The organism is Streptomyces sp. iso_384, assembly GCF_056172905.1.
This window is the reverse complement of record NZ_JBWBTT010000016.1, coordinates 1-114,775: the sequence shown is the minus strand read 5'-3', so window position 1 is coordinate 114,775 and position 114,775 is coordinate 1. Positions and strand designations below refer to the sequence as shown.

Below are 114,775 nucleotides of genomic sequence, written 5' to 3'. Positions count from 1 at the left end.
CGCAGCCGCCGTCACCACCTGGCTCACCACCCGTCCCGGAGCGCGCTGACATGCCGAACCAGAAGGCGACGAACCCGCCCCGCGGCGAGTGCACGCAGTGCTGGTTCCACGCGTACGCCAGCCGTCAGGCCCACGCCGCTCTGGGCCCCCGTGAGGACTGCCCGCAGTGCGTGGACCACATGAAGAACGGCCACCCCACCCACATGATCGTCCGCTGACGACCCGCACAACGCCGCCGACCCACTCACCCATCACGCCGGGCAGCGCACCCTCCGCGCTGCCCGGCGCCCCTGCTCTTCGAGGAGATCCGCATGACCGAACTCATCTACCCGCCAATGCCCGAGAACAGCCTGGTGGTCCTCATCGGCCCGGCGAGGTCGTCAGCGACGATGCGGGCGACCAGGCCGCGACCGGTGACGCGGTCGCCGCCCTGCACCTGCTCCTGGAAGCGAGGATGCGCCGGAGGCTCTTCACCATCGTCGACGCCACCAACACCACCCGGGAAGCCAGGGAGCCCTTGGTCGCCGCCGCTAAGCGGCACAACATGGTGCCGATCGCGGTCATGGTCCCCACGCCAGCGAGCGTCTGCATCGAGCGGCAGGGCCCACGACCGGCGAACCGCACGGTGCCCGAGGCCACGATCATCAAGCAGCACCAGGACATGGTCGACTCACACCAGACCTTTTCCCTGGGGAAAGAGGGTTTCGCGACCGCCTTCTCCGACCGCTTCGACCGGCTCCTGCCGTTCCTGGAGCGCCTGAGCGGGGCCCGGCAGGCCGCTCTCGGCCTCGACGGCAGCGACGGGCTCGGTGACCTGAACCTCCCGGCCCGGATGTTCGGCGAGGACATCGTGCCGCTGTGGCGGTGGAAGCCCGGCTCGAACGTCGCCGGAGGCGACCGCGTCGCGGAGATCCGTCTCGGCCAGCAGTACCTCACCCTCGCCCTGCGCACCGACATCGACGGCGAGGGCGACATCGGGTTCGACGTCGCCGTGCCGTGCCCGCACGACGACGAATGCACCGGTAGGGCCTGGGCGCCCGCCTACAGCATCACCAGCCTCTACCGCGCGCTGAACGGCGACCTGGACGACGACGAGGACATCGTCTGCACTGTCCACGGCCCCAACCACGCCGACGACCAGGACGACGAGGACACCCCCGGCCTCGAGGAGCGGGACCTCGAAGCGGTCCACGGCTGACGGACTCTCCGTGCCGCCCCGGCCCCTGGCTCACCGCCCGGGGCCGGGGCGGTCGCGGTGGTCCCTCAACCGCCGCGACCCCGAGCGGAGATGGACGTCATGCCCCAGCCCCCGTACTACGAGGTCGACGTCCCCATACGGAACACCGAGACGCCCGGCCTGGAAGGAGTGCACGTGTTCACCGGCTGGGCGGACACCGTGCAGCCGCCGTACAGGCCGCCCACGACGCCTACGACGCGGCCCGCACCGCAGCACAGGCCGGACGCGAGATCCCCCACGGGCGCGCGGACGGCTGGTGCTGCTGCGGATACCGGCCCGGCTGGGAACTCGACTGGTCCGCCGCGAAGGCCGGCCCCTGGAGGAGCCCGTATAGCTGGCTCAACTCCACGACCTACGAGCTGTAGCTCCACCCCGGGACAGGCGCACATCGGCGTCCAAACCAGTTTGCCTGCCCCGGGCCACCCACCCCGTACAAGACGAGAGGGAGCCCTCAGTATGAACTCCGCCGCACGCTTACCGGGCCGGATCAGCCCGAACGCCCTCCTGATCACCACCGCCGCCGTTCCGCTGACCGGCTGGGCGGTCCACGCCGTCGCCCTGCACAAGCGACTCGCCGCCACCCGCCGCGACCCGCTGACCGGGTTGCTGCGCCGCGACGCCTACACCGCCCGCGCCCGCCGTCTCCTGGCCCGCCACGGCGACGACCTGGCCGTGGTGATGGTCGACGCCGACCACTTCAAGCAGATCAACGACAGCCTCGGCCATGCGGCGGGCGACGTCGTACTCGCTGCCTTCGGTGCCAGGCTCACCGCCTGGGCGGGCCCGCGCGCTGCCGTGGGCAGGCTCGGAGGCGACGAGTTCGCCGTGGTCCTGGAGCTGTCCTCCAACCGCCGTGCACAGCGCCTGGAGCAGCTGGTCCGGATGCTGCACATCCCGGTCGTCCTGGACGACGGGCGCACGGTCGACGTCGCCGCCTCGATCGGCGCCGCGACCCCGGACGTCCTGGGCACCCGCGACCTGACCGCGTTGCAGCGGATGGCCGACGCCGCGCTCTACGACGGCAAACACACCGGCCGCGCGGTCCTTGCGACGGCACAGCACGCCACCGTGCCCTCGATCAACGGGCGCCGGGCCGGCCGTCCGGGGACCGCGACGTGGGGGCGGGCCGCATGAGCGCCACGGCGGCGCGGACTCCAGCAGCCGCCCGGCGCCCGGCCGTGACCCGTACGCGCAACAAGAAGCCACCGGTCGAGCCGGGGCTGGTCCCGGCGCCCGGCAACCTCCTGGACTGGCGCGACGGCAGCCACTTCGACCGGTGGGAGGACCGCCCCTGCGCCCTGTGCGACCAGCCCACACCGATGCGCTCCCACGCCGGTGAGCCGGTTCACAAGAGCTGCGCCGAAGCGTGGATCGCGGCGAATCCCACCGAGGCCCGTCTCGGCCGGTTCGTCTCCGACGCGCAGGCCGGACGCCGCCGCGGCGACGACCACGCCTGACCCGCGCCGTCCCGCCCTCGCACCACAGAGCACACACCCTGTCTCGCCCGCTCCTCTTGAGGAGGTTCCTCATGCCCGGCTCCCGTCCCGGCACGGCGACGCTCGTCCCTGCCGACACCCGGATCCCCTTCCCCGACGCCGACCAGCCCCTGGCCTGCCGCACCGATCCGGCCCTGTTCGCGACCGAGGACGTCAGCACCACGGACGACCCGCGCGCCCGGGAGAAGGCCACCGCCCAGGCCAAGAAGGCCTGCTCCGGCTGCCCCGTCGCCGCCGAGTGCCTCAAGTGGGCGCTCGCCAACCCCGACCTCACTCAGACCGGGGTGTGGGCGGCGACCACGAAGCGCGAACGCAAGCGGCTGCGCAAGCAGCTCGTGGCCCGGCTCGGTGACGACTGGCCCGGTGTGGTCGCCGAGCAGGACCGCCGCCGACGCGAGCAGCAGCGCACCGCGCGCACCGCCCCTCCGACCGTCCGGGACCAGGCCCTGGCCCGGCTGGAGCTGGAGCTCGTGCCCACCCGCCCCGAGCCCTACAACCCGTGGACGCAGCCGATCACCCCTCAGCAGGCCGCCGCCAACCGGCGCGTGCTGGAACTCGCCCTCACCGGCAAGGCCGCGTGATGTTCACCGACTGGTCCGAAGCCCTTGAGGCCGAGTCCCTTCCCGTGGACCTCACCTCCGCGCAGCAGCTCGCCGCCGCGGCCCGGGTCGCCGCCCGCAGTGCCCGCGACAAGGACGACCTCGGCCTGCTCCTGGACGTCCTCGGGCTGCCCGCCGACCCCGACACCCTCACCGCCCTGCTCCCCCTCATCCCGGAAACCGGAGACACACCCGTGACGACCACCCCCGCCACCGAGGCCATCGACGTCCCTGTCACCCCGCTGGCCTTCTCCAACCCCGTGCAGGAACTGCTGGACTGGGCCACCGCCCACCCGGCCGCCACCGTCCGCAACCGGGCCAACCGCATCACCGCCGACCTTGCGGAGCTGACCGAGCGCCGCGACACCGAGGCCGCCCAGCGGGAGGCCGAGGAGAAGGTCGCCAGGGCCAAGGCCGAACTGGAACGCGCGCAGGAGGAGCTGCGGACCGTGAAGGCCGGCACCCGCCCCACGGCGGCCGCGCCCACCGGGGCCCGTACGGGATCGGGCAGCGGCCGCAGCAGGGAGGAACTCGCCGCCATCCGGTCCTGGGCCCGGGAGAACGGCCACCAGGTGGCCGACCTGGGCATGGTGCCCAAGCGGGTCCTGGAGGCGTACGACGCCGCCCACCAGGACTCTGCCCGGAAGGCCGGCTGATCTCGTGGACACCGAACCGATAGTCCTGGACGGCTTCCTGGAGGAGGCCACCGTGCCCGGCGACCTGCACGGCAGCACGGCCCGGTTCCGTATCACCGTCTCCCCCACCGACGAGCGCACCGACGAGATGGTCCTGCCGTGCGGGGTCACCGACCCGGAGCTGGCCCACGCCGTCCTGAACGACCTGGTCCCCGGCGACAAGTTGCGCGTCACCGGCCACCTCCACCTCCCCCGCACACCGGACGATCCGCTGTGGCTGGCCGTCAGCACACTCGCCGTACTGGAGACCGCTCCCCTTCTCACCGACCCGGACGCTGTCACCACGGCGGTGCTGGAGCGGTACGGCCCATACGTCTGCTGGTTCGACGCCGACACCGACGCCGTGGACGTCTTCACCGAGACCGGCACCTGGGTCGGCACCGCGCCCGCACCGGATGAGATCAGCGACCTCCTCGAAGCGTTCGAGCAGCGCCAGGCCACCAGCGGCGAGTGACCACTCCGCACCCGACCAACCCCAGCGCCGTGCCCCGACCGAGAGGCCGGGGCACGGCACCTTCCCTTCCCCTGCCCAGCACCCCGAGGAGCCCTTGCGTGTTAGCCGTCCTCGTCCCCGCCGCTCTCGCAGTCGTCGCCACCCTGCTCGGATCGATCGTCTCCGGCCGTTTCCAGGAACGCGCCGCCGAGCGGCAGATCCGCGTCACCCACAGCGAGACAATCCGCCGCGACCGCCTCGAAGCCGTCACCGCCCTGGCCTGCGCCGCCAGCGACCACCGCACCGCCATGTGGAAGCGCGGCGACGCCACCCTCACGGGCGCCGGCCCCGAACGGATCGCGACCCTGCGCGGCGAGAGCCATATGACCCGCAGCGCCATCACCCGCCCCCAGGTCGCCCTACGCGTCCTCATCGAGGACCAGGCCCTCCGTACCGCCGCCGACCGCATGGTCACGCTGACCTACGCCATGCGCGAGGCGTACGCCACGACCGAGGACCTCACCGCGGCCCGAGAGGCCGCGAAGGACGCCCACGACACCTTCGTGAACACCGCCGCCCACTACCTCCGCCCCGCCAGCACCCACCCCACCACCGGACAGGAGAGCACCCGATGATCCGTCGCCTGCGCCGCTGCGGACACGCCCCCGGAGTCATCTCCCCCGAGGACCAGGCCGTCGTCGACGAGTTCCGCGCGATGCTCACCGCCCTGCGCAACCCCGAGCCCTGGACGCCGGGCACCAGCAGCGCTCGGGACATCGCCGTACGCGTCGGCCCGTTCATGGAACGCGCGCACACCCGCCCCGGCGACGACCACGGCCCCGACCTCATCGCCGTCACCCTGGTCCACCCCGACACCCCGCACGCGGGCGCCTACCTCCACGGCCGCCAGCTCGGCTACACCGGACGCGACTGGCTCCGCTGCCCGACTACTTCGATCGTCGGCTTCTGGCAGCCCGGCTACACGCAGCTCACCCACGCCGCCAACGGCCTTCCCCTCCCCGACGACATCGGCATGGCTCCCGCGCACTACGCCCTCTACATCGAGGCCCGCAAACGCGGCGACAGCCATGACGGCCACACCCTGCTCCGGCTCGGCCCGTATACCTAGACCCGGCACGCCCAGCAAGACGGCGACCGGCTCACCGCCGCACTGGACGGACGGGAGACCACCCTCGCGCCCGGCTACCGCGTCACCATGAGGTTCGGACCGTTCAACGTCAGCGATCACCAGCTGTTCACCGACCCGTACGAGACCGACGTCGTCGCGCTCCTGAACGCGGCTGTCGCGGACGTGCGCGGGTGACCGCTCAGGCACCACGATGCTCACGTTGAAGGCCCGTACCCCGCCGCGAAAGCTGTGGTGGGGTACGGGCCTTCTTACGTTTCAACGCGGCTCCAGAACTGCTCTGAACGGCACCCAGGCGGCTATAACCCCTGCGGGGTCTGGTGCGCAGAGTTTCCGACAGGCTTTCCGTATACGTCAGCCGACGACCTCATCAGACTCGGTCTGGATGACGAAGACAGGCATGCGGTGGACTCGCGCCGCAGGTCCGCTTCAAAACCCGGTTTTGAAGATCAAGTAGGTGCGGTCCGCAACGAGCTCTCAAAACCGGGTTTTGAACTGGCACGCCGTCAGCCACCTCCCAGGGTGATACGTGGCATCCTGTCCCGGTCCGCTAGTACCAGCCGCGTGGCTGGGAAGCATACGGAGCATCAGGAGCACACACATGGCACGGATTACCGCGCTGATCAATCGGAAGGGTGGCGTCGGGAAGTCGACGCTCACTGTGAACACGGCCGCCATCACAGCCCACGTCCTGGGCGAGTCCCCCGAAGGCGCCCCGCACTACGTCGCCGCAGTCTCAGCAGACCCGCAGGGATCCACCACCTGGTGGTCGGAACGCGTCGGTAGCGAGCTGCCCTTCTCCTTCGAGCAGATCACCTCCCGGGACGACCTTGAACTCTTCGCCCAGCTGAAGAAGTCACGCAAGGTCAAGCACGCGTTCATCGACACCCCCGGGTGGATGGACCTTCCCGAGGACGAGAAGCAAGAGGCCGGCGACCCCTTCGGCCAGAGCACCGCCGCCGACGCCATGCGCGCAGTGCTGGCCAACGCCGACGACATCATCGTCCCCGTCGAGCCTGAGCCGCTCGGCTTCATGCCGACCCGCGACACCATTGAGGAAGTGGTGAAGCCGCTCGGCATCCCCTACCTCGTAGTCATCAACAACTGGGACCCCCGCGACGGCGAAGCAGACCTTGAGCAGACGAAGGACTTCATCCGGGCCCAGCAGTGGAACCTGGCGAACACGGTCGTGCGCCACTACAAGGTCCACACTCGAGCGGCACTCGAAGGCACCGTCGTCACTCAGTACAAGAAGAACCGTGTAGCCATGGAGGCCCGCGAAGACTTCTACCAGCTCGCTCTCGAGCTCGGCGCAGGCAAGAAGGGGACGCGCTGATGGCGGCGAAGAAGCCCTGGGCAGACCTGCTCGACGGTCCCGGCAAGCCCGGAAGCAAGCGCACCGCCGGCACGGACGACACTAAGCCGGACGTGCCGCCCACCACCGTCCACATGCATACGATCACCGGCAACCCCGAGAACCCTCGTACCGAGGCCGACTACACGGATGAAGACGCTGCCTTCCGTGAACTCAAGGACTCGATGAAGGCAGTCGGCCAGCTACAGCCGGCCGTCGCCATGTCCCGCGAGGCGTTCCTGGCCGTCAAGCCGGAACACGGGCCGCAGCTCGGTGACGCGCAGTGGGTAGTTGTCCTCGGCAACCGACGTTTCCACGCTGCCAAACAGCTCGGCTGGACCAAGTTCGAGATCAGGGTCCGCGACCGCCTCGGCAACCAGGACGATGACAAGGTCGACGAGGCCGTCATCATCGAGAACATCCACCGCAAAAACATCCCTCCCTACAAGGAGGCAGTGTTCCTGCAGCGGATGCTCGAGCGTCACGGATCGCAGGAGAAGGTCGCAGAGCGCATCGGCAAGTCGCAGATGTACGTCTCCAACCGCTTGGCGCTCCTCGACCTTGACCCCGAGCTTCGAGACGCCGTCGACACCAAGCAGCTCAAGGTGAAGGCCGCCGAGAGGATCGCGAAGATTCAAGACCCGGAACAACAGAAGGCCGTCGCGGCAGAAGAGATCCGCAAGGCACAGGAACCAAAGGCTCCCCGGAAGCGCCAGACCACCCCGACGAGGCCATCAGTTCAAAACCCGGTTTTGAACCCCGGCTCCGAGCCAAAGGCATCCAGCGGGGGAGCGGCGGCTACCAAGGCGGAAGCACCTGTGGTTGCTGTGCCGGAGCCGCGGACCACCATGACCTCCCCGGCCGAGGCCATCGCCTTGCCGTGGCAGGACGGCGAAGCCCTCATGAACGCCGCGTTCGACCGGCTCGACGTCCAGCAGCGCAGTGCATTTATCCTCCGCTACTTCCAGCGCAGCACCGGGATCGACGCTGTCATCGCAGACATGAGCGGGAACCTCACCACCGAGGCCCGCACCTCACTAGCAGCCATCCTCCAGCAGGTTGCCGCAGGCCTTCTCGAAGACGCGTAGCCGCCCAGAAGAGCCCTTGTCTGCCTCGCCCTGCTCCGCGGAGAGGAAGAGGCAGACAAGGGCTCCAGTGGTTTGCATACCTGAAGCGGGCAAGAGAACCGACGAGGCCGAGCGAGCGCCCCCGCGTCTTGGGGCGCCCGTTCGCCAGCGTTCGGGAGCTAGATCACACCCGATTCAGATTCGCGGTCGCCGGCCGCCCGCCGATCCTCCGTGCAGGACTGGAGGGCTGCTGCGCGGCGGCTGCGGAGGCGCGAGGCTCCCCAAGCCACCAGGGCCAGAACCGAAGCAGCTCCGAGGCTGCCGATGAATTCGGGCAGGGCGTCGCGAAGAACGGCGTCCATAGCGGGACCTGGGCACGTCAGAGGACCCCGGAACGTGCCCGTCTTCTTTCTGGCGAAGAGGCAAGAAGATCCCCTGCCCCCGGGGTCTCGGGGCGTCACGCGGTCTCAGGCCCACGGCTTCGGTCAGGACGGCGAACCGACCGAAACAGCGGATGTTTGGGGATACCGCTCGCAGTATCGCCCCTCAGCGTGGCTCATCGTGTTGGAGTTGCGCGATGGCGGCCCGTGGCTGTAATGGCTCACCACATCCAGCAAGGAAGCGACTGTCTGGTGATCCATTCCCCAAACCGGGGCGAGAACCCACGATTGCGCCTAGTAGTGCTTGGTCATGTTGGTGCGGGGTCGGGCATGTCGCGATGACAGGTGGGGCAGGCGCCGGTCCAGGTCGCGAGGAGTATCTGCAGCTCGCGGACGACTCGGTAGAGGCTCAGGCCGACGCCGTCTCTTTTGGGGATCGGGTCAGTCGCTGCAGGGTGCAGAAGGCGTGGGCGACCGAGACGAGGGTGACGTGGTGGTGCCAGCCCGGCCAGGTCCGGCCCTCGAAGTGGGCCAGGCCGAGGGCCTGTTTCATCTCGCGGTAGTCGTTCTCGATGCGCCAGCGGAGCTTCGCGGTGCGCACGAGGACGGGCAACGGGGTGGTCTCGGGCAGGTTGGAGAGCCAGAACTGCACGGGCTCGTCCTGGTCGGCGGGCCACTCCGCCAGCAGCCAGCGGACCGGAAGCTCGGCGGTGGTCGTGGCCTGGCGGATCTCGCGCCCGGCGGGCCTGATCCGCAGGGCAACGAAGCGGGAGTACATGCGTTTGTGCCCGCTGCGGCCGCTGCCCGGCCGTGATCCCTCCCTCCACTGCACCGGCCGTGCGGAAGATTTGCCGGCCGCGATGACCATGTCCTTCACCCGCTGTGCCGGCTCGGGATAGGCAGGGACCGGCCGCCGGCCCCTGCCGAGGTAGGTCGGGGTGGCCGGCCGTGCGTCCTCGGGTTGTGCGGTGGTTGTGGTCGAGATGCCCACCACGTAGTCGAGTCCGCGTGTCTCCAGGCCGAGCCGGAAGGCGGCGGTGTCCCCGTAGCCGCCGTCGGCGATGACCTGGGGCACTTCGATGCCCCAGGACCGCGTCTCGTCGATCATGTCGAGGGCCAACTGCCACTTCTCGACATGGCCCACCTGGGCAGGGATGGCGCACTTGTCACGGCGGGCCACTTTGGCCGGATCGGCCTTGGGCGAGGAGGGATCCCAGCTCCCGGGCAGGAACAGACGCCAGTTCACCGCCGCCGAGGCACCGTTGGAAGCCAGGTGCAGCGAGACTCCGGCCTGGCAGTTGGTGACCTTGCCCGCCGTGCCGGTGTACTGCCTGCTCACGCACGCCGACGCGTCCCCGTCCTTGAGGAAGCCGGTGTCATCGATGACCAGCGCGGTGGGTTTGATGACCGGCTGCATCCGCCAGGCCAGCCGGGCCCGGACATGCGCCGCATCCCACGGGCTGGAGGTGACGAAGTGGGCCAGCGCCTGCCGGTTACCGTCCTCGCCCAGGCGGGCGGCCATCGGCTCCACCGACTTGCGCCCGCCGTCCAGCAGCAGGCCCCGCAGATAGACCCCGCCCCACCGGCGCTGATCCGCCCGCGCGAACGGCTCGAACATCTCCGCCGCGAAGTCCTCCAGATCACACCGGACCGCAGCCAACTCCTCACTCAGCACACACGATCAACGACACGACCGATCAAGAAGACACGCCATCACAAACGACACATGACCAAGCCCTACAAGAGCCGGACCCTGGCTGGGGCTTCGCCCCCGCACGCTGAACCCCGCAGGCCCGCACCGATCACGATCGGTGCGGGCCTGCGGCTGTGCCACGACCAGCTGGTCACCACCCAGGCCCGTGGTCGGCCGGCGGGGCGGTGGCGATGCTGTCTTCCAACCACATGAGGCGTCGCCCGCCCCGGGGGCTACGGCTTCCGGTAGGTGCCTCCGCCGCGCCGGGGGAGACGGGCGGGGTCGTCGCCGCGCACGAGGGCGGGGCAGTCACTGTTCAGGGCGGCCATGTGGCGAACGGCCAGCGTGGGTACTTGGTGTCGAGGTATGGCAGGTGGGGGTCTCGGTCCCCAGGTGACAGCATCGGCGTCGGCAGGGGCGGTTCTGGCACGGTGGGACTTCCGGCGCTGCGGGCGGCGGTGGCGGTCAGTACGGGCGGGAGCCATGCCGGGGGTTACTGGGACCGGCACATCACCGACGTCGAAGCCCACGCCACACCGGTCCCCCACGAGCTGACCGCGCCCCTGGGCCAGTTCGAGCAGCGACTTGCCCAGCCCGCCGACGACGCACCGCTCGCCGCGCTCCGGCGCTGCCGGCTCAGGTGACAGCGTGGTTCTGCAAGGTACGTGAGTGCCGTACCGGCGAGGAGTGTTCGCCGGTACGGCTGCTCCGATCATGCCGTGTGACCGTCCCCGCCACGGGCGGTCGGCTGTCCCGATGGGCGCTTGGGCGGGTCAGCTGGGGAGCTGGTCCATGATCCAGGTGCACAGCTGCTCGGTGATGGCTGTGTGCGCAGTGGTCGTGGTGGAGCAGAGGAAGCTGTCCAGCTCGCTTTCCTCCGCGTCGGCTTCGCCGATGCTGCGGTACAGGTCCTCCTGCTTGTCGATGTCGCGGACCGCGACCGCGCTGACCGAGGGGACGAAGCACACGTTCTCGTGCCTCAGGTCCACTTTGCCGCCGAGCTTCTCCAGGGTGTCGGCAAGGATCTTGTAGGTGTGCAGGGTCCCACCCGGTGCACCGTCCAGCTCCGGGAAGCCGTCGGTCGTGATGGTCTTCTCGGCCTTGGGGAACCTGCGGTTGAGGTAGGCGACGGTCGTGTCGTCGCCCTGGGCCTGGGTGTAGAAGGTGGTGCCCGGGTAAATCCGCTCGATCCGCAGAGCGGTGTCGCCGGGCGTCACGTCCGGCAGGCCCCTCCCGTCCGCGCGGCCGTTGGCCACGGCGATCTTGCGCGGGATCATCGGCCACCCACCCAGTCGCTCCAGGGCGGCCAGGAACTCCGTGCGCTCCGGGGCGATGCCGATCTTGCCGGTGTCCTTGTCGTAGTGCTGCCACAGCATCTGGCGTGCGGCCGGGCTGTCCATCTGCCGGGCGAAGTCGTTCGGGAACGGGATGAAGTGGGAGAACGCCTGCACGCCCACCGGAATGGAGGCACCGCGGTGCGGGCTGTCGTAGGAGAAGTACAGCGCGGTCCGGTGGTTGACGCGCTGCTCCTCGAGACGAGCGAGTGCGTAGCGGGTGACGATGCCGCCCATGCTGAAGCCGCCCACGACCAGGGGCGCGTCACCTTGCTGCTCGGCGGTGGCCCGCATGATGGCGGCCTCGGCCGCCTGAGCGTTGTCCAGGATCGACGCGCTGCGCTCCTCGAAGCCGAGCAGGATCACGTCCCTGCCGCGCCGGCGCAGCTCGGAGATGAAGGGGTATCCGTTGTTCTCCAGCCCGTCGTAGAGCACGTCGAGCTTGCTCCGGCCGAGGTTGAAGCCGTCGGCCATGATCATGGGCCGGGTGAGAGAGCTGTTGCCCTCACCGCGGAAGATCCAGGCGAAGCCGTTCGGCAGTGGCCACTCCTCGTGCTCCGGTACCTCGATCGCCCCGGCGCGTTCGGCGGTCAGAAGACCGCCGATGCTGAACGAACCGACGTCGGGCTCGGCTGTTTCGGACATGGTCGTACTCCTGATGGCAGGGGGGGCGGGTGAGACGTCGTCATCATGGAGGAGATGCGGGCACATCAGGCCTCTGATCTGCGGGGTTCACCACATCTGATGGAGCACGGCCGGGAGTGGTTGACGGACGCGAACGGACCGCCTGCCCGGTCCCGTCGTCCGTTGCGCACCTCACCGCCCCTACCGGATCCGGTTCGGCGCACGACCGCATGAACGGAGTGCGCGCGCAGAGATCGGGAGGACACCTGCTGGGTAGGCAACGGCGAGACGACCGGGCGCAGACGCCTCCCAGGACGCAAGCTCACTTGCCGGACTCGGGGCCTGGCCTGGAGGGGCGCGTTCTCGAAGGAAAGCGAACCCTTCGCCTGTAACTACGAGAGGAAGTCCGCATGAGCATTCCCCGCCGCCTGATCGGTTCGGGTGACCACAAAGTGCTGGTGCTCCACGACTGGTTCGGCACCAGCGCCGGCTGGGGGCCCTTCCTGGACTACCTGGACGGCGACACCTTCAGCTACGCCTGCCTCGACTATCGCGGCTACGGCGACCGCAAGCATGTCACCGGTACGTACACGCTCGCCGAGATCGCCGAGGACGCCCTCGCCCTGGCCGACGAGCTCGGCTGGGAAAGCTTCTCCCTCGTCGGCCACTCGATGGGCGGCAAGGCGGCCCAAGAGGTGCTGGCCCAGGCTCCGCACCGGGTACGGAAGCTGGTCGGCCTGGCCCCGGTCCCCGCCGGTGCCTATCCGCTGGACGCCGACGGAGAAGCGCTGTTCTACGGTGCCGCGCAGGACCGCGACAAGCGACGGGCCATCGTGGACCTGGTCACCGGCCGGCGTGCCTCCCGGGTGTGGGTGGACCTGATGGTCGACCGCTCGCTGGAGTGGTCGACCCGGGAGGCGTTCGGCGGTTACGTGAAGGACTGGGTCACCGCCGACCTCACGGCCCGGATCACCGGCAACCCCGTTCCGGTCAAGGTCATCGTTGGCGAGCACGACCTCGCCCTGACGGCCGACGCGATGCGCGCCACGTGGCTCGGCCACTATCCGAACGCCGAACTGGAGGAGATCGCCAACAGCGGCCACTACCCCATGCACGAGACACCTGTGGCCCTGGCCACCAGCCTCGAGACGTTCCTGAACGCCTGAGCCCGCAGCGGCAGCTCCAGAAACACCTGGCGCACCATCACCATGCCCACAGGCCGGACCGGGCGCCCGCAGAGCGGACCCCGGCCGGTCACGGCAGGGAAGACCTTTGCACAGTTCACCGTCGGCTGCCGGGTCAACCTGATCGGCAGGGACACCGGTGTGGGCGACGGAGTCCCCCTCTACGACGCAAAACCCGGAACGAGTGAAGGAAGCCGCCCGACAGCAGGGATGACTGTGGGCACGGCGTGTCTCTGCTGGGGCCCGAAGTGGCATGCCGGGCACGAGGATGGCCGGTCTCCGTACGGGGCCACGGCATCAAAGCCCGGTGGCCGGCCGTCACCGCGGCTCGCCTCAACCGCACGTCGGAGGTGCGCGGCCTGCCCGTGTGAGAAGTCCCTGACAGGGCGGGGCACCTCCCGCATGAATGCCTATAGTGACCACTCCATCACTATGCGCAACGGTTCGCTGTGCTGCCTGCCTGCGCCACATCATCGTCAAGGACCGACATGAACGCACTTCTCCGCGGCCGTAGCCGCAGCGCCCCGCTCCTCGCGGGCCTGCTGGCGCTGCTGGCCATTCTGCTGGCATGGCCCACGGCCGCCACCGCGCAGGAAGGCCGGCTCAAGGGCTGGGGCGCCAACGAGAGCTACCAGCTCGGCGGCGTGGTCACCAACGCCAAGTACAAGCCCGTGACCGTGCCGGGGCTCACCGACACCGACATCAAGAGCATCGATGCCGGCGACAGCCACAGCCTCGCCCTGCTCTCCAACGGCACCGTAGAAAGCTGGGGCCTCAACACCAGCGGCCAGCTCGGCATCGGCACCCTCACCAACCAGGACCAGGCCTCCACCGTCACCGGACTGCGCGGCGTGGTCGCCATCGCAGGCGGCGCCAACCACAGCCTGGCCCTGCTCGCCGACGGCACCGTGCGCGCCTGGGGCCTCAACACCTACGGCCAGCTCGGCGACAACACCGTCACCACCCGCACCACCCCGGTCACCGTCTCCGGTCTCACCAACGTCGAGGCCATCGCCGCCGGCGACCACCACAGCCTCGCCGTCCTCGCCGACGGCACCGTCAAGGCCTGGGGCTACAACGCCCACGGCCAGCTCGGCGACAACACTCTCACCCAGCGCAACACCCCCGGTACCGTGACCGGCCTCGCCAACGTCCGCAGCGTCGCCGCGGGCAACGTCCACAGCCTCGCCCGTCTCGCCGACGGCACGGTCTGGGCGTGGGGCTACAACGCCCAGGGCCAGCTCGGCGACAACACCGTCACCCGGCGCCTCACCCCGGTCAAGACCGATGAGATCAGCACCGCCCGCGAGATCAGCGCCGGGGTCCACCACAGCGTCGCCCTGCTCGCCGACGGCACCGTGAAGACCTGGGGCTACAACGCCTACGGTCAGCAGGGCGACGGCACCCTCACCGACCGCCCCGCCCCCATCACCCTTGATGGCGCCACCAACATCCGCGCCATCGCCGCCGGCCACTACCACACCCTCGTCCTCGACCGCGACGGCAAGGTCAGCGCCGTCGGCTACAACAACAACGGCCAGCTCGGCGACGGCAGCGCCGTCAATCGCACCGCGCTCACCACCCCCATCAACAGCCTCAGCAGCGTCTCGCTGATCGCCGGAGGCGCAGCCTTCAGCCTCGCCGGATAACGGCAGCACACACACCGGACACCGCACCAACGCCGCGGCCGGGCCAGTGGGAACACGCCGGTAGGCCTCCAGCCGGCCCTCGCGCGGCAGTCCCGCCCCACGCACCCCGCAGGCACGTCAGCCCGGCCGTAACCCGGCCGGGCTGACGACCTCCAGGCCGGAGAAGAGGTGCTCTCGGGAACGCGGGCTGTGACGCCCCGCTGCTGATGCCGAAGACTGTCCGGCCGTGCCATCTCGACGAAATGCACGAACCGGATCTCGTGTCCATCCCCGGCGGGAGTGACGGCTCTTCCGGTCGAAACCAAGACGACCAGAGGGCCTCCACCGCTGGCTTGGAAGGCGGACAGGAATTGAAACCGACTCTTTCCGGCTGACTCGTTCCCAGGACAAGCAGTCACGCCCGCCCCTCTCCCGACCAGTTCGCTCAGGATGGGTGCCAAATACCGTTCAAGGAAAGGTGATTGCATCATGGCGGACTGGGTGAAGGTCGCGGGAAGTCTCTCGGCCATCTCGGCGGGGTCCAGGACGACGGTGTGGGGTGTGAACGCGGCGAGCGCGATCTACCACTACACGAACTACGACGGACGCCCCTGGATCAACATCCCGGGAGGCTTGAGCGACATCGGAGCCGCATCCGACGGCACCGTCTGGGGCGTCAACAGCGGCAACCAGATCTACCGGTACACCGGAGATCAGAGGGCGAACTGGCTGGGTATCAACGGCAGCCTGGTCCGTATCGACGCGGGCTCCCGGACCAACGTGTGGGGCGTCGACTCCGCCGGCGGTATCTACCGGTACACCAACCACGACGCCAACCCCTGGCTCAAGATTCCCGGCGCGCTGAGCGACATCGGCGCAGCCGCGGACGGCACTGTCTGGGGCGTCAACAGCAACAACCGGGTCTACCGGTACACCGGGGACCAGGACCCCTCCGACCCCTGGGCAGACGTCGCGGGCAGCCTGAAGCGGATCGCGGTCGGCTCCCGGACCAACGTGTGGGGCGTCGACCCCGCTGGCAGCATCTACCGGTACACCAACAACGACGCCAGCGGCACCAACCCCTGGATCAAGATCCCCGGCACCGCCACCGACATCGCCGCCGGCGCCGACGGCACCGCCTGGCACATCAACACCGCCGGCGAGATCTTCCGCTACACCGGCGACCAGCCCAGCTGACACCACCCCCGCTGCGCGTGCGGGCCCCAGCAGACAGCCGGGGCCCGCCCCCCATACACAGACTGCGATCTCTCGGCTCTGTGACAGTGGAGTGAGAGTCTGGGCGTTGAAGCAGCTCAGCGTCGGTTTCCCGAGTGGAGCGCACTGCTACAGGTAGCCGCTGCTACGGCAGCCGCTCAACCGCGCGCCAGGCGAAGACAGCAGCCACTTGGTCGCCTCATGACAGCGAGCCTGCCCAACCACCCTCACGACCAGGCGCCCAGCCCGCTGCCCCGCTGCCCAACCACTTCCGCCTCGGCCGACCCACGCCCACGAACGTCCCGCCGGCCGAAGCCGACGGGGCTTCGTCACGACTACCGAGTGCGGTCACCCCTGCAGGTCACGCCGCATGCCACCGTCGAGCCAGCCCGCCCGCTGGGAGGTCTACACGGGCCCGACCGCCGACTCGACGGAGCTCAGCTGTTGCTTCTGCCAGCAAACTGGGCCGTCTGACCACAGAGGGCTCGTGGTGGGTCAATTGAAGACGACGGAGCGCACCTTGAGCCGCTCGGAGGCTCCGCCGGTGTGGGGGCGGAGGGTGAAGGAGTCGCCCTCGCAGTTGGCGTCGGTGAAGACCGTGGCCCAGGCGTCCGTGCGGTTCTTCGGCGAGTGACCGGGCTGGGGGTTGTCCTCGCCGACGCCCGGAAGATCGATGCACCGGCCACTGGGAGGGCTGTTGAGGAAGCCCGTGGCCCCGTACCCCTCCACGGTCACGTAGTCGTAGCGGAACTGACCGGTCGCCGCCGACGCCGAAGCGGCGGTGGTGGCGAGGAGGAGAGCGGCGCCGAGAGCGGCCAGGAAAGCGGAGCGCAGTCGCATCGTCGAAAAGGTCCTTCTGCTGGTGAGGAACGTTGCCGTTGCTGTCCCTGCCCGGCCCAAGGAAACCGCACCCCCGTTTCACTCTTACGGACAGTGACGAAACGTCCCTGCTCCTTCCAATGGCCCCGACCCAAGACACCGAGCCCGTACGGAACGGCAGGGCGCGAAACCGCCACCCACGTCGGCCCTCCAAGAGGGGCGATATGTCTCAGCGTCGGACAGCGAAACATAGGGCCTACGGGTCAGGGCCCGGTGAGGATCTGGTGGGTGCCGATGCGGCGCCAGATCACATGCGGGGTGCCGGGACGCACCTCGGTCCCGTACTCGAACGTGGCGCGTCCTGCGGGGCCGGTGCCCATGGACCAGGTGAGTTCGTAGACGCCAGGGGCACGTCGTACGCCCTTGATCCGTAAGCCGGGGCGGAACTGGCGGCCGGTGCGCAGGTCGGGGACGAAGGCGTCCAGGACGACGCGGCGGAAGCGCCGGCGCTGGGCGGGGATGAGGTGCTGGAGGTCGGCGGTGAAGCGGGGGCAGGTCTCGAAGGTGGGCACGGTGTCTCCTCCGGGCAGCACGACGAAGCCCCCGGCGGTTGCCGAGGGCTGCTGTAGGCGGTGCTCGTTGGCGGTGCCGGAGAGCGATGACGTTTGTGTTCGGCGTGGGGCCGCTTCCCGCCCGGCGGGCGCCGGTGAAGAAAGTTGTGCCGTTGCTCCCGCCTGGCGGGACGTCCCGCTGATCGGCCCTTTCTTGCAGGTCAGTGCCGTGTGGCGTGGTCCGCATGACAGTCGATATCAGGGTCATCCGGGCCGGTCAGATGTACCGCTACTACTTGCGCGAGACGGTCGTCGGTGACGGACGTCGCCCGGCGCGCACGCCGTTGCGCGTCGCCCAGGAGCAGGCCGGTGTCCCGGTAGGGCGCTGGATGGGCCGCGGCCTGGCCGCGCTCGGACTCGCGCCGGGCGAGGAAGTCACCGAGGCTCAGCTGCGGAACCTGTTCGGCGAGCGCGGCCGCCATCCGTACGCGGACCGGATCGAGGCCGACCGGCTCGCCCAGGGCGCTTCCCCGGCGGAGGCGTATCGGGCCGGTGCCCTCGGTCGCCGGGTGACGGTCACGGGCGTGGACTTCGTGTTCCGGCCGCAGCCGAGCATCTACCTGTTGTGGGCGTTCGGGGACGAGGAGACCCGTCTGGTGATCGAGGCCGCGCACGAGCGGTCGATCGTGCGGGTGCTGGAGTGGATCGAGGACGAGGTGGCCGTGATCCGGTACGGCACGGACGGCAACTACCGTGTCCGGCCGCCCGGCGGCCTGGTCGCCGCCCGCTTCCGCCACTACGAAGCCCGCTCCGGGCAGCCCTTGTTGCACGATCATGTGCTGCTGAGCGTGAAGGGGCAGCGCCTGGACGGGAAGTGGGGCTCCATCCACACCACGGCCCTGCACGAGAACACGGTGGCGGCATCCGCGCTCTACAACGAGCTGGTAGCCGCGGAGGTGTGCGAGGCGCTGGGGCTGGCGACCGAGCCGCGCACCGTCACCGAGGGGCGCCGGCCGGTGATGGAGATCGCCGGGGTGCCGCACGAGCTGATCCGCTGGACTGCCCGGCGCAGCGACCAGATCGCCACCTGCCTCTTGGAGCTGGAGCACGAGTACGTCACCGCCGTCGACGACGACGGCGAACCGAAGTTCCTGCCTGTGGTCTCCGAGCGTGCCCGCGCGAAGCTGAACACCATCGCCGCCCGTAAGACCCGCCCGCCCAAGAAGGGCAAGGCCCGCTCCCTCGGACAGCTGCGCGCGGACTGGAAGGCGAGCGCGATTCGTAGCTCCGGTGTTCCGGCCGACGTCATCTCCTCCCTCCTCGAGTACGCCCGCGCGGCGGCTGCCGCGATCCGGGCCCGGGTGGCGGCCGTGGTCGACATCGCGTTGGCGGCCGTCGACGTCACGGCGACGGTGTTCGTGATGAACAGCGGGGGCCGCTTCCACCGACGTCACCTGCTCGCCGAGGCCCGCCGTCACCTCGCCCTGGTCCTGCGCGGCCGCCGCCGCGACCCCGGCCTGGACGACCAGATCGTCGCCGCCGCGATCACCACCCACTGTGTGGATATCAGCGAGCCGACGACCGTACGCGGCCTGGAGGCCGGTTACCGGCTCTACACCGCCCGCTGGTCCCTGTCCGGCCTCCCCGCCCGCCGTCGATCTCCGGCCTTCGCGCCCGACCCGGACCGCCACCCCCCGGCCGACTCAGGCGAGCCGCCCGCGCCCCGGCCTCCGGGCCAGGACGCGGGGGAGTGGGAGATCCCGCGCATCCCGCTCCAGTACGACCGTGCCGTCCTCGCCGGTGCGGTGGTTCGCGCGCAACTGCGCACCACCACCGTTGTGCGGGGCCGGGCGTACGACGTCGTCGCCCACCAGCAGGCGGCGATGCCTGAGCAGCTGCTCGCACCCGAGCCGGCCGACGCGGAACACGACGACCAGGAGGACAAGCCCGGCCGCCGTGAGGCACTGGACTTGACGGCGCTGCGGGCCCTGCGGGAATCCCGCACGGACGTGGAAGCCCTCGATCTCACCGCCGAACGTCTGCGCCACCTCCAGGACGCGTTTGCCGAGGCGGCCGACCGGGCCCACACGACGATGGGCCGCTACAAGCGCCGCGACGATGCCGAGACGCCGCACCCGGCACACGGGGACGATCAGCAGGCACACCGCCCGCAGGAGCCCGGACCGCACCGAGGCCGGGAGACCGGCCACTGAGTGGACCCGACGGCGCTCGATGCAGTGGTGCCCACCGGCGATGCCCCGCGTCCACTCCACCGAGTGGAACCCACCGAGCGGAGCCCACCGAGCGGAGCCCACCGAGCGGAGCTCACTCTGATGCGCCGGATGACGATGGCCACCACTCCCGGGCGCACCATCCAGCGGAGTTGGAACGCCATGACCAGCCATTTTCCAACGGGCACCGGTCCCTTGGAACTGGAACACTCGGCCAAGCGCGCTCGGGGCGGTGCACGCCTCGTGCAGGGGCCAGTTTTTGAAAACAGCGCAGCGAAAGCCCGTGGTGAGTTCCACTCACCACGGCATGGTGAGTTCCTCTACCCGCCACATCCGCATGGTGAGTTCCAACCCCGCCGTGTGGTGAGTGGCACCGGAGGCCAACCCCTTGACCAGGTACAGTCCGGCCCGCGTTTCCCCTTGACACAGCATGTTCGGGGCGCCGGTCAGGCCGTGGTCAAGGGGGCGTGTGATAGAGGGATCCGTTCCGCGTGGTGCCGGTGGCGTACGACCGTCGATCGTGCGGCGCTGTACGGGAGAGGCCGGGCAGGGTGGGCCCTGCCCGGCCTCGGCTGTCAATCCCACAGCCCCGTGACGAAGTGCCACGCCGTTCTGGCCCACTCCCAGTCGGGCGGGTCGGCGAGAACCTTCTCGGTCACATGGGTCCAAGCAGCTCGCGCGATGCCCTGCGCCGTGCCCTGGGCAGCGCCTCGGACTATCGCGGCGGGAACGTCGGCGCCGATGGCCGCCTGCCGTACGGCAGGCGGCGGGTCCGCCGGGTGGTCCGGTGCGGCATCGGACGGCGGCTGGGTGGGCGCCGGTGCGGAGGGCTGGGTGGGGGTGGGGACGTTGTCCCGGGTCATGATGCTGCTCCCTTGAGCAGGAGGGTCGAGGACGGCGGACACCTGCGTGGTGTCGTCCGCGGGGGTGTGTGCCGCGCGGTCGGCGGTCCTGCTGCGGCTCTCTGCGTGAGAGCGTCCCTGTGGGGTCTCGACCCGGGCCCAGGGTGGCGTTGCGACCAGCGAGTGGCCGGTCGTCTCGTTCAGAGTAGGCCCGGTCGGCTCGTTCACTGCCCCGGGTGTCTGGTGGGTGCTCATGGGAATGTCCTCCAAGGGGAGTTCGTTGATCGGGGCGGGACCGTGACAGGTCGCGGGTGCTTGCGTCTTGGGCTCGTTCGGGAGCGGTGTCTTCACCCACTGGTGCCGTCAGGGAGCTGGTGGACAGCACTGGATGGGAGGGGATTTCCGAGGCATGACGAAGGCCCGGACCACCCGGCCCGGGCCTCGTGCTTCTCACCGTGTTGCTAGAGGGCCGAATGCCTCACGGGCGCAGCCGGCGCACCCCCTTGACCACGTCCGCTACCGCCTCGTGCGTGGCCGCGTTTCCCCTTGACAGGGCGGCTCCCGGCGGCGGTCAGACGACGGTCAAGTGGTGCCGTTGCACGCTGCTCCTTCGCCCCGACCACTCCGGCCGGGGCAGCGAAGGAGGCGTGACGATGGCGACCATCCACCCGAGGGCCGGGCAGCACCCCCGCACGGCACGGTCCCCAGCAGACGGTGGGGACCGTGCCGGACCAGCCCAAGGGGGCTCCCTGGGTGCCCACTTCGAAGGTCCCTGGGGAACCCCCTTTGGTGCCCGGCACCCCGGGCGGGAGGAAAACCCCTTGTCAGCGCCGCAATCGGCGCGAGAACTGCGCCGTCACAACCCTCTTCTCTCCTCCTTGTTGTCCGTAGTGGAGGAGATCATCGGGTTCGGGGGGGCCGGACGCCCTCCCCGGCCGGACGCGGCCACCGGCAGCCGCAGCAGCCGCGACGGCGGCGGCCGGCCGAGCAACCGGTCGCGAGCGACGACGAGGGAGCAGGGCTGATGGCGGGGAAGCGGAAGACCAACCCGGCGGGATCGACGAACAGCTACCGCAGCGACGTGCTGCGCGTGCTCGGAGCGTTGAAGGTGGCCACGGCCGATCAGATCCAGCGGATCAGCGCCCCGCACCTGACCTTCCGGCACGCCGACAAGCCGACCCCCTCGAAGCAGAAGCAGGCCCGCACCGCCTCGCACACCGGCGCCCTGTCCGACATGCGCAAGCACGGCCTGTCGGAGAACGGCGGCTCCACCGAGACCGGCGACACCCTGCGGAACCTGACCCCCAAGGGCCTGGAGGCCGCCTCCTACGAGCTGCGCCGCCCGGCGACGGAGATGGGATCCACCGCGCGCGGCGCGGGCTCCTCCGGGGCTTCCCATCCGATGGCGGTGAACGAGACGGTGATCGCGCTGCTGCGTCCGAAGCCGGACGTGGCCAAGCTCGTCGACGACCCGTCCCACGTCCAGGCGGCCGCCCAGGCCGCCGTAGACGGACCGTCCGGGATCGGCACGATCGCCTCGTACTGGACCGAGGTCCCGCTCCCGGCGACCGGTACGTGGAACGCCCCGGGCAAGGGCGGCGCCCAGGCCGACGTGGTGCTCACCGCACCGCAGGACGGGGTGCCGCTGCTGTTCATCGAGGTCGACAACTGCCACGAGACCGCCGAAGAGCTAGCCGCGAAGCTGGAGAAGTATGCCCGGTTCTTCCGCCGGAGGGTGAAGGACACCGACGGGCAGGAGCGGCCGATGTGGTGCACCCGCTGGACGGTCCCCGAGCAGCGGTACGGGGAGATGCCGCACCCGCCGGTGCTGCTGGTGTTCAACCACATCGGCGAGCGCAACCCGAACCGGACGATGCCGCGCCTGCAAGAGCTCACCCGACACCTCTGGAAGGGGGAGTGGATGCGCGAGGGCTACCACTCCTACGACGGGAAGATCCCGATCGTCGTGGTCGGGCTGAGGAACCTGCGCGCGCACGGACCGGCCGGAGTCGTGTTCCTCCGCTTCGGCCGCGACCGCCCCCAGCCGCTCCTGGACGCGATCGGCAACCCCCGCCTTGAAGGGGTCCTCGCCCGTGAGGCAGAGGCGGCCAGGGCCCGGCAGGCGGAGTACCAGGCGCAGCTGCGGGAGGCCGCCCGGGAGCAGGCGGCGAAGAAGGCCGTCGAAGCGGCACGGGAAGCGGCCCAGCGCGAAGCCCGACGTCCCGCCTGTACCGGCTGCGGGAGCCGGTTCACCGACGAACGGTGGGAGGCCGCAGAGGAGACGGACTGGGGCCGCCCCGTCGACACCCACCCTCACCTGTGCGACAGGTGCAAGGCCGTCGCCGTCGCGAGTGCCGCCCCCACGCCCGGCAGGCAGGAGGAGCACCAGGAGCCGCTGCCCGAATGGGCGCGTCAGGAGTTCATGCGCTTCCCCCGTCGTCCCCGCTGCACCGAGTGCAAGGCGGCGTTCACCGACGAGCGGTGGAAGGCGGTGGAGCGCACCGGCTGGGGGCCCGTTCGCATGGAACCCCGTCCGACGTTGTGCGGGGACTGTGACCTGCAATTCGAGTCGGACCTGGACCGGGCGTGGGGTGTGAGCCGTCGGCAGGAGAAGCACGACCAGGAGCAGGACCAGGCCGTGCCCAGCCCGAAGTCCGGCGGATGGTTCTCGCGGCTCCGCTTCTGATGCGAGGCCGTGTCAGGCCCGGCGCAACCTCAAGGTCCGATGGGCGGTTAGCCGGGGGTGACGATCTCGTACCTGCCCTCCGGGTCTGCCGATGATGTTCCCTACGAGCCGTGGGAGGGCGAGGAAGAAGCGCTCGCGGCGGCCGCGGCAGCCGGCCGCCGCGCAGCAGCGTGGATCCGTTCCCTGCCCACGGGACCGGCTCCCAGCCCGGTCGGCTCCTGGCTCCGTGAGGACCTGTCCGAATCGATCGAGAGGGCGACGTTCTGCCTGGACCCGCAGGACTGCGACCGCTTGGACCCCGGCGGCGTGATGGTCGACGGTACGGGCGGCCTCGATGCGGAGACCCGCAGCAAGCTGGTGTTTGTGCCGTGCGCGGTCCAGGACGCACGGTGGCTGACCCCGGACCAGCAGATCCGGATCGTGGCGGTGGCCTCGCTGGTCACCGGGGCGGCACGGCTCCTCGCGGAAGACCCGGGCACTGCCATCACCACGGGCGAGCTCTCACGGATGTGGGCCCTGGTGGACCACGCCATCTCCTGACGCACGGTGTCCTGTGACAGCGGATCTTGAGCGCGTGCCATCGAAGATTGAGCGGTGGGGCCAGGCGTACTCCGGCGAGCTGCGGGCGTGATGAGGCGTGGCGGCTTCCGGTCTACTCGACCTTGCCGCTTTCGCCTGCTCCTGGCTGCTCATCAGGCATGCTCAGGATGTCCTCTCGGGTGAGGTACTGAGGGCTCCCCGGTGGCGGGGTCACCCTAGGGGCCATGAGTTCGGTGAGGAGTCTGCTGAGATCATCCATTGATAGCGCCAGGCCCAGGGCCTGCACGATGCGCAGAGCAGAGTCCCGGATGGACTGAGCGTTCCTATCGGGCGCCGACGCGCTCCGAATCTCGTCACACACCTGGCTGAACTGCTCGGCGCTGATCGTTGGTCGACTTACCGGTTGCGCCATGGTGCACCCCTTGTGCGCGAGTGGCCGTTCCCCCGCTTCTTCCAGGAAGCGCGTAGCACGCCCCAACGTCAACCGGAGAGAGTCAGCGCGCAAGCGCTGGAGCAGAGCCGCTCAATCTTCGATGGCACGCGCTCAAGATCCGCTGTCACAGGACAGTCACAGCTGTCCCATGACAGCGAAGGGTTGAGCGTAATGTCGCCGAAGTTTGATCACTTCGACTCCAGCCGCAGAGTGGCCTGGTCTGTCCCGAACTCCTGGCAGGGCCGTTCCAGGGCAGGACTACACGTCAAGCCCAGTTCTGCCACCACCGTGAGTCTCGATCGTAGTGACATCTGCAATGGCCTCGACGTGTCGCATCAGGGCGTGTGAAAGATCGGCTCGACACCTGTGCGCGCTCAGAACGTGACGCCTTGTGTTTTCCCACAGTTCCACCCCGGCGTCGCTGGAAGGGTCCACGTTGCTCTCCGCCATGGCGTTCAATGCCTCTGTCGCCTTCTCGAATGTGTCCAGGACCCACATCGAGTCTGCGGGATGGTCTCGCAGGTCCGGGTAGTCGCCGAACTCCAGCCGCTCGCGGGCGCCGCTACCTCGCGTTGCTGGGATGTACAAGCCGTCGATTAGTGCCTCGTATAGGGCCGTTCTCGCGTCGACACGCGCCCGCTCCGCCGCTTGGTGAAACGCCCCGGAGTCGACAATGCCGTCTTCGAGCAGGCGAAAGGTCCGCCCCAAGAGATTGTCCCAAGCGGCCATGGCCTTACGCACCTGCACGACCCGAGCGACCTGAGCACGCTGCAGCTCGGACCGCCGATGTGCTTCGGCACGGGCATGAGCCAAGTCGTGCTCCGCAGAAGCCTCTCGGAGCGCTCGTTTTTGCAGCTGAAGGGGCCCGTAGAACGTAGCGGTGCCTGCGACGATCGCACCGCCTAGCGCCCCCAGCAGCCCGTACACCGCGTCTGACACGGTCACCCCCGTAGTCAATCAGGCCGTTCGCTCAAGCATCAGTCTCACGAATCTACGGGTGGCCAAACTTCGCTGACAACGCTCAACGTTCGATGACACGGGACACACGGCACCCAGCTCGTCGGCGTGCCCGAAGTGACACACAAATCGAACAAGCGATCTAGCAGGTATGGATGCGACCGCCTTCCCCGACGACCTGGTGCAGACACAGCACGCCTGGAACGCCACCTACGACGCGCTCACCGCACCCCGCCCCACGACCCCACCGCCCTGCGCCGACGCCTCCTGCACCTGTCCGTACGGCTCTGGTGGCACCCCTACTGGCAAACCGCCCCCTCCGTACCGGCCGCCCGCTCCGCGCTGCGCCAGGCGGTCCGCGCCCAGCGAGCCGACCGGGCCGCGTAAGCCAGCCGCGCTCGGCTCACGGTCACTGAAACGTGTGGTGAAACGCCCAGGTGAAACGGACAAGGCCGCGTAGTTAGGGAGCGTCGAGGTCTGTCAAGGGCTGCTGTTCGGGTGAATCTGGGGAGTGAGCGGCGTAGGCACCCCTGCGGGTCCGGTAGATAAGACCCCGTCGAGCCCATTTGGCCATTTGAGCGTTCAGGCTGTTGACGTTGGCGGTGCCGAGCGCTGATGCGACCTCGTGAGGTGTCCAGGAGTAGTCGGGTGCAGAGCGCAGAACGGCGAGTGTGCTTTGAAGCTGGGGTGTTCCCGGAGCGAGGGGTGGCGGGGTTGGTGGTGAAGCGGCGGGTGCCGCCTCATCGAGCAGCATGTAGACGCCAGTGTGTGGTTTGTGGATCAGTCCGTTTCGGGCCCAGCGGGCCAGCAGTACGGCGTAGCTGTGCACGTTGTCCGCGTTGACGGCCTGGGCGAGTTCGCGTGGCCCCCAGCGGCGGCCGGGTTCGGAGCGTAGGACGGCGTAGGCGCGATCGATCGAGTTCGGTTCGCCGGGTTTCGTGGGTGAGGCAGGAGTCTGGGATGGGTGCCGACGTGAGAGGAAGGCTGGTGTCGTTGGTCGGATGGAGTGGATAGCGATGGCGAGTGAGCCGACTCGTGTACTGGCCAGGGGTCTTTCTTCTTCGGGGTTGGCGTAGCCGTAGCGAGAGAGCGGGCACTTGACCCGGCGCGCACTGATGCGCATGCGCCGTGCCGGCAGCAGCTGGCTCAGCACAGCGTGGCCGATCCGGCCGACAAGAGCATCTTCGTTCAGCGTGGTCGGCGCGATGAGGAGTTGATCGCGTGCCGCTTCAAGAGCCGTGGTGAAGCTGGCCCGGTCGGGGTCTGTGCCTGCTCGGGACTCGACTGCGTCGACCATGGCGGTGCGCAGGAGCTGGTAGAGGGTGAGTAGCGCCCACATTTCCTGTTCGAGGCCGACTTGGTCACCGGAGCGCAGGACACGTCCTTGCAGGAGGGTGTGGCGCAAGGCGTAGTAGGCGGATTCGATTTCCCAGCGTTCGTGGTACAGCCGGACCAGTCTCTCCGCAGGGTCGAGTGAGGCATCGAGCAGCGTGGTCACCAGCCGGTAGCCGTCGCGCACCATGCTGCCGTCCGCGCAGGTCGCCGTGATCTCGGCGTCGATGACACGGACCGCGACGTGGCGGATCCGGGTCAGGTACGAGCCGTCCGGCAACCGGTTCTCTGTGGGCAGGCGCCGGGTGGAGCTGAGGCGGACCAGGAACTGTGCACCGGTGTCGGCGACCTCGCCGAGGAACTTCCCGTCGTCGAAGCCGCGGTCGGCCAGGACGAGGAAGTCGTCACCGAGCAGATGCAGCAGCTGCCGAGCGTAGTGGTTCTCGCCGTGCCGCTTCGGCCCGAAAGCGGCACCGAGCAGGCCGCGCGTTCCTGTCTCGACCAGCGACATCAGCCGCAGCGTGGGGTAACCCGTGATTCCCAGCCGGTGGCGGACCCGCCCCAGCCAGGCGTAGTTGCGCTCCCCGTCCGGCACCTTGATCGAGCTGCATCCGTCGAATGCCACTGTGCGCCACTGCCGGTATCGAGCCCCCGGAGTACGGAGCTGGGCCAGCGGGCCGGCGACTACTTCGAACAGGGCTTTCAACGGTGCGGCACCCAGACGGCGACGCAGATCACGCAGGGCCTTCTCCGAAGGCGTCACGACCGGGAGCCCAGTCAGCCCGGCGACCAGCTTGTTCCAGACTTTGGCGTAGCCCAGTTGCGGGAACAAGCCCAGTGCCAGCACGAAGTAGATGCCTACTCGCGACGGAAGAATCCGCCTTCGCCGTTCGACCGTCCCCGTTTCCTCCAGTACGGCGTCGACCAGCTCGAAGGGAACGTATTTGGTTAACTCACCCAGGTGCCCTGGGGCAAGAACACCTTCGCCGACGGCGAGAATACCTGGGAGCGTGCTGACGGCAGACTGACGATGCAACGGAGCCTCGCGAGCGATGGATCTTGGCAGATCCCTACTCCTACCCGGGGCGCCAACCCGCCCACGCACAAAACGGCCATCGCCCTGTCGGGACGAATTTTGAGTGCATCCACCGAAGGTTGGCCGAGTCACGGAGTTGGCAGTGTGTTGGTACCGTTCGAGACGGTTCCTTCGAACGAACAAGGCAGGTCAGCAGGTGTCAGCTCTAGACTTTTACGCCCAAGTAGCCACCATTGGCGACGTACTTGGAGCTGGTATCGGCACCGACCCCGGGGGCTGGGAAGCTGCTGTGGGGCCGGATTTCCTCGATGTTCCCGGTGGCGGCCTCCTACGGAGGGACTACGGGCTCGTGGAGATCAATTTCTCACCGGACCAGCAGGGGCAGATGTCCTGCTTCGGCTTCGGCGTCAAGCCCCAACGGCTGCTGTACGACCTGTCCCCGAGCACGGTGCCGCTTCCGCTCTCGCAGAAGTACGGGCAATTCGCGCCCCGGCTGCCGTTTGAGGAACTTCGGGCCGCCATCCTGTCCCTGGGGCACACGGTGGAGCTCGAAGAAACCTCGCGCGACATGCACCGTTACCGCGTGTCCGAGTCTGTCGCTCGCATTGACGTCGTCCTCGATCCTGATCCGTACGGTTCAGGCCCCACCGATCCGGACGGACATCAGGTAGATGACGTATGGTCCATCTCCCTGTGATGACCGGCCCGAGCTTCGGACCAGTGGATGTCAGATATCGAAGCTGAGCTGATCTCGTCGGCCGAATCGCTGGACAGTTACCGCCAAGGCCTAACTACGCGGCCTTGGTGAAACGGAGGCTGCGTTTCGGCTCCGACCTGCGGAAACGTCAGCGATACGGGGCTGGCGCGAGCGTGTTTCACTTCGTGGTGGACGTCCAGCGGTCCGACGGTCCGGGGCGCCTGGTCAGCGCTGGGCTCCCAGGACGCGGCGCGATGAAGATGTCCAGCAGGCGGGCGAAGGGGGCGCGGGCTGGTGTTTCACCTCCGAGCTGGGCGAGCCCTCGCAGGGCGGACCGAGGCGGCGTCCACTCCCTACCCGTCCGTGCAATCCTTCCGGGCTACCTTTTTCACCGCGATGGCGGATCGGCTGGGCCATTCGTGTTGCGCGGCCCCCGGATTTGTCAGAAGCGCGATCTACGTTCCGGGCCATGACGGATTGGATCGAGCCCAGTGCTCGTGAAACAGGACCGGCGTACTCCACCGAGCAGGTGGAACTCGGCCGGAAGCTCGTAGCGCGTGATGACCTCCTGACGGACGAGAAGCAGCGCACCCGCCTGGAGATCGGGGACCTCCTGCTCACAGTTGCGCCGGTAGACACCGGCAAGACCACCAACGACACCAACGAGTTGATCAAGACGTTCGCCGCGGACATCGGTATGACCGCCGATATGGCCCGTCAGTACCGATCGGTGTCCGCAGGGTGCAACACCGCACACAGGCAGGCGCTGGCCGAGTCCGACGTCACGGTGTCCTACTCCGTCGTCCGCGAGGCCGCGCTGGGGTTCTCCCTCCCGAAGGAGACCCGGGAGGCTGAGAAGGCCCTGCCGAAGGCGGACCGTGAGCGTCGGTGCCAGGAACGCTGGGAGACCCTGCTGGGGATGCTCCAGGAGCCCGGCCGCCACCGCCTGACGGCGCAGGAGTTCCGCGCAGCGATCGGCGCGCGGCCGATTCCGAACTCGGCATCCGCGATGACCGCCGAGAAGATCGTGGAACAGCTCGACCGCCCCGAGGTCAGGTCCGCGGTCATGGCCAGCATGATGGAGCCGACCTTCCTCGTGGAGGCGCTCGCGGCCGACCCGATGGCGGAGCTGAAGATCCGCGACAGCCTCGCCCAGGTTGCCCAGGTGACCGGCAGCAGGCAGAACACTCCGCCCTCCGAGGAGACCGACGACCGGCTGGTCATGCAGTTGGGCCGACGGGTGAACCTGCTTCACGGCCTGGTCGAGATGCACCCCGAGCAGATCATCAACATCGCCGACGAGGACATGCTCAACGCCCTGGAGAAGGCGTGCGAGGGCCTGGCGCACTGGGCGCAGCGGCTGCACTCGGCCCGCGCCTGCGGACAGGCAGGTGTGCGGTGACCGCCTCGCGCCTCACATCTCTGTCCGCCGCGACCAAGCAGTGGATCACGGACAACTACGGTCCCCTGTTCGCCCAGCACGCTGACAAGAACCGTCGGACCGGCGAGTTCCTGGACGTCATGATCGAAGGGATCCAGGCGGGCGAGCTGTCGGCGATCGAGTACTTCAAGGTCGTCCTCAGCCCTGCCCTCAGCGCGCTGGACCATGACCTGATGGTCCGCTTCGCGCACAGCGGCACCGAAACGCCGCCGCCCGCAGGCCCGGGAGAGACGGGCGGCACGAAGGCGCCCGGCGGCAGCACACCGCCGATCCCCGGTCTCGGATACGGCGGGGCACCCCCCGGCCCCGGCGGGTGCGGCACGGGCATCGACACGGAGATCACCATCCCCGGCCAGCGCTCCTTCCTGCCCGCCGACCTGGTCCACGCCCGCATCGTGGAGGTGTCCAAACAGCTCCTCGCCATCAAGGCCAACCAGAAACACCTGCGCCAGCAGGAGAAGGACAGCCGGGCATTCCGCAAGCTCCTCGACGGCCAGTACGCGGAGCTGCAGACCCAGCTCCGTGCCCTGCAACGGGCGAAGGAACGCATCAAGGAGAACCCGGAGATCGGACTGGACGCGCTGGCTGCGCTGGGCATCGGCGCCGCGGAACTCGGCATGAGCGATGCCGACCTGATGGCCCTGGCGGGAGCGGTATGAACGGCCTTATCTACTCCTCGACCCACTGGCACGACTACTGGAAGGCCATGGTGCCGGCGACCCAGCGCGAACAGCGGCGCGGAAGCCACATCGCCGATGTGATCGCGGCCGACGGATGCGTGGTGGAGATCCAGCACGCGAGCATGTCCCCGACGAAGATCATGGGACGCGAGCTGGACCACGGCCACATGGTGTGGATCTGGGACGGCCGCTCCGCCTACGCCTCCGGCGCCCTCTCACTGACCGCCTTCGCAGACGGCATCGTGAGCTTCCGGTGGAAGAACCAGCGCCGCAACCTCCGTACGTGCCGCCGCCCGTGCTTCCTGGACCTCTGGACGCTGGGCGAGTCTCTGCGGGCAGGGCCCTCCATTTGCAGCCGGTGTCCACGACATAGCGGATCGCGTCCACGATCTCGCGCCGAGGGTGCTTCTCCGGGCGCCCGCCGACGCCGGTCTCGCAGGCCGGGACGGGCAGCAGTGGTTCGATCAGGGCCCATTCGGTGTCGGTGGTGTCGGTGGGATAGCGGCGGCGTCGCATGACAACGGTGCCTCCTCCAGGCATGGGTGCGGGGGCCGGACGGCTTCGCCGTCCGGCCCCCGCCGGGGTTGATGGGTCAAGCTGAAGCGATGAGGTCGAGGGTGGATTCGATGGAGTTGAGCTGGGCGACGATGTGCCGTACCCACTTGTCGTTCGGGTGGGCGGCGGCGTGCGGGGCGACGGTGCCGGTGATGAACCGGCGGAACTGCGTGAGCTTCTCGCCGACCACCTGCCGTTCGTATGCCTCCAGCGCGGCCCGCTCCGCGCCGAGCTGGTAGCCGTCGGCGCGGGTCCAGATCAGTGGAGGCCAGCCCTTGGACGCGGCCTCGTTCTTCAGCGCCGCCAGCCCGGAGCGGACCTGGTGCGGGGACAGTGCGCTGGCCCGCACCAGCTGGTGGAACTCCAGCCCGGCCGGGCGGGCCTCGAACAGGACGAAGCGGACGGTGTCCGCGTGCCGTCTGGCGGCGTCTCCCTTTCGCCGGGAGGCGCGGGCCACGACTACTCGCCCCGCAGCATGGCCGCGAGCTCGTCGTCCATGTCGACCTTGCCGGTGTCAACCGCGGTCTCGATCCAGTCCAGCGTCGCCCTCACCTTGGCCACGTTCTGGTGGACGATGGCGCCTTCGTCCTTGGACAACGTGCGGTCGCGCAGGCCGGGGACGGTGCGGCCGGCCGCGGCGACGAACGCGTGGCAGGCGGTGACCAGGTCCAGGAACTCCACCGTCCGGTCGATGTTGCGGACCGCCGGGGCGACCGGACTGGTGTCCTCGAAGTGATCGCGGGCTTGTCGGGAGCGTTCGTTCTGGGCATGATTGACCTGGAACCGGGCGTGGTCGTCGCTCATCGCCTTGAACACGACGTCCGGCCGCCGGAGCAGGTTCGTCGCCGCCGTGGTGGCGACATGCTCGTCGCGGGTGAACTCCTCCACCACCCGGGCCTTGTCCACCGGGGTGACCGAGGCCGTCACCTCCGGACGCTTCAGGAAGACGCTGGTCACCGCCGCGGCGACCCGATCGTCCTGGGCCAGGGAGTGAATTGCGGTGATCCTCTCCTGGGGCGTGACCGGTGTCTCGACCCGGTTCCCCACCCGCCGACGGGCGTCATCCGTGTTCCACCGGGTCTTGCCCTCGGGCGGGGTGAGGATCGCGGCGAACCGCTCCTCTTCGTCCTCGATGAAGGCCAGCGTCCGGTGAACGGTGAAAGAGACACCGGGCTGACGGCGACCGGCCGGCCAGCGTGAGGACGTCCACCTCGCCGACTTCACCGTGCTGAACTTCAGGCCGATATCCTCGGCCAGCCGCGTCAGCGTCGCGGTCACCGACCACTCAGGATCGGCCGGCACCCCGCCGCCCGTCTCCCGCATCGGCTCGATCTCCAGAGCCCGGTCCCCGATCGTGAACTGCCCGCGCGTCTGCTGTTCGACCACGTCCCGCAGCTCAGCCACGATCTGCTCGTAGCGGGACAGAGTCACTTCTCCGATGCTGCTGTTCTCCTCCGGCATGGTGCACTCACCAACCAACTGCGTTCACCGGCAAGGCACTTCGGGCCGCGATGGACCGGTTCCGCTTCCTTCACGGAGGGTCAGACCAAAAGTAGGAAGATCGCAACAAAAGACAGAAAACGATCGAACGCGACCCAATCTAGTTTGCTGAAGCGTTCGCCTCACGGTCACTGTGACCGAGTCCCGAACGTTTCCTTCCGCAGCCGCCAGGCAGCCACCTTGCACCGCTTCGAGCAGTAGACCGCCCGCACACTCCGGTCGACCCCGGCCGTCCAGCCCGCCCCGCAGACCGGACACAACCTCCGGTCGTCCTTACCGCGGACCGCCGCCAGGCGCCGACGCAACCGACGCCGCAACCGCCACTGCCTGGAACGACACGCCGCCGAGCAGAACACCGCGTGCGGCCGGGCATCCGGCCTCAGCCGTTCACCACAGCCCTCGCAGACTCTCTCCCCGGCCCTGCCGACGCACCCAACCACGGCACCAGCGTAGGACTCAGGCCACTCGTCAACAGGGGATAGGAAACGGGTTCTAAAAGCCCTGGGACCTGCCGCGGTGAGTTCGCTCCGCACTCCCCGGGCAGGTCCAAGAACGACCCGGCCGGTATGAAAACTGCGCGGGCCCGGGGCGGGCGGCTGGCGTAAGGCCGGTGACGGAACGACCGCCCGGGCAATCCGCCGCCCGCCGGAGTTCACCGCCTCACGCGCGCACGACACGCGCGCGCCAGGGAACCTCATGGAGCGCCCCATGAGGGGCGGTGAAGAACTTCCCCTCCCGCCGATCGTGGTGACCAGCGTCGCCACCGTAATCACCCGGAGGTCTCCGCGGAGTACACGGCCCGGAACCGGGCCGGGCGGTCAGGCTAGCGAGCGGCCCGGACGGTGTCTGCGACGGGTTGTTCTGGCCCCACCGGAACGGTGAGAAGTGGCTCCGCCAAGCGTTCGAGTGCCGGGCCGGAGGGTGGTCCGGCACAGACGCAGCCAGCGAGAAGAGGCCGTCAGTGCCTCGGGTGAACGGTCGGCCGCCCGTTCGGTGGGTGGGGCCAAAACTTCCCGTTCCGCAGGGGCCACTGGGCCCCGTCCAAGACACCCCTGAGCCAGGTGGCCGTCCGGTATCCGTCCAGCGGACCGCCAGCGGATCCGCAGCGGACTCGAAACCGGACCTGAGCTGGGAAAACAGCAAGAACCCCGGATGGACGGGAAAACAGGCCCGAAACCCGGGATCCGGGCAGAATCCGGGACGGAGCCCGGGGCGGCCCCGACACGGGACCCCTCCGGGGTCCCGTCCCGACGGAAGGGCCGCCCCGGGACCTCCACCACCCCACACCGCACCGTGACCGCCTGCACGCGCCGCGCCGACTTCCGGCCCCGACCGACTACAGAAGGTCTAGACCTTCTGCGGTCGGGTATACATACCCCCGGGATCCCGGGGCGACCCCCACGATGCCGCCCTGCCAGGCACCCCCACCGCCGGCAGGACGCCCGCCCCGGGACCTCCACCACCGCCAGGCCATACGGAAGCCGCTAGCACAGCTCATCCATCCCCGCAGAGCCTCGGGGCGCACGTCCATCTGGTCGGCGATACGCTTGATCGCGCCGGCCCGGCCGACCGGGTCCTTATGGACCCCGCCGGCCAGATGCCCATCGACGCGTGCGCCATCACCATGCTCTCCAGACGGGCCATAGTGCATGCCAAGGCGCGGCGACGGCTGCGCCAGCGATCGATGACCGATGTGCCCCGGAATGGACCGGGCAGCTTTCGGCCGGATGAATTGCCGCGATCACCCCGCCGGGCCGGCGGGTGGCGGGCCCGGCGGACTACGGGGCGTCCCGGATGACTGGGAGAGGGCCGAGGTGGAGTCGGCGCGTAGACCCGGGGAGGCGGCTGTCCGACCTCGACAGAACAGGGCTGTTCAGCGGCCTGATCGGTCGGGAGCTCCGCCGGGTCTGCGGGCCGGAGGTCCAGCGCTGCGACTCCCCGCACGCTGAACCCGGCCTCCGCACGATCCGCACGCCCGCTTCTCCGCCTGCAGCCCCGATGCAACATGGCTCGAATGCGCTGGCTCCCACCAGCCCCGAGGGGCAAGGCCCTTGACGGCTTCCCGACCCTCCTCCGCATGGTCTAGACCAAGCAGCGAAAGAGGCGGTTGGCAACGTCGATCACGTACCAGCCCCGTCTCGTCCCCGTACCTGGCCACGACACCGGGCCCGAGCGTCGACCCGGAATTCCGGCACCCCCGCCCATGGTCCGGCCCCCACCGATCCGCGAGATGACCCGGGTTGCCCGACGGGCCGCGCGGGCCACCCGTGCACGTTTCCCACCCCCACAGACACATCGGGAGATCGCACATGAGCAGCAGCACCGTAGAGCCGATCCTGCCCCCGCCCGACCGCAACCCCGAACCCCCGCCCTGCGAGGCCCACTTGGCCCACGCCCATCACCACCCCACAGCGAGCCGACGGCCTCGGAGCCGACTGGCCGACCTGGCCGGTCTGGTCGACGCGCACGCCCTGGCCCTGCTGAGGGCGACGGTCGGCATCGTCTTCGTCGGCTTCGGCGTACTGAAACTGTTCCCCTCGGCCAGCCCGGCGGAGCAGCTGGCGGTCGACGCGGCGGCGAAGATGACCCTGGGCCTGGTGCCGGAGACGGCGCTGTTGCCGTCCCTCGCGGCACTGGAGACGGCCATCGGGATCGGCCTGATCGTCGGCCGCCGCCTGCTGCGCCCCGCGCTCGTCGCGTTCTTCCTCCACATGGGCGGCGTGTTCTCGACCCTCGTCCTCCTCCACGACGCGATGTGGCAGCCTCACTCCCCCGCCCCGACCATGGAGGGGCAGTACGTCGTCAAGAACGTGGTCCTGGTGGCGGTGTGCCTGGTGGTGGCCGCGAACGAACGGGGCCGGCACCCCCGGCCACGACGTACGGCCAAGTGAGCGGGCCGGGTCGCCGGAGCGCACGACCGCGCTCCGGCGGGCCCCGCCCCACCCCGTCACCCCTGCCGACGAGGCGGCGGTACGGGCATCAGCCGATGTGGACCGGCACCTCGACGAGCTGGTGCGGGGCAGCGAGCCGGAGAGCTCCAAACCAACCCCCTCAGCTGACCGTTTCGGAAGAAGTTCACTTGTGCGGCCGGGCAGTTGGGTCAGTGCCGGGCAGAATTGTGATCGTGTCGGATGATCTTGTGCCTGCTGACTCATGGGAACGGGTGGCCCCCTTGCTCCCCTGCGCGTCCGCCGAGGCGCCGGAGGCATCCCGGTCGTCTACCGGTAGACGACCGGGATGCCCGCGCGGGATGGTCTACGGGCTGCGCAAGAGAGCGCGAGCTGGGCGGATGCGCCGTTCGCCGACCTCAAGCAGACTCTGCTGTGCGCTCTCTCCACCGTACTCCTGGTCGGCCTGGTGGCCTGATGCCCGGCTGGCCCTGGGCCGACCCCGCCATTGGCGCCATCACAGTCGACGAAGGCCACGACGCCTGGCAGGGCAAGGGCTGCCGCGGGCACACCGCTCACCTCCCTGCTACGAGTGAGCTGTACCGAGATTTGTGGAGTCCCTGATGCCAGGGTTACGGTCCTGGCGAAGGAGATCCACCAGCACCATGGCAGCACCCCGTAAATATCCGGACGAGCTCCGCGAGCGCGCGATCCGCGAGGTCCGCACCACCGGCCGCCCCATCGCCCACGTTGCGAGGGACCTGGGCATCCACAAGGAGGCCCTGCGAGGCTGGGTCCGCCAGGCCGAGGCCGACCGCGGCGAGCGGGACGACCGGCTCACCACCGCCGAGCTGGATGAGTTGAAGCAACTCCGCCGGGAAGTGGCCGAGTTGCGGCGGGCGAACGAGATCCTGAAAGCCGCCTCGGTGTTTTTTGCCCAGGAGATCGACCGTCCCCGGACGAGGCCGAGCAGGTGATCGACCACCGGATCACCCGCGCGCTTCGACGCCAAGGCATCGTCGTGGCCCGCTGCACGGTCGAGCGGCTGATGGCCGAGCTGGGCCTGGAAGGTGTCATCCGTGGCCGGCGCCGCCGCACAACCGTCCCGGAGCCATCGGCGCCCCGGCCGCCGGACCTGGTCGACCGCGACTTCACCGCGAGCCGGCCTGATCAGCTATGGGTGGCGGACATGACGTATGTCCGCACCTGGTCGGGGTGGGCGTATGTGGCGTTCGTCCTGGACGTGTACTCGCGGATGATCGTCGGCTGGCAGGTCGCGAACCACATGCGGACCGAACTCCCTCTGGACGCCCTGGAGATGGCGCTCTGGCGGCGCCGGATCAAGAAGAACTCCGGACTGATACACCACAGCGATCGCGGGTCGCAATACGTATCAATTCGGTATACCGACCGGCTCGCCGACATCGGTGCCTCCGCCTCCGTCGGATCGGTCGCGGACTCGTATGACAACGCGATGGCCGAGGCGCTGAACGGGACCTTCAAGGCCGAGCTGATCGAGATGCAGGGTCCCTGGAAGGATGTCGACCAGGTCGAACGGGCCATCTTCCAGTGGATCGCCTGGTACAACGAGGAGCGTCTTCACTCCGCGCTCGACTACGTTCCGCCGGCCGAGTACGAAGAAGCCTTTTGGCGGAGCCAGGAGCAAATCCCGCAGTCCGCCTGAACCAATCAAGATCGGACTCTACGAAACTCGGGGCAGCTCAGAGTGCTGTAGCAACCTGCGGTTGGGCTGGGGAGTGCAACTGCTGCTGACAACCGCTCCGCTCGTGCGGGTGAAGGAAGTCGGTCGTGGGACTGGCAGCCCCGGTGCTCTGATGCCGGTGACGGGGCAGGACTTCACCGAAGGCCAGTCGGAGGGTTGCCCCGGCCCTCTGTCGTCAGTGGGGTGTGTCTTTTCTGGTCCGGATACGGGTGGTCGGGGGATGGGCGAGGGAGGCGGCGGCGTCCATGGCGGCGAGGTAGGTAAGAACTACATCTTGTTCGTCGGTGACTGTTGCGGTTTCCGGGTGCAGGCCGCGGACGATGAGCCGGTCGCCGAGCTGTCGGTGGGGGTAGCGCATGATGTCCGCAGCCCCGCTGAGCAGCAGCGGGTGCGGTCCGGCCGATGCGGGGATCACCTGCACAGTTACCGTGTTTCGGTGCTGGGCCAGGCTGTCCAGATGGGCGAGCTGCTCGTCCATGACGCTCTGGCTGCCGACTGCCCGGTCCAGGACGGCTTCCTCGATCACGGCCCACACCTGTACGGGATGGCCTGCGCGGTCCATGGTGTGATGCTGCCGCTCCCGGAGTAGCCGGAGCCGCCTGCTGGTCTCCTCCTTACCGGCCCGCGGGTGGCGCAGCTCTAGAAGCACGCGGGCGTAGCCGGGGGTCTGGAGCAGTTCGGGGATGACGCCGGGGGCGTAGGTGCGGATCATGCTGGCGGCTGTCTCGAGGTCGATCACTCCGGCCAGGTGGTCGGGGAGAATGTCGCGGTAGGGGTGCCACCAGCCTGGCCGTTTGGCCTCTTCCAGGGATGTGAGCACACTCTCGATCTCGTCGTCCGGTGTCCCGTAGAGACGCAACAGGACAATGAGTGTTGCCCGGCGTGGGACGGTCTTGGCCAGCTCCAGTCGGCTGAGTGTCATGTGGTGCACGCCCAGAGCTGTGGCGGCGGCCTCCATGGTCAGGCCCGCGGCCTCGCGTCGGGCCCGCAGATCGGAGGCCAGCAGGCGCAGAGCAATGGTGGGTCCGGAGCGAGGCCGAGACACGGCAGGGATCTCCCTCTCGTCGAAACCGCACGGGTACCACGGATTCTTCCCTGTCCCGTACTGGTGCACTCTGCAGGGTTGCAGAGTGCGGCAAGACCTTCCATAGTGGACTAGACCAAACGGCCGTAAAACCTCTCCCGGCCGTCTCCGTGCAGGAGTGGAGGTCGCCGTGTACGTGTGCATGCCTGCAACCCCCGGCTCGATCAGACACATCAGGCGCATCGTCGACGCCGAACTGCGCCTGCGGGATTGCCCACCCGACCAGATATCCCAGGCCCAGCAAATCGTCGCCGAGCTGGTCGCACCGTTCTGCCTCGATGCCGACGTGCTCCACTACGGCCTCACCATCCAGGCCTCCCCCGACACTCCGGGAGGGCACACAGTGAGCGTCGGGGCGCAGGGAACGCACGTGCGCCGCGACCTGCCCATACCCAAACCCCGCCCTCCCCTGGACGACCACCCCCGCCCGTGAAGCAACATCCCCCATGAACCTACTCCGGGAAGCGGAAGGCGGCGGAGCGTAGTGGCCCTTCTGCAGCTCAGACGTCACGACGCCAAGGGGCGGGGCTGAATGGCGGCCGCGCGCCCCGTCCGGCCGTACGCCCGCATCGGCCCGCACCACACGAACACGCCCAGCCGGCTGCCCACCATGCGGCAGGCGGCGCCGCCCATCGGATCACAGCCGGGCCCGCAGCCGAATACGGCCGCCGGCCCGGCTGAAGCACACCACAGGCGGCACTGAACAGCCAGGAGCCGCTTCGGTCGCATCCGGCTACGCTGCTAGATTTCCGTTTCATGAGCCGCACACCCCATCCCTCTACACCATCCACACCCTGGGAGCCCGAGGTTCTGGAAGCCGTCCGCGCGACTCCTGCACCCTTCTACGCCGTGGCCTGTCCGACCCCGGAGGGTGGCTGGCGCGTCAGCCTTCTCGAGGGTGACGAATGCGCCGTCCGCGATTCCTTCGCCGCCTCCGACCTGAGAGCGGCCGACCTCGAATTGCAGCGCAACGGATTGAACCGTTCCGGGTTCGGTAGAGACTCGATTCCGTGAAAGGATTGAGTCATGGCACGTCCCTCCTCCTATCCCTCTGAGCTGCGCAAACGAGCGGTCCGTATGGTCGCCGAGGTCCGTGGTGACTATCCGAACGAGTCGGCCGCCTTGAGGGCGGTCGCCCAGAAGCTCGGGATCGGTTCGGCCGAGACCCTGCGGAACTGGGTGAAGCGGGACGAGGTCGACTCCGGGCGACGGCCGGGGACGACCACGGAGGAGTCCGCGCAGATTAAGGCGATGAAGAAGGAGATCGCCGAACTGAAGCGAGCGAACGACATCCTCAAGGCTGCGGCAAGTTTCTTCGCGGCCGAGCTCGACCGGCCACACACACGCTCGTAGCGTTCATCGACGAGCACCGGGACCGCTTCGGCGGTGTCGAGCCGATCTGCCGCGTGCTCACCGAGCACGACTGCAAGATCGCCCCCTCCACCTACTACGCGGCGAAGAAGCGCGCCGCCGAACCCTCGGCCAGGCGGGTGCGCGATGCTGCCCTCAAGGAGTTGATCACCGAGGTCCACGAGGCCAACTTCCGCGTCTACGGCGCCAGGAAGGTATGGCGCGAGCTGCACCGCCAGGGCCACCCCGTAGCCCGGTGCACCGTCGAGCGCCTGATGCGGGAACTCGGCATCACAGGCGCCGTCCGCGGGAGAAAGATCATCACCACGACCCCGGACAGCGCCGTCGAGCGGGCACCGGACCTACTGGACCGCAACTTCGTCGCGGCCGCCCCCAACCGCTGCTGGGTCGCCGACTTCACCCACGTCAAGACCTGGTCGGCAGTCGTCTACGTCGCCTTCGTCGTCGACACGTTCTCCCGCCGGATCGTCGGCTGGTCCGCCGCTACGTCGAAGGAGACCAGACTCGTCCTGGACGCCCTGGACATGGCCCTGTGGCAGCGCGACCGCGACGAACAGCCCCATCAGCGGGGCGAGTTGATACATCATTCCGATGCCGGGTCGCAGTATACGAGTTTCCGGCTCGCCGAGCACTTGGACGCCGCCGGCATCGCGGCCTCGATCGGCTCCGTCGGCGACGCCTACGACAATGCCCTCATGGAGTCCACGATCGGCCTGTTCAAGACCGAGCTGATCAAACCGGGGCGCCCCTGGAGGACGCTCTCCCAGGTCGAGCTGGCCACCGCGGAATGGGTCGACTGGTACTGCCACCGCCGCCTCCACGGTGAAATAGGGCACGTCCCACCCGCCGAATACGAGACCAACTACTACCTCACGATCACGAAACCCCAGGTCACAACCACAATCTGAAGTCTCTACCGAACCCGGGGCGGTTCAGCCGGCAGCGCCCTGGGTTCGCGCTACCTCGTGCGGCACCACCGAGAGCTGTTCGACGGCTGTGCCGAAGCGATCAGCGAGGTCGGGGGCTTCTCCGTCCCGGTGAGTCCGCAGCGCCGCCTGTACCTGATCGAGACCGCGCAGAAGGGGCTGCACTGGCTGCGCCTGGTAGCCGAGGGCCGACCGGGGCACGGCTCCATGCTCCACACCGACAACGCGGTCGCCGAACTCGCCGGTGCGGTGGCCCGAATCGCCGCCCACCGCTGGCCGCTGGTGCTCACCCCCACCACCCGCGCCTTTCTCACCGAAGCCGCGGAAGCGTTCAATATCCCGTTCGACCCCAACTCTCCGGACCCTGCCCAGGTGCTGGAATGCCTGGGCCCTCTGGCCCGACTGGTCGACGCCTCCTTCCGCCACACCGCCAATCCGACCCGGCTCTCGGCCGGCTACAAAACCAACGTGGTGCCCGGACGGGCCGTGGCGGAGATCGACGGAAGGTTCCTGCCGGGCCAGGAGGACGACTTCGAGCGCACCCTGGCAGAACTGGCAGGCCCTCGTGTCCGGCTGGAGACGATCGAACGTGACGAGGCCGTCACCGCCCCCTTCGACACCACCCTGGTCGCAGCGATGGCCACCGCACTGGCGAGCGAGGACGAGGGCGCGAGAGCGGTCCCCTACTGCCTGTCGGCAGGCACGGACAACATGGCTTTCGCCACACTCGGCATCAACGGCTACGGATTCGTGCCACGACGCCTGCCGCCCGGGCTTGACTTCTCGGCTCTGTTCCACGGCATCGACGAGAGGGTTCCCCTGGCATCCCTCGACTTCGGCGTGCGCGTACTCGACGAACTGCTCACCCAGTACTGAATACTGAACTACTGGGATTGAACGCATGGTGTGTGCTGTTGGTCAGGCGGGTTTGATGGTCAGGCCGGTCTCGGCGAGACAGCCGTCCATGGGTGGCTGCGGTGGTGGATGTGCCGAAGGCCGCGGTGGATACGTTGGATGAGCTGTTCGGGGTCACTGAAGGCGACGTTGGACAGCTGGGGGCCTGGTCCCCTCGACGGGGTTGAGGTCGGGTGCGTAGGGCGGCAGGCAGCAGATCGGCGGCCAGTTCCGGGATGCGGCGAACGCCCGCAGGCCGGCGGCCGGGCGGACGCTCAGGTTGTCCCGGACGAGCACGATCGGGCCGCCGAGCTGCTGGTGGGCGGCGATCAGCCAGTCCCGGTTGCCAGGCCAGGAGAAGCACTTACGTCCATCGTCCCGGCGCGGCCGGTAGTTCAGCCAGGACCGGTGACCGGGCCTGTAGCAGGTCGGCTCGGCGATGGATATCCGTCCGCGGGAACGACCTCGGCCCCGCAGCGGTGGAGGTTCCGGCCTCGCCCTCCAGGACAAGCCAAGGTCCACGGGCCGCGGGTGATGGCGCGCGAGCGGGTCGCCAGTGTCGGCTCGGTGGATCGCGCGGGACACCTGGCTCGGTGGCCCGGGTCGGGAGCGCTTGCCCATGAGTCCGATGTCTCAGGCGACGTACTCCCGCAGCGGCGCGGGCTTCAGTCCGGCCTGCTCGGCGAGGTCGAGGGCCCGCTTGAGGTCTTGTTCCAGGGTCTCGGTGAAGTGCAGCAGGATGATGTCCCCGGCCTTCAGTGTGGGGGCCGGTGGGGTCACCGAGCCCCAGGTGGTGAGGTCGTGGGTCCAGGTGACGAGGCCCTCGGCCCCGCAGGCGCGGGCGGCGGTCCGGGTGGCCGTGTTGCAGACCCCGTACGGCGGGCGCATCAGCCGCGGTCCGTCGCCGAACTCCGCGAGGTGCTGGTCGCGCGCGCCGCACAGCTCGGCACGCTGTCCGGCGGCGTCCAGCGTGGTGAGGTCGGGGTGGTTGATGGTGTGGTTCTCGACCCGCGAACGGCCGTGGTCGAGCAGGGTGTGGAAGTAGCCGGAGTCGTACGAGTACGCGCCCGGCAGAACGAACAGCGAGGCGGGCACCCGGCGGTCGAGCAGCAGCTTCGCGGCGGCCGGGTCGTGGAACCAGCCGTCGTCGATGGTGATGAACACGACCGGGTCGGTGGTTTCGACGTGCGAGAGGACGGGGACGGGGTCCGGCCAGGCCGCGGCCGGGGTGGGAACGGCCTGGGCGGAGCCGGCGAGCGCGCCGAGCAGCGCGACGGGGACGAGTGTGGCGAGCACACCGCGCAGGGCGCGGTACAAGTAGGGTCTCAGCATGGCCGAAGCATTGGCTTAGACCAACTGGCCTGTCAATGATCGGAGTTCTCCACGAACCGGACCCTCATCCACCCTGCCCCACCACAACGGCCGCACCGAAGGCGTCAACATCCGCACCAAGAGGATCATGCGGCAGATGCACGGCCGCGCAGGATTCGACCTCCTCCGCCACCGCATCCTTCTATCGTGACAACGGAACGTCACCACCGACTACGGAACAGAGCCGAACGTTTTACAGTCCCACCTGGTCAGGAAGTCGCGGAGCGGAGGGCCATCGCAGCAGAGGTATCTGGGTGGATGGTGAAGACCCGGTCCAGGCCGACGATGCGCAGGATGCGGGTGGTGTTGGCGGGTACGGCGGCCAGGGCTATGTCGCATCCCGCTTCGATGGCCAGGTTCCGGGTAGCCAGCAGTGTGCTGATGCCGCTGGAGTCGCAGAATTGAAGGCCGCCGAGGTCCAGGAGGAGCAGCTGTCCCCCGGCCCAAGGCAGGTGGTCGACGGCCTTGCGGAGTGCGGGCGCTGTCGCGTGGTCGAGGTCGCCGGTGATTTCCAGTACGGGGCCGCTGAGGGTGCCTCGGGTGGTGATCGTTAGCGGGCTCATCCCCGGTCTCCGCTCGCTGGGATGGGGAGCGGGGCGGGCACGCCGAGGGCGAGCAGCGCGGTGTCGTCGTCGAGTCCGTCGCCGAAGCCGGTGATCAGCCCGGTCAGGGCGCTGATCAGTGCCTGCGGGCCCGAAGGCGGCTGGTCGGCGGTGAAGGCGCGCAGTGCGTCCTCGCCGTACAGTTCGCGCTCGGGTCCGATGCGGGCCTCGGTGAGGCCGTCGGTGTAGAGGAGCAGGGTGTCGCCGGAGGCGAGCTGTGTGCGGGCGGCGGTGAACTGGACCTTGGGAAGGATGCCGATGAGCATCCCGCCGGGGGTGGGCAGGTAGTCGACGCTGCCGTCCGCGCGCTGGATCAGCGTGGAGGGGTGTCCGCCGGAGGCCAGGTGTACCTCGACCTGCCCGTCGCCGGTGTGCAGGGTGCCGTAGATGGCGGTGCAATAGCGGGTGTCGCCGCTTTTGTACCGCTCGTGCAGGACGGTGTTCAGGGTAGTCAGCACGGTGACGGGGTCGGGGTCGTGCAGGGCTGCGGTGCGCAGGGTGTAGCGGGTCAGGGAGGTGACCGCGGCGGCCTGGGGGCCCTTTCCGCAGACGTCGCCGAGGAAGAACGCCCACCGGTCGGCGCCCAGGGGGAACAGGTCGTAGAAGTCTCCGCCGAGCAGGTCCGGGGAGGCCGTGTGGTAGTGGGCGGCGGCTTCCAGACCGGGGACGGTGGGCAGCTGGGCGGGCAGCAGACTCTGCTGAAGGACGGCGAGGGTTTCCTGGAGCCGGTCCCGGGCGGCTTCGGCCTGCCGACGTGCTTCCTCGGCCGCCTTGCGGCTGCGCAGCAGTTCCTTCTCGTAGGACCTGCGGTCGCGGGCGTCGAAGACGGTGGTGCGGATCAGCATCGGCTCGCCGGCTTCGCTGGTTTTCACCTTCGAGGTCACCAGCACCGGCATCCGCTGCTTGCCGGCGGATTTGATCTCCAGGGCGACGCCGCTGATCTCGCCCTCCATCTGCAAGGTCGGGGCGAAGTGTGTCTCATGGTAGAGCTTGCCGCCCGCCGTGAGCAGATCCGTGAACCGCATCCTCCCCACCACCTGCAGCCGCTGCAGGCCCAGCCATTCCAGCAGCGTGGTGTTGATCTTCGCGATGGTGCCGTCCATCAGCGTCGACAGATACCCGCACGGAGCCTGCTCGTACAGCTCCTCCGCGCTGTCCTCCAGCAAAGAGGTGAAGACCGCGTCCGTGGCATCCACCTCCGGCTCTTCGTCCGTGCCGCCCTGATCGGTACGGCACATCATCCAGTCGCCCCGACAAAGCTGGTGATCGCCGCGGCGGTGGCCTGCGGTGCGCTCAGCTGTGGGCAGTGCCCCGTTGCGTCCAGCGTAACCAGACTGCTGCCGGGAATCGCGGCGTGTACGTAGGCCCCGACCTCACGCGGGGCGATCACGTCCTGCTCGCACTCCAGCACCAGCGTCGGCACCGCCACCGAACTCAGATCCTGGCGGCTGTCGGACAGGAACGTCGTACGGGCGAAGACCCGCGCCATGTCCGGATCGGTCGCGCAGAACGAGGCCGTCAGCTCCTCGCCGAGTTCCGGCCGGTCCGCGTTTCCCATGATGACCGGTGCCATCGCAGCCGACCAGCCCAGATAATTCGACTCCAAAGACTCCAGCAGCTCATCGATATCGTCTGCGCTGAACCCGCCCCGGTACCCGTCGTCATCGATGTAACAAGGAGAGGGGGCCACCATCACCAGACGGGCGAACCGCTGCGGCGCCTTCGCCGCAGCGAGCACCCCGACCATCGCACTGACCGAATGCCCCACAAAGGTCACATCCCACAGGTCCAGCTCCTCACACACCTCCAGCACATCCGCCGCGTAACCTTCCAGCGAGCTGTAACGCCGCTCATCCCAGGCCGAAGCGTCCCCACGGCCCGAACCCACATAGTCGAAAAGCACCACCCGATAGCTCTCAGCCAGGGTGGGAAGCACCAGACGCCACATGTTCTGATCACAGCCGAACCCGTGCGCCAGCAACAGCACCTGCCCATCCGCGCGGCCGGTGACAGTGACGTTGTTTCTGCGACGGATATCCACACCCGCCAGTATCCCATCACTCTCCCCGCCCCCGTGATCCTGGCTGTAGAGACCGCCCTCAACCTCGGGGTCAAGCTCCCACTCCAGATCCGGCGCTACGTCCAGGAGGTCAAGGCGTGACCACCACCAGCGACCTGTCGATGACCCACCCCGTCTACACCCTCAACCTCACCGCCGCACAGCGCTCCGTCCTGGAATGGCTCACCCAGAACGGCGGCCTCTTCACCACGCTGGAAGTCGACATCGAGCAGATCGCGGAGGACTGCTCGACCTCGGTCGGTCACCACAGTCCACGACGCCCTCACCGCCTCACCAACCTCCGCCTGGTCCAGCGCCCCGACGAGACCACCCTCTACCGCGTCAACCCCCGGTTCTTCTTCGCCCAGAACCCGGAACTGGCCCAGCTGGCCATAGACGCCCTGGAAGCGCCCGACGTCCTGCCCGACGCCCGCGTCGGCCGCCCCCGCCGCACCTCCCCCGCCGACGCCCAACGCCGCCGCCAGGTACGCATCCGTCGGTGACGCGTACGACTGTCAGCTCCTTCACCACATCAGTTGCGCCTCACCCGCGCCCGCTGGGTAGGTCGAATGGCGGCACGGACACCACCTGCTGAGAAGGCGCTGGCCGTGCCAGCGAGAATGCTTGTGTCCCACGCACCGATGGATGTGCCACGACGTCTCACGAACGGGCCCCGAGCCCTCTTTCTGTGTCATCCGCGCTGCGGGGGCGGCGGTGCTGGTTTCGGAAGCATGGTCACCCGCGCCGGGCGGTGGATCGACCAGCGCTCCTCCCGGCCGGAGGACCTCACCGAGCTGCTCCAGGCCGCCACCGGGACCGACCGGTCGACCGAGAACCCCTTTTTCTGACCGACCGGGCGTCCCGCTGCGGCGGGACGCCCCGGTTTCTGCCGATGCCCCCGCGGGGCCGGACGCCTGCGGCTTCTACCGGCGATCCGCGGCCGGGCCAAACTCCGGATGCGCCGGACCCTCTACCAGGTGCCCCGCTTCCTGCGAATCCTCCATCCTCCCAGCTCTGGAGACTTCCTTGCCTACTCCGATCACCATCACGTCCGAGTTCAGCGGCAGCGTCGTAGCCAAGGGCGCCGCCGATGACCTCTCCGTGCAACTCATCCGGCACGCCGGTTTCAAGCAGATCGACGACTGGCACGGCCGACGCCATCGCCTTCCCACCACCACTCCGCTCAACCGACCAGGCCGCCATCGCCACTCACGCGGTGCTGCGCGCTGACGCGCTCCTCTATCTCCTGTTCGGCATCCTCGGCCCCGCCATGGCTTTCGCCTCCCTCGCCTGGCTGACCGGAAATCTCACCAACACCTGCGTCGGGAGCGGGACATGGGCCCCCTTCCGCGTCACGGACGCGCTGCTGCACCCGGAGGTGATGTGGCCGGCCTTGAGCACCAGCATGCTGACGGTCGGCGCCCGCGTCGTCCCCGCCCTGTTCACCGTTGCCCTGGTCGTCACCGCTGCCGTGCTGTGGGTGCGCTGGCGTGCCGGGTCCAAGTCCGGCCTCGCCCGCAAGGCGGACCTGGCGCCGCTGCTGGACAAGGAGATCGTCGCCAAGGCGAAGAGCCTGCGCCCGTCCCTGGGCGGCCGGGAGAGTAAAAGAGGTCCTGCCCGCTGACCGCGCCATCCTGCTCGGCACCCTCGATCCGTGGATCAGCGCGATGAAGTCCCGCTCACCCGTGCTGCGACGTTGTCCTCTGCCCGAGGGGCGAGTCCGCAGACGGTGGCAGAGCCGGGTGTGGGCTTCCGGCCGTATCGCGATCAGCCCAGTCACCGTGCGCCATGGCTCACCCCGGGAACGGCACCCTGGTCCCCACCTTCCAGCGCTCCATGCCCGACCCGGTCGGGAACGCGGCACTGCGCATCCTGCTGCCGGTCGTCGAGGTCCGTGACGCGGCCGACGGCTCATCCGGCACCCGGCCGACGGGGAGGCAGTCCCTCCGCGACGGCGTCGGCACCGCTCCGGGTTGCTTCATGCCATTCATCTTCGATGATGCTGAACACCAGGGAGTCACGCCAGCCGTCCCGGATCCATGCCGTGTGCCGGTGGCGCCCCTCGTACGTCATGCCGAGCTTCGTCAGTACCCTGGAGGAAGCCTGGTTCCGGGGATCGCACGTGGCGCGGATCCGGTGGAGTCCCCACCGGTCGAAGCCCAGCGAGAGCAGTGAGCGCCCGATCTCCGTGCCGATGCCCTGTCCCCACACCCTCGGATGCACGATGTAGGAGATTTCACCCTGGCGCTGTGTGTGACTGCGGACATGTAGGTCGCCCATGCCGACAACGGCGTTCCCGACGCGCGCCACGTGGGCCAGCCTCCGCGGCCTTATGTGTGTCCAGGCTTCGGCCGCCGCCCTCACGAAATCGCGGGTCTGCTCCTCGGTGTTCGGCCCCCAGGGCTGGAAACGGCAGGCGTCGGGCAGGCCGGCCCACGAGTGGACCGCCAGCCAGTCGGTGAACACGATCCTGTGCAGAGTCACCGGGCGTCGGCTCATGGGCGGATCGTCTCAGCGGGAGCCGAGTGGGTGGATGGTTTCACGGGCACCCGCTCATCGCAGGACGTCTCCGGTCGTCAGGAAGGTCTCCAGCTCACTGCGGGTCGGGAGCAGTTCGCAGTCGCCGGGGACGGACACAGCGTAGGCGCCCATGGCGCAGGCCGTCCGGAGCCGTTGGACGGGGCCGGCTCCTCGCAAATGTTCTGCCAGGTATCCGGCCACGAACGCGTCGCCGGCCCCGACGGTGTCGACGACGGGAACGGACAGCGCAGGTTCCTCGTGGATCGCGCCGTCGATGTGCGCGGTGCATCCCCGGGCGCCGGTCTTCACGACGGTCTCCCCCGGCCCCGTCGCTGCCAGGGCATCGGCCAGGGATTCAGGAGCGTCCGCCTCTGAATCGAGGACGAGTTGGGCTTCCTCGATCCCGGCGAAGACGATGTCCGCCTCCGCGACGAGCCGTCGCAGCTCTCGCCGGGCGGTGTCTCGGTCCCAGAGCTTGCTGCGGTGGTTCACGTCGAGGCTGACGCGTACGCCGTTCGCCTTCGCCGCGGCGACCGCGTCCCAGGTGGCTTGGCGGGCGGAGGCGCTGAGGGCCGGGGTGATACCGGTGAGATGGAGGATCGCGGCCCGCCGGATCTCCCCGACCGGGATGTCGTGCGCGGTGAGGCGGGAGCCGGCCGATCCGGCGCGGTGGTAGTCGACATGGACCACGGTGGCGGCGCGGTGGTGGCGGACCATGAGGCCGGTGAAGGAGGTGTCCCGGACCGCCACGGTCTGGATGCCTTCGGCCCTCATGCGGCGTCCGACGAGATCTCCGGCCGCGTCGCTTCCCACGCGGCCGATCCAGGTGACCGGGGCCCCGAGGCGCGCGGCACCGATGGCCACGTTGCTCTCGGCGCCGCCGATACCGAAGGTGAAGTCACGTGCGTACTCCAGGGTGCCGATCGTGGTCGCGGTGACCAGCCCCATGGTCTCGCCGAAGGTGAGCAGACCGCCTGCGGCCTGTGGTCCGAGTCCGGCACGGGAGTCTGTCACCGGGCGGCCCTGCCTTCGGAGACGGCCGCGATGGCTTGGCGGCAGCGGGCCGCGAGGTGGTCGTCGGCGCCCTCCGTCGCCGCCGTGCCGATCAGGGGCGTGCCAAGGCCCACGGCGGCGACTCCGGCCGCGATCCATGCCGGGATGCCGGTCAGGGAGATGCCGCCGGTGGGGATGAGGGGGATGCCGGGAAGCGGACCGCGCAGGTCGGAGACGTACCGGGGCGAGACGGCCGAGGCAGGGAAGAGTTTCACGGCGGGTGCGCCGGTACGGCCGGCGGCGTGGATCTCGGTGGGTGTGAGCGCGCCGGGGTAGGCGGCCACGCTTGCGGCGCGGGCGGTACGGACGACGTCGGGCACCGCCACGGGCGAGACGAGGAATCGGGCACCGGCATCGACGCAGGTCTGCGCCTGGCCGACGGTCAGGACCGTCCCCGCCCCGATGACCGCCTCTGGGCCGTAGGCGGCCGTGAGCTCACGAATGCACCGCAGGGCGCCGTGAGTGGTGAGGGTGATCTCGATGGCGTGGATCCCGGCGTCGAGCAGCGTGGCGGCGATCGCGGGGAAGTGCTCGGCGGTGGGGGCGCGCAGGATCGCGATCAGCCCACGGGACGTGATCTCCGTGGTGATCGGGCATTCCGGCCGCGCGGGCGCCGGGTCGTCGGCTCGGGTCATTTTCGCTTCATGTCCTGTTCTGGAGTGGATGCTTCGCTTCGGGGACCGGCTCTCGTGCGGGCGGCGTGCACCAGGGAGAGATGGGCAGGAGGCCGCCTCCCGGCGGCTGCGGGGACGCCCGTACGGGAGAGCGGCTGCCGCCGGACTCGCGTCCAGGCGGGCGGCCCTGGAAGCCGGTTCAGCCCGTAGTACCGTGCTGGGCGGTGCCGGGCCTCCTGGTCCGAGGCCCGGCACCGGCTCGTCCCTCAGGTGTGGGTGACCTGGAGCTGTTGGCCTCGATATACGCCCCGGCCTTGAAGTGGCCAAGTGCCCGCTGGACGTCTGGAAGACGCCGTTGTAGTGCACCGCCGTCGACCTGCGCGCCGACGACGTGCGCTCTGGTGCTCGGCAACTTGTTGGAGACCTCCCGAAGGCGAGGGTGTGCGTGCCGGTTCGAATCGGTGACTGCCCGCCATACCTCGAGGTGTGGCGGGCAGAGCTGCTCCGGCCCTGTCAGGGGGCGCTGATTCCGACGTCGGCGGAGTTGAGCGGCTTGTGGACCACGGTGCCGGTGGACAGTTCGTCCGCTCCGACATCGGCCGTTCCACTGCGTGACTGACCGTCCATGTCATCGGCGAGGAAGCTGTAGCTACCCGACGCGGTGTTCACCGCGGGGCTACCGGTGCCGAGGCGGTAGACCTCACCCTGCTGGGTCTGTCAAACGAGCGGCTCTGTCTCACATTCGGTGGTGACTCTGTGTGGTGAAGGGTCGTTGATATCGATGTGATGGATGTCAACCAGCTTGTGCAGATGGTCTTTTCGGGGATATCTCCGCTGGTCATTGAGGATGTGGTCGCCGAGGGTGAGCGGGTCGTGGTGAGGGCGCGGACTCCGCAGAAGACCGCGCCCTGCCCGGTGTGCGGGGCGTCGTCGGGGCGTGTCCACGGTTATCACTGGCGGACCGTGGCCGACGTACCGGTCGACGGCCGACGAGTGGTGGTCCGCGTACGGGTGCGGCGTCTGGTCTGTCCCCCACACGGCTGCCGTCACACCTTCCGCGAGCAGGTGCCCGGGGTGCTGGAGCGTTATAAGCGACGCACCACCCGCCTGACCGCGCAGGTCAAGGCGGTAGTCAAGGAGTTAGCGGGCCGGGCAGGGGCGCGCGTGCTGGCGATACTCGCGGGAGGTCTGTCGCGTCACACGGCTCTGCGTGCCCTGTTGCGGATCCCGTTGCCCACGGGACGGGTGCCCCGCGTGATCGGCGTCGACGATTTCGCTCTGCGCCGGCGCCACCGCTATGCCACTGTGGTGATCGACGCCGAGACCCATGAGCGGATCGACGTCCTGCCCGACCGCACGGCTGACACCTTGGAAGCCTGGCTGCGCAAGCACCCGGGCGTCGAGATCGTGTGCCGTGACGGCTCGGCGACCTACGCAGAGGCCATCCGCCGCGCTCTGCCCGACGCAGTGCAGGTCGGTGACCGCTGGCATTTGTGGCACTGTGCGAAGCCGTCCTGAGCGAGACCAAGGCCCTTGGCTTCACGGGCTGCCTCAACCTCCTGCACAAGGACATCAACCAAGGCCGAGCACCACGACCTCCTGGCCCGACTCACCTCCGCCTGCCCCGAGTTGACCCAACTGGCAACCTACATCAGGATCTTCGCTCTACTTCTGAAGCCTCAGCCAGAAAACGCTGATGCACTCGACCCATGGGTCGCCCAGGTCCGCGCGGCCGATCTGCCGTATCTGCACGCCTTCACCCGCGGTCTCGAGCGAGACCGCGACGCTGTGATCGCCGCATTCACACTCCCGTACAGCAACGGACCGACCGAGGGCGTCAACACCAAGACCAAGCGGATTGCCCGCCAGATGCGCGGACGAGCAGGCTTCACCCTCCTTCGCCACCGCATCCTCCTCGGATAACACCACGCAGAGTCACCACCGAATGTGGGACAGAGCCGAACGTTTTACAGTCCCAGCCCCCGGTCGTTGTTCGTGTGTGCCGTTGGCTGACGCGCAGTGGGCGCGAATCGCGCCGTTACGGCAACTGGCGAGGCGTCTACAACCGGCTGCGGATGTGGGCCATCGATGGAATCAGCCGTGATCACTTCCGTGCCGTTGCGCAACCGCAACTCGCAGCCACACGGTCCCGGGGGAGATCTCGGTGGGGAGGGTCCACGGGCCGTCCGGAGACCAGCGGGGCGACTTTACGGGCGCCACTCGGGCGACTTTCCGGCGGGGCGGTGGCGTGAATGCCGTGATTCCCGGCCGGACGGGTACGACCATGCTGACGTACCGCGGCGCCGGCCACTGGGGAGGAACTGTGAAGCGAGAGGACGGCACATCGGTGGCCACAGGTGTCACCGCCGAGCGCCTCGCAGGGCTCCGCAGGTGGAACCTGGGGCTCACGCTGCTGCACCTGCTCCAAGCCACGGCCATCGTCCTGCTCGCCGGAAGCTTCTCGATCACCGTTACCTCCTCCGTTCCCGGGCCACCGGGAACGGCAGCGCCCGCCCCGGAAGCATTGTTCGACGTGCCGATCGGCTGGGCCGTCGCCGCCTTCCTCACCCTCGCGGCAGTGGACCACCTGCTGACGGCGACGGTGTACCGCGGCATCTACGAACGCGATCTCAGTCGTGGCATCAACCGTTTCCGGTGGCTGGAGTACGCGCTGAGCGCGACTCTGATGGTGCTCCTCATCGGCTTCTACTCGGGCATTACCAGCATCAATGCCGTCATCGCCGTCGTCGGCGCCAACGTCGGGATGATTCTCTTCGGCTGGCTCGAGGAAGTGATGAACCCGCCGGGGCGGGCGAGGACCAGGATGCTGCCGTTCTGGTTCGGGGCGCTGGTCGGCGTCACGCCGTGGGTCTCGATCGCGTATAACATCGTCGCGGCCGAGGCCGTCCCCGGCTTCGTGTACGGAATCGTTCTCGTCCAGGCCGTCCTCTTCTTCAGCTTCGGTCTCAACCAGTGGCTCCAGTACCGCGGAGTCGGCCGGTGGTCCGTCTACGCATACGGTGAAAAGGCCTACCTGGTCCTCAGCCTCGTGGCGAAGTCACTCCTGGCGTGGCAGATCTTCACCGGCTCGCTGACTGACTGATCCTCTTTCAACCTGTGGAGCAGCTGGCCGAGGTGCCCGACCCGCGTGACCCACGCGGGGTGCGCCACCGCCTGGCCGTCGTACTCGCTCTCCCTGCGTGCGCGGTGCTGGCCGGAGCGACCTCGCTGCTTGGCGGTCGGTGAATGGATCGCCGATGCCCCGGGGTGTCTACTGGAACAGGTCGGCGCCGACCCCGATCCGCTTCTGCCCAGGCGTGGTCCTGCCCGCCGAGACCACGGTCCGCCGACTGCTGGTCCGCATCGACGGCGACGCACTGGACCGGGCGGTCGGACGCTGGCTCGCCGACCGACGCCCGAAGGCGACCGGGCTGCGCGGCCTCGCAGTGGACGGCAAGAGTCTGCGCGGCGCGGCCAAAGCGAAGGGCCGCAAAATCCACCTGCTCGCCGCACTGGAGCACGCCACCGGCCTGGTCTTGGCCCAGCTGGACGTCGGCGAAAAAGCGAACGCGATCACCTGCTTCCAGCCGCTGCTGGACACCGTCGCCGGCCTGGCAGGAACCGTAGTCACCAGCGACGCGATGCACACCCAGCGCGAGCACGCCGACTACCTCCTGGCTCAGGGCGCGCACTACATCGTGATCGTCAAGGGCAACCAGAAAAAGCTGCGCCGCCAGCTGAAATCCCTTCCCTGGAAAGACATCCCGCTTCAGGGACGCACCCGGGGCATCGGCCACGGCCGCTCGGAGATCCGCCGGATCAAGGTCACCACCGTCAACAGCCTCCTCTTCCCCGGAGCCCGCCAGGCCGTTCAGATCAAGCGCCGGCGTACCGACCGCAAGACCGACAAGACCACCGTCAAGACGGTCTACGCCGTCACCAGCCCGACCGCCGAGCGGGCCACCGCGGCCCACCTCGCCCAACTCGTCCGCGATCACTGGAAGAGCGAGGCCCTGCACCATGTCCGCTACGCCACCTTCGCCGAGGACGCCTCCCAGCTGCGGACCGGCAACGCGCCCCGCGCGGTGGCCACCTGGCGCAACCTCGCCATCGGAGCCCTCCGCACGGCCGGAGTGAAGAACATCGCGGCCGGCCTCCGCCACAATGCCCGCGACCCTCGCCGCCCCCTCACACTCCTCGGCCCCGGATGATCACGAACCGGACGTCATGCGACTACGCCGAAGCCCTGGGACCTGCCGATCAATAACTCTTCGGTTTTCGTGGGCTGTTGGGTCGTAGGATGCAGGGGTGTCGGAGGGGACGAAGGCGGAGCTGGTGGATGCGTTCGGGCTGTTGCTGCCGCATCTCGATGAGCGCCAGCAGCGCCTGGCGCTGGGCGCCGCGGCTCGCGTTCTGGGCCACGGCGGGATCCGCATGGTGGCTGGAGCGGCCGGGGTGGCGGAGTCCACGGTGTCGCGCGGGAAGCTGGAGCTGGAGCGCGCGGAGGAACCCGCTGGCCGGGTCCGGGCACCGGGCGCGGGTCGGAAGCCCTTGAGGGAGGCCGATCCGGGGCTGGTGCCCGCGTTGCTGGCGTTGGTCGAGCCGGACCAGCGCGGCGACCCGGAATCTCCGCTGCTGTGGACGGTGAGGTCCACCCGGAATCTGGCGGCCGAGCTGACGCGCCAGGGGCACCGGGTCGCTTCGGACACGGTGGCCACGCTGTCGAAGGCGGAGGGCTTCTCCCTGCAAGGCACCTCAAGGACCACCGAGGGCGCCCGGCATCCGGACCGGGACGCCCAGTTACGCTACATCAACGACCAGGTCACCGAGTACCTCGCAGACGGGCAGCCGGTCATCAGCGTGGATGCCAAGAAGAAGGAGACGCTGGGCAACTACGCGGTCATCGGACGCGAATGGCATCGCGCCGGGCAGCCGGTGCAGGTCCGCGCGCACGACTTCCCCGAGAAGGGTGCCCAGAAAGCGGTGCCGTACGGGATCTACGACATCGGCGCGGATACCGGCTGGGTGTCGGTGGGCTGCGACGGGGACACCTCTGCCTTAGCGGTGGCCACTTTGCGCCGCTGGTGGAACGGTGAGGGGCGCCGCCGCTACCCGCACGCTTCTCGCCTGTTGGTCACCGCCGACGCCGGAGGCTCCAACGGCTACCGTGTGCGTGCCTGGAAGAAGGACCTCGCCGATTTCGCCTATGGGCGTCACCGTCCCTGACACCGTCATGGAGCGCCTGCCCCTGACGCCGCACGAGTGGCACGGCACGTGGAACTACACGTTGCGCCCCGAACCGCTTGCTCCTGAACCGCCACCGCCCAGCGCCGAGTTCGGGCGCTTTCCCGCCGGGGACAAGCTCCCCGCCTGGCTGCGGCACCCCAGCCTCACCGGACTCGAGCCCGCCGCCTTTGACGATCTCGCCGTTCGCTACCGAGCCTGGCGTACCGAGCACACGCCGATCTTCCTGCCCGGGAAACGCCGCGACGGCGGCCCCAGCGCCGGCGGCAGACGGCTCTCCGTCTCCGACCAGCTTGTCGTCTTCCTCCTCAGGCGGCGCTGGTCCATGACGAACGCCGTTCTCGCCGAGGCGACCAGCCTGGCCAAGAGCAGAATCGGCGCGGCCCTCCAGGAGGTCGCCCCCGTGCTCACCGCGCTCGGGCACAAGGTCCCGGCCGGCGCCCTCACCGTGACCACGGCACAACAACTCGCCGCGATCGCCGGGCACGACCCCACTCTCCCGTAATCCCCACCAAGATCGACGATTTATTGATCGGCAGGCCCCTGGTCACGGCCCGGACGGTGGCCTCGTCGGGCAGGACCGTCAACAGATCGCGGAGCGCACCGGTGCGGAAGGTGGCCTCCGGCCTCTCTCCCAGAGCCTCCGACAGGCCTTCCGGTACGGGGGCTTGGGTGCCGGGTGCGGCCGGGAAGTCGAGGGTGATGCTGCCGTCCGCCTGTGTGTGCGCGGTGAGGATGCCGCTGTAGCGGCTGCGGAAGCGCAGCGCTCCGTCAGTTCCTCGCTCCCGGCGTAGTGTGTGCGCCGTGGCCAATGTGGCATGGCCGCACAGGTTGGTCTCGACGAGCGGGGTGAACCAGCGGATCTCCCAGGCGGCCTCCGCCCGGTGGCGAGTCCTCTCACGGAGAGCGATCCGGCTCCTGCGCGGTGCCGGTCTCCACGCTGTTCGCCCGCCGGCTGGGTGCCGGGGCGGGAGCGGGAATCTCCGGGCTCCCCGCAGGGAAAGGTGTCCGCGCCGGAGAGCGCGAGGGCATGTCCGGGGTGGGGTGGTTGAGGACGTCGAACCAGCGCTCGTACCAGGCACGCCGGTCGCGCCGGAGCATGACGACCAGCGGCGGGGAACCCCAGACGACCACGGCCGCGAGCAGGGCCACGTACGGCAGGAGAGCACCCGCCCGGTCGGGGAGGGTGAGGGTTCCGGTGTGGTGGGCGATGGCCAGCCAGGCGAGGGCGAGGGGTGAGTAGCGGGTCCAGGCGCGTGCGGTCATCCGCCAGAGCCCCGGCCTGCTGCCGTCGGGCCGGGCCAGGCGCAGGAGTACGGCGCGTTTCCCGGGGGTGGTGGCGAAGATGACCGGCAGGATCCAGAACCACACGAATCCGAGGGCGGCGCCCGCGGGGAGTGCGTAGCGGCGGCCGGTGGGCCAGTCGGTGGCGACGGCCAGGAGACCGGTGGTCAGGGTCCAGACGACGAGCCAGCCGGCGAGGTCGGTGAGGAAGGCCAGGGCGCGGCGGGTGAGGGTGACGCGATGCCCGTAGCGGGTGCGTTCGCGGTCGGGGTCGTTGGCGGGCAGCGCACGGGCCAGGGGCCCGGCGATCAGCCAGCCAGCGATGGCGCCGGCGGTGTTGAGGCTCAGGTCGTCGACGTTGAACTGCCGGTAGGGGCAGGCGTAGACGAACCACAGACCTGTGTACTGGGTGGTCTCGAAGAACAGCGAGGTGGCCAAGGATACGACCGTCGCGGGGAGCAGCCGCTGCCGGAAGTAGTAGCGCAGGTAGACGCCGAGCGGAAGCAGGAGTACGGCGTTGAGGAGCGTGGTCCAGGTGGAGCCGAGTCCGGCCAGGGTGCTCACGGACCAGTCGCCGCCGGAGGCGGAGGCGATACGGGTGTGGAAGGCGAACGGCTGGAGCTGCGGGCTCTCCGCGTACCGGATCGTGGCGCAGTGCGCGTCGGTGTCCGCCGGGAGCGGCATGACGGTCTGCAGCACCGCGGCCAGCAGGTAGAACACGAAGCTGTAGAAGACCAGGACCGGCCAGCCTCCGGCCCGCCCCCGGCGGCGATAACCGTGGACCGCCGCGGGAGACAGGATCAGAGCGGCGAGGAGCGGGAACAGCGTCATTGCGGCCTCGACGGGCAGCAGGTAGGTCCGGAACACGACAGGCGCCTTCCACGGCGCCACGCGCCGCGATCACAGGAAGCAGAGGGTCGGAAGAGAGGGCCGGAAGGGGAACTTGAGCGGATCCGGCGGGCGCCCCACGGGGTGAGGTAGCTTCCCGCAACTGGCCAGGCCACGACCTGGTGTCCTACTTGGCCATGGTGTCCCGCAAGATCCGTGACGTCGGCAGTACGTGACCTCCCCAGGAGATTCTACCGGCGGTAGAATCTCCGGTACGAGCAAACCGACGAGCATCGAAACCAGCGAGGCCGTCCGTGACCGGCTGCGGCTCCTGGCGGAAGAGCGCGGTACGACGATCACCGATCTGATCGAGGAACTCGCGTCGAAGGAGCTCACCGCCACCGAGCGCGAGCAGCGCGCCGCCGAGGCCGCCCGCGAGCTCGGCGTCGAGTTCACCGAGCAGGTCCAGCAGGCCGGTCAGGACGCCTGGGCGAAGATCCGCAACCACCAGGACCGCGCCGCGTGAACCTGACTGCCGTACTCGACCACTCCTGGCCCGACGTTGAGTGGCCGGTCGCGCACGCGGCAGCCATCGCCTGGAGCGCGACCCGTGAAGGCGAGCCGGTCACCGTCCTGTCCTTGGTCCCCGACCTGTACACCGCCACAGGCATCGTCCCGCTCGATCCCACCGCGTAGACGAGCGCGGACGAAGATGCAGTCGGCTGCCCGCGATCGGGGCGGGAGCGCAGCTGACCGGGCCCTCGAGCTCCGTCTCGCTACTGCCGGGCTCGAACTCGCCGCGCAGGTGACGGGCGTGGGCCTCGATGCGGACACCGGGCACCTGCACGCCGCCCTGAAACTCGGCGTTGGTCACGGCACGAATCTCAAGCGTTCTGAATGCTCCTGAATACCAACTTATGCCGCACCTCGGCCGAACACCTCCCTGCGGGCGGGAAGGGTCTCCTTGCGGGCCCTGCCACACGGGATCGTCGACACCGACCAGGTCCTCCACACCCGGGCAACCGGCCTGCTCGACGGGCCCCACGCCCACCTGCAGAGCGCGCTCGCCTGCTGGCTGGCCATCACGCCAAACCGCCCCGCCGCTGCGGAACGACGACCGTCAACGAGCCTGAACCGATCCCGGGGACGGAGGGAGGACGATCAGCGAGGTCAGAATGGGAGAGGTCCTCGTGAGGTCGCTCTTTGCCTCAGCGGACAGTGCCCTGAACTGTTCCACGGTGGCCTGAACCGCCTCCCGGACCTTCTCCGGATCAAGCTCTTCATCCGCCTTGGGCTTGAGGGACCGGACCTTCTCGATGACCGATTCAACGAACGTCTTCGCCTCAGGTGCAAGGGAGTCGATCTTCGCCTTGACGAGGTCGCGTAGCTCGACCGCCTTCTCGTACAGCCTGGGCGACTTCTCCTTGAGGGCCTGCAGCAGTTCGTCCTCGTTCGCGTAGTCACCGGCGTGGGAGGCAATCTCTTTGAGGACGGCCTTGTCCTCATTCGTCAGCCACAGGTAGAAGGTGGACGCTTCCAGAGGGAGGATCCGGGCGAGCTCGGAAAGCCGCTCCCCGGACTCCAGAAGTGACGCAAGGCTGAGGAGCGGCTCGTCCAGCGCAGCCACACCGGCCAGCACCCGGGGCAGGGCTGCCTGCACCAGGGCGGACCGCGCCCGCTCTCCCCCGGCCGCTTCGGTGGCGGCCGGGCCCGCTGACCCGGTGGCCGGCAGCCCAGCACGGGCCCGGGCGGAGAGGCTGCTGGAGGGCGGCGCCTCGTGGGCGGACGCCAGCGGTGCGGTGGCGGAGAGTGCTGCGACGGTCAGAACTGCCAGGGCGATGGAGGTCCTGGCCGCAGTGGCGACGGGGGTCCTGGGCATGATGCGCTCCGTTCCGTTTCGGGGGCAGACCCCGGGCGCGCGGCGCGGATACCGGGGGCTGGTGCGCCGCTGTAGACCGGGGTCCTCGTGACGGAGCGTCGCACGGCCGAAACGACCGCGCAGGAGGAGGAAGCCAGATGGAGGCCAAGCATCGACCTCAGTCGGGCAGCCGCCGGCACACCGTTCGCCGCCTACACCAAGCGGGCCGCCGCCGTCGCCCAGGTGGTGGAGAAGGCGAAGGAGGAGGGGGAGGGGGAGGAGGAGAAGGCGTCGGCCCTGGAGGCGTTGGAGGCCGCGCCCTCGGGCCGTCGCCCGGCGCTGGAGGCGCTGGCCTACCTCGCGCTGTGCGGGATGCTCGCGGCCGGGGCGCTTGCCACCCACGCCGCGCTGATCGCCCCTCACCTCGAGGCCCTGACCCCGTACAAGCCGCTGATCCTTGCGGCCGGGAGACTCGGGGGCGGATTCAATCCGTCGTCGCAACACCTCATGATCAGCGAGGTGTGGGATAGTTCGTCGTCAGCAGGCAGCCGATCGGGCGACACGGTCAAAGTTGAGGCCTAGGGGATCTACGACACCGGCGCGGATACCGGATGGGTGCCGGTGGGCTGAGACAGCGCCGCCTTCCGTGTTCCTCCCTGCCCCGCTGGGGAGACAGGGAGGAACAGCAGCGCTCGCGGCAGCCATCAGCTGGTTGAGCACTGCCGGCCCCGGCAGGGCCAGGGGCTACCGGGTCATGGCCTGGAGAGCGTGCTCGCCGCCTCGGCCTTCACCCAGGAGAGTGACCTGGAAACCGGGTTGTCCGATGACCATGCTGACCGAACGGCGGAACGTCGGCTCGCTGCCAGAGCACCCGGCAGGGCACCTTCTCAGGAGATGGAGAACACCGAGGCCCAGTTCTGGCTGGGCGTGCCGGCGGAAGCGGTGTTGGCGGTGACCGCCTGGCCGGCGGTCGCGTTGCCGTCCAGGACGAAGCCGGTGGCCGGGTTGGTCAGGGTGTACGTGCCGACGGCGTTCTGGGTCACCTGCCAGCGTTGGTTGGCGGTACCGAGGTAGAGGGGCTGCAGGGACGCCTGGCCGCCGGCGGTGGTCGGTGCGGTCAGGTAGAGCGGAACTGGGCAGCTGTCGTAGATCCGTGCGGTGCCGTCGCTGTTGGAGGTGAACTTCCAGCGCTGCGAGGCCCGGGAGGTGTCCAGAGCGGCGAACTCGGCCACGGACGGGATGCCGCCGCTGCAGGTCCCGCCGCGCTGCAGGGCGACGCCGCCGCCGTTGCTGAGCGCGTGGTAGGCGTTGTCACCCACCACCGTGGGGCCGTAGTTGATGGCGCGTGAGTCCAGCGCGGTCAACGCGGCGCCGGTGGTGGACAGCGGCGGAACGGCCGTCGGGCGCACGTTCTTGAACCAGTCGGCGAAGGTCGCGGGCGTGTGCGAGGCCAGGGTGGTGATGGAGCGGTCCCAGCTGCCGTCCACCTGGTTCCACAGCTGGAGCAGCGAGGCGCCGATGTTGCCCTGTACGTGGTCGCCGGTCTGCCAGCCCGCAGCGGCGGTGAACGGGTAGGACGAGCCGTCTGGCCACACGTAGCGCTCGTCGCCCAGCAGATAGGCGGCTACCGCGTCGGCGAAGCCCTCGGTCCAGGCGCAGGTGGCGGACGACACCTTCTCGATGTAGTGCGGGTTACAGTTGGTGACATTCGGGAACGTGCCGTTGTACAGCTTGTGCTGGAAGAAGTGGCCCGACTCGTGGAGCACGGTGTGCTCGGAGTCCGGGTCGGCATCCGCCAGATGCACAGTGTTGGACAGGTCGTACCACGGGCCGTCGGAGGACCCGGCCTGCCAGCGCAGCGTCAGCGTGGTGCAGGTCGCGGCGTTCGCCTCGGCGGTCGTCCAGCACGGGGTCGTCGAGTTGGCCCGGCGCGACCAGAGCAGGTTGACGGTGTCGAAGGCGTGCCAGGCACGGGCCGCCGTGATGGGTTTGACGGTACCCAGGTTGACGTTCGCCGATACGTTCGTCTGCGTCGGCGTGTTGTGGGTGTAGACCGTGCCGGAGGCGTTGGCGACCCGCCACACCTGGTTGTTGCGGGTGGCGAAGCGCACGTACAGGCGGTCCATCGAGGTGGTGTTGACCGGGGTGTAGCAGAGGTTGAACGAGCCGTTAGCCGCACCGGTGAGCTGGGTGCCGGCGTTCAGCTTCTGCTCGATGTCGGTCGATCTCTCCCGACCCCAGAGCTCGACCGAGGCGTTGCGGGCGGCCCTGGTCAGGGTCGGCTTGGCGGTGCCCGCCTCGGCGGACTGGTAGTCGAACTGAAGAGTGCCGCTCAGGCATATGGGCTGCGCGGCGGAGGCGGCGCCTGCCGAGAGCGGCACGATGACGCCTGCGGCGAGCACCGTCGGCACCAGCAGGCGCAGCAGGGTGGTTAATCGTTGTGACACGGATGTCCTTCCGGAAGACGCGGGTCCGCCGACCGGCGGACCCGGGGCACGAGTGAGGCCGGGGCACCCCGGCCTTCGGCTCATGACGGACCGTCGGATGACGGGCCGTCGGATGACGGACCGTCTGAACCGTGAGTCATCGTCGGTGCAGCGCCGCGCCGCGCACCAGCCGCCCGCCGGGGGCGCGCGGAGTCACAGCCGGCGGTTGTGGAGCTCGTGTGTGCGCCCGGCGCACGGCTCGGACCCAGCCGCGTACCCCAGGTGTGCCGCGTGTCCTCGCCTGGCCGGTCGCCCCGGACCGGCTCAAAAGCCCGTCTCAAGACCGCTTTCAGACCGCGTCATCGGATCAAGGCAAGCAAGACGAGAGGACTTCCAGGGGGCGTGCTCAGCACTGGGTGAGTCCGAACTGGTGGAGCAGGCCGGTGCTGAGATCGTGAGCGCTCTCGTCTCCAATTTCCACTACGGGGCAGTGACCCCGGTCGCTGCTTTCCTGATGGCCTGCCTGAGTGCGGTTCTGGGGCTGCGGTGCACGACCCGCGCGATCCGGCGCGGTAGGTGCCGCTGGGGGCTGTGGGCCACAGGCGTCCACCTCCTCGGCGGCGGAGCCGTCAGACCGCGAACAGCGACCGGATCCGCGGCCAGAAGGGGGTCGGAGCCTCCAGCGTGGCCAAAACCGTCCTTACGAGCGGCCATCGCCGCCACGGCGTACACCCGGGTCCTCCCAGCAGACCCGCGGAGTCTTGCGCTGAGATCTCTACCGAGCCCGGGGCGGTTCAATTGGCAAACTCGCACGCTTGTTGGCAAACGACGCTGAGGTTGTTCGGTAGTTACTCTGCGTTGTGGGACAAGTAGGTAGATGCCTCGTCAGAGCAAGGCGCTACAGGGGGCACCCGACAGCAGGGACGTCAGCGGACCCGACTGTCCCCCACTCTCGTTCGAGCGATCGTCGTCATCGCCGCGCCCGGCGCACGGCTTGGACTCTGATGGCCCGCCAGGCGCAGATCCAGTCACTCGTCCGATCGACGATCCTGCGGGCCCGCCACCACTTTGCTGCCCGGTACCGGCCGGTCGGCGTCTCGTTAGTGATGGGAGGGTCGCCGGCCCATGGTCGGTGAGGAGGAGGTGTCGTCTGCCGCACTGCACGGGTGCGGTGTGCTGGCGACGGCGTGGTTGAAGGGGAGGTCTGTGCATGACGAGTGGTGAGACTTCGTTTGGTTCGTCCGAGTTGCGTGAGTCCTACGAACTGTGTGAGGCGGTGACCAGGCAGTCCCACGCGCCGCTGTGGCGGGCGGGTGAACTGCTGCCCGCTTCGGTGCGCCCGCACATGCATGCTGTCAACGGTTTCGCTCTGTGGACTGACGCCATCGCCGACAAGGGCGGAACCGCGGCGGAGCGTGGGCGACGGCTTGCCCGTTGGTATTCCGCCGTCCGCGAGGGGCTGCGGTCGGGGGACAGCGCGCATCCGGTGCTGCGGGCATTCGTGGACACGGTTTCGCGGTGGGATCTCGACCGTGCGGTGATCGAGGAGCATATGGGCGTCCTGGAGACCGATTGCGTCCATCCCCCTGTCTTCGAGACGCTCCAGGACCAGCGGCGATATCTGAGGGGGGTGGCGGGTGCGCACTTCGAGCTGTGGTCCCCGCTGGTGGGCCTGAGGGATCCGGAGATGCTGGCACTGACCTCTTTGCTGGGCGAGGCGGGCCAGGTGGTCGACCAGTTCGAGGATATGCCGGAGGACCTCGCTGCCGGCCGGTGCTACCTGCCGCGCGCCGATCTGCGGGCACTGGGACTGGAGATGAGTGATCTTGTGCGCGGTGAACGTCCCGGGGCTCTGGCGGAACTGGCGCGCATGCAACTGGGCCGCTGGAAGGACCTGCTGGAGCAGGCAGCGCCGGTGACGGGAATGGCAGAGCGCGAGTATCAGCCGTTCCTGCACGTGCTGGTGCTGGGGGCCCATCTGCAGTTCGACGAGATCGCCCTCCGCCAGGAGCGGGTCTTCACCCAAGGTCTCGAGCCGCTGGTGTCTGCCGACGGGGCCTCCCGCCGCCCTGTATGGGCGCATGCGGAGGTGGACACGGTGCCCGAGCATGTCGCGGTCATCATGGACGGCAACCGCCGATGGGCCTCGGAGCAGGGCCGGCCGGCCTCCTGGGGGCATCAGGCGGGTCAGTGGTCCGCGATGCGCCTGGTCAACGCCGCACTGCGGCTGGGAGTGCGGCACCTGACCTTCTACGCGTTCTCCACCGAGAACTGGACCCGCTCTCAGGACGAACTGGACGCTTTGTTCGAGATCATGGGCGATGCGATGGCCCGCGGAGGCGTGGAGTGGCTGCACGACCTGGGGGTGCGGGTGCGATGGTGCGGGCGGCGTGACCGCATCGACCCGTCGCTGGCCTCCGCACTGACCCTGGTGGAGAGCATGACGTCGAACAACGAGACGCTGACGCTGACCGTCTGCGTCGACTACGGCGGCCGCGAAGAACTGGTGGAGGCCGCCCGCGCGCTGGCCGCCGAAGCGGCCACCGGAGCGATCCTGCCCGAGGACATCGGCCCCGCCGACCTGGACCGGCACATGTACGCACCCGGCCTCCCGGACGTCGATCTGCTGATCCGCACCTCTGGTGAGCAGCGGATCAGCAACTTCCTGCCCTGGCATCTGGCCTATGCCGAGATGGTCTTCGACCCCACTCCCTGGCCCGGCTTCGGCCTGGAGCAGCTACGGGAAGCGGTCACCGTCTACGCCGGCCGCCAACGCCGCTTCGGCGGCACTCTCCCCGGGCCTACCCGGCCGACAGAGCCAGCCCGCTCAGCAAAGCCGGCCTGAGCCTCCTGAGTCCGGGCCCGGCGTTCTGAGCCCGGGCCCGGACTCACCTCACGGCTTCGGCGGCGTGTACGTGCCCGCTACGGTCACATACCCCAGCACCGTGTCTTCGCTGAACGCGGATGTGCCGAACGTCGCGGTGTACGCCTCGAGCATCTCGGGGGTGGCGTACAGCGGCACCTCACTGAGCCGAACCTTCAGCGGCTTGCCCACCGGAACCTTGTCGGTGGACAGCTTTCCCTCCTCCGCCCCGCACCGGAGAGCCGAGGTGTGTTCGACAGTGACGCCGTTGACCTGGCACTTTCCCGACGCCAGTTCGTCCTTCAGAGCGCCCTCCAGGCCGGTGAGCAGAACGTTGCCCAGCGGCGACCGCACCGAGACCCCGCCGTCGAGAGCACCGTTGCCCTTGGCCTTTGGCAGCTTCGCCAACGAGGGGTCGCCTTTGCCGGAGCGCACGGGGAACCGCACCGCCGAACCACCGGAGGACTTGACCATCTCGGCAGGGGCCACAGCCTCGACCACCGCCCCCCTCCGGTCCAGCTCCGCCTGGACCGGCTGGGACCACCGGACCTCGACCCAGCCGTCGGAGACCGTGCCGTACTTCTCATCCGCCGCGGACGCCGTCCCCGCGAACTGCGCCAGCAAGGGCGCGGCCAGAGCGGCACCCAGAACGTTTCGTCGTGTCGCACTCATCGATGCGCACCATCCTTCCCCGGGCCGTAGGGCACGACCCGCGAGAAATCCTTCAGGCACCTTGCCGCCTGGTCTGCGGAGAGCCGGTAAACCACCCGAAGGAACGCAAGAAGACTCCGGCCGATGACGCGACACCTCAAACGCCAAGGGACGCCACCCTCACCCAGGACGATCACCGCCCGTGACCCGAGCTTGCCAACTTCCGCGCCACCCTTGCCAACTACTCAGCGTCACATCCGCCTGGCCAACGCAGGACCACACCGTCCATTGCCAGAAAGACTGCGTCATCACACTGTGGACGCTCGCGGCAGAAACCCGTACGGGCTCCGCCTGAGCGGCACGGTCAGTCAGCGCCGGTGCGCGCTCGTACGATGAGCTCCGTGACCACTCGCCGCGTCCTTGGCGCAGGACCCCAGACCCCCGCGGTCCGCATGCCTGCGGGGCCCCCGTTTCCGTACGTTGTGGGACTGTAAAACGTTCGGTGTAACTCCCGATCATGGAAGATGCATCGATGACCAGCAACAACGTGACCAAGGCCGAGCCCGTCGAGCCGTCTGAGACGGTGCCGTCGAAGTCTGTGGACGACCGGCTGATCGACGAGTTGGTGGGCCGGGCTCAGGCGGAGGGCCTGCAGCTGACCGGCGAGGGCGGGCTGCTCCAGCAGCTGACCAAACGGCTCCTGGAGTCGGCCCTTGAGGGCGAGATCACCGACCACCTCGGCTATGACAAGCACGATCCGGTGGGGAAGAACGGCGGCAACTCCCGCAACGGCACCCGCGCCAAGACCGTACTGACCGACGTGGGCCCGGTGAAGATAACCGTGCCCCGCGACCGCGAGGGCTCCTTCGAACCGAAAATCGTCAAGAAGCGCCAGAAGCGTTTGTCCGGCGTCGACGAGATGGTCATCTCACTCGCGGCGAAGGGCCTGACCACCGGCGAGGTCCAGGCCCACCTGGCCGAGGTCTATGGCGCCGACGTGTCGCGCCAGACGATCTCCACGATCACCGACAAGGTCCTCGAAGGCATGGCCGAATGGCAGAACCGGCCCCTGGATCCCGTCTATCCGGTGGTGTTCATCGATGCCATCCACGTAAAGATCCGCGACGGCGCGGTCGCCAACCGGCCCATCTACGTGGCCCTGGCGGTCACCGTCGAGGGCCGGCGGGACATTCTCGGGCTGTGGGCCGGCGACGGCGGCGAGGGCGCCAAGCACTGGATGCACATCCTCACCGAAATCAAGAACCGCGGCGTGAACGACGTCCTCATGCTCGTCTGCGACGGGTTGAAGGGGCTTCCTGACGCGGTCGAGACCGTCTGGCCCCGCACCGTCGTGCAGACCTGCGTGGTCCATCTGCTGCGGAACTCCTTCCGCTATGCCGCCCGCCAGGACTGGGACAAGATCGCCAAGCTCCTCAAGCCCGTCTACACCGCGGCGACCGAGGACGCGGCCCTCGATCGGTTCGCGGAGTTCGCCGACGCATGGGGCAAGAAGTATCCGGCAATCGTCAGGCTCTGGGAGAACGCGTGGGAGGAGTTCACCCCGTTACTCCGCTTCGACACCGAGATCCGCCGCATCGTCTGCACCACCAACGCGATCGAGTCCGTCAACGCCAGGATCCGCCGGGCGGTGAAAGCCCGGGGGCACTTCCCGAACGAACAGGCCGCCCTGAAGTGCGTCTACATGGCGATCATGTCGCTCGACCCGACCGGCAAGGGCCAGGCCCGCTGGACCATGCGCTGGAAAACCGCTCTGAACGCCTTCGATATCACCTTCGACGGCCGACTCTCCGCAGCACGTCAGTAACCCTCAACAACCCGAGTTACACCGCTCGTTTGACAGACCCGGGCGCCGGCCTTGTCGGTGCTGTCGTCCATGTGCTGCTCCTGTCCGGGCATGGGTTCAGGTGGTGAGGGCGGCGACGACGTCGCCGGGCAGCGGAGTGATGCCCCCGGTCAGGTAGCGCACCCCTTCGCCTTCGGAGGGGGGAACGGCGCCCTTGGTGATGGGGTGGCGGCGGGAGGTCGCGGTGCGCCACCCGTACCGCTCGTCCCAGACCAGGGCGGGTACCGGGGCCTGGTCGGCGTCGAGGACGAGCGCGGCGACGACCCGGTCGTCTCCGGGGAACTGGACGTCCGGCACGGCCTTGGTGGTGGTCCAGCCGGCCCGGTGCAGGGCGGCGGCCACGTCGGTCAGGTACGGGGCGACGTGGCGGGCGCGCAGGACGGTTTCGGCGCGGGCGGTGGCGCGGCGGACCTGTCCGGCCGGGTAGCCGAGCTGGGCGGCGGCCTCGGTGGGGGTCAGGGTCGGGTGCGCCTTGATGTAGTCGGCGATGCGGTCGGCGCGCAGCCGGGTCAGGGCGTCCTGCCCGGTGTTGCGGTGGACACCGAGCCGCTCGGTGACGGTGGCGGCGCTGATGGTGGGGTCGGCGTCGAGCAGCTCGGCGACGAGCGCGGCGACTTGGTCGCGCGGGACCTGGTCGCCCGTGCTCTTGGGGCGGCCGGTCCGCTGCGCGGCGTCGCCGGGGCGGCCCGCCTGGAACGCCTTCACCGCGCGGCGGGGCCAGTGCTCGACCCCGCCCGCCTCGACGCGCGCCTCCGTCAGGGCGGGGTCGCGCTTGTAGACGTCCCAGGAGTTCGGGGCCACCCCGAGCAGCGCCGCGCACTCCCGGCGGTCCAGGAGGTCCCCGTCGTCCTCGACCTCCGGCTCCGGGAGCGGAGGCACGGGCTTGCCCAGGAGGTAGGCGTCAACCTGCTCGCCGTCGTACAGCCGCGTCCGCGACCCCTCCGAGTTGATCGGCTCCGGGAACCCTTCGGCCGCGTACGGCTTCAGACGGGTGTAGTGGTCGATGCCGACGCCTTGCTGCGCGGCGAGGTCCGCCAGGGTGCGCACGAGGTGGTGCCGGCCTGCTCTGATCACGGGGGTACTCCTCCAGAACTCTGTGTCGAAAAACCGTAGCGGCCCGGGGTCGGGGCCGGTGAGCGGTACGCTGCGGGTGGGCCCCCTTCGGGGTGGTTGCCTTGCGGCCGGTACCCGTGCCACCCGTCTCACCCCCGTGGACGGACTGAGGGTGCCGGCCTTTTACGTTCCGGCGCTGCGCGGTCAGCGGGCGGCCCGGCGGGCACAGGACCGGTCCGCCCCGGCAACTCCAGTACCGGGGGCGGGCCTTGCCCTGGGTGGCGGGGTGGGGTCAGGCGGACCAGCCGATCGAGGACACGTAGCTGTAGCCGTCGTAGTCCGAGCCGAGCAGGTCCAGGACCTCGTCCCACACCGCGTCCAGCTCTTCCACGTCGTCGTCCATCCAGGCGTCCACGGCCCGGTCCCAGACCCCTCGGACGGTGACGCTGCGGCTGGACAGGTCGCGCCGGTACTTCTGCTCAACCCCGGCCTGGTCGACGGGGTTGATCTCGACGCGGGTCCCCCGCCCTCCGTTGTTCAGCCGGTGCTTGAGGTCGGCGGCGACGTTGCGGCGGCGCAGGTCCCAGTACGCCGCGTCGAGCGAGGTTGGCCTTGTTCGGGGTGCGTTCCTCGGCGAGCCAGGCCATCAGGGTGCGGGGGGAGACGTGGATTCCGGCGCGGTCCATCGCCTCGTACCCGGCGTCGGTCCGGGTGAGGTAGTTCAGGCGGGCGGCGAGACCGCGGTCGCTGTCGACGGGCGAGGCGATGCCGGTGACCATCTTCTCCATCGCGGTCCCGAGCGCCTCGGCCCCGGGTGCGCCGGACGCGCCGTACTGGCCGAAGTCCATCCAGCGGCCGGCCATCAGCGGGTCACCTTCCCGACGAGGTACGTGCCGGAGGTCTTGCCGTCACCGTGCTTGATCTTCATCTGGGACACTTCCCGGCCTTCGGTGAAGACCTGCCGCCAGTCGCCGGTGACGTGGAGTTCGTCGGTGCCGGTCATGGCGACGACGTCGAGGCCTGCCTGGTGGGCCTTGTACGCCTTGCCCCAGAGGTTCGCGTAGGCCTGGGAGTGGATGTTGTGCATCCAGTCGGGGCGGACCATTTCCCGGTTGTGGACCGACTCCCCCATCGTGCTGATGAACTTGGAGTACATCGCCTTCACGTACTCCAGCGTGAGCGTGTCCCCGATGGTGATGGCCTCTTCCCGGGCGGCACCGAGGAGCTTGCGCAGGGCGTCGAGGAAGTTCTCCGTGGCCCCCGACGTCCACGACTCGTGGACCACCGGGGCTTCGGTCAGTCCGTACCGGGGGCCGGACAGGCGCATCAGGAGGCGCAGGGTGGCGTCGGTGACCCACAGGGCGCCGGGCTCGTCACGGTCGCCGATCGGGTCCGGCAGATGCGGGTGAACCCACGGGGCGGGGGTGATCAGGTGGACCCCCGAGCGCTTCGGGCCGACGCCGTCCGCGCCGGTGGTGTGTTCCAGCTTCCCGATCGGTAGCCAGACCTTCAGGGCGGACAGGTAGGCGGCGTTGACGTCCAGGGCGGTGACCCGGACGTCGCCGGGGGCCTTGAGGGAGTAGTCGGGGTGGTGGAAGCGGGGGCGGGCTTCCCAGATCTGGTCCGGGTCCTTCTTCGAGGGCTTCTTCAGGATGTCCGGCAGGGCGGGGTAGGCGGTGTAGTCGTAGCGGGCGGTGGCCCGGGTCTCGTTGAACAGGTGCATCACGTCCGGGATCGCCCGCTTGATCAGAGCCTTGAGCGCGGCTTCCTCGTCCCCTCCGGAGCGCTCGGCTTCCTCCTGGACGGCCCGGCCGATCAGCACCGCCAGCTCGGCCTGAGCACGGTCGGCAGACTTCGCCCGGCGCTGCGGGCGGGTCGGCACCGGCGCGGGAACCGGCGACACCGCAGCCGCCGGAGCCAGGGCGGGCGCGGCCGGGGCGGCGGGTGGTGCCGCAGGAGGCGCGGCCGGGGCCGGTGCGGCGGCGGAGGGCTGGCACAGGGCGCCGGAGTGGAGGGGGCGGCCGTCGGTGGACTGGTAGGTCGTCTCGACACCGCACCGCACGCACGGGCCCGGGTGGCCGTCCTCACCGCGCAGCGTCTCCAGCCCGGTCAGCGCGGCCGGCACCGCTACAGCGGGCGTCTCGGCGGCGGCCGGTACGGGGGCGGGCGGTACAGGGGCGGCCCCGTACGGCTGATCGGTGAACAGGGCCGCGATCGGGTCGCCGGGGGCGGGGGCGGGGGCGGGGGCGGGGGCGGGGTAGAGCTCGGCCAGGCCCTCCAGCAGGCGCAGGTAGGGCAGCCTGCCGGGCGGAGTCGGGGACGACGTCCCGTTCTCCCAGGCAAGGACCGTGCCGCGCGCGACCCCGACCGCGCTGGCGACCTGGGCGCGGGTCAGCCCGGCCGCCTCGCGCAGCCGCAGGCGTTCCTCCGGCGGCGGCATGTCCTTGGCGAGCCGGGCCTCTTCGAGAAGCGATTCAACGCTCACAGGATCACTCATGAAAAAAGTGTATCACTATAGACCTAGATTTGATGTTAGATTGTGCACCGGCCGTATCAGCATTGGACGATGTGCAGCGAGGAGCATAGGGGCATGCAGCAGACACCGCAGGCAAGCCCGGACGTGATCACCCTCCGGCCCCACCAGGCCGAAGCCGTGGACGCGATCGTGCGGGGCCTGTCCCTCCCGGCCGACGGGACGCTGCCCGCACACGGGCAGCGCGGCCAGGTCCACATGGCCACCGGGACCGGCAAGACCATCACCGCGGCCAGGGCCGCGCTCAAGCTGTGCCCGGCCGGGGTGATCGGCGTCCTGGTCCCGACCCTGGACCTGCTGACCCAGACGATCGAGGCCTGGCGCAGGGTGGGACACAACGGCCCGGCCGTCGCCGTCTGCTCGCTGGGCGCGGACCCGCTGTTGGAGGCGCTCGGGGTGCGGTGCACGACCAACCCGACGCAGCTCGCCCTCTGGGTCAACTCGGGCCCGATGCTGGTGTTCGCGACGTACGCCTCCCTCGCCCCGCAGGGCCTCGCCGACGACCAGGACGACACCCCGGACGCGACCGCGCCCGGCGTCCTGGAACAGGCACTGCGCGGCTCCTACGGCCAGACCATGGCCCCCTTCGACCTCCTGGTCATCGACGAAGCCCACCGCACGTCCGGCAACGCCGCGAAAGCGTGGGCCTCCGTCCACGACCAGCAGCGGATCCCCGCCGCCCGGCGGTTGTACATGACGGCGACGCCGCGCCTGTGGGAAGCCGCCCCCCGGACGGCCGGCGAGGAGGCCGACGGCGACGGTGACGAGCCCGGCGCGGACGGGGCGGCCAACACCCCGCAGAGCGGCGGGGAGGCGCTGGGCGGGCGGCTGGTCGCCTCGATGGACGACACCAGCCTGTACGGGCCGGTCCTCCACGAGACCGGCCTCATGGAGGCCGTGGAGCGGGGAATCCTTGCCCGGTTCGAGGTGGACGTGCTGGAGATCCGCGACCCCTCCCCCATTGAGGAGGACGCCTCGCTGGAGGAGCGGCGGGGCCGCCGGCTCGCAGCCCTCCAGGCCGCGCTCCTCAAGCACGCCGATGAGTCGGGCACCCGCAGCTACATGACGTTCCACTCCCGGACGCTGGACGCGATGGCGTTCGCCCGCGCGATGCCGGAGACCGCCGCACGCCTCCACGCCGCCGACCCCGCCGCCTACCCGGCCCGGATCGGCGCGGAGTGGCTCTCCGGAGAACACCCCGCCACCCACCGCCGCGACGTCCTCGCCCGGTACGCCGACGGGCTCGACGCCGAAGGGTGGGTCACCGAGTTGTCGTTCCTCGCGTCCTGCCGGGTCCTCGGGGAAGGCGTCGACATCCGGGGCACGCGCGGCGTCGGCGCGGTCGTCTTCGCGGACACCCGCAGCTCGCCGGTGGAGATCGTCCAGATCATCGGGCGGGCCCTGCGCCAGGAACCCGGCGACGGCAAGGTCTCCCGCATCATCGTGCCCGTCTTCCTGGAGCCCGGCGAGGACCCCGGCGACATGATGGCCTCCTCCAGCTACCGCCCCCTGGTCGCGATCCTCCAGGGCCTGCGCGCCCACGACGACCGGGTCATCGAACGCATGGCCCTGCCCACCACAACCGCGCGCGGCCAGATCACCTCCGTCCTCGCCCTCGACCCGCAGCAACCGTCCCCGGCCGACCAGGACGACGAGCACGACCAGGGCGACGGCCAGGAGCAGGACGGCGAGCGGGAAACCGTGGCCGGCACCGAGACGCGTGACGACGACGATCGAGACGACCAAGCCGACGACGAGGACAACGAGGACCAGGGCGACGAGACCGACGCGGCCCCGGGCATCGCCCCCGGCACCACCACGCCGCTGCTGCGGTTCTCCCTCCCCCGCGACCCCGCCGCCGTCGCCCTGTTCCTGCGGACCCGCGTCCTGCGCCCCGACTCCGAGATCTGGCTCACCGGCTACAACGCCCTGCGCGCCTTCGTCGACGAGCACGGACACGCCCGGGTCCCCAGCGACACCACCGTCGAACTCGGCAACGGCGACGGCGCGTACGGGCTGGGCTCCTGGGTCAGCGAACAGCGCCGCGCGTTCAAAGCCCAGACGCTCAAGGCATGGCGGACCGACCTGCTGAACGAGGTGGGCATGGTCTGGTCGGTCGCGGACGCCGGCTTCTGGAAGAACCTCGGTGCCGCCCGCGCCTACTACACCGCCCACGGCAGCCTGGCCTGCCCGAAGGGCGCGGTGTGGGACGGCGTCCCGGTGGGGCAGTGGCTCTCCAACCTCCGCCGCCCCGGCGGCCTCGGCACCAACCCCGACCGCGCCCTTGAGCGCCGCCGCGCCCTGGAGGCGATCGACCCCGAGTGGAACCCCACCGGATGGTCCGTCGACTGGCAGCGCCACTACGCCGCCGCCCGCCACCTCCTGGCCGAGGAACAGGGCGGTGTCGAACTGCTGCCCGGCTTCACCGTGAACGGGGTCGACGTCGGCACCTGGACCACCCGCCAGACCGACCCCGCCATCTGGGACACCCTCCTGCCCGAGCAGCGCGAACGCCTGGAGAAACTCGGGCTCACGCGCCGGACCGAGACCGCTCCGGCCGCCACCGCCGGGAAGAACGGAAAGGGCGGGGCGTTCGAGCGGGGCATCACCGCGCTCGCTCAGTACGTTCAGCGCGAGGGACACCTGAAGGTCCCCCGCCAGCACACCGAAACCGTCCTCATCGACGGCCAGGAACACCACATCAAGGCCGGGGTGTTCCTCTCCAACCACAAGAGCAGGCGCGCCAAGCTGACCGTCGAGCAGCGCGAGCAGTTCGCCGCCCTCGGAGCCGACTGGGCCACCGCCTGACACCCCGACCACGGCCCCATCGTCCCGCGCCCCCTGGCCCCACCGCCCGGGGGCGCGGTCCGTTCCGCAGGCGATTCCCCGGGACCGGCCCGGACGCCATACCCGCGCATCGGAACACCGCGGCAACGGGGCGTGGGGGCCTTTCGCTCGATCGAATGACGGGACCTCACCACCAGTGCTGAGCTGCGAGTATGAGGCTGCATCAGCCCCTCGATCTGCTGGAGTGACCCCCGTGACGCTGCGCCGCCTCGGCTTCCTGCCCACCGTCCTGCTCACCGCCGCCGCCCTGACCGCCTGTACCGCCCAGAGCGTGGAGGCCGACGACCCCAAGCCCTCCGCCACCGGCACCACCGCACCGTCCGGTGCACCCGGCGGAGCACCGGAGAGGGGCGGGCTCACGCTCGCGGACGCCATCAAGAAGCTTCCCGTCGCGGAGGAGCAGCGCACCGGCTACGAGCGCGACTCCTTCAAGCACTGGGTCGACGAGGACGGCGACGGCTGCCCGACCCGGCAGGAGGTCCTGATCGCCGAAGCGGTCACCGCTCCGGAGCAGGGCGCCCGGTGCGCGCTCAGCGGGGGCAGCTGGATGTCGTACTACGACGAGGTCGAGGTGACCGACGCGAGGAAGCTCGACATCGACCACATGGTGCCCCTGGCGGAGGCCTGGGACAGCGGCGCTTATGACTGGACGCCGGAGCGCCGCGAGGCCTACGCCAACGACCTCGACGCGGAGCGGTCGCTGGTCGCGGTGACCGCGAAGACGAACCGGTCGAAGGCCGACCGGGACCCGGCCGCGTGGATGCCGCCCGCCGCGTCCGCGACGTGCACGTACCTCGTCGACTGGACCGCGACGAAGCTCCGCTGGAACCTGAGCGCGGACCAGGCCGAGCAGACGGCCCTCCTCGACCTCGCCGGGCCGTGCGCCGACTCGACCGTCGAGTACGAACCCGCCGCCTGAGCAGGATCAGGCGGCCTCCGACCACCAGAAGGCCTGGTGCCGGAGGAGGCAAACCCCCCTCCGGCACCAGGGGCTCGAGCCGTACTCCGGGGACCCGGGCCTGTCCCGCACACCCATACGGCGCGGTCTGCTCCGACCCTATCCAGCCGTGCGACCGGGCCGCCGCGGCGAGAACCCCTTCATGAAGGCCTTCACGAAGCCGACTCAGGCTTCCGGCCCGCTCGGCTGTCCTCGGCAAGGAGACGGTCACGCTCGCGAATCCGGCCGATGAAAACCCGGGTATCCGCAATCGACATCCCGAGGGCAATCGCGACCTCCTCCACGGTGGCACCCGCCCGCACCGCCTGACGCACCGCGTCCCGGCGAGCATGGTGGTACACACTCGAACTCAACCTGATCAAGGCCAAGGCGTCGTCGACATCCACGTCCCCGTCGTCGCGCACCAGACGCTCCGCACACGCAGTGAGCCGCGCGGCCTCGTACAGGGTCTGCCGTCGAGACCGGGCCAACCACTCGGCGTACCCGCTCACCCTTCCACCGTACGTCCGCCGACGCCCAGCAGCCCCGGTCAGCCCGTACGTCATCAACCCCGGCGTACGTCACCGAAGTGACGTACAGCGACGGCTTCCCGCCGATCGGCGGGAAGCCGCAAATCACTGACCTGCCCTGATGCCCACCCAGCCTGGTCAGCGGAGGGTGCGGATCGTGGGGTCCTGGCCGAGCCGGGCGATCTGCTCCCGGAGATCAGGGTGGTCGGACAGGTCCAGGTGCCGCGGATCCGCCGCGTAGCGCAGCAGGCCGAGCATGCGGTGGAGGATGTCGGCCTCGTGCTGTTGGAGCTGCCACTGCTCGTCGACCAGGCCCAGGCGCTCCGGGCTGAGATGGGCTCGTGGATCTTTCCGGAACCGCAGGTGTTCGGCGAGGCACGCCTTGAGGGCACCGGGCCAGGTCATGTCGACCTGTTCCGGGGCGGTGCCGTCCCGCCGGACAGGTGCGGCCATGAGCGTCGCTTCCTGTGACCGGTTCGCGCGCTGCTGGAGATCCGGGATGGCGATCAGGGCCAGCGCGGTGGTGTGGATGGTGCCGGCGTTGGCCAGGGCCCAGTCCCGCTCCGCCCGTCGGCGGCGGCGCTCGCGGGTGTGCTCGACCCGCTCGTGCTGGGTACGGGGGCGGGTGCCGTCGGCACGCGTGGACTTGCTGAGCTGAAGGTGCCGGCGCTCGGCGGACTGCCGGTTCTTCAGCTCCAGCGCGTCGGCGACCCGGGCCCAGGTCACGCCCAAGGAGCGGGCCAGCGTCATGAGCATGAGCTCGTCGTCAAGGAGCTTGTCCCGCAGCATCCGGATCACCAGGAGCGCGGCGAGGACGTCGGTCTCGGACGCCTCCGGCTGGAGACGTCCCTGGGCACGTCGGCAGGTCTGGTCGTACCGGCGGGCGATCTCCCCTAATCGCTTCTCGTCGTACTCGATGCCGAAGGGATCCTTGCGCCGGATGCCCCCGGGGTCTGCCAGCATGTGCGCCCAGGCGCGCTCCCGGTCGACCTCGGCTTCCGGACGGTCGGACCGGCGGGGCCTGCGTGTCGTCATGACGACGACTCCTCTCGTCGTCCGTGTGACGACTGAATCGTGCGACGGTTCAGCCGGGCGGCCGTTTTGTTCCCGGACGGGCGGCACGGCGGCTCGCTCCCCGCACGCGGCGGCGTGAGCGCGCTGCCCTTCCGGGCCCAGCGCGAACGCACGGCCGCCGCCGCGGCCAGGGTGAATGCGGCCAGGACCGCGACTACGTACTGCGAGACGACGCTCTCGATGACGGACTTCCACATGATGATCGGCGCGCACGAACGTGCGCGGACTCCTCTGCTCGGCTCGGTGCTCCACGGGAACGCGCCGGAACAGCACGGCCCGTCGGACAGCGGGACTCGACGGCGCGAGCGGCCGACGGAGCGTCCCGGTGCCACGAGTCTGCCGGGCACGGTCAGATGGCACATGCCACCAGCGGCCCCGGCGCATCATTCGCCATGGTTCGCCAGCCCCAGCCACAAGACAAACCTGCATATAACTGATCACTGAATGTCGCCTTCCGGATGCATCGTGTAGGCCAACAGCGCTTGCGGAAGCGCCAGTTCGGGGCAAGCGCCAAGAAGTCCGGCCCGGCAGCGCCGCACTCGGCATCAGCTGGGCCGCAGGGAGCCGAGTGTTTACGCCGGCCCTCTCCGCGCGCCGCCCGGCGAGCACGGTGGCGCCGCTCCCGGCCGCCGGTCTTTCTGCCCGCCGGGTCCAGCTGGGGCTCACGCCGTCGCCCGCCAGGCGCCACCGGCTCGCCGCCGCAGCTCCACCCGGGCCACAGGCGACCACCGGCCGGAGTGGACCAGAACGGATGCCAGTGGATCCGGACCGACAGCAGAAGCAGGCGGCGGCGCAGCTCGGTAACCCGGTGCCGGGTCCGGTCCGGCGCTTAGTGCTCAGCGGGGAGAGGCCCAGGTCTGGCTGTACAGGTCGATGCCATGGATCCGGGGGACGAGAGCAGTGTCAGCAACGGGAGGCACCGGCGACGGCTCGGACTCCACGGTGACCGCCACGACAGCGAATCTCCGGCGCCCGCCGAAGACCTCGTTGAGCTCCGCGAGCGCCTCCAGGTGGTCGGAGCTGAACACCGGGTCCAAGTCCGCGACCACCCACACCATGACCGCTGCCTCCGTGGCACGGCCGTAGGTCACCAGCTGGCCGAGGTGCTTGTGGTCGGCCGGGCCGAACTGGGCCTCGATGGCCACGAGCCGCCCCGACTCGTCCCGGGCGGTGATATCCGGCCTGATCCCGCCGACAAGCCGCTCCCCTCCCCGCCGGTCGATGTGGGTCCACCGCTCCCCGACCGGATTTTCCCGGTCGGTGAACTCCAGCCGCCGCACGCCCACGTACGGGGCCAGCCGGTCGAGGTTGCCGATCAGCCAGGGGTGGAAGTCGGCCACCTCGCGTGGCCACAGCACTCGGGGGTCCGCCACCGCCCGCCAGCACGCGCCGCGTCCGGACTCAGCCTTCACAGCAGTCATCACGCCAGTCTCGCGGCGACCACTGACACCACGCTCCTGTCAAGATCAAGTACCTGGCGAGACTGCCCCGTCGGCCCTCGGTGTCGGCCGCCTACGGCCGCAACTCGGCCCTTCTCCACTCGGCGGCCACCGCCCCGGCCTGGACGCCGCTGTTGTCGCGCACCAGCGGTAGGTGTCGCGGCACTTCCCACTGCGCACGGACCATGGGCGGCTCGCGCGGCGGCCCAAACCGGCCGACGGCGTGCCGCACCTGGGCGACGATCGTTTGACCGGGCATGAACCGATTCCTCCGCGTCCTGGCCGTGGGCGTCACCGCCGCCGCTCTCGCCACCACCCTGGACGTCCCCGCGCACGCCGCCGCCTCCGCCTGCACACACCACTTCTCCGGCCCGCAGGTCTGCATCTCCACGGACGGAGATGCGGGCAGCGAGAATCCGGGCAGGGTGACCACGGCCTGGACCAACCCGCCGCGGGGCAAGCGGACGGCGACGGTGCACATCACCGAGCCCGGCGGAATGCGCTACACCCTCACCGCCCGCCGCTCGCGCGGCCAGCTGATCGCCAGCTTCACCCCCGGGGCCCTCCGCGACGGCAAGCTCTGCGCCCGCTACCAGGGCTCCAGCCGCACGGCGTGCGTGCAGATCATCGACCGCACCTGATCAGCTTCCGACGCTGAACCCGGAGGCGTCCTCGTCGGAGTCGACCGTGACGGAGCCCACGGACCCGGGGATGGTCTAGGAGCGGGTGGCCACTATGGCGGAGGGACTGCCCTGCTGCGAGCGGGGGGTCTTCTCGCCAACGCGGTTGGGCTGGATGGTTCGGGGGTCGACGGCTTCCCCGGGGGCGCCTTGACGGTAGACCCCTTCGGGGTCGGAGTCGCGGTCGTGGGGCAGGAGGAAGAACACCCTGCGCCGGTACAGGCCGCTGTCCGGGTCGGCTTCGGCGTCGACGCCGAGCTCGATGTAGCCGATCATCCGGCCGTCGCGGGCGTAACGCGGTTTGCTCCTGCGGCGGGGCGTCTTGTCGAGGGCCTGGCGAACGTAGTCGAGGTGTTCGGGGTCCTCCAGCCACACCACGTTCTCTTCGTGGGCGAGGTCGCTGTCGGTCAGTAGCGAGCTCATGGCCGCGCCCTCTCCTTCGTCGGCGTGCTCCGGGTGTGCCGGTGCACGCGTGATGTATCGGTTCCCACGGCTGGTGCAGGGCAGTTGTGTTCGCCGCCCTGAGGGCTCGCGCCCATGGGAGTGTTCTGGTGTTCGGGCCGGGGCCGCGGGAGGCGGTACGCCTGTTCATCGTAGAGCGGGCAGGCACCCGGCGGCAGAGGGCTTGGTGTCCGCGAGGGCCGACCGGTGTGTGGGGTGTTCATTCTTCGACTACCAGGCCGAGGTTGGGATAGAACTTGCGGCCATTGGATTTGATCATGTCAGCCGGTGAGGCGAGTCCGACTTCCTGCCGGACCCGGGTGGCGAAAGCGCGGGCGGTGCCGGGACGGATGCCTTCGCTGTTCGCACACCAGTTGCTGTAGGAAGCGTAGAGGAGGCCTTGCTCGACGCGGAGTTCGTTGTTCTCGGGGTCGTGGATGCAGCGCTCGGTCAGGAAGCGGCCGATGTGGTCCTCGGTGTTCGCGTAGGCGGTGGTGGCGATGCGTACACGGTCCGGGCCGGCGAGGGTGTCACGGGTGGTGAGGTAGCGCCGGGCGCCTTCGGTGAGCCAGTGCAGGATGCCGGGCCCTTCGTCGTCGACGAGTTCCACGGCAAGGTTGTCGATCTTGCGCTCGTCCGGGACGATCCGCTCGAAGGGCAGCAGGCGGATGCGGCGCCAGAACGCGAAGCCGCCGGTGGAGACCTCGGGGCGGTGATTGCCCAGAAGCCACAACTTGTGGGTCGGGGTGAAGGAGAAGTGGTTCTGCCGCATCCGGCGGGCCTTGATCCTGTCTCCTCCAGTGAGAAGTCGGACGCGTGCTTCGTCGAAGCGGTCGTTCGGCTTGAGCTCGCTGCAGACGACCAGGCGTCGCCCGTGGAGTTCGGTGAGCTCGGTGGGATGTTCGGAGAACGCGCCGCGGTCCATGAGGAATCCGGGCGGGGCCGCGTCGGCGTAGTCGCCGAGGATCTGGATCATCACGTCGAGGAGGACGGACTTGCCGTTCTTGCCCTGCCCGTGGAGGAAGGGGAGCACCTGGGCCCCGACGTCGCCGGTGATCGAGTAGCCGAGCAGCAAGTGCAGGAAATCGATCATTTCCCGGCCTTCGGCATCGTCGCCGAAGGTGTCGGCCAGGAAGCGGTGCCATCGGGGGGTGGGCATGTCCTGGGGGGCGACGCTGGTGGCCCGGGAGTGGAGGTCCTGGGTGGGGTCGGGCTTCCGGATACGGCCGCTGCGGAGGTCGACGACGCCGTCGGGTGTGCACAGGGCGTAGGGGTCTCCGTCGAGCGCGTCGGGGTCCACCGAAAGGTCGGGAGACGCTTTGGCCTGGGTGAGAAGCGCCTTCAGCCCGGTGGTCGACGCGGTGCGCTTCTTGTGTTCCTCAAGCTTTCGGTCGCTGAACCGTCCGCTGGGGTCGGTGTCGGGAATCTCCTCGGCCATGTCGCCCGCCGCCCACAGGGCCGCTTTCTCGCCCCCGGTGCGCTTCCATCGGTAGCCGTCCCAGGAGTACCAGCCCAGTCCTTCTACATGGCGGAACTGGTCGCGGTAGAGGCGGACGAACAGCTTGGCGTTCCCCCGGTCCGTGAGCGTCCCTGGCATCTGACCGGGTGGGGGCCACGCTGCTGGGGCGGGGGCCGTCTGGGCAGGAAAGGGCCGTGTCGGCGCGGGGAGGGGGTCAGTGGCGTTTTCGAGGGCGAGCATCTGCTGAGCGGCGGCAGTTGCGTCAAAGCGCGGTCCTTCGGCGCTGCTGCTCATGAGCGTCCTTTGAGGTGGAGCGGTCGGGCGGCCCCTGCTGCGAGACCGTCGTGAATGATCTTCTCGTTCTGGGAGGTCTGCTGGGGCCGTGCAGCGTGCGCGGTGGCGATCAGCAGCTCTCGGATGGCGGATTCGTCCAGATGTCCGGCAGCGGCGAGTCCGCCGGCCGTGAAGGCGGCCCGGTTGAGCTTCTCGGTGAAGGCTGCGCCTTCCGGGACGGTCCCGCATCGGGCGACCTCGTCGAGAAGTGGGTCGAGGAGCCGGTGTGCAGCCTGTGGCCTCCGAGGTCCGCGGGCAGGCGGGACGGCGACCGGTCGGGGCTGCTGAGGTACTACGACGTGTCCGGTGCGGGAGAGTTCATTTGCGAGCCACTCGGGAAGTGGAGCTGGCTGCCGGGTGTCTCCCAGGGGCTCGTACGTTCCCTGCCGAGTCCGGGTGCTTGGCGCCACGATGTAGCCGCCTTCAGCCCGTACGTCGACTTGCCAGGCGAGCGCGACCTTCGGGCTGGAGCCGGCGGAGGACCGGTACCGGACCGCCGGGTCGGGAAGCCGGTACCAGATATGGAGGCCGCCGGAGGGGGTGCGTACCCGCAGGGTAGTGGTGTCCTGAGCCGGGTCGGCTTGCTGCCGGTAGGCGGCCAGGAGTGCCAGGGTGTCGAAGCCGGAGGCCAGACCGTCGAGGTCGACGGAGTCGTGGATCGGGATTCCCGGGAGAAGACGGCTTCGGTCGGGGACCGTGGCGCTGTGGGCGTCGACGTCGATCACGATGAGGTTGGCAGGTCCGCAGGCGACGCCCACGCCTGAGTTGGGGCTGGCGGTCCACCAGTTGTCGATGCTCCGAGGGTCGGTGGTGCCGGCGTGGAAGCCGTGGCACGGGCGTCCGGCCCGGGGGCAGGGGCATGTCCGGGGGTCGTGGTGCTGGGCCTTGCACGCAGGGCAGTTCGCTTGAGGCGTCTTCCTCCCGGGGGCCAGCGGGTGCACTGGCCATCCGTTTCCTGCGCACCAGCGTGCGAGCGCAAGCGGAGTCGCGGCCCCGCGGGGAGGGTCCGAGAGAGGCGTCTCGTCGCGGCGCCGCACGTAGTTGTCCTCGTTCATCAGGTTGCAGACCTTCGGCCCCTTCGCCCCCTGGCTGGAAAGTCGCTGGTCAGGGGCTTCCCCTACCTGCAGTAGGGACTGAAGGGACTGGCTTTCGGAATGAGTGTAGGGCTCGGCCCTCTGATTCAGTGGGGCAACTCCCCCGCGCGTCGCCATCTGGCTTCTCAGTCCCTTCAGTCCCTTCACCCATCGCGGCTGGGTTGGAAGGCCATCACGGCACCAGATCCGGCCTGCCAGTCTGCGGCAGGGGCTCAGACAGGGGCTCCACCGTTCAGTCCCTGCGCTCAGACCCTGCGCGTTATTGCAGGTCAGGGCGCACTCACCCCCTTATGCAGGGACTGAAGGGACTCAAGTTCCGCATTATCAGTCAGCAGGGGGATGAGGAATACAAGATCCATGCGTATGCGTACCCGCGCGCCCGTAGTCACGCTATAACCCTCAACTTGAGTCCCTTCAGTCCCTGCACAAGGGGCAGCAGGGTCCCTGACCTGCCCTTTTGTAGAGGGTCTGAACGCAGGGACTGAACGGTGGAGCACTCGGCCGTGCACGATCGCCTCGAACCTGCACGAGCGGCCGCTGTGCGGCGGCGGCCTCCTCGGCTGCGCCGCACAGCGTTCCAGGCGCTCACCGGTCCTCCGGTGTCCGGGGATCGGGCACGACGGAGAACAGCCGTTGCCCGCAGGGCCGGGCGCAGTTGGTCCGTTGCCGGTGCGGGACCAGGCGGCGGTGGGGCTGCTGGCCGATGAGGGCGGTGCGGCGCAGGGTCCGCAGGGCGAGCAGGCGCAGCCGGTGCGCGAGGCGGGTGGTCATCGGCCGGCGTCTTCCGGGGCGTCGACGAGTTCCAGGACGACGGGGTCGCGGTGCTGGGTGGCCGCTGTGGTGCGGGTGACGTGGCGGACCATGCACAGGCCCATGTCCGCGAGTTCGTCCGGGGTGTGGAGGGAGCACAGCAGGGCGGCGGCGGCCGGGAGGGTGAGCGGGGTGGTGGCGCTGTAGCCGACGAGCGCGGCGGTATCGGGGTCGGCGTGGGCGGCGGTGCGGGCGTGGGCGAGAACGGCCCGGGGGTCGGTGACGATGAGTTCGTCGATCTGGATGCGCTGGGCGTGGACGCGGAGGTCGAAGGGGCGGCGTACGGCCGCTCGCTCGGTGGGTGCGGGGAGGGCGGGCAGCAGGCTCGGGTGCGGTCGGCGACGGTTCATCGTGGGGCTCCTCGTGGTGCGTACCGTGAACGGAGACGAGACGGCGGATGGGCGGAATGGGTATGGACGCGGTGACCGGCAACGTGGTGATCGGCCGCCCGGTGGTGGTCCGGGCGGACCACCGGGTGAGTACGGACGATCTGGTGGCCGACCTGGAGCGGCGGCACGACCATCCGAAGCTTCCGGTGTGGGTGCGGATGCTGCGGAGTGCGGGGGTGGAGTGGCGGCCGTGGTCGGCTCCGCTGGAGGAAACTGCGGAGCGGGCGGGGGTGGGGGTGCGGTCACGGGCCGCGTATGAGGCGGCGCGCGACCGGGCGGTGAGCGCGGCGCGGGACGCACTGATACGGGCGGACCTCAGCCCGTGGGAGGTGGATGTGCTGGTCACCACGCACACCACGTCGTGGACGATTCCCGGGCTGGACGTGGCCCTGGTCGGCGAGCTGGGGCTGCGGCCGGACGTCGAGCGGATCGGGCTCGCGACCGCGGCGTGCGTCGGCGGCGCGCACGGCCTGGTCCACGCGGTGCGGGCCCTGCGCGGCCGCCCCGGGAAGCGGGCCCTGGTGGTCGCGGCCGAGGACCTCTCCACGCTCTACCACCCGGAATCCGGGCCGCCCAGCATGCAGAGCGTCCTGTACGGCGGGCTTTTCGGGGACGCGGCCGGGGCGGTGGTGCTCTCCGCCGTCGAAACGGTCGGCGCGGGCGACCTGGTGGTCGACGACGTGTGGGAGCTGGTCCTGCCGGACAGCGGGGACGCGTACTGGGGTGTCGTGCATGAGGAAGGCGTGTCCTTCGATTCGAGCCGGGCGGCGACGACAGCGCCCGGGCGGGTGCTGCCGTACCTGACGGGGTGGCTGGACGGGCGGCCCGTCCGGTGGGCGGCGGTTCACCCGGGCGGGCCCGGGATCATCGCCGGGACCTTGACCGGGCTCGGCCTCGACCCGGAGACCGCCGGAGAGCACGCACGGGCGAGCCTCACGGGCGGGAACCTCGGCGGGGTGGGGGTGCTGGACGTGCTGGCTCGGACCCTGGACGGCGGCGCGGCCGCGGGGCCCGGCACGCTGGTGGCCTATGGGCCGGGATTCACCGCGGCGGGGCTGTACCTGCGGGGGGCGGGTCCAGGCGCAGCCGGGTGAGGACGGTGGGGCGGGCGAGGCCGGGCGTGACCAGGGCCCACATGGCGCTGACCTGCCGGTGCAGGGTGTCGCGCTCTTCCATGGCGAGCGCGAGCATCTGTACGCCGCTGTAGCAGCCGACCAGGGTGCGGGCGGCTTCGGCGGGGTCGACGTGGTCCTGGAGCTCGCCGGCGGTACGGGCGGATTCGAGGACGGCGATGACAGCCGTGAGCGACCCGGCGTAGCTCTTCGCGGTCTGGTACGGGCCCGGCTCGATCGACAGTCGTACGGCGGCCCGCAGGACCGGGTCCTGGAGGATGCTCGCGGTGTAGTGGTGGCTGATGTCGATCAGGGCCTGGAGCCACACGGCCGGGGCCGGCCCCGCTGCCGCCTGTTCGGAGACCCGCTCGAAAAACGCGTGCTGGCGGGCGAGAACCGCGTCACCCAGCTGCTCTTTCGAGGCGAAGTGGTGGTAAAAGCCGCCGCGGCTGACGCCGGCGACGTCCTGGATCTCCGGGATGCTCGCCGCCGCGTACCCCTTGCGGTCGATCACAGCCCCGGCGGCCTCGACGATGCGCTGGGCGGTCTGCTCGCGGCGCTCGGCCCGCTCTCCGCGCTCCTGCATCGTGACGCCTCCCTCGGTCGCCTCCGACGCTACCCGGGGGCCCGGCAGCACGCCCCCGAGGGGTCCACCGACGTCAGGCAGCATCGGCGCACTCCACCCGGACCGGCGGCATGGCAAGGCGCTGCTGCGCGGGAGCGCACCTGAACCGGGCCCACACGCATTTCCCGCCGCACGGGCGCGGGGACCATCCGTGATCGTCAGCCAGGACGTCCAGCAGGAGCAGACCGCGGCCGCCGTCCTCGTCCCCAGAGACCCGGGCGGGGCTCGGGGGCAGCGGGCGGTCGCTGGCGTCGGTGACGGCTAGGACGACGTGCCCGTGCGGCGGATCGACGACGAGCTCCACCTCAATGTCGTCCGTCGCGGCGATCGCCTCGTCGGCGGCGACGGCGTTCGTCACCAGCTCGGAGACGACGAGCACGACGCCATCGCGGACGTCGGCGGGCAGCAGTGGAGCCGCCCACCGCCGTGCGGCGCGCACGGACGCGGGATGCGGCGGCAGTAGCAGGCACGTCATGACGCTGGATCCTCCCTCTCGGTCGGCGACCGACAAGTCTGTCGGCCAGAATCCAGAGTCCGCCCGCAGCGCTATGGGCGGAAGGGCCAGGCCTGGCCCCGGGCCAGGTCAGGCCCGGTCGCGAATGCCGGAAATAGGTACCGTGTCCACAAAGCGACGATGAAGGTGGTGCGCATGCCCGACGACGCTCCCGACGTGCGCGCCCTCCTCAGACGGTGGCGGACCCGCCGTCGGCTCACCGACCTGCCCGACGCGGACCCGGCCGACGGCGACGGACCGGTCACACAGACCGTGATGGCCGATCAGCTCAACATCACCGAGCGCTACTACCGGCGCATCGAAAACGGTGGGCGCCTGCCGAGCAGCGATGTCATCGCAGGAATCTCCCGGATCCTCACGCTGCACCCCGACGAACAGCTCGCCCTCTACCGATGGGCCGGCCGCCCCGTGCCCCCGCTGCTCTCCCCCGTCGCCCCCGACGTTCCCGAGGACTTGCGCGACCACATCAACAGGTGGCCCTTCCCCGCCCTGCTCGAAGCCCCGGACTTCTCGATCCTCGCCTACAACCGGCGCGCGGAGCGCGCGTGCCCCTGGACCGCCCGGCCTGGAGCGAACGTCATGGTCGACCTCCTGCTCCCGGGGCCGGGCCGCGACCAGTGCGCGCAATGGGAAGAGCACTGGGCGCCGCCCCTGCTCGCCCAGCTCCGCCAAGCAGCGCTCGGCAGCGCCGCGCTACGGGCCATCGTCGACCGCGTCTGCGAGGACCCCCAGGTCCGGGACCTTTGGAATCAGGAGTCGGACCTGCGCCGCCACGCCTACGGCACCGTGCGGCCGATGTTCCTCGACGGGTGGCGGCCTCGGCCCGCGTGGGTCCGGATCATGGGCTGGCAGCCCATGCACGAGCCGAGCCTCCGCGTCATCACCGGAGAACCCGCCACCAACACCCACCAGCCCGACCGCCGCACCACCGGATAGTCCGCTCAACCGCCCCCGAGCTCGCCGACCAGCCGCGCGCTGCTGAGGCTGAGACCGAGCGCCGACCATCGGCCGCCCGGCGTGACCGGAGGGCTGCGTGCCCGGTCACGGGGAAGGCCCCTGGCTCCCTACGGGGGGAGGGTGCCAGGGGCCGGTCACGGGCCGTGAGTGCTCCAGGTGTGAAGCTACCGGCATCGGGGGCGCAGGCCCACAGTTCGGCGGTTCGGTCAGGAGCCCGGTTTCGGCGGTGAGGGTGTGGTTGCACAGGGGGCAGCGCCAGCCCTTGGCCTGTTCGAATGTGACGCGTTCCAGGTCCACGCCCGGCAACGTCGTGCGGGGTGCAGGGATCTGGGCGATGCGCGCGCGTCACGTCGGGAGCTCCTGATCTGCTGGGCGGCTGTGGGGGACTCCACTCAGCGGAGCGGCCACCCGACATCAACGGTGCGCACCACCACATCGTCCATGCCGTAGCGGGAACAGCGCGGCGGGTCTTCACGCTGCTGCAGGTCAGGTCAAATGGGTCTCAATCCCGAACTGGTTGATAAGACCAGATGCAAGGGATTGCGCAGCAGCTTGTAGATCTGCAATGCCGGCGAGAGGGGCCAGCTCGTACGGGACCTGTCGGATTGTGACGGGGCACCGGCAGTCCTTGGGGACGTCAAGGAATCCTCGATGCTGCTCTAGCACCGCAACGAATCCGCGGAATCTGCCAGCGGTTCCCACTTTGTGCGGGTCGTTGTCACAGACGATGGTGCATACGAGGTCGGACGATGAGCTCAGATGCTGAGCACGCGCCATTTCGTGGATCAGGGCGATGGCGTCACAAACTCCGTTCTGTACGACCTGTACCTCGACGGGGACCTTCGGGCCGACATCTACCTTCTGCCTATGTACGAGGCGTGAGACGTCTACGGCGTACACGACGGTGCCGTCATGGTGGAGTTCCACCATGGCTAGGCGCCCCAGGTGTGGTCCTCCTGCGGGGGTGAGGAAGTTCCCGTCGACCCAACGCCGCAGCCCGACGCGCGGACCGCCCGTCAACGCATCGCGCATGGGGCTGGGTCCCCCGAAGTCGCCCCGGATTCTGGCCGCCGTGGACAGCGCTGCGTTCATCACTGCGGATGCTTCGTGGCGCTGTGGGTCGGGTACCAGCAGCGGAAGCGGGCGGGAGGGGCGGGACACCACGATCAGCCATGCCGCGGTGTGGTCTCCTTCGCCGAGAACTGTCTCGCTCGTTTCGATCACGTGCCGCTCCAACGCCTTGCCGGCGTCTTCCTGGCGTGCGAAGCGGTCTCGGTAGGCGCGTTCTACCTCGTGTTCCGAGAGCCAGGTGGTGTGATCGGTGAAGCGGGCAGGCACGGCGAACGCCTGCTGTTCCTTGTCGCGAGACGAGGTTCCCAGCACGAAGTGCGGGGCCATTGCGCTGGCCGGGACATCAACGACAAGCACTGATTTTGTCGTATCTGGACACTGCAGGGGGAAGATGTCAACCCCGCCGACGAACGGCTGGGTGTGGGCCCGCAACCACTTGTACAGGTGCTCTGTAGGTGCATCCTGGGGATGCACCCCCTCGATGACTCGGTCGTTGCGAACGCCGTAGACGAGGAGGCCGCCGCGGGCGTTGGCCATAGCAGCGACGTCCTTGGCGAATTCCGACCAGAGACCAGCTTCAGGCCTCTTCGGAAGGATGCGCTTCCAGTCGAGATCATCTCGCTCTCCGTCGATCTCTTTCGCGGCTCGCTCGATCATCCCGAACGTCAACGGGCCTGGCGGGAGACTGAGTTCTTGGTGGATGCGAGTCCATGAGCTGGCCATCAACCCAGCATAGGAATGCTGCTCGTCTCGCCGCTCCGAAACCTCGGTTCCGGGCGGTGCAAGCCAGCGCCCTCATGGCCGTCGCTGTCCGGACGGTGCTCGCCCGAGAAGCGTTCGTCCGGACCGTCCGCGTGCGCCGATCTGTTGGCTGCCGCCGGGGTGGGCAGTACAGCGGCGGTCAGGAAACCAGCCTGACCTGTCTGGTCTGGGCCCACCGCTCGATTCGTACCTTGTTGTAGGGAGTCCAGTGGGCGAGGTTGATGGTCGTCCGGCAGCTGGGTGGCACGGACCTCGCCGATGCCGGGCAGCGCGGCAAGAGCAATCAGGTCTGGACAGGAGCGGGGGTGTAGGCGCGGGCCTGGGTGGTCCACATGGCTGCGTACTCGCCTTCTGCGGCCATGAGTTCGGTGTGGGTGCCGTTTTCGAGGATGTGGCCGTGGTCGAGGACGATGATGCGGTCGGCGTGCTGGGTGCTGCCGAGGCGGTGGGTGATGAGGATGACGGTTCGGTCGGTGGCGAGTTCGCGGATGCGGTCGTAGGCGGCTTGCTCTGCGCGGGGGTCGAGGGCGCTGGTGGGTTCGTCGCAGATCAGCAGGGGTGCGTGGGTGCGGGCGAAGGCGCGGGCGGCGGCGATGCGCAGCCATTGGCCGCCGGAGAGGTCCCGGCCGCCGGACTGTGAGGGGCGGATGTGGGTGTCGAGTCCGTCGGGGAGGGTGTTGATGACGTCGGTGGCTCCGCCGGCCTGCGCGGCGGCCCGGACGGCTTCGTCGCTCTGGTCGCCTTGGCCGAGGGTGATGTTTTCCCGGAGGGTGGCCTGCCAGCGGGCGATGTCCTGGGGCAGCATCGCGAGGCGGGAGAAGAGTTCGTCGGGGTCGACGGTGGTGAGGTCGGTGGTGTCCCAGGTGATGGTGCCGCTGGTGGGGGTGTAGAGCCCGGCGAGGAGTTTGGCCAGGGTGGACTTGCCCGCGCCGTTGTGGCCGACGATCGCGAGGATCTCTCCTCGCCGGACGGTGAGGGAGATGTCGGTGAGGGCGGGGGTGGTGCTGCCCTGGTGGGTGAAGGTGACGTGGTCGGCGCGGATGACCGAGGGGTTCGCGGGAACCGTTTTCGGGGCGGCCGGGAGGGTGGTGCGGGTCTGGGCGTCGGTGAGGAAGGTGTCCCAGTCCTTCAGGTAGAGGCCCATGCGGTAGGTGGTGGTGAGGCCGGTGGCGAGACCGGTCAGGAGGGCTTGGCTGGTCTGGACGGCGACGAAGGCGGTGACGGCGTCGGCGGTGGGGATGCGGCCGTGGGCGGTGAGCAGCAACAGCGCGGCGTAGACGGCACAGTTCGCGGCTCCGGCGAGGGTGGAGCCGAGGAGCTGATGGCGGGCGGTGTCCGCGCCGACGCGGGCTGTGTGGTCCTCAAGGCGGCGGCTGACGGCCCGGTACTGGTCGAGGAGCCAGGGGCGCATGGTGCCGGCGCGGACGTCGAGGGCGGTGGAGCGTCCGGCGGCGAGGTACATCAGGATGTGGCGGGTGCGGCGGTCGCCGACGGCGTGCCGGTCGGCGCGGTGGGCGGCCTGGGCGGCGCGGGCGGCGGCCCAGGCCCGGGGCAGGACGGCGAGGAGCAGCAGGGGCAGCAGCAGCGGGTCGAGGGTGGCCAGAACGCCTCCGGCGGCGGCGATGCCGAGGGCCGATCCGGTGAACGCGACGAGGGATTCGAGGACCTGGTGGGCGTCCTTGGCTGCGCGGTTGGCTGCTTCTCCGTGGTCGCACCAGGCGGTGTCGTCGTAGGAGGCGAGGGGGACGCGGGTGGCTGCGTCGAGGTAGGCGAGTTCGGCTTGTCCGTTGATGCGGGGGCCGAGGCGGGCGGTCGTCGCGTGGATTGTGGCGGCGGCCCATGCCCGGGCGGCGGCGACGGCGGCCAGGGCCAGCAGGGCGAGTTCCGCGCGGTCGAGACGCTCCAGCGACGTTCCGGCGGTGAGCGCGGCGGCGAGCGCGGTCCGGGTGAGGTGAAGGCCCGCGGCGGTGAGCGCGCCGGTGGCGAGCTGGAGTGCGAGCAGGACGAGGAGTGCGGTCCGGTCTGCTTTCCAGGCCAGCGACAGGGCGATCCGGGCGAGGCGGGGCAGGGTGCGGGCCATCGTGATCAGGCCGTCGGTGCGGTCCTCGTGGCGTTCGCTGCCCAGTGCCCAGGCGGGGAGCGGTTCGGGGGCCGGGCGCTTGCGGCGCAGGCGGCTTACGAACCGCTCCCTGAAGGGGGTGCGGGGGTGCGGTGCGGTCTGGGTGCGGGGCTGTGTGTCTGTCACATCGGGCGCAACGGGTCACCCATACGGGTGGACACGCCCCTACCCCTGGTCCATCACCTGTTCGAACCGGGCACGGTGAGGACGGGCAGGTAGGGCCAGAGGCGGTCGTTCTCGTCCTGCCCGACCACGTGGTGCTCGGTCTCGGTCCAGGCGTGCGCGCCATGGGGGGCGAACCGGGCTCCCAGGACCCAGTGGACGCGGCGGCCGGTGAGGGCGCCGGTCAGGTGGGCGGCCAGGGACTCCTCCAGGCAGGCGACACGGCCGGGCCACCATCGTCCGGCGGCACGGACGGCGGCGACCGTCGCCTCGGCGTCGCGGACGCGTGCCGGGCGCCCGGGCAGGCGGGGTGCGGCGCGGGCGACGGCGATGACGTGACGGATGGGCAGGAACCGCAGGAGCAGCAGGGCTGCGGCGAGAGCGGCGACGGCGGCCACCCGGACGTGCGGGGCCGGGCGGGCGTCCGGGGTGAAGCGGACTGCCGGGGGCGGGCCGGGCGGGGTGTGGTGGACGGGCTGCCCGGCACGGAGGCGGTCGAGGTCGGCGGCTGCGGCGGTGAGACCGGCGCGGACCAGGCCGGGGTCGGCGCCGGTCGTGGCCCAGCGGGCGGTGGCTTCCTCAATCAGTGTGGCCCGCTGGGCAGGGGCGGTGGGCCAGTCGAGGAGCCCGGCGGCGATCGGGTCGAGGATCGTCCACCGGCCGGTCGCGAGGTCGAGAACGGCCGCGCCGGCGGGGCCGCGGGCGGCATGGAGACGGGGGCCGGTCATCGCAGGGCCTCCCGCGACGTGGCCGGCTCCCACCAGGTGTCGAGGTGTACGGGGCGGTTCGCGAGCCAGAGCTCGACGGCGATCAGCGTGTGCAGGCTCCCGAGATCGGCCGGGGAGCCGTTGACCGTCCGGTCCAGGGAGGCGAGCACGGCGGTCAGGTCGATGAGGCCCGACTCGGCCAGCACCGATCGGGCCAGCAGTGCGCGCAGTGCGGGGGCGTTGGACTTCAGGCCGTCGTAGACGCCGGTGAACGGCGTCTTCGTACGGCGGGCCAGGACCCGGTGGTGGACGAGGCCGGTGAGGGCGGCGCGGGCCAGGGGCTTGAAGTCGCCCGGGTGTCGTCGCTCCCAAGGGGGGACGGCGAGGCAGATGTCGATGACCCGGGTGTCGAGGAACGGAGCGTGTACCGGTAGCTCCCACCGGGCCCGGCTCAGCGTGTCGAGGTTCGCGTGCTCGGTGCCCGTGGCCTCCAGGGCGAGACGCTCGCGCAGGGCACCCGGGCCCGTTGTGGGGTCGGCGCGCTGCGCGCGGGCGCCGATGAACCGGGCCAGAGCGGTGCGGCCGCCCGGGGTGAGCCAGCGGGCGGCGCCCAGTTTTCCGCACCAGCGGGCCGCGTCCGCGGCGTCGGGAAGCACCCGCGGAGCGGGGTGGTCGAGGACGGCGGCGGCGAGAACGGACAGCGCCTTGGGATGGCTGCCGCGCCCGGCGGCCAGGACGGCGGCCAGGACGGGGCGGGCGGCGCTACGGCGGTCCCGGGCGAACCGGTGGGCGTCACGCAGGGCGGCGGCGCGAGCGCCGGAGCGGAACCGGTCGGCAGGCGAGGGCGGTGCGTCCAGGACGTTGTCGCCGCCCCAGCCGGTGAGATGCCCGGTGCTGCCGGCGGCGACGGCGGGGGCGAGCTGCGCCCCGAGGATGCCGAGCATGCCGACGCTGAGCGCGGGGGCGTCGGTGAAGGGAACGCTGCCCGGGTCGGTGAGCTCGTCGAAGTGCCGGCTGCCGGTGCGGCGGCCGTCGACCAGGTGCCGGGTGAGGGCCGGGAGGTCGGCGGCGATCTCGGCCGCGTACCGGGCGTCGTCCTGCCCGGCCATCGCCGCGTCGATGTAGGTGATGGCCGTGAGGTCGGTGTGGGCGGCGGCCAGGCAGGTGATCGCACTGGAGTCGACGCCGCCGGACAGGTCGCTCGACACCGGCCCGCCAGCCAGCGCTCGGCGGCCGACCGCGTCGGGCAGTCCGAGCCGCAGGGCGTCCGCGGCGTCGGCGAACGACCGACCGGCCGGGACGGGAAGCCGCTGGACCGCGGGCGGGCGACCGGGGGCGCAGACCAGGGCGCTTCCCGGCGGGACACGGTGGATGCCCTCGAACCAGCCGTCGGCCCCGGGCTCCACCCCCCAGGTCGTGACCTCGGCCAGCAGACGGACAACGTCCGGGACAATCCCGGTGAGGGCGGCCAGAGCGCAGGCGGACGTCGACCAGGTCACCGTGCCCTTGGAGATGGTCCAGTGCACCGTGACCGTGGCGGCCCGGTTCCCCATGATCCATGCCGTACGGCCGGCCCGGACGATCCCGAGGTAGGAGCCGGGCAGGTGGCCGGCACGGTGCGAGGAACCGGCTGCGGCCGCGTCAGCAGCAGCCCGCACCTCCCCGGCCGTGGCCAGGCAGGAGCCGACGAGAATCACCTCCGCCGTACCGTCGCGAGACACAGCACGCCGCACCTCGTCCGGGTGGTAGCCGACGGCCCAGGCCTGCAGGGCGCCGTCGTCGTGGATTTCGTGGCCGCCACGCGGGCGCGGCCCGGCGGTGCGCGGGGGCGTGTGGGTGATCGTTCCTGCGACGTGCCTCATATCGGGGGCTCCCTGCTGGTGGGACGATCCGGAAAAGGCGACGCGCGCCCGGAACAGCCCGGCCCGTGAGGACCGGCCGCTCCGGGCGCGCGCTCACCCGAAGTCGGTGCCGGACGGCACCGGCAGGACGGTCAGCCCTGGTAGTACATGGTGTGGTCGGGGTTGTTGAACCCGCCGCTGCCGAGGGTGACCTCGACGACCGGGCCGAGGTCGGCGACCTCCGGGGTGGTGAAGACCTCGGACACCGCGAGGACCTGGGTGCTCTGGATCTCGGTGCTCTCCATGACAAAACTCCTTCACGCTGGGCTGTCGGAACAGGTCTCCCGGGACCGGCGTGACGTACTGGCCGCCGCTCCCGTCGAGCCCGGCGCCGTACTGCCGGGCTGGGACCAGTTGACCCGCCGCACCCGCTGCGTCTCCACGGCGAAGCAACTGCGCTTGCCTGCACTTCACCGATGCGGCAATGCGGCGACAACTTGCGAATCGCTGCGAACACAGCCCGGACCGGGCCGAGTTCACACCGTGCGGCGTAGCCTGGACGGGCACCTTCTTGGCCAAGCCCGCAGCAACTCCCTCACTCGGACCAGGTGGACACGGTGGCGCAGTCGGCAGGTCGGCCCAACGAAGCACTCGCTCACTGGGTGCGCACCTCGGGCGCCAGCTACAGCCAGGTCGCCACCGAAGTGGGCCGCGTCGCGGCCCGGCACGGACGCCAGGACATCCAGACCGACAGCTCCCGCGTCTCCCGGTGGATCAACAAGGGCGAGCGGCCCCGCCACCCCGTCCCCGCGTTCCTCGCCGAGGCGCTGAGCGGCCTGTGCCACGGCCGCGCTCTCACCCCGGCCGACCTGGGCCTGACCGGCACCGGACCACGCTGGAAAGGGGACGCGTGGTCCGCGCGCGCGGTCGTGGCCGCCATACTCGACACCACCCGGAGCGACGCCGTGACCGACGATCACACACCGTCCCCCGCGCTCCCGCTGTCCGGATCACCGCTCGTCGACGCCGTCCAGCCCTGGCTGCACCTCCACGACCTCGACCCCCTGCCCGCACCCGACCGCCCCTCCCCCCGCCTCGGGCTGTCGGACGTGGCACGGATCGAGGCGACGACCGAAGCGTTCCGAGAGCTGGACAACGCGCACGGCGGCGGCCTGTCCCGCCTCGCGGTCGTCGGCCAGCTCCAGCACGTCACCCACCTGGCCCGCACCGGCGCCTACACCGAGGAAACCGGGCGGGCCCTGTTCGTCGCCGTCGCGGAACTCGCCTCCGTCGCCGGCTGGATGACCCACGACGCCGGCGCCCACTCCATGGGCCAGCACTACCTCCTCCTCGGCCTCCAGGCCGCCAAGCAGGCCGGACCCCACGGCGCCGGGATCGGCGGGCACCTCATGAACTGCCTCGCCCGGCAGGCCAACCACCTCGGACACCCCGAAGACGCCCTCGACCTCGTCCAGGCCGCCCAGTACGGCACCCGCAAACTCCGCTCCGGCCGACTACGCGCCCTGCTCTGCTCCCTCGAAGCACGCTCCCACGCAGTCCTCGGCCACACCGACGAGATGACCCGCGCCAACGGAGCCGCCGAACAGGCCCTCACCCAGGACACCTCCGAAACCACACCCAGCTGGGCCGCCTGGTTCGACCTCGCCGAATTCCGCGTCACCGCCGGGGTGTGCGAGTTCATCGCCGCCGAACACGACCCCGCCCGAGCGAGCCACTCCATCACCCTGATCGAGCACGGCACCTCCGACCGGCCCGCCGAACGCGTACGCAGCCGAGCCTTCGACCAGATCGCCCTCGCCCGCGCCCACCTCCGCGCCGACCAGCCCGAAGCCACGGAACTCGCCACCACCACGGCACTCCACCTGATGGGCAGCATCACCTCCACCCGCGTCGGCGACCGCCTGCACGAGCTCGACGCCGAACTCGCCAAGGCCCCGGGGACATCGGCCACCGCAGACAGCCGCGCACGTATCCGCGGAGCACTCTCTCCTGCCGCAGCAACTCGGCTGTGACGGCGCCAGCGGGCCGATGCGGGTCGAACGCGCGAAGGGCCGCTCCGCACGGTGCGGAGCGGCCCTTCCTCGTCGGGTCTGTCAAACGAGCGGTGTAACTCGGGTTGTTGAGGGTTACTGACGTGCTGCGGAGAGTCGGCCGTCGAAGGTGATATCGAAGGCGTTCAGGGCTGTCTTCCAGCGCATGGTCCAGCGGGCCTGGCCCTTGCCGGTCGGGTCGAGCGACATGATCGCCATGTAGACGCACTTCAGGGCGGCCTGTTCGTTCGGGAAGTGCCCCCGGGCTTTCACCGCCCGGCGGATCCTGGCGTTGACGGACTCGATCGCGTTGGTGGTGCAGACGATGCGGCGGATCTCGGTGTCGAAGCGCAGGAACGGGGTGAACTCCTCCCACGCGTTCTCCCAGAGCCTGACGATCGCCGGATACTTCTTGCCCCATGCGTCGGCGAACTCCGCGAACCGATCGAGGGCCGCGTCCTCGGTCGCCGCGGTGTAGACGGGCTTGAGGACCTTGGCGATCTTGTCCCAGTCCTGGCGGGCGGCATAGCGGAAGGAGTTCCGCAGCAGATGGACCACGCAGGTCTGCACGACGGTGCGGGGCCAGACGGTCTCGACCGCGTCAGGAAGCCCCTTCAACCCGTCGCAGACGAGCATGAGGACGTCGTTCACGCCGCGGTTCTTGATTTCGGTGAGGATGTGCATCCAGTGCTTGGCGCCCTCGCCGCCGTCGCCGGCCCACAGCCCGAGAATGTCCCGCCGGCCCTCTGAACCGTTCCGGGTTCGGTAGAGACTCGATTCCGTGAAAGGATTGAGTCATGGCACGTCCCTCCTCCTATCCCTCTGAGCTGCGCAAACGAGCGGTCCGTATGGTCGCCGAGGTCCGTGGTGACTATCCGAACGAGTCGGCCGCCTTGAGGGCGGTCGCCCAGAAGCTCGGGATCGGTTCGGCCGAGACCCTGCGGAACTGGGTGAAGCGGGACGAGGTCGACTCCGGGCGACGGCCGGGGACGACCACGGAGGAGTCCGCGCAGATTAAGGCGATGAAGAAGGAGATCGCCGAACTGAAGCGAGCGAACGACATCCTCAAGGCTGCGGCAAGTTTCTTCGCGGCCGAGCTCGACCGGCCACACACACGCTCGTAGCGTTCATCGACGAGCACCGGGACCGCTTCGGCGGTGTCGAGCCGATCTGCCGCGTGCTCACCGAGCACGACTGCAAGATCGCCCCCTCCACCTACTACGCGGCGAAGAAGCGCGCCGCCGAACCCTCGGCCAGGCGGGTGCGCGATGCTGCCCTCAAGGAGTTGATCACCGAGGTCCACGAGGCCAACTTCCGCGTCTACGGCGCCAGGAAGGTATGGCGCGAGCTGCACCGCCAGGGCCACCCCGTAGCCCGGTGCACCGTCGAGCGCCTGATGCGGGAACTCGGCATCACAGGCGCCGTCCGCGGGAGAAAGATCATCACCACGACCCCGGACAGCGCCGTCGAGCGGGCACCGGACCTACTGGACCGCAACTTCGTCGCGGCCGCCCCCAACCGCTGCTGGGTCGCCGACTTCACCCACGTCAAGACCTGGTCGGCAGTCGTCTACGTCGCCTTCGTCGTCGACACGTTCTCCCGCCGGATCGTCGGCTGGTCCGCCGCTACGTCGAAGGAGACCAGACTCGTCCTGGACGCCCTGGACATGGCCCTGTGGCAGCGCGACCGCGACGAACAGCCCCATCAGCGGGGCGAGTTGATACATCATTCCGATGCCGGGTCGCAGTATACGAGTTTCCGGCTCGCCGAGCACTTGGACGCCGCCGGCATCGCGGCCTCGATCGGCTCCGTCGGCGACGCCTACGACAATGCCCTCATGGAGTCCACGATCGGCCTGTTCAAGACCGAGCTGATCAAACCGGGGCGCCCCTGGAGGACGCTCTCCCAGGTCGAGCTGGCCACCGCGGAATGGGTCGACTGGTACTGCCACCGCCGCCTCCACGGTGAAATAGGGCACGTCCCACCCGCCGAATACGAGACCAACTACTACCTCACGATCACGAAACCCCAGGTCACAACCACAATCTGAAGTCTCTACCGAACCCGGGGCGGTTCACCTTACGCCTGCCCGGACTTGGGGGATACCGCGGACCGCGCGACGCGCCTCCCGCTCACGGACGGTGGCCGACGGTTACTGGGAACAGCTCACTGGACTTGAAATCTTCCGTTCCGTGAGGTGCTGACCTACACGGCCTGATACGTCCTGACCCAGCGGTAGTAGATGTTGTTGATGCTGGGGTCTGCGAGTTCCGCGTCCGTGGGTTCGATACCTCGGTCGACGCGCCACTGATGACTCTCGGTGTTGAGGATCAGATGCATTGGCTGGTCGAAGAACCGGCTCCGGGGGTCCCTGAGGTCGTTCGACCGGTTCAGCCGGCGCACCAACCTGCCGTTGAAGTAGAAATCGAATTCGGTGGCGCTTATCCAGTGCACGCCGTAGCGGTGGAATCCATTCCGAAGAAGAGGTTGCCCGGCGCCGTCCCCAAACACCTGCCCAGTCTCACCATTGTACCCGTAGCTCCCATCTGCGAAATACCCCTTCTGGCTTCTCGCCAGTTCAGTGAAGGGGTTCCGCTGGAATATGTGGTAGGCGGTGTTCATGTGCTTTCCGTGCAATGACTCGTTGCCGTAGCATTCGATCACGTCAATCTCGTTGACGTCGTCTCTGCTCAGGAGCCAGAAATTCGATGAGAGCTTCAGCCCGCTCACACGCATGAGTACTTCGGTATAGAGAGGGTACTCGACTGGGGTGCGGGAGGTCACGTAGCCGCAGTAGACCCTCCCGTCCGGCGCCCTGCGGCCCTCGACGATGAGATTTCCGTCAGCCACCCAGGAATGGCGCGCACTGTAGAGGCTGTTGGCCGGGCCCGACCAGCCATCCTTGTGCTGGTCCAGCCATCTGCCCCTGAAGGTTTGAGGCTTGCCGGTGTAGTTGAAGTCGTCCGAATGGCTGGGGAGAAGCTGCCAGGACCTGTTTCCGCCAGGGGCGGCCGGCACGGGGTACTGTTCCCATTCGAGGTCTGCGGCATGAGCGGCGGGTGCGGGACCCGCGAGCCCCGCACCCGCTCCGAGTGCGACGGCACTCCACTTGATGAGATCACGTCGGTTGACCACGATCGTTCTCCTTCTTCGATTCCCGCCTGGCTGAAGAATCTTATATTTGGCAATGACTTCCGCAGCCCCTGGGCGCCAAAATTCGAGAGCTCGCGTGCGTGCAAAAAGTTCCGGAACGCCCACGTGGCACGATCATTCCACGGCGCAGGAGGAGCTAGGCTCCAGGAGGTAAGTTTCTGGGCTTTCGCTCGCCTGATCATTCAATGAGGTGAACCGGTTTCCCGAATGCTACAGCGGAGTGTCGCAGGGTGACAATCGGTACGGCTGCAGTAGTTCCCAGAATTTCGTGCCGTGCCCGACTGTGATCCAGCGGCGACCTCGGTCACTCGCCCCGTCGCGCCGGTCACGATTCATCAAGCCGGCCTTCCTGTGCATGGCATCCCCAGGGCCCGCCGTGGCAGGTGAGGATGCCCCGCCGAAGCCCCGACGCATCGTCCCCTCGTCTCTGGAGTCCGACTGAAGTCTCTACCGAACCCGTACCGAACCTGGAACGGTTCACTCCGGCTGATCCCGAGCTCCCGGGCGGCCTCGGTCACCGTCCGGCCCGACGACCGCACGAGCTCGATTGCGTCCCGCTTGTACTCCTCCAAGTACCGCTTCGTGTACTTGCTTCCCACCTGGCACTGCTTCCTCTGGGCTCTCACATCTCAGTCTCCAGGTGTCCACGATCACGGGAAGGCTTCACACGACCACCTCTCCCCCAGCGCCGACACCCACCACGACGACTGCCCGGCCAGAGCGTGTCGTGGCCTCCTGCGGACGTGGACAGACGATTCGGAATGCCGGCAGACAGGAGTCTTCGACCGGATCCACCGGGTCCGGAGAGGCGGAGCTGCCTGCCGCCGGCGAACTCGCCTGGTCGCTCGGCATCGGGGGAGGTGACGACGAGTACGCCTGGCGGTAGCTGATCCCCGCCGGCACCAGTGCCGTCAGAGGGCAAGGTTGGGCCGCCGTCGGGATTCCATGGTCACGACTGGCCCGCGAGCGGTTCACATGCTCTGTCACGTCGTCGCCCGCCGGGGACCGCTGAACATGCGGCACGGCCACGCCTCCAGAGCAGGCAGGGAGCCAAGGTCTCGGCGACGCCTGAATTGTGACCCTCTGACGGCGGATCAAAAGTGACCCTCTCGGTGGTCTTCGCCTGAACCTGATCGTGATCGGAAGGTCAGGAGGGAAGGGTGATCCGCGTGGAGGACTGGGCAGAGATCCGCAGGCTGCACCGGGCCGAGCAGATGCCGATCCGGGCGATCGCCCGGCATCTGGGCATCTCCTCTCTTCACGATCGCCCTCACGGCTCGCCCGGCGCGTTGGCTGCTGCTCGGCCCAGCCGCAACCGTCGCATCCAGCCGAAGGCACAACCACCAGCGCGCGCCCACGCCGCGCCGCGTGGCAGTGCCTCCCGCACGGTCAGACAGGGTGGTCATGCTCTCGCCGTGCGCTCGGCCTTCTCTCGGGCCACCGCGGTGCGCAACTGCCGCACCCTGCCCTCGATCGAGCGAGGGTCTCCGGAAGTCAGTTCGCTGCCGATTCCCACAGCCACCGCACCCGCGCGGATGTAGTCGGGCGCCAGCTCGAGGGGCACACCGCCGGTGGGAACCAGGGCGAGCTGTGGGAAGGGAGCAAGCAGATGTCTCACGGCGTCCGCACCGTAGACGCTCGCGGGGAACAACTTGACGAAGTCGGCGCCTTCCTCGATCGCCGTGGCGGCCTCGGTGGGGCTCAGTGCGCCCGCCAGGGTCGCCATGCCGTAGCGATGTGCGGCTCGGAGGACGGTGCGGTTCACCGTGGGAGATACGACGAATCGTGCGCCGGCGAGCTCGCTCATGCGTACGGTGGCTTCGTCCAGGACGGTGCCGACACCGATCAGAGCTTCGTGCGCCGGCCAGCCGTGGCTCAGGTCCGCGACGACATCAAGGGCCCCGGGAGTGGTCATCGACACCTCCACGACGCGCTGACCGGCTTTCAACAGGGCCAGTGCCTGCTCTCGGGCGAGATCAGGGCTATGTGAGCGGACCACAGCGACGACCCCATCTCGGGCGATTCGGCTGGCAGTCTCGTAACGCGGCATGACTCCTCCGACGACGGTGTCCGTGGGGTGCCTGGTGTTCAGGGGTGTGGGCTCGCCTCGGCAGGGGAACCGTGTCCGGGCCATTCGTTGCCGTGCTTCGCCCGTGCTACCAGCGCTGCCGGGGCGGTAGGCAGGTCGGCAACGTCCGAGAGCGATGTCATCGCGGCACCGGCCAGCAGGTGCCCGAGTCGCAGGCAACCGGCCGCGTCAAGGCCCACGAGGGCTCCGTGAATCCATCCTGCGGCGAACGCGTCACCGGCACCGACGGGTTCGACCACGTCGACGGGCAGCGCGGGCACCGCGGTCCGACGGCCTCCGCGGAAGGCGACGGCCTCTCTGCCGCCGTCCTTCACTACGACGACGTCCGGACTCGGGAGATGGTCCCGGACCGCTCCCGCGGTGCAAGATTTCCACAGGGTCTGCGCCTCGTCGAGGCCGACGAAAACCACATTGCAACGATCGGCGATGGCCATGAGCGACTGTGCCGCAGCGTCGCGGGCTGGCCAGAGGGACGGGCGGTAGTTGACGTCGAAACTGACACTCGCTCCCGTGTCACCCGCGAGCTCGATCAGCGAGATGACCGCTTCACGACAGTTCTCCGACAATGCCGGCGTAACACCGGTCAGGTGGATCCAGCGGGGACGCACCGCAGCGATCCGTTCCGCGTACTCTCCGTCCATGAGCGTGGCGGCCGAGCCGGACCGGTAGTAGTAGATGCCGGACCCTTCGGGCGCGGGGTCCTTGAAGTAGACGCCCGTTCTGCGTCCCGGCATCGTACGCGCGAGCTTCGTCACCACGCCGTGCCGACGGAGTTCGCCAAGGACACGGAGACCCATCGGGTCGTCTCCGACGAATCCGGCCCAGAACGCGGCTGTGCCCAGCCTCGAGAGGGAGATCGCGACGTTCGACTCGGCGCCCGCCACCCCGAAGGCACAGGCGGACGCCTCGTGAAGACGAAGGCCGTCGATCGGCACGATCTGCGCCATCGTCTCGCCCAGACAGACGACGGCAGGCCCTCCTTCCACCACAGGCCGGGTCATCGGGCTTCCGCCTCGTGCATGGTCACGGACGTTCCGACGGCTCCCTCGTCCGGCCGGCGCCCGGTCTTCATGGTCCCCATTCTGTCCCGCCTGTTCGAGGTGTCGAGTGCTTCGCTGTCGGCCCGCGTCACCAGTCACCGTGCGATCCGTCCTGGTGGGTGAAGCGGGGTGTGGTCCAGTCGCCGGCGTAGACACGGTCCATGAGCTGTGCTTCGTCGACTTCGATGCCCAGGCCCGGCCCGGTGGGTACGGCTATGTGTCCGTTCTCGACCGAGAACGGCACCGCCAGGATCCCGGCGCCGAGATCGGCCCCGTCGTCCAGTGCCAGATACTCCTGGATCAGGAAATTGGGTGTGCTGGCGGCCACTTGAAGGCAGGCGGCCAGCGAGACGGGCCCCAGGGGGTTGTGCGGAGCGAGCGCGACATAGTGGGCCTCGGCCATGGCGGCGATCCGACGGACTTCGCTGATCCCGCCGGCATGGCACAGGTCGGGCTGGACGACGGACACGGCCCGGCGTTCGAGGAGTTCCCGGAAGCCCCACTTGGTGAAGATCCGTTCGCCGGCCGCGATCGGCACGTTCGTCGCCCTGGCGATCTCCGCCAGGGCGTCGACGTTCTCCGGGAGACACGGCTCCTCGATGAAGAGGGGGCCCATCGGACTCAGGCGTTCTGCCAGGCGTCGGGCCATGGCAGGTGACGTGCGGCCGTGGAAGTCGAGCGCGATGTCGAAGGCGGGGCCCACAGCCTCGCGAACCGCAGCGACGCGGGCAACCTGGCGGTCGACGTACTCCACCGTGTCGAGGGCCCTTACCGGTCCGTCCAACCCGAACTTGATCGCCGTCATTCCCGCGGACCGTGAGCGCCGCGCGGCGTGGGCGAACTCCGCGTCCGTGACGCCCCGGGCGTGCCCGTACATGCGCACCGAATCACGGACAGCGCCGCCCAGCAATGCGTGGACGGGGACTCCCAGGTCCCTGGCGGTGATGTCCCACAGCGCCTGGTCGATTCCACTGATCGCACTGCACAGGACGGCTCCGCCGCGGTAGAAGGCCCCACGGTACATTCCCTGCCAGTGGTGTTCGATCCGTCTGGGGTCGCGCCCTGCGAGGTATTCCGCGAGGTCGCCGATCATGCGCTCGACGACCCTCGCCTGCCCTTCGACAACGGCCTCACCCCATCCGATGACACCCTTGTCGGTCTCCACCGCCACGAACAGCCATCTAGGGCGAACGTGAAAGGTGCGGACCTTCACTATTCTCACTGTGAATCCCCTCTTGGGGCGATATTCCTCGCCTTTTGACGACAAGTTGTAGATTCCAGGGCGGTGCGCCCGGCGGGTAGCCCGCGTACCTGCATCTGCCGCTCGGTGTCCTCGTCCCACGCGACCTCCCGGCCGTGGCGTTGGTGCCGCGCTCCCCGGCACCCGCGTGGACGGCGCCTCGACTCACGTCACCGAACTGCGGCGCCCGGCGCCTAACGGGCAAGCCATCCCCCGTCGACAGCGAGGACCTGGCCATGAACGTATGCCGCCGCGCGGGAGGCCAGGAAAACCGCCACGTCGCCCACGTCATCCGGGCCTCCCCATCGGCCGGCCGGGATACGGACCGAGAGCTGCTCCAGCCGGACGGGGTCCTCAAGCAGTGCCGTGTTCATCTCTGTGGCCATGTATCCGGGCGCTATCGCGTTGACGTTGACCCCTCGGCCCGCCCATTCATTGCACAGAGCCTTGGTGAGCTGCGCGACGGCACCCTTGCTCGCCGCGTACGCGGCCACGGTGAATCCGCCCTGAAAGCTGAGCAGTGATGCGAGGTTGATGATCTTTCCCTCACCGCGCTGGATCATGGGCCGCCCGAAGATCTGGCACAGCTGGACCACCGAGCGCAGGTTGACGTCGAGCACCGCGTCCCAGGCATCGAGCGGGAAGTCCTCGGCAGGGTGCCGGATCTGCGCTCCGGCGTTGTTGACCAGGATGTCGACCTGGTGACCGGCGAGCACTTCGGCCCCCGCGGCCGCCACGCCCTCGCGGTCCCGGAGATCGACACCGACGTGACTCACCGAGCGTCCGAGATCTGCGGCTGTCCGCCTCAGCCGGTCATCCAGGGCGCTCCGGCTGAGCACGACTACATCGGCGCCCGCGTTCAACAACGCGCGGCTGATACCCAGTCCGAGGCCGCGCCCTCCGCCCGTGACGACGGCGGTACGGCCCGTGAGGTCGAATGAGGAGATCATGTGGCTTCGTCTCTGTGTGTGCTGATGAGAACTTTCAGTCCGCCCGACCCTGTGGCCGCTGCGTCGAAGGCGTCGGAAATCCGGTCGAACCCGTAGACGGATACCGGGAACCTGTCCAGCCCCAGCGCGTTCTGCGCGACCAGGTCGATCGCGGTGCGGAAGTCTTCGCGCGTGTAGACCCGCACGCCGACCACGGACTGCTCTTTGAAGCACACGGCCTGGAGGTCGACCGCGGCTGGTTCCTTGTACACACCGACGATGACTACGCGGCCGAGGACACGGGTGACATCGGCGAGTTCGGCGGCCACAGCGGGGTGGGCCGCGCTGTCGAACGTCGTGTCGGCTCCGTCGCCCTGCGAGAGCTCCGCGACCATGTCCCGCAGCTGTGCACCGTCAGGGACCGCTCTCAGCCCCATGTCGCTCGCCACTGCACGACGGCGGGCGTTCGGCTCGGCGACCACTACGTGCGATGCCCCCTCGTGCCGGGCCACCAGTGCGGTGAGTATGCCTATCGGCCCCGCGCCGAAGACAGCCACCACATCCCCGGCTTCCATCCCCGAGCGGCTGACCGCGTGTACGGCGACCGCCAGCGGCTCGGTCAGCGCCGCCTGCGTGGGTTCGACGCGCGACGGGACCTGATGCAGAGTCGACGTCGGCAGCGCCACGAACTGCGCGGCGCCTCCTGGCGCGTCGATGCCGAACAGACCGAGCCGGGCGCACACATGGCTGTGGCCCTCCCGGCACGCACGGCAGTCTTTGCAGGAGATCAGCGGTTCAGCGACCACCAGCGCACCTTCCGGAGGCCCGCCCGGCGCCGTGACCTCGACCCAGCCCGAGATCTCGTGACCGAGGATCAGTCCCTGTCGCGCCCGCGGGTGCTTGCCGTGCACGATCCCCAGGTCCGTGCCACAGATCCCGGTGCAGGCGACCCGGACCAGCGCCCATCCCGGCGGCACCTCGGGCATCGGCACCTCCTCCACGCGGACATCGTTGACGCCGGCCCACACCACGGCGCTCATCCCGCCCGTCATCGCCGACCCTCCGACCGCTGCGCAGCCGCCGGCAGCGCCTCGGGATTCACCACGTTTCGGGGCGTGCGCCCAGCGCAGGCGTCGACGACGTTCTCCACGGTGCGCCTCTTGAGCTCCGCGTAGGACTCCTCGCTGTACCAGGCAAGATGCGGCGTGAGTACGACGTTGTCGAACGACGTCAGCGGGTGATCCCGCGGGAGCGGCTCGATCTCGTGGACATCGATGCCAGCTCCTGCGACGGCGCCGCGCTTGAGGGCGTCGACGAGAGCACCCGTATCGATCACCCCGCCTCGGCTCGTGTTGACAACGATCGCGTCGGGACGCATCCGTGCGAACGCGTCGGCGCCCAGCAGACCGCGCGTCTGCTCCGTGAGGGGCGTATGGACGGAGACGACCTGTGCCCGTTCGAGCAGCTCGTGGAGGCCGACGGAGCGAAAACCGCGGAATGTCTGCGCGTCCGGGTCCGCGGCGCTGTCGTAGGCGATGACGTCATAGCCGAGCCCTGCTGCCTTGCGTGCGGTGGCCGCGCCGATAAGGCCCATCCCGACGACTCCGAAGACTCGTTGGCCCACTTGGTACAGGGGACGCACCGCAGGGAGGTCGAACGAGCCGGCGCGCACGCCCCGGTCGAGCCGGGGGATGCCCCGGGCGACGGACAGGGCGAGCCCGATCGCGTGGTCCGATACCGCCTCCGTGCCGTAGTCGGGCACGTTGCACACGAGAATGCCGCGCCGCGTCGCCGCCTCCACGTCCACCGAGTCGACACCGACGCCGTAGCGTCCGATCACCTTGAGGCGTGGGAGACGGTCCATCACCTGCTCCGTGATCGCCGCGTACTGCACCACGATCGCGTCGGCGCCGGCACAATTGACCACCATCGTGTCGGCGTCCCGGGACTGGGTGACGAGGAGTTGCCCCCCTGCGGAGGTGACTACGTCTCGTTCTATGTCGAAGGAATCATGGTCGCACTCCGTGATGGCCACCAGTGGGCCACCGCCTGCCGTTCTCATGGCCGTCATCAGGCGGATCACTCTCCAGGCTCTGTGTGATGTGTGATGGTGCTCGACGGAACACCGCCCTGGCGCCCCGCGTGGCTCCCTCCCACCGGCGATCGCTCGGTTGGAAGGCTTCCTCCGCGGTGCAGAGCGTCTGCTACGGCTTGTTCAGTTCACCGAGCGCCGTACTCGCGAACACCCGGTACCGGCGGCGACGTGGTCCGAACCGCGCCGGCGGTGGCCTAGGTGGCGGTTCAGGCGTCTTGACTGTCGTCGGCAGCCGGCTGGACCACTTCGCCGCAGTCGAACGACCCGCCCGTCTTCGGCCACGGCTCCTACGTCCGCCTGTCGACCAGGTCGCGCCAGTCACCGCAACCCAGGTAGATAAACCGGTTTTTCAGCTTCCATGACGGTCCTTGCACTGACTACCATCAACCGATGCGGCACGCGATGAGTCCTGAGGGTGCGGCGGCGCCCCCGCCACCCCCTGCACCCCGGGGACCAGTTCCATCCGGTAGCCCAGCTCGTACTGTCCCGGTCCGATCCGGTACCGCGGGAGGACGTCGGGCCCGCACGCCCCGGTCCCGACCCCCCTGTGCGCCGCATCCAGGCACACGACCAGTCGGTCGTCCTCGCGCAGATCACTGGCGTTCTCGGCGGCGAACAGCGCCTGAGGCGCATACCGCGTCGCCGACCAGCAGAAGTCACCACCGAGCGAGGTCAGCCGAAGGCGGTCGCCGCGATCGTCGTCGATCAGCTCAAGCCAGAGTGTCCCGGTGCGCAGCCCGAATTCCTGCGGCACGAGGTAGGGAGAGGGTTCCACTTGCGACGACCAGCGGCCCAACATCGCCGACCGGTTCCGGTCCGGGTAGTTCTCGTGCGGGCCCCGCCCGAACCAGACGAACCGGTCGAATCGGGGGTCCACGCGGAACAGCACGCCGACACGCGGCAGGTCCGTCGCCTCGTCGGGCACCTCGAACCGGTGACGGTATTCCGCACCGCTCTCGCTCCTGGACACGGAGACGGTGTGGTCCACGATCTCGTGCGCGGGCCGCGTGTCCAGGCCGGCGTCCCTCCAGCGGATAAGGGTGCGTGATCCCATCTCTCTCACACGGACGATGTGCTCCATCAGCTTGAGCCCATCGTTGTCCGTCGCAGCGCGCCACACGTTGGGCATCGGGTCGTCCGCCGTCTCGCCCGGCACCGCGACAGCCCCTTTCGCCGGCGGGCCGGGGGCGGGTCGTCCGTCCCGCAGAGCGAGCTGGTCCCACGCGACGGGATGTCCCGCCGGTGCGAACCACGACTCTGTTCGGGTCCGCCACGTGATGGTCAGCAGGGCTTGCGCGGCGCCCGCGTACGCCGCGTCCACGGGCAGCGGCACGGTCACGCTCCCACCGGGCGCGACGTCGGGGAGGTCGAGCGTGCCGGAGGCCGCCGGGGCGCCGTCCAGAAAGAGTTCCCAGCCTGCCGCGAGGTCTCCCGTGCCGGCGAAACGGCGTCGGTTGGTCACGTACAACCCGCCGTCCACGTACTCAGTGGTCACAGGCCGGTACGCCCAGGCGACTTCGGCCGTTCCGGGGTGGGGCTCGACATCGGCGGAAACCAGGCCGTCCGCGACGAAGTTCGCATCGTGGGGCGCGTCGCCGAACTGCCCACCGTACACGAGGCGGGTGGTTCCGTCGGGGAGCCGCTGTCGCAGGCCGTGGTCCTTCCACTCCCAGATGAAGCCGCCCTGGAGTCCGGGCGTGGAGGTGATGACATCCCAGTAGTCGGCCAGTGAGCCGTTGCTGTTACCCATGGCGTGCGAGTACTCGCACATGATCAAGGGGCGGTCCGCCGCCCCGGCGGCCACCTGCTCCCCGTAGGCCCGGATCTCCTCGATGCCGGGATACATCGGGCAGACGACGTCCGTGGCGTGACGGCCCCCGTCGGTCCACCCGGAGTTCCGGATGGCGTCCTCGTAGTGGAGCGGACGCGAGCGGTCGGCGCGGCGGATCCACCCCGCGAGAGCGTCGTGGTTGACGCCGTACCCGCTCTCGTTGCCCAGACTCCACTGGACCACGCAGGGATGGTTGCGGTCACGCGCCACCATGCGGGCCCCGCGCTCCAGCCAGGTCGCGCGGTACCTCGGTTCGCCGCAGAGGTACCAGTTGAACGCGTGCGACTCGATGTTGGCCTCGTCGACGACGTAGAAGCCCAGTTCGTCGCAGAGGTCGTAGAAGGCGGGATCGTTCGGATAGTGGGACGTACGGATGGCATTGATGTTCATCCGGCGCATGGCCGCCAGGTCGGCACGCATGTCCTCCACGGTGACCGCGGCACCGGTGTCGGGGTGGTGGTCGTGCCGGTTGACCCCGAAGATCCACACACGTCGGCCGTTCACGAGGAAGTCCGGCCCGTCGATCTCGACGCGTCGGAAACCCACGCGTACCCGGGTCGCGTCGACCACGTCTCCGGCCGGGTCGATGAGCTCCGCTGCGACTTCGTAGAGCGCCGGCGTCTCCGCCGACCAGGGGAGGATCCGAAGCCCGTCCCAGCGCATCCGGGCGATGTGCCCGGAGAACTCGTAGGTGTTGTTGACCGCGTGGGGAACCGGCGCGTCCTGAGGCCTCGCCACACCCGCACCGTCGCGGCCCGACAGCGAAACCCGCACGCGATATCCCTCCGCCTCCGTTCTTTCGCCGAAGTCGACCGTGGCGCGGACATCGAGCGTTCCCTCACCAGAGCGGGGATCGAGGTCCGCCCGGGCATCCAGGTCGACGAGTCCGACAGGCGGGCGGGCCTCGACACGCACACCGCGGTGGAGACCGGCGAGCCACCATCCGTCCTGGTCCTCGACGAAGCTGTGCGCCGAGTACCTCACGACGACCACGGCAAGCTGGTTCCTCCCCACGCGGGCCGCTTCGGTCACGTCGTACTCGCTCCCGAGACGGGCGTCGGTGCCGTATCCGACGAACACGCCGTTGAGGTAGACGGCATGCACACTGTCAGCGCCACCCACGTGCAGCAGCAACCGTTGGCCCTCCCAGCGGGGCGGGACGTCGAACGCCGTGCGGTACACACCTGTGGGGTTGCGCGACGGGAGCCGCGGCGGAGGCTCGGCGAACGGCATCTGGATGTTCGTGTAGTGCGGAATGTCGTCGGCCACCTGGACCGGCCAGCTACCGGGCACGCCGACCGATTGCCATTGCCCGGGCGCCCGCTCTCCTCTCACGGCATCGGCAGGCACCTGGTCGGGAGAGGGGAACAGCCGGAAGGACCAGGTGCCGTCCAGCGACAGCCGGCGGTCCCCCTCGGCGGCGGGACGCGCGCGCATCGGGAGTCGGAGCAGGGAGGTCACCGTAGGGTCCGCCCACGGGCGGAGAGCACCGATGATGGGAAGCACGTCGATTCCTTACGTCATGGGACGTCACGGGGGGAGGCGGCCGGTCCCGGTCACCGGGGACCGCCCGCTCATCGGCATACCGGCCGTGGCCGGTGGTCCGCCGACAGTGCCGACGGGGTCGGCCGCAGGCCGGGCGACCGGTCACCCCACCGCCAGCCGGCCAAGGCGCTCGAAGTCCAGCACCACACCGTGCCCGGGGCGGTCGGGAGCGGAGACGCATCCGTCCGTGACGGCCATCGGCTCGGCCATGTAGGCGTGCAGGCCGAAGCCGTGTGCCTCCATGTAGGTCCGGTGGGGGACCGAGGCGAGCGCATGCACCGTGAGGTCGTGCACGCCGTGCGACGTCAGCAGCATGTTGTTCGCCTCCGCCAGAGCGGCGACCTTCCTGAACGTCGTGTACCCGCCGATGTTGCTGACGTCCGGCTCGGGAAGCGTCAGGGAGCCGGCGCGGACAGCGTTGTGGAAGTCGTACAGGGTGTGGAGGTTTTCGCCGCCCGCGATGGTGTGACCGCTCTCCCGAACGATCCGGGCGTTGCCGACAAGGTCGTCGGGAATCGTCGGCTCCTCGATCCAGTGCAGGTCGAAGGGTGCGAGTGCCCGAGCCGCGCGAATCGCCCCGTCAACCGTCCACTTCATGTTGGCGTCGACCATCAGCGGGAAGGAGTCGCCGAGGTGCTCACGCAACGCCGACACCCGGTCGACGTCCTCCTTGAGGTCGGGGCGGCCCACCTTCATCTTGATGGCCCGGAATCCCTCGGCCAGGAAGCGGTCCGCCTGCATCTTCAGATCGGCGACGGGCAGTTCCAGGTCGATGCCGCCGGCATACACGGGCACGACAGGGTCGTATCCCCCGAACAGTTTCCACAACGGCGTCCGTGCCCGGATTCCCTTCAGGTCCCACAGGGCGATGTCGACGGCCGAGATCGCCGATGTGGCGTGCCCCCCGCGGCCGGCGTAGTGCAGCCGCCACCACATCAACTGCCAGATCTTCTCGATCTGCTCGGCGTCGGCACCGAGCAGGCAGCCCCTCAGGTCCTTGTCCACCATCGTCGCCACGGCCGCCCCACCATGGTTGACCGTGTAGGTGTAGCCCAGACCTGTCGCCCCGTCGCTGTCCTCGATCCGCACGGTGATGAGCTCGAAGTCCATCATGGCGCCGTGCGTCGAGTCGGTGAGCCTGGTCGGGAGCGGTATGCGATAGAGGTCGGTGCATACCCGTTCGATCATGCCTTGTACCGTCTCTCTCTGAGGTGTGCGTCTGACCCGGCCTCACGGCAGGGAGCCGAGGTCACTTTTCGTGCGGAGCGGGAAGCACGTCGGCCTCTGCCGATTCCGCCGTCTCGGGGCTCAGGCCGCTGGTGTAGAACATCTTCTGTCTCTCGTCGGCCGCGAACCCCTGGATGTAGTGCCACGATGCCGTGACGTCATGGCACAGTCCCCAGCGAACCCCGTCCAGTGGCGCGACGGCGTGGTCCGGGAGCCTGAGGGGACCGGTCGCGACGGGTGGGTTCGCGATGTGGGCCATGATCTCGAAGTTGATCCCGTCGGGCGCGAACTGCATCGTGTTGCGTTCCGGCCCGTCGGTGGTGAGCATCGCGGCGATGCCGTCGCCGTATCGCCAGACGCAGGTCTCGTGTCCGCTGTTCGTCACGGGGTTGGCCGGACATCGGTGGTACGGTCCCTCGATGTCGTCGGCGATCGCCAGGCCCCACCGGGTCGTGCGTCCGCCGGCGGAGAACCCTTCCCCCATCTGCTCGCCCTTGTAGTAGAGGAAGAATCTGCCTTGGAACGGGACAAGGATCGGGTCGTGCACCTTGTGGCTGTCGAAGGACCCCTGGGAGACGACGCTCAGCCGGTTGTCCTCCTCTCCCGCCCACTCACCGTCCGCCTGGGGTCGGAGAATCGGCTGGGGGGACCTGACCCACGGACCGTCCGGGCTCGGTGCCTTCGCCATCGCGATCGACTCGAAGCTCCGTAGCGCGTAGGGCGACCGGATCACCTGGTAAACGAGGTAGAACCAACCTTGGTGCTCCAGGACCTCCGGGGTGAACACGCTCCGGTCGTCGTAGCTGCCTGGCTCGCCCCTGCCGAGGGCACGCCCCTGTTCGACCCAGGTGGCGCCGTCTTCGGACGTGGCATGCCAGATCTCGGACCAGTCCCAGGGAAAGACCTTGGCCGTCGGGTCGCCGGTTCCGAAGCCGTCGGTCTCCCCGGTCGAGCGGGTGTACCAGACGTGGTACCGCCCGTCGACCGTGAGGACGGAGCTCGGGTCCCGGCGGTGTACGCCTACCTCTGGACCGAGTCCCTGGACAGGGAAGGTCCGGAAGTCGCAGAACCACTCGGGATCAGCCGGGTACCGCCTGCCTCGAACGGTCGCCGCGCTCTCTGCGGGCATGGTCATGCGCTCGTACTCCTCATGGGGGGTGGTCACTTGATCGCTCCGCCGATCCCTCCGATGGAGAAGAAGCGGTTGAGCACGGCGAACACGATCACCGGCGGCAGCAGCATGACGACCGACATCGCCATCACGGGCCCCCAGTCGGTGGCGTTCTGCTGGAAGTAGGTCTGGAGCCCGATCGGCAGCGTGAAGTTGCTCTGCGACCTCAGGAAGACGGTGGCGACCAGGTAGTCGTTCCACGCGACGAGGAAGCTGAAGATCGCCGCCGAGAGAATGCCCGGGTACGAGTTGCGCAGCACCACACGGACGAATCCTCCCCACAGGGAGGCCCCGTCGACCCAGGCGGCCTCCTCCAGCTCGACGGGGATGGAGTCGTAGTAGGCAGCCATCATCCAGCACGTGACGGCCATGCTGCCGGCGATGAAGATGACGGCCACACCGCTGAGCGTGTCCGCCATTCCGATCTTCGCGAAGACAACGAAGAGCGGGATGACGAAGACGATGACGGGCAGGCTCTGGACGACGAAGAGCGAGAGCGTGTAGCCGCCGATGAACCTGTTGCGCAGTCTCGACATCGGATAGCCCGCCAGCGCCCCGATCACGACCGCGAACACGGTCGTCCCCAGGGTGACGGCAAGGCTGTTGTAGAGGTAGTCGAGGACAGGAGTCTTGGAGAAGATCTCGACGTAGTTCGAGAAGTTCCACGAGTACGTCCCGGAGGCGGTCTGTCCCGAGCGGACCGACAGGACCAGGATCATGATGATGGGTGCCAGGGCCACGAGTGTGACGACGGACATGACCGCTGTCTTGGCCCACCCGGCAGCGGATTCCCGCCGCTGCTTGCGCGTGATGCGGTCGGCGGCGGGGGTGGCTGTGCCGGCCCGGAGGGCGGAATGTACTGGAGTGGTCATCTGTACCGCCCTCAGCCGTTCGCCGACGCACGGTTGATGCGACGGAAGAAGTAGATGGACATGGCGATCAGGGCGGTGGTGATGAGGAAGGCGACCGCGACGCCGTAACCGGTGCGGAAGTCCTGGAACACGAGCCGGTAGGCGAACACGACCAGCGTCGAGGTCGACCCGACGGGTCCTCCCCCGGTCAGCAGGAAGACGGAGGGGAAGTCGTTGATCGTGAAGATCGAGGCGAGTACCCACGCGATGTAGACGGGCTTCGACATGATCGGCAGGATGACGTGCCGGATGCGTTGCCAACGACTGGCCCCGTCGAGCCGGCAGGCTTCCTCGACACTGGGGTCCACCGCCTGCAGCGCGGAACTCATCATCATCATCATGAAGGGGACCGTCCCCCAGATCTTGAAGATGATCACGATCGCCATCGCCGAACCGGGGTTGGCCAGGATCTGGACGTCACCGAACCCGAGCTCACGCAGGAGCGTGGGCACCGGGCTGGACGGCGTCGCGACCAGGAAGTTCCAGCTCGTCGTGCTGACAACCACCGGGACCACCCAGGGCAGCAGGAGCAGCACCCGGAACACCGATCTGCCGGGGAAGGACCGGCGCAGCACGAGAGCGAGGGCTGTGCCGATGACCCAGGCCACGAAGACCGAGACCACCGTGAACAGGAGGGTGAAGCGCACGGCTTCCCAGAACGCGGGGTCCTGCAAGGCGGTCGTGTAGTTCTCCAGGCCGATGAACTCCCCGGGCCCCGCGATCCCACCGTCACGCAGCGACTGGGAAACCGCGTTGAAGAGCGGATAGGCGTTGAGAGCGATGAGCAGGAAGATCGACGGGGCGAGCATCGCCGCCATCGTCTTCTTGCTCCCGGGGTGCCGGCTCTCGGCCTTCCTCTCTCGGCCCCGAGGCCTGTCCGTCCTCGCCGCCGATCTCGTCGGCACCGACACGTCCGTCATGGACGCCTCCTTCTGTGCGTCAGATGACCCGTGGGTCACATGACCTTCTCGATGCCGTCCTGCAGGGTCCGAAGGGTCTGCTCGCCACTGCTCTTTGCCTGGATGACCTGCTGGGCCCACTGGGTGATGGCCTGTCCCCCGTCGACCGCGTTGATCTCGGGGAAGGGCTCACCGGCGAGCTGGGTGAGGGACTTGCCCACGGGCAGCCACTCCTTGGTCGCCTTGACCAGGTTGGGCTGCGCCTGCACCTCGGGCAGGTCGAGGATGCTCTGGCGCACCGGGACCTTGTTGAGGACGCCCTTCTTCCAGTACGCCGACATGGCGTCGAGGTAGTAGACCGCGAAGTCCTCGACCACGTCCGTGTCCCAGTCACCGGTGTAGAGGATCAGGTCCGACGTGTACGCCATGGTGCCCTTGGTACCGTTCGGGCTGGTCAGGGGGCTTCCCAACGTGATGTCGGCCTTGAGCCGCGGGTCTTCGAAGGAATTGGCGATGTCCGGTGGCAGGATCGACAACGCCGCGGCGCCCGAGGAGAACTGGTCGTTCAGGTTCGCCACCGTGTAGCTCACGCTGCCCGGGTCCATGATTCCGTCCTTGGCCAGCTTCATGAGGAACTCCACGGCCTCCACGTTCGCGTCCGTCACGCACTGCGGCTCGCCGTCCTTGTCGAACAGGCCGCCACCGTTGTTGAACACGAACGACAGGAACGTCTGGTAGGCGTTGCCCCCGGCACCGCCCGAGGCGACCATGCCGTACACGTCGTTCTTCTTCAGCGCCACACCAACCCGGTACAGGTCGTCCCAGCTGCGCGGCTCCTCCACACCGGCCTTCTCCAGCAGCGACTTGCGGTACCAGAGCAGCCGCGAGTCCACGTTCCACGGCAGTGCGGTGTACGCACCCTTGTACTTGAACACATCGAGCGTGCCCGGCAGGAAGTCGTCCAGCTGCCCCTTGGACCTCAGCTTCGCGATGACCCCGTCGGCCGGATGGACCGCGTCCTGGACGTAGTACTGCAACGACTGGAACGCCCCGCCCGTGGATATGGCCGGCCCGGTCCCAGCAGCGATGGCCGAGCTGAAGGTCTGAAGCCACCCGTCCCAGCTGATCGACTGGTACGTCGCCGAGCCACCCGAGAACGCTGCGGAGATGTCCTCGCCCGCGGCGAGGTAGTCCGGCCCGGGGGACCCCCAGGGCATGTCCCAGAACGCGAACTTCGAGCCACCGGCGCCCTGGGACGAGTTTCCGCCACCAGAGCACGCGGCCAACAGCACCGCCCCTGCCGCACCTAGTGAGCCGCCCAGGAATCCCCGTCGGGACACACCGCTGGGCACAACAGACTTGGTCATCGAACATCTCCCTCGAGCGTCGTTGCATCGGGATGTCCCCACTGGAGAACCGGTTTTCCACCGTAGCGTGGCAGCCCGTACCCCACAACCCTCGATCTCGTACACGTCAACGGGCGGCTGTCTCCCGGGTCCGCGGGAAACAGCCGCCCGTCGATCAGCTCACGACCGCCTCGAGGTCGTCAGACTCGCGGAACGGCGACCGAGGCCCGCTCCACGATCTCGTACCCCCCCAGCACCTGACGGCTGCCGATCACACGGCCCTCTATCTGGTCGACGAGAGCGTCGACGGCCGCGGCTCCCAGCGTCGCCAGCGGCATGGCGAGCGTGGTGAGGGGAGGATCGAGGAACTCCGCCATGGGGAGGTCGTCGTACGCGATCAGCGACACGTCGGCGGGCACCTTCCACCCTCGGTCACGCACCGCCTTCATCACCCCGACGGCCTGCGGGAACGTGCTGGCGTACAGCGCGGTCAGCTCCGGCCGCGCGTCAAGCAGTCCATGTGCCGCCGCGCATCCGCCGGCCTCGCTGAAGGTTCCGGCGAAGTGGGCGGTGTCGTCCAGGCCCAGCTCGCGCAGCCTGCCCTGAAACCCGTCCAGCCGGGACCGGGCCGGAGCGAGGTCCAGGGGACCCGTCACCATTCCGATATGCCGATGCCCCCTGTCATGAAGGTGGTCGACGACCAGGGCGCTCGCCCCCTGCATATCCATGCCGACGTTACGGTTGGACCCCTGGACCTCCCGGTTGAGAAAGACGTGCGCCAGCCCACCGCGATCGGCGAGGAGGCGCTCGACCAGGGGGTGCTCCGGCCGGGACGACGCGACGAGGAGACCGTCCACCCGCCCGGCCGTCACCAGCTCCGCATAGGCCGCGTCGTCGTCCCCTGCTGCGTCCTCGGCGATGAGCAGCACGTAGCCGTGGTCACGCGCCCTGCGGAAGGCTCCGCGGGTGACCGCGGCGTACACGGAGTTCGACAGATCAGGGATGAGCAGCGCGAACGCCCTGGTCCGCGACACCGACAGCGCGCGCGCCGTGACGTTGGGCCGATACCCGAGTTCCGCGGCGACAGCGAGGACGCGCTCACGCGTCTCGGGCCTGATCCGGAGCGTGGTGTCGTCGTTCAGGATCCGTGAGACAACGGACTTGGTCACCCCCGCGCGCTTCGCCACGTCGACGAGCCGCGCTCGCGCCGGAAGCGCTTTCGCCTGACCCGCCCCTGCCTCCGATGTCAT

The 114,775-nt window shown here is 69.3% G+C and carries 101 protein-coding genes and 10 pseudogenes (1 of these 111 cut by a window edge); 50 read left to right on the top strand and 61 right to left on the bottom strand.

Features of this window, described 5'->3' with window-relative positions:
- The 12 genes from AC0VY3_RS36915 to AC0VY3_RS36860 all read left to right on the top strand — a co-directional run.
- Positions 1-49 carry the 3' end of a hypothetical protein gene (locus AC0VY3_RS36915; protein WP_475551884.1) on the top strand. It extends 533 nt beyond the left edge of the window, so the window shows 49 of its 582 coding nt (coding positions 534-582); its start codon lies off the left edge, out of view; its stop codon occupies positions 47-49.
- A 1-nt stretch (position 50) separates the two neighbouring features.
- Entirely contained in the window at positions 51-218 is a 168-nt protein-coding gene (locus AC0VY3_RS36910) for a pRL2-8 (RefSeq protein WP_403473534.1), read from the top strand.
- Positions 167-1,198 (top strand): AAA family ATPase, encoded by a 1,032-nt coding sequence (locus tag AC0VY3_RS36905; RefSeq protein ID WP_475551883.1) that lies wholly within the window; start codon positions 167-169, stop codon positions 1,196-1,198. The genes AC0VY3_RS36910 and AC0VY3_RS36905 overlap by 52 nt, the downstream gene beginning before the upstream one ends.
- Before the next feature lie 495 nt (positions 1,199-1,693).
- Positions 1,694-2,371, top strand: coding sequence for a GGDEF domain-containing protein (locus tag AC0VY3_RS36900; RefSeq protein WP_475551882.1), 678 nt, complete (start codon positions 1,694-1,696; stop codon positions 2,369-2,371).
- Positions 2,368-2,694 (top strand): hypothetical protein, encoded by a 327-nt coding sequence (locus AC0VY3_RS36895; RefSeq protein WP_475551881.1) that lies wholly within the window; start codon positions 2,368-2,370, stop codon positions 2,692-2,694. The genes AC0VY3_RS36900 and AC0VY3_RS36895 overlap by 4 nt, the downstream gene beginning before the upstream one ends.
- Before the next feature lie 71 nt (positions 2,695-2,765).
- Positions 2,766-3,314, top strand: a complete 549-nt coding sequence (locus AC0VY3_RS36890; protein WP_475551880.1) for a WhiB family transcriptional regulator — start codon at positions 2,766-2,768, stop codon at positions 3,312-3,314.
- Entirely contained in the window at positions 3,314-3,988 is a 675-nt protein-coding gene (locus AC0VY3_RS36885; RefSeq protein WP_475551879.1) for an Lsr2 family DNA-binding protein, read from the top strand. Before AC0VY3_RS36890 ends, AC0VY3_RS36885 begins: the two co-directional genes overlap by 1 nt.
- 4 nt (positions 3,989-3,992) lie before the next feature.
- Complete coding sequence (locus AC0VY3_RS36880) at positions 3,993-4,481, top strand: hypothetical protein (RefSeq protein WP_475551878.1); 489 nt, start codon at positions 3,993-3,995, stop codon at positions 4,479-4,481.
- 98 nt (positions 4,482-4,579) lie between these two features.
- Entirely contained in the window at positions 4,580-5,095 is a 516-nt protein-coding gene (locus tag AC0VY3_RS36875; protein ID WP_475551877.1) for a hypothetical protein, read from the top strand.
- Positions 5,092-5,589 carry a hypothetical protein gene (locus AC0VY3_RS36870; protein WP_475551876.1) on the top strand — a complete coding sequence of 166 codons (498 nt, stop codon included), beginning with the start codon at positions 5,092-5,094 and terminating at the stop codon, positions 5,587-5,589. The genes AC0VY3_RS36875 and AC0VY3_RS36870 overlap by 4 nt, the downstream gene beginning before the upstream one ends.
- Before the next feature lie 619 nt (positions 5,590-6,208).
- Positions 6,209-6,943, top strand: a complete 735-nt coding sequence (locus AC0VY3_RS36865) for a ParA family protein (protein WP_030634006.1) — start codon at positions 6,209-6,211, stop codon at positions 6,941-6,943.
- Positions 6,943-8,049 carry a ParB/RepB/Spo0J family partition protein gene (locus AC0VY3_RS36860; RefSeq protein ID WP_475551875.1) on the top strand — a complete coding sequence of 369 codons (1,107 nt, stop codon included), beginning with the start codon at positions 6,943-6,945 and terminating at the stop codon, positions 8,047-8,049. The genes AC0VY3_RS36865 and AC0VY3_RS36860 overlap by 1 nt, the downstream gene beginning before the upstream one ends.
- Positions 8,050-8,817: 768 nt before the next feature.
- Here the strand turns inward: AC0VY3_RS36860 and AC0VY3_RS36855 are convergent.
- Positions 8,818-10,083, bottom strand: a complete 1,266-nt coding sequence (locus AC0VY3_RS36855; RefSeq protein WP_475551874.1) for an IS701 family transposase — start codon at positions 10,081-10,083, stop codon at positions 8,818-8,820.
- A 449-nt stretch (positions 10,084-10,532) separates the two neighbouring features.
- On the opposite strand from AC0VY3_RS36855, the gene AC0VY3_RS36850 reads away from it, so the two are divergent.
- Positions 10,533-10,745: a hypothetical protein gene (locus tag AC0VY3_RS36850; protein ID WP_475551873.1), complete on the top strand. Its 213-nt coding sequence runs from the start codon at positions 10,533-10,535 to the stop codon at positions 10,743-10,745.
- A gap of 129 nt (positions 10,746-10,874) precedes the next feature.
- Here the strand turns inward: AC0VY3_RS36850 and AC0VY3_RS36845 are convergent, their stop codons facing one another.
- Entirely contained in the window at positions 10,875-12,080 is a 1,206-nt protein-coding gene (locus tag AC0VY3_RS36845) for an esterase/lipase family protein (RefSeq protein WP_475551872.1), read from the bottom strand.
- Between the two features lie 389 nt (positions 12,081-12,469).
- On the opposite strand from AC0VY3_RS36845, the gene AC0VY3_RS36840 reads away from it, so the two are divergent.
- From AC0VY3_RS36840 to AC0VY3_RS36830, 3 genes are all read left to right on the top strand, one after another.
- Complete coding sequence (locus AC0VY3_RS36840; RefSeq protein ID WP_475551871.1) at positions 12,470-13,225, top strand: alpha/beta fold hydrolase; 756 nt, start codon at positions 12,470-12,472, stop codon at positions 13,223-13,225.
- A 506-nt stretch (positions 13,226-13,731) separates the two neighbouring features.
- Positions 13,732-14,892 carry an RCC1 domain-containing protein gene (locus tag AC0VY3_RS36835; RefSeq protein WP_475551870.1) on the top strand — a complete coding sequence of 387 codons (1,161 nt, stop codon included), beginning with the start codon at positions 13,732-13,734 and terminating at the stop codon, positions 14,890-14,892.
- A gap of 468 nt (positions 14,893-15,360) precedes the next feature.
- Complete coding sequence (locus AC0VY3_RS36830; protein WP_475551869.1) at positions 15,361-16,068, top strand: tectonin domain-containing protein; 708 nt, start codon at positions 15,361-15,363, stop codon at positions 16,066-16,068.
- A 513-nt stretch (positions 16,069-16,581) separates the two neighbouring features.
- Here AC0VY3_RS36830 and AC0VY3_RS36825 read toward each other — a convergent pair.
- Positions 16,582-16,926, bottom strand: a complete 345-nt coding sequence (locus tag AC0VY3_RS36825; protein WP_475551868.1) for a hypothetical protein — start codon at positions 16,924-16,926, stop codon at positions 16,582-16,584.
- Between the two features lie 242 nt (positions 16,927-17,168).
- A complete protein-coding gene (locus AC0VY3_RS36820; RefSeq protein ID WP_475551867.1) occupies positions 17,169-17,477 on the bottom strand; it encodes a hypothetical protein in 309 nt (102 codons plus the stop codon).
- Between the two features lie 224 nt (positions 17,478-17,701).
- Between AC0VY3_RS36820 and mobF the strand changes: the two genes are divergently transcribed.
- Complete coding sequence (mobF, locus tag AC0VY3_RS36815; RefSeq protein WP_475551866.1) at positions 17,702-19,669, top strand: MobF family relaxase; 1,968 nt, start codon at positions 17,702-17,704, stop codon at positions 19,667-19,669.
- Between the two features lie 593 nt (positions 19,670-20,262).
- Here the strand turns inward: mobF and AC0VY3_RS36810 are convergent.
- Entirely contained in the window at positions 20,263-20,550 is a 288-nt protein-coding gene (locus AC0VY3_RS36810) for a hypothetical protein (RefSeq protein WP_475551865.1), read from the bottom strand.
- Between the two features lie 1,003 nt (positions 20,551-21,553).
- Here AC0VY3_RS36810 and AC0VY3_RS36805 point away from each other — a divergent pair.
- Both AC0VY3_RS36805 and AC0VY3_RS36800 read left to right on the top strand, forming a co-directional pair.
- Positions 21,554-23,215 (top strand): replication-relaxation family protein, encoded by a 1,662-nt coding sequence (locus AC0VY3_RS36805; RefSeq protein ID WP_475551864.1) that lies wholly within the window; start codon positions 21,554-21,556, stop codon positions 23,213-23,215.
- A gap of 57 nt (positions 23,216-23,272) precedes the next feature.
- Positions 23,273-23,755: a hypothetical protein gene (locus tag AC0VY3_RS36800; protein WP_475551863.1), complete on the top strand. Its 483-nt coding sequence runs from the start codon at positions 23,273-23,275 to the stop codon at positions 23,753-23,755.
- 691 nt (positions 23,756-24,446) lie between these two features.
- Here the strand turns inward: AC0VY3_RS36800 and AC0VY3_RS36795 are convergent.
- Complete coding sequence (locus AC0VY3_RS36795) at positions 24,447-24,917, bottom strand: hypothetical protein (protein ID WP_466673723.1); 471 nt, start codon at positions 24,915-24,917, stop codon at positions 24,447-24,449.
- A 379-nt stretch (positions 24,918-25,296) separates the two neighbouring features.
- Here AC0VY3_RS36795 and AC0VY3_RS36790 point away from each other — a divergent pair.
- Positions 25,297-25,532: pseudogene (locus tag AC0VY3_RS36790) on the top strand (hypothetical protein).
- Between the two features lie 73 nt (positions 25,533-25,605).
- Here the strand turns inward: AC0VY3_RS36790 and AC0VY3_RS36785 are convergent.
- Positions 25,606-27,513: an IS4 family transposase gene (locus AC0VY3_RS36785; protein ID WP_475551862.1), complete on the bottom strand. Its 1,908-nt coding sequence runs from the start codon at positions 27,511-27,513 to the stop codon at positions 25,606-25,608.
- Positions 27,514-27,862: 349 nt separating this feature from the next.
- On the opposite strand from AC0VY3_RS36785, the gene AC0VY3_RS36780 reads away from it, so the two are divergent.
- From AC0VY3_RS36780 to AC0VY3_RS36770, 3 genes are all read left to right on the top strand, one after another.
- Positions 27,863-28,210, top strand: coding sequence for a hypothetical protein (locus tag AC0VY3_RS36780; RefSeq protein ID WP_381150914.1), 348 nt, complete (start codon positions 27,863-27,865; stop codon positions 28,208-28,210).
- Positions 28,211-28,679: 469 nt separating this feature from the next.
- Positions 28,680-29,612 carry a hypothetical protein gene (locus AC0VY3_RS36775; RefSeq protein WP_475551861.1) on the top strand — a complete coding sequence of 311 codons (933 nt, stop codon included), beginning with the start codon at positions 28,680-28,682 and terminating at the stop codon, positions 29,610-29,612.
- Positions 29,609-30,310, top strand: coding sequence for a hypothetical protein (locus AC0VY3_RS36770; RefSeq protein WP_475551860.1), 702 nt, complete (start codon positions 29,609-29,611; stop codon positions 30,308-30,310). The genes AC0VY3_RS36775 and AC0VY3_RS36770 overlap by 4 nt, the downstream gene beginning before the upstream one ends.
- A 34-nt stretch (positions 30,311-30,344) precedes the next feature.
- Here AC0VY3_RS36770 and AC0VY3_RS36765 read toward each other — a convergent pair whose 3' ends face one another.
- The 4 genes and pseudogenes from AC0VY3_RS36765 to AC0VY3_RS36750 all read right to left on the bottom strand — a co-directional run bounded on the left by AC0VY3_RS36765 (position 30,345) and on the right by AC0VY3_RS36750 (position 32,347).
- Positions 30,345-30,473 (bottom strand): hypothetical protein, encoded by a 129-nt coding sequence (locus AC0VY3_RS36765; RefSeq protein WP_475551859.1) that lies wholly within the window; start codon positions 30,471-30,473, stop codon positions 30,345-30,347.
- 176 nt (positions 30,474-30,649) lie between these two features.
- Positions 30,650-30,847 (bottom strand): annotated as a pseudogene (locus tag AC0VY3_RS36760) (transposase); the annotation flags it as partial.
- Between the two features lie 76 nt (positions 30,848-30,923).
- Positions 30,924-31,343 carry a RacP protein gene (locus AC0VY3_RS36755; protein WP_475551858.1) on the bottom strand — a complete coding sequence of 140 codons (420 nt, stop codon included), beginning with the start codon at positions 31,341-31,343 and terminating at the stop codon, positions 30,924-30,926.
- Positions 31,344-31,345: 2 nt separating this feature from the next.
- Complete coding sequence (locus AC0VY3_RS36750) at positions 31,346-32,347, bottom strand: DUF6192 family protein (protein WP_475551857.1); 1,002 nt, start codon at positions 32,345-32,347, stop codon at positions 31,346-31,348.
- A gap of 2,348 nt (positions 32,348-34,695) precedes the next feature.
- On the opposite strand from AC0VY3_RS36750, the gene AC0VY3_RS36745 reads away from it, so the two are divergent.
- The 3 genes and pseudogenes from AC0VY3_RS36745 (at position 34,696) to AC0VY3_RS36735 (ending at position 36,958) form a co-directional block, all read left to right on the top strand.
- Positions 34,696-35,277 (top strand): DUF417 domain-containing protein, encoded by a 582-nt coding sequence (locus AC0VY3_RS36745; RefSeq protein WP_475551856.1) that lies wholly within the window; start codon positions 34,696-34,698, stop codon positions 35,275-35,277.
- A gap of 346 nt (positions 35,278-35,623) precedes the next feature.
- The gene (locus AC0VY3_RS36740; RefSeq protein ID WP_475551855.1) at positions 35,624-35,752 is read left to right on the top strand and encodes a hypothetical protein; all 129 of its coding nucleotides are present in this window, start codon (positions 35,624-35,626) and stop codon (positions 35,750-35,752) included.
- A gap of 187 nt (positions 35,753-35,939) precedes the next feature.
- Positions 35,940-36,958 (top strand): annotated as a pseudogene (locus tag AC0VY3_RS36735) (IS3 family transposase).
- A gap of 214 nt (positions 36,959-37,172) precedes the next feature.
- On the opposite strand, the gene AC0VY3_RS36730 reads toward AC0VY3_RS36735, so the two are convergent.
- On the bottom strand, positions 37,173-38,042 hold the full coding sequence (locus AC0VY3_RS36730) for a helix-turn-helix domain-containing protein (protein WP_475551854.1): 870 nt from the start codon (positions 38,040-38,042) through the stop codon (positions 37,173-37,175).
- A 181-nt stretch (positions 38,043-38,223) separates the two neighbouring features.
- Here AC0VY3_RS36730 and AC0VY3_RS36725 point away from each other — a divergent pair, with 181 nt between their 5' ends.
- The 4 genes from AC0VY3_RS36725 (at position 38,224) to AC0VY3_RS36710 (ending at position 41,254) form a co-directional block, all read left to right on the top strand.
- Positions 38,224-38,514, top strand: a complete 291-nt coding sequence (locus tag AC0VY3_RS36725) for a hypothetical protein (protein WP_475551853.1) — start codon at positions 38,224-38,226, stop codon at positions 38,512-38,514.
- A 323-nt stretch (positions 38,515-38,837) separates the two neighbouring features.
- Entirely contained in the window at positions 38,838-39,095 is a 258-nt protein-coding gene (locus AC0VY3_RS36720; protein ID WP_475551852.1) for a hypothetical protein, read from the top strand.
- 12 nt (positions 39,096-39,107) lie between these two features.
- A protein-coding gene (locus AC0VY3_RS36715) for an IS3 family transposase (RefSeq protein WP_475551825.1) occupies positions 39,108-40,360 on the top strand; the annotation gives its coding sequence in 2 pieces (ribosomal slippage) (positions 39,108-39,390 and positions 39,390-40,360; 1,254 coding nt in all).
- Between the two features lie 39 nt (positions 40,361-40,399).
- Complete coding sequence (locus AC0VY3_RS36710; RefSeq protein WP_475551951.1) at positions 40,400-41,254, top strand: M20/M25/M40 family metallo-hydrolase; 855 nt, start codon at positions 40,400-40,402, stop codon at positions 41,252-41,254.
- A 42-nt stretch (positions 41,255-41,296) separates the two neighbouring features.
- On the opposite strand, the pseudogene AC0VY3_RS36705 reads toward AC0VY3_RS36710, so the two are convergent.
- The 5 genes and pseudogenes from AC0VY3_RS36705 to AC0VY3_RS36685 form a co-directional block, all read right to left on the bottom strand.
- Positions 41,297-41,749, bottom strand: a pseudogene (locus tag AC0VY3_RS36705) (transposase); the annotation flags it as partial.
- Between the two features lie 156 nt (positions 41,750-41,905).
- Complete coding sequence (locus AC0VY3_RS36700) at positions 41,906-42,604, bottom strand: polysaccharide deacetylase family protein (protein ID WP_103510795.1); 699 nt, start codon at positions 42,602-42,604, stop codon at positions 41,906-41,908.
- A gap of 248 nt (positions 42,605-42,852) precedes the next feature.
- Positions 42,853-43,206, bottom strand: a complete 354-nt coding sequence (locus AC0VY3_RS36695) for an STAS domain-containing protein (RefSeq protein WP_103510796.1) — start codon at positions 43,204-43,206, stop codon at positions 42,853-42,855.
- The gene (locus tag AC0VY3_RS36690; protein ID WP_103510797.1) at positions 43,203-44,486 is read right to left on the bottom strand and encodes a PP2C family protein-serine/threonine phosphatase; all 1,284 of its coding nucleotides are present in this window, start codon (positions 44,484-44,486) and stop codon (positions 43,203-43,205) included. The genes AC0VY3_RS36695 and AC0VY3_RS36690 overlap by 4 nt, the downstream gene beginning before the upstream one ends.
- A complete protein-coding gene (locus AC0VY3_RS36685; RefSeq protein ID WP_103510798.1) occupies positions 44,483-45,286 on the bottom strand; it encodes an alpha/beta fold hydrolase in 804 nt (267 codons plus the stop codon). The genes AC0VY3_RS36690 and AC0VY3_RS36685 overlap by 4 nt, the downstream gene beginning before the upstream one ends.
- Positions 45,287-45,402: 116 nt before the next feature.
- Here AC0VY3_RS36685 and AC0VY3_RS36680 point away from each other — a divergent pair, with 116 nt between their 5' ends.
- Together AC0VY3_RS36680 and AC0VY3_RS36675 are read left to right on the top strand one after the other, a co-directional pair.
- Entirely contained in the window at positions 45,403-45,807 is a 405-nt protein-coding gene (locus AC0VY3_RS36680; RefSeq protein WP_475551851.1) for a MarR family transcriptional regulator, read from the top strand.
- A gap of 713 nt (positions 45,808-46,520) precedes the next feature.
- On the top strand, positions 46,521-46,928 hold the full coding sequence (locus AC0VY3_RS36675) for a hypothetical protein (protein ID WP_238363735.1): 408 nt from the start codon (positions 46,521-46,523) through the stop codon (positions 46,926-46,928).
- A 287-nt stretch (positions 46,929-47,215) separates the two neighbouring features.
- Here AC0VY3_RS36675 and AC0VY3_RS36670 read toward each other — a convergent pair whose 3' ends face one another.
- The 4 genes from AC0VY3_RS36670 to AC0VY3_RS36655 all read right to left on the bottom strand — a co-directional run bounded on the left by AC0VY3_RS36670 (position 47,216) and on the right by AC0VY3_RS36655 (position 50,160).
- On the bottom strand, positions 47,216-47,803 hold the full coding sequence (locus tag AC0VY3_RS36670) for a GNAT family N-acetyltransferase (protein ID WP_011029029.1): 588 nt from the start codon (positions 47,801-47,803) through the stop codon (positions 47,216-47,218).
- Between the two features lie 54 nt (positions 47,804-47,857).
- Positions 47,858-48,838: a sugar kinase gene (locus tag AC0VY3_RS36665; RefSeq protein WP_011029030.1), complete on the bottom strand. Its 981-nt coding sequence runs from the start codon at positions 48,836-48,838 to the stop codon at positions 47,858-47,860.
- Positions 48,835-49,512: a bifunctional 4-hydroxy-2-oxoglutarate aldolase/2-dehydro-3-deoxy-phosphogluconate aldolase gene (locus tag AC0VY3_RS36660; protein WP_011029031.1), complete on the bottom strand. Its 678-nt coding sequence runs from the start codon at positions 49,510-49,512 to the stop codon at positions 48,835-48,837. Before AC0VY3_RS36660 ends, AC0VY3_RS36665 begins: the two co-directional genes overlap by 4 nt.
- A gap of 492 nt (positions 49,513-50,004) precedes the next feature.
- Positions 50,005-50,160, bottom strand: a complete 156-nt coding sequence (locus AC0VY3_RS36655) for a hypothetical protein (protein WP_181010980.1) — start codon at positions 50,158-50,160, stop codon at positions 50,005-50,007.
- A gap of 117 nt (positions 50,161-50,277) precedes the next feature.
- Between AC0VY3_RS36655 and AC0VY3_RS36650 the strand changes: the two are divergent.
- From AC0VY3_RS36650 to AC0VY3_RS36630, 5 genes and pseudogenes are all read left to right on the top strand, one after another.
- Positions 50,278-51,414 (top strand): annotated as a pseudogene (locus AC0VY3_RS36650) (ISL3 family transposase).
- Between the two features lie 400 nt (positions 51,415-51,814).
- On the top strand, positions 51,815-52,594 hold the full coding sequence (heR, locus tag AC0VY3_RS36645) for a heliorhodopsin HeR (RefSeq protein ID WP_258047272.1): 780 nt from the start codon (positions 51,815-51,817) through the stop codon (positions 52,592-52,594).
- A gap of 14 nt (positions 52,595-52,608) precedes the next feature.
- A complete protein-coding gene (locus tag AC0VY3_RS36640; RefSeq protein WP_475551850.1) occupies positions 52,609-52,737 on the top strand; it encodes a transposase family protein in 129 nt (42 codons plus the stop codon).
- Positions 52,738-52,748: 11 nt separating this feature from the next.
- A pseudogene (locus AC0VY3_RS36635) lies at positions 52,749-53,543 on the top strand (ISAs1 family transposase); the annotation flags it as partial.
- Positions 53,544-53,826: 283 nt separating this feature from the next.
- Positions 53,827-55,240: pseudogene (locus AC0VY3_RS36630) on the top strand (ISAzo13 family transposase).
- Here the strand turns inward: AC0VY3_RS36630 and AC0VY3_RS36625 are convergent.
- Complete coding sequence (locus AC0VY3_RS36625) at positions 55,179-55,646, bottom strand: PhzF family phenazine biosynthesis protein (protein WP_475551950.1); 468 nt, start codon at positions 55,644-55,646, stop codon at positions 55,179-55,181. The pseudogene AC0VY3_RS36630 and the gene AC0VY3_RS36625 sit on opposite strands and share 62 nt — an antisense overlap.
- Positions 55,633-56,886, bottom strand: coding sequence for a VanZ family protein (locus AC0VY3_RS36620; RefSeq protein ID WP_103510801.1), 1,254 nt, complete (start codon positions 56,884-56,886; stop codon positions 55,633-55,635). Before AC0VY3_RS36620 ends, AC0VY3_RS36625 begins: the two co-directional genes overlap by 14 nt.
- A gap of 193 nt (positions 56,887-57,079) precedes the next feature.
- On the opposite strand from AC0VY3_RS36620, the gene AC0VY3_RS36615 reads away from it, so the two are divergent.
- Positions 57,080-57,373: a hypothetical protein gene (locus AC0VY3_RS36615; RefSeq protein ID WP_475551849.1), complete on the top strand. Its 294-nt coding sequence runs from the start codon at positions 57,080-57,082 to the stop codon at positions 57,371-57,373.
- Positions 57,370-57,543, top strand: a complete 174-nt coding sequence (locus AC0VY3_RS36610; protein ID WP_181010981.1) for a PIN domain-containing protein — start codon at positions 57,370-57,372, stop codon at positions 57,541-57,543. Before AC0VY3_RS36615 ends, AC0VY3_RS36610 begins: the two co-directional genes overlap by 4 nt.
- Before the next feature lie 424 nt (positions 57,544-57,967).
- On the opposite strand, the gene AC0VY3_RS36605 is transcribed toward AC0VY3_RS36610, so the two are convergent.
- Entirely contained in the window at positions 57,968-58,726 is a 759-nt protein-coding gene (locus AC0VY3_RS36605; RefSeq protein WP_103510804.1) for a hypothetical protein, read from the bottom strand.
- A gap of 87 nt (positions 58,727-58,813) precedes the next feature.
- On the opposite strand from AC0VY3_RS36605, the gene AC0VY3_RS36600 reads away from it, so the two are divergent.
- Entirely contained in the window at positions 58,814-59,287 is a 474-nt protein-coding gene (locus AC0VY3_RS36600) for a hypothetical protein (protein ID WP_181010982.1), read from the top strand.
- A gap of 305 nt (positions 59,288-59,592) precedes the next feature.
- Here AC0VY3_RS36600 and AC0VY3_RS36595 read toward each other — a convergent pair whose 3' ends face one another.
- Positions 59,593-61,152, bottom strand: a complete 1,560-nt coding sequence (locus tag AC0VY3_RS36595) for an RICIN domain-containing protein (protein WP_475551848.1) — start codon at positions 61,150-61,152, stop codon at positions 59,593-59,595.
- A gap of 433 nt (positions 61,153-61,585) precedes the next feature.
- Here AC0VY3_RS36595 and AC0VY3_RS36590 point away from each other — a divergent pair.
- A pseudogene (locus tag AC0VY3_RS36590) lies at positions 61,586-61,717 on the top strand (MHYT domain-containing protein); the annotation flags it as partial.
- A 624-nt stretch (positions 61,718-62,341) separates the two neighbouring features.
- Positions 62,342-63,976 (top strand): polyprenyl diphosphate synthase, encoded by a 1,635-nt coding sequence (uppS, locus tag AC0VY3_RS36585; RefSeq protein ID WP_103510807.1) that lies wholly within the window; start codon positions 62,342-62,344, stop codon positions 63,974-63,976.
- Positions 63,977-64,024: 48 nt separating this feature from the next.
- On the opposite strand, the gene AC0VY3_RS36580 is transcribed toward uppS, so the two are convergent.
- Complete coding sequence (locus tag AC0VY3_RS36580) at positions 64,025-64,666, bottom strand: hypothetical protein (protein ID WP_103510808.1); 642 nt, start codon at positions 64,664-64,666, stop codon at positions 64,025-64,027.
- Between the two features lie 511 nt (positions 64,667-65,177).
- Here AC0VY3_RS36580 and AC0VY3_RS36575 point away from each other — a divergent pair.
- Positions 65,178-66,470, top strand: coding sequence for an IS256 family transposase (locus tag AC0VY3_RS36575; RefSeq protein ID WP_475551847.1), 1,293 nt, complete (start codon positions 65,178-65,180; stop codon positions 66,468-66,470).
- Between the two features lie 96 nt (positions 66,471-66,566).
- Here the strand turns inward: AC0VY3_RS36575 and AC0VY3_RS36570 are convergent, their stop codons facing one another.
- From AC0VY3_RS36570 to AC0VY3_RS36560, 3 genes and pseudogenes are all read right to left on the bottom strand, one after another.
- Positions 66,567-67,583, bottom strand: a complete 1,017-nt coding sequence (locus tag AC0VY3_RS36570) for a DUF6292 family protein (RefSeq protein WP_475551846.1) — start codon at positions 67,581-67,583, stop codon at positions 66,567-66,569.
- 271 nt (positions 67,584-67,854) lie between these two features.
- Positions 67,855-68,425: pseudogene (locus AC0VY3_RS36565) on the bottom strand (transcriptional regulator).
- Entirely contained in the window at positions 68,425-70,059 is a 1,635-nt protein-coding gene (locus AC0VY3_RS36560; RefSeq protein ID WP_475551845.1) for a helix-turn-helix transcriptional regulator, read from the bottom strand. The pseudogene AC0VY3_RS36565 and the gene AC0VY3_RS36560 overlap by 1 nt, the downstream one beginning before the upstream one ends.
- Before the next feature lie 93 nt (positions 70,060-70,152).
- Between AC0VY3_RS36560 and AC0VY3_RS36555 the strand changes: the two genes are divergently transcribed.
- Both AC0VY3_RS36555 and AC0VY3_RS36550 read left to right on the top strand, forming a co-directional pair.
- The gene (locus tag AC0VY3_RS36555; RefSeq protein ID WP_475551844.1) at positions 70,153-72,903 is read left to right on the top strand and encodes a helicase associated domain-containing protein; all 2,751 of its coding nucleotides are present in this window, start codon (positions 70,153-70,155) and stop codon (positions 72,901-72,903) included.
- Positions 72,904-73,141: 238 nt separating this feature from the next.
- On the top strand, positions 73,142-73,861 hold the full coding sequence (locus tag AC0VY3_RS36550) for an HNH endonuclease family protein (protein ID WP_475551949.1): 720 nt from the start codon (positions 73,142-73,144) through the stop codon (positions 73,859-73,861).
- 191 nt (positions 73,862-74,052) lie between these two features.
- Here the strand turns inward: AC0VY3_RS36550 and AC0VY3_RS36545 are convergent, their stop codons facing one another.
- The 4 genes from AC0VY3_RS36545 to AC0VY3_RS36530 all read right to left on the bottom strand — a co-directional run bounded on the left by AC0VY3_RS36545 (position 74,053) and on the right by AC0VY3_RS36530 (position 77,181).
- Positions 74,053-74,391: a hypothetical protein gene (locus tag AC0VY3_RS36545; RefSeq protein ID WP_475551843.1), complete on the bottom strand. Its 339-nt coding sequence runs from the start codon at positions 74,389-74,391 to the stop codon at positions 74,053-74,055.
- Between the two features lie 156 nt (positions 74,392-74,547).
- On the bottom strand, positions 74,548-75,444 hold the full coding sequence (locus AC0VY3_RS36540; protein ID WP_475551842.1) for a hypothetical protein: 897 nt from the start codon (positions 75,442-75,444) through the stop codon (positions 74,548-74,550).
- An 875-nt stretch (positions 75,445-76,319) separates the two neighbouring features.
- A complete protein-coding gene (locus AC0VY3_RS36535; RefSeq protein ID WP_475551841.1) occupies positions 76,320-76,904 on the bottom strand; it encodes a hypothetical protein in 585 nt (194 codons plus the stop codon).
- 91 nt (positions 76,905-76,995) lie between these two features.
- A complete protein-coding gene (locus AC0VY3_RS36530; protein ID WP_475551840.1) occupies positions 76,996-77,181 on the bottom strand; it encodes a hypothetical protein in 186 nt (61 codons plus the stop codon).
- Here AC0VY3_RS36530 and AC0VY3_RS36525 point away from each other — a divergent pair.
- Positions 77,180-77,563, top strand: coding sequence for a hypothetical protein (locus tag AC0VY3_RS36525; RefSeq protein WP_475551839.1), 384 nt, complete (start codon positions 77,180-77,182; stop codon positions 77,561-77,563). The genes AC0VY3_RS36530 and AC0VY3_RS36525 overlap by 2 nt on opposite strands.
- Before the next feature lie 75 nt (positions 77,564-77,638).
- Here AC0VY3_RS36525 and AC0VY3_RS36520 read toward each other — a convergent pair whose 3' ends face one another.
- The 5 genes from AC0VY3_RS36520 to AC0VY3_RS36500 form a co-directional block, all read right to left on the bottom strand.
- Positions 77,639-78,025, bottom strand: a complete 387-nt coding sequence (locus AC0VY3_RS36520) for a DUF6009 family protein (protein WP_475551838.1) — start codon at positions 78,023-78,025, stop codon at positions 77,639-77,641.
- Positions 78,026-78,263: 238 nt separating this feature from the next.
- The gene (locus AC0VY3_RS36515; protein ID WP_381768765.1) at positions 78,264-79,796 is read right to left on the bottom strand and encodes a DNA primase family protein; all 1,533 of its coding nucleotides are present in this window, start codon (positions 79,794-79,796) and stop codon (positions 78,264-78,266) included.
- Entirely contained in the window at positions 79,793-80,890 is a 1,098-nt protein-coding gene (locus AC0VY3_RS36510) for a bifunctional DNA primase/polymerase (protein ID WP_475551837.1), read from the bottom strand. The genes AC0VY3_RS36515 and AC0VY3_RS36510 overlap by 4 nt, the downstream gene beginning before the upstream one ends.
- A gap of 624 nt (positions 80,891-81,514) precedes the next feature.
- The gene (locus AC0VY3_RS36505) at positions 81,515-81,700 is read right to left on the bottom strand and encodes a hypothetical protein (RefSeq protein ID WP_475551836.1); all 186 of its coding nucleotides are present in this window, start codon (positions 81,698-81,700) and stop codon (positions 81,515-81,517) included.
- A complete protein-coding gene (locus tag AC0VY3_RS36500; RefSeq protein WP_475551835.1) occupies positions 81,697-82,089 on the bottom strand; it encodes a hypothetical protein in 393 nt (130 codons plus the stop codon). The genes AC0VY3_RS36505 and AC0VY3_RS36500 overlap by 4 nt, the downstream gene beginning before the upstream one ends.
- Positions 82,090-82,136: 47 nt before the next feature.
- Between AC0VY3_RS36500 and AC0VY3_RS36495 the strand changes: the two genes are divergently transcribed.
- Complete coding sequence (locus AC0VY3_RS36495; protein ID WP_475551834.1) at positions 82,137-83,222, top strand: PhlD; 1,086 nt, start codon at positions 82,137-82,139, stop codon at positions 83,220-83,222.
- Here the strand turns inward: AC0VY3_RS36495 and AC0VY3_RS36490 are convergent.
- The gene (locus AC0VY3_RS36490) at positions 83,170-83,826 is read right to left on the bottom strand and encodes a ScbR family autoregulator-binding transcription factor (RefSeq protein ID WP_475551833.1); all 657 of its coding nucleotides are present in this window, start codon (positions 83,824-83,826) and stop codon (positions 83,170-83,172) included. The two genes, AC0VY3_RS36495 and AC0VY3_RS36490, sit on opposite strands and share 53 nt — an antisense overlap.
- A gap of 73 nt (positions 83,827-83,899) precedes the next feature.
- Positions 83,900-84,340 carry an ATP-binding protein gene (locus AC0VY3_RS36485; protein ID WP_475551832.1) on the bottom strand — a complete coding sequence of 147 codons (441 nt, stop codon included), beginning with the start codon at positions 84,338-84,340 and terminating at the stop codon, positions 83,900-83,902.
- A 174-nt stretch (positions 84,341-84,514) separates the two neighbouring features.
- Between AC0VY3_RS36485 and AC0VY3_RS36480 the strand changes: the two genes are divergently transcribed.
- A complete protein-coding gene (locus AC0VY3_RS36480; protein WP_475551831.1) occupies positions 84,515-85,315 on the top strand; it encodes a helix-turn-helix domain-containing protein in 801 nt (266 codons plus the stop codon).
- A gap of 507 nt (positions 85,316-85,822) precedes the next feature.
- Here the strand turns inward: AC0VY3_RS36480 and AC0VY3_RS36475 are convergent.
- The 5 genes from AC0VY3_RS36475 to AC0VY3_RS36455 form a co-directional block, all read right to left on the bottom strand.
- Positions 85,823-87,130, bottom strand: coding sequence for an AlbA family DNA-binding domain-containing protein (locus AC0VY3_RS36475; RefSeq protein WP_475551830.1), 1,308 nt, complete (start codon positions 87,128-87,130; stop codon positions 85,823-85,825).
- A gap of 322 nt (positions 87,131-87,452) precedes the next feature.
- The gene (locus AC0VY3_RS36470; RefSeq protein ID WP_475551829.1) at positions 87,453-89,414 is read right to left on the bottom strand and encodes an ABC transporter ATP-binding protein; all 1,962 of its coding nucleotides are present in this window, start codon (positions 89,412-89,414) and stop codon (positions 87,453-87,455) included.
- Between the two features lie 53 nt (positions 89,415-89,467).
- Positions 89,468-90,178, bottom strand: a complete 711-nt coding sequence (locus AC0VY3_RS36465) for a lasso peptide biosynthesis B2 protein (protein ID WP_475551828.1) — start codon at positions 90,176-90,178, stop codon at positions 89,468-89,470.
- Entirely contained in the window at positions 90,175-92,019 is a 1,845-nt protein-coding gene (locus tag AC0VY3_RS36460; protein WP_475551827.1) for an asparagine synthase-related protein, read from the bottom strand. Before AC0VY3_RS36460 ends, AC0VY3_RS36465 begins: the two co-directional genes overlap by 4 nt.
- A 131-nt stretch (positions 92,020-92,150) precedes the next feature.
- Positions 92,151-92,303, bottom strand: a complete 153-nt coding sequence (locus AC0VY3_RS36455; protein ID WP_381768789.1) for a hypothetical protein — start codon at positions 92,301-92,303, stop codon at positions 92,151-92,153.
- A 312-nt stretch (positions 92,304-92,615) separates the two neighbouring features.
- Between AC0VY3_RS36455 and AC0VY3_RS36450 the strand changes: the two genes are divergently transcribed.
- Entirely contained in the window at positions 92,616-94,031 is a 1,416-nt protein-coding gene (locus tag AC0VY3_RS36450) for a transcriptional regulator (protein WP_475551826.1), read from the top strand.
- 114 nt (positions 94,032-94,145) lie between these two features.
- Here AC0VY3_RS36450 and AC0VY3_RS36445 read toward each other — a convergent pair.
- Positions 94,146-94,796: pseudogene (locus tag AC0VY3_RS36445) on the bottom strand (IS256 family transposase); the annotation flags it as partial.
- Between the two features lie 50 nt (positions 94,797-94,846).
- Here AC0VY3_RS36445 and AC0VY3_RS36440 point away from each other — a divergent pair.
- Positions 94,847-96,099 (top strand): IS3 family transposase gene (locus tag AC0VY3_RS36440; RefSeq protein WP_475551825.1). Its coding sequence is split into 2 segments (ribosomal slippage): positions 94,847-95,129 and positions 95,129-96,099, totalling 1,254 coding nucleotides; the frame shifts between segments, so codons are not numbered across the junction.
- Positions 96,100-96,254: 155 nt separating this feature from the next.
- Here the strand turns inward: AC0VY3_RS36440 and AC0VY3_RS36435 are convergent.
- The 15 genes from AC0VY3_RS36435 to AC0VY3_RS36365 all read right to left on the bottom strand — a co-directional run.
- Positions 96,255-97,184 (bottom strand): family 16 glycosylhydrolase, encoded by a 930-nt coding sequence (locus tag AC0VY3_RS36435; protein ID WP_011029010.1) that lies wholly within the window; start codon positions 97,182-97,184, stop codon positions 96,255-96,257.
- A gap of 353 nt (positions 97,185-97,537) precedes the next feature.
- Positions 97,538-97,801: a transposase gene (locus tag AC0VY3_RS36430; protein ID WP_011029011.1), complete on the bottom strand. Its 264-nt coding sequence runs from the start codon at positions 97,799-97,801 to the stop codon at positions 97,538-97,540.
- 803 nt (positions 97,802-98,604) lie between these two features.
- The gene (locus AC0VY3_RS36425) at positions 98,605-99,252 is read right to left on the bottom strand and encodes a bifunctional 4-hydroxy-2-oxoglutarate aldolase/2-dehydro-3-deoxy-phosphogluconate aldolase (protein WP_011029012.1); all 648 of its coding nucleotides are present in this window, start codon (positions 99,250-99,252) and stop codon (positions 98,605-98,607) included.
- A gap of 38 nt (positions 99,253-99,290) precedes the next feature.
- Entirely contained in the window at positions 99,291-100,292 is a 1,002-nt protein-coding gene (locus AC0VY3_RS36420) for a sugar kinase (RefSeq protein ID WP_475551948.1), read from the bottom strand.
- Between the two features lie 127 nt (positions 100,293-100,419).
- Entirely contained in the window at positions 100,420-101,553 is a 1,134-nt protein-coding gene (gene dgoD / locus AC0VY3_RS36415; protein ID WP_011029014.1) for a galactonate dehydratase, read from the bottom strand.
- A 212-nt stretch (positions 101,554-101,765) separates the two neighbouring features.
- The gene (locus tag AC0VY3_RS36410; protein WP_011029015.1) at positions 101,766-102,521 is read right to left on the bottom strand and encodes an SDR family oxidoreductase; all 756 of its coding nucleotides are present in this window, start codon (positions 102,519-102,521) and stop codon (positions 101,766-101,768) included.
- A complete protein-coding gene (locus AC0VY3_RS36405; protein ID WP_475551824.1) occupies positions 102,518-103,540 on the bottom strand; it encodes a zinc-dependent alcohol dehydrogenase in 1,023 nt (340 codons plus the stop codon). The genes AC0VY3_RS36410 and AC0VY3_RS36405 overlap by 4 nt, the downstream gene beginning before the upstream one ends.
- An 8-nt stretch (positions 103,541-103,548) precedes the next feature.
- Positions 103,549-104,535, bottom strand: a complete 987-nt coding sequence (locus AC0VY3_RS36400) for a C-terminal binding protein (RefSeq protein WP_202883666.1) — start codon at positions 104,533-104,535, stop codon at positions 103,549-103,551.
- Between the two features lie 409 nt (positions 104,536-104,944).
- On the bottom strand, positions 104,945-107,887 hold the full coding sequence (locus tag AC0VY3_RS36395) for a glycoside hydrolase family 2 TIM barrel-domain containing protein (RefSeq protein ID WP_475551823.1): 2,943 nt from the start codon (positions 107,885-107,887) through the stop codon (positions 104,945-104,947).
- Between the two features lie 186 nt (positions 107,888-108,073).
- On the bottom strand, positions 108,074-109,159 hold the full coding sequence (locus AC0VY3_RS36390) for a 3,6-anhydro-alpha-L-galactonate cycloisomerase (RefSeq protein WP_475551822.1): 1,086 nt from the start codon (positions 109,157-109,159) through the stop codon (positions 108,074-108,076).
- A 61-nt stretch (positions 109,160-109,220) separates the two neighbouring features.
- Positions 109,221-110,333, bottom strand: a complete 1,113-nt coding sequence (locus AC0VY3_RS36385; protein ID WP_475551947.1) for a glycoside hydrolase family 117 protein — start codon at positions 110,331-110,333, stop codon at positions 109,221-109,223.
- A gap of 26 nt (positions 110,334-110,359) precedes the next feature.
- Positions 110,360-111,241 carry a carbohydrate ABC transporter permease gene (locus AC0VY3_RS36380; protein ID WP_103546196.1) on the bottom strand — a complete coding sequence of 294 codons (882 nt, stop codon included), beginning with the start codon at positions 111,239-111,241 and terminating at the stop codon, positions 110,360-110,362.
- Positions 111,242-111,252: 11 nt separating this feature from the next.
- Positions 111,253-112,200, bottom strand: a complete 948-nt coding sequence (locus tag AC0VY3_RS36375; protein WP_475551821.1) for a carbohydrate ABC transporter permease — start codon at positions 112,198-112,200, stop codon at positions 111,253-111,255.
- Positions 112,201-112,235: 35 nt separating this feature from the next.
- Positions 112,236-113,546 carry an ABC transporter substrate-binding protein gene (locus AC0VY3_RS36370; RefSeq protein WP_475551820.1) on the bottom strand — a complete coding sequence of 437 codons (1,311 nt, stop codon included), beginning with the start codon at positions 113,544-113,546 and terminating at the stop codon, positions 112,236-112,238.
- A 179-nt stretch (positions 113,547-113,725) separates the two neighbouring features.
- Positions 113,726-114,775 (bottom strand): LacI family DNA-binding transcriptional regulator (locus AC0VY3_RS36365; RefSeq protein WP_011029024.1); only part of this gene is annotated, 1,050 nt, incomplete at its 5' end.

Excerpts from the sequence above, each read along its gene's own strand:
- AC0VY3_RS36700 (WP_103510795.1), bottom strand. The coding sequence starts at position 42,604 with ATGCTGAGACCCTACTTGTACCGCGCCCTGCGCGGTGTGCTCGCCACA.
- AC0VY3_RS36580 (WP_103510808.1), bottom strand. The coding sequence starts at position 64,666 with ATGAGTGCGACACGACGAAACGTTCTGGGTGCCGCTCTGGCCGCGCCC.
- AC0VY3_RS36900 (WP_475551882.1), top strand. The coding sequence starts at position 1,694 with ATGAACTCCGCCGCACGCTTACCGGGCCGGATCAGCCCGAACGCCCTC.
- AC0VY3_RS36540 (WP_475551842.1), bottom strand. The coding sequence starts at position 75,444 with ATGACGACACGCAGGCCCCGCCGGTCCGACCGTCCGGAAGCCGAGGTC.
- AC0VY3_RS36525 (WP_475551839.1), top strand. The coding sequence starts at position 77,180 with ATGAACCGATTCCTCCGCGTCCTGGCCGTGGGCGTCACCGCCGCCGCT.
- AC0VY3_RS36530 (WP_475551840.1), bottom strand. The coding sequence starts at position 77,181 with ATGCCCGGTCAAACGATCGTCGCCCAGGTGCGGCACGCCGTCGGCCGG.
- AC0VY3_RS36510 (WP_475551837.1), bottom strand. The coding sequence starts at position 80,890 with ATGAACGAGGACAACTACGTGCGGCGCCGCGACGAGACGCCTCTCTCG.
- AC0VY3_RS36485 (WP_475551832.1), bottom strand. The coding sequence starts at position 84,340 with ATGACGTGCCTGCTACTGCCGCCGCATCCCGCGTCCGTGCGCGCCGCA.
- AC0VY3_RS36885 (WP_475551879.1), top strand. The coding sequence starts at position 3,314 with ATGTTCACCGACTGGTCCGAAGCCCTTGAGGCCGAGTCCCTTCCCGTG.
- AC0VY3_RS36465 (WP_475551828.1), bottom strand. The coding sequence starts at position 90,178 with ATGACCGGCCCCCGTCTCCATGCCGCCCGCGGCCCCGCCGGCGCGGCC.
- AC0VY3_RS36500 (WP_475551835.1), bottom strand. The coding sequence starts at position 82,089 with ATGAACCGTCGCCGACCGCACCCGAGCCTGCTGCCCGCCCTCCCCGCA.
- AC0VY3_RS36385 (WP_475551947.1), bottom strand. The coding sequence starts at position 110,333 with ATGACCATGCCCGCAGAGAGCGCGGCGACCGTTCGAGGCAGGCGGTAC.
- mobF (WP_475551866.1), top strand. The coding sequence starts at position 17,702 with ATGACAGTCGATATCAGGGTCATCCGGGCCGGTCAGATGTACCGCTAC.
- AC0VY3_RS36670 (WP_011029029.1), bottom strand. The coding sequence starts at position 47,803 with ATGAGCCGACGCCCGGTGACTCTGCACAGGATCGTGTTCACCGACTGG.
- AC0VY3_RS36460 (WP_475551827.1), bottom strand. The coding sequence starts at position 92,019 with ATGAGGCACGTCGCAGGAACGATCACCCACACGCCCCCGCGCACCGCC.
- AC0VY3_RS36480 (WP_475551831.1), top strand. The coding sequence starts at position 84,515 with ATGCCCGACGACGCTCCCGACGTGCGCGCCCTCCTCAGACGGTGGCGG.
- AC0VY3_RS36370 (WP_475551820.1), bottom strand. The coding sequence starts at position 113,546 with ATGACCAAGTCTGTTGTGCCCAGCGGTGTGTCCCGACGGGGATTCCTG.
- AC0VY3_RS36825 (WP_475551868.1), bottom strand. The coding sequence starts at position 16,926 with ATGCGACTGCGCTCCGCTTTCCTGGCCGCTCTCGGCGCCGCTCTCCTC.
- AC0VY3_RS36425 (WP_011029012.1), bottom strand. The coding sequence starts at position 99,252 with ATGCCGCGTTACGAGACTGCCAGCCGAATCGCCCGAGATGGGGTCGTC.
- AC0VY3_RS36505 (WP_475551836.1), bottom strand. The coding sequence starts at position 81,700 with ATGACCACCCGCCTCGCGCACCGGCTGCGCCTGCTCGCCCTGCGGACC.
- AC0VY3_RS36695 (WP_103510796.1), bottom strand. The coding sequence starts at position 43,206 with ATGAGCCCGCTAACGATCACCACCCGAGGCACCCTCAGCGGCCCCGTA.
- AC0VY3_RS36840 (WP_475551871.1), top strand. The coding sequence starts at position 12,470 with ATGAGCATTCCCCGCCGCCTGATCGGTTCGGGTGACCACAAAGTGCTG.
- AC0VY3_RS36420 (WP_475551948.1), bottom strand. The coding sequence starts at position 100,292 with ATGACCCGGCCTGTGGTGGAAGGAGGGCCTGCCGTCGTCTGTCTGGGC.
- AC0VY3_RS36890 (WP_475551880.1), top strand. The coding sequence starts at position 2,766 with ATGCCCGGCTCCCGTCCCGGCACGGCGACGCTCGTCCCTGCCGACACC.
- AC0VY3_RS36390 (WP_475551822.1), bottom strand. The coding sequence starts at position 109,159 with ATGATCGAACGGGTATGCACCGACCTCTATCGCATACCGCTCCCGACC.
- AC0VY3_RS36660 (WP_011029031.1), bottom strand. The coding sequence starts at position 49,512 with ATGACCCGAGCCGACGACCCGGCGCCCGCGCGGCCGGAATGCCCGATC.
- AC0VY3_RS36835 (WP_475551870.1), top strand. The coding sequence starts at position 13,732 with ATGAACGCACTTCTCCGCGGCCGTAGCCGCAGCGCCCCGCTCCTCGCG.
- AC0VY3_RS36405 (WP_475551824.1), bottom strand. The coding sequence starts at position 103,540 with ATGAGCGCCGTGGTGTGGGCCGGCGTCAACGATGTCCGCGTGGAGGAG.
- AC0VY3_RS36555 (WP_475551844.1), top strand. The coding sequence starts at position 70,153 with ATGCAGCAGACACCGCAGGCAAGCCCGGACGTGATCACCCTCCGGCCC.
- AC0VY3_RS36515 (WP_381768765.1), bottom strand. The coding sequence starts at position 79,796 with ATGAGCAGCAGCGCCGAAGGACCGCGCTTTGACGCAACTGCCGCCGCT.
- AC0VY3_RS36895 (WP_475551881.1), top strand. The coding sequence starts at position 2,368 with ATGAGCGCCACGGCGGCGCGGACTCCAGCAGCCGCCCGGCGCCCGGCC.
- AC0VY3_RS36750 (WP_475551857.1), bottom strand. The coding sequence starts at position 32,347 with ATGCCGGAGGAGAACAGCAGCATCGGAGAAGTGACTCTGTCCCGCTAC.
- AC0VY3_RS36775 (WP_475551861.1), top strand. The coding sequence starts at position 28,680 with ATGACGGATTGGATCGAGCCCAGTGCTCGTGAAACAGGACCGGCGTAC.
- AC0VY3_RS36765 (WP_475551859.1), bottom strand. The coding sequence starts at position 30,473 with ATGATCTTCGTCGGGGACATGCTCGCGTGCTGGATCTCCACCACGCAT.
- AC0VY3_RS36845 (WP_475551872.1), bottom strand. The coding sequence starts at position 12,080 with ATGTCCGAAACAGCCGAGCCCGACGTCGGTTCGTTCAGCATCGGCGGT.
- AC0VY3_RS36720 (WP_475551852.1), top strand. The coding sequence starts at position 38,838 with ATGAGCCGCACACCCCATCCCTCTACACCATCCACACCCTGGGAGCCC.
- AC0VY3_RS36605 (WP_103510804.1), bottom strand. The coding sequence starts at position 58,726 with ATGCCCAGGACCCCCGTCGCCACTGCGGCCAGGACCTCCATCGCCCTG.
- uppS (WP_103510807.1), top strand. The coding sequence starts at position 62,342 with ATGACGAGTGGTGAGACTTCGTTTGGTTCGTCCGAGTTGCGTGAGTCC.
- AC0VY3_RS36740 (WP_475551855.1), top strand. The coding sequence starts at position 35,624 with ATGCCCGCGCGGGATGGTCTACGGGCTGCGCAAGAGAGCGCGAGCTGG.
- AC0VY3_RS36805 (WP_475551864.1), top strand. The coding sequence starts at position 21,554 with ATGGCGGGGAAGCGGAAGACCAACCCGGCGGGATCGACGAACAGCTAC.
- AC0VY3_RS36690 (WP_103510797.1), bottom strand. The coding sequence starts at position 44,486 with ATGATGTGCCGTACCGATCAGGGCGGCACGGACGAAGAGCCGGAGGTG.
- AC0VY3_RS36380 (WP_103546196.1), bottom strand. The coding sequence starts at position 111,241 with ATGACCACTCCAGTACATTCCGCCCTCCGGGCCGGCACAGCCACCCCC.
- AC0VY3_RS36535 (WP_475551841.1), bottom strand. The coding sequence starts at position 76,904 with ATGACTGCTGTGAAGGCTGAGTCCGGACGCGGCGCGTGCTGGCGGGCG.
- AC0VY3_RS36870 (WP_475551876.1), top strand. The coding sequence starts at position 5,092 with ATGATCCGTCGCCTGCGCCGCTGCGGACACGCCCCCGGAGTCATCTCC.
- AC0VY3_RS36375 (WP_475551821.1), bottom strand. The coding sequence starts at position 112,200 with ATGACGGACGTGTCGGTGCCGACGAGATCGGCGGCGAGGACGGACAGG.
- AC0VY3_RS36745 (WP_475551856.1), top strand. The coding sequence starts at position 34,696 with ATGAGCAGCAGCACCGTAGAGCCGATCCTGCCCCCGCCCGACCGCAAC.
- AC0VY3_RS36795 (WP_466673723.1), bottom strand. The coding sequence starts at position 24,917 with ATGGCCGCTTGGGACAATCTCTTGGGGCGGACCTTTCGCCTGCTCGAA.
- AC0VY3_RS36865 (WP_030634006.1), top strand. The coding sequence starts at position 6,209 with ATGGCACGGATTACCGCGCTGATCAATCGGAAGGGTGGCGTCGGGAAG.
- AC0VY3_RS36560 (WP_475551845.1), bottom strand. The coding sequence starts at position 70,059 with ATGAGTGATCCTGTGAGCGTTGAATCGCTTCTCGAAGAGGCCCGGCTC.
- AC0VY3_RS36725 (WP_475551853.1), top strand. The coding sequence starts at position 38,224 with ATGCCTGCAACCCCCGGCTCGATCAGACACATCAGGCGCATCGTCGAC.
- AC0VY3_RS36575 (WP_475551847.1), top strand. The coding sequence starts at position 65,178 with ATGACCAGCAACAACGTGACCAAGGCCGAGCCCGTCGAGCCGTCTGAG.
- AC0VY3_RS36830 (WP_475551869.1), top strand. The coding sequence starts at position 15,361 with ATGGCGGACTGGGTGAAGGTCGCGGGAAGTCTCTCGGCCATCTCGGCG.
- AC0VY3_RS36810 (WP_475551865.1), bottom strand. The coding sequence starts at position 20,550 with ATGACCCGGGACAACGTCCCCACCCCCACCCAGCCCTCCGCACCGGCG.
- AC0VY3_RS36495 (WP_475551834.1), top strand. The coding sequence starts at position 82,137 with ATGGGCGGAATGGGTATGGACGCGGTGACCGGCAACGTGGTGATCGGC.
- AC0VY3_RS36910 (WP_403473534.1), top strand. The coding sequence starts at position 51 with ATGCCGAACCAGAAGGCGACGAACCCGCCCCGCGGCGAGTGCACGCAG.
- AC0VY3_RS36860 (WP_475551875.1), top strand. The coding sequence starts at position 6,943 with ATGGCGGCGAAGAAGCCCTGGGCAGACCTGCTCGACGGTCCCGGCAAG.
- AC0VY3_RS36410 (WP_011029015.1), bottom strand. The coding sequence starts at position 102,521 with ATGATCTCCTCATTCGACCTCACGGGCCGTACCGCCGTCGTCACGGGC.
- AC0VY3_RS36475 (WP_475551830.1), bottom strand. The coding sequence starts at position 87,130 with ATGGCCAGCTCATGGACTCGCATCCACCAAGAACTCAGTCTCCCGCCA.
- AC0VY3_RS36490 (WP_475551833.1), bottom strand. The coding sequence starts at position 83,826 with ATGCAGGAGCGCGGAGAGCGGGCCGAGCGCCGCGAGCAGACCGCCCAG.
- AC0VY3_RS36455 (WP_381768789.1), bottom strand. The coding sequence starts at position 92,303 with ATGGAGAGCACCGAGATCCAGAGCACCCAGGTCCTCGCGGTGTCCGAG.
- AC0VY3_RS36520 (WP_475551838.1), bottom strand. The coding sequence starts at position 78,025 with ATGAGCTCGCTACTGACCGACAGCGACCTCGCCCACGAAGAGAACGTG.